The sequence below is a fragment of the Chitinophaga barathri genome, from assembly GCF_003807585.1.
Taxonomy (GTDB): Bacteria; Bacteroidota; Bacteroidia; order Chitinophagales; family Chitinophagaceae; genus Chitinophaga; species Chitinophaga barathri.
The window spans coordinates 114477-229819 of the sequence record NZ_RMBX01000004.1; the positions used below are offsets into that span (position 1 = coordinate 114477).

A 115343-nucleotide genomic window follows, 5' to 3' on the forward strand; every position below is an offset into this window, starting at 1 on the left:
CCGGGAGATAGATTATAACCGCATCAGCGCCATCGTGAAAGACAATTATAATCTCTCCGTATTTGCTACAGCGCTGGACCGTACCGGGATGGACGAAACGCTCCAGGAAGAAGTAGGCCCGTTCACGACGCTGGTGCCTTCGGACGATGCCTTCGCCCGTGCCGGCCTGGCTGACCTAGCGGCGCTAAAGGCCCGTTCCCTTGCCTGGGTGACCAGGATGGTAGATTACCACATTGTACCGGGGAAGTACGAGCTGCACAAATTCCCTTACCTCATTAACCAGGAAGTACGTACCCGGAATGGGGGCAAGCTCTATATAAGCCGCTGGATAAAAGATAACAACACGATACTGACCATTAACGGCGCCCGGGTGATATTGCAGGATATACCCGCTTCCAACGGCCATCTGCAGATCATAGACCGTGTACTGGAACCTTATGCGCACGCTGTATTGGCAGACGCTGTTACGGCGGATACGCTTACCCTGTTTGCCGAGGCGCTGCGCCGCAGCGGCTTAATGGAAACTCTCAGGAAGGAAGGGCCGTATACCGTGTTCGCTCCCACAAATACCGCCATGCAGAAAGCCGGTTATGCAACCATACAGCAGGTGAAAGACACCGATCCCGCGGTTTTGCGCGCGCTCTGCGAATTTCATATCTGCAACGACCTGCGTTTTGTAAACGACTACCTGCTTTCCATAGGGGCAACCAATACCGGCAGCCAGCGAATGATCAATTCGTTCACCGCCACCGTCACCCTGGTACCAAATGCGCAGGCGCCCGGCGAATATAAAGGCATTACGCTGCGCGCGCCCGGAAATACGGCCGATGTATCGGTCATCAGGCAGGATATCCTGGCTGGCAACGGTGTATTGCATATGGTAAATGACGTGCTGCGGCTGACGAGATGAAACCGATGGTAATCCTGTTAAAACAATAAAAATATTCAGATGAATAGTTATAAAGACGGCTCCCGCAGGTTGAACCGGTTATGGCTGGCAGTGCTCCTGCTTGCTTCGTTTGCCTGTAAGAAAAATGAAGACCGGCTTGAAAACGCTGTAGCGTTGACCATAACGGAGTTTTATCCCAACAGCGGAAAAGCGGGCACGCTCCTAACCATTGAGGGAGAAGGCTTTTCAGGCAAGATAGATCAGAACACTGTGCTTTTTGGTTCCGTACCGGGCGAAGTAGTGGCAGTGGATACGGCAGCACTGATCGTACGTGCTCCAAAAGATGGACAAACAGGTATGGTCACTGTCAACAATGGCTCACAGACCCGGGAAGTGGGAACATATACGTATCAAACGCTGAGCATAAGCCGCATCGATCCGGCTAACGGACCACGCGGATCGCATATCCGCATTTACGGAGCGGGGTTTAGCAGCATAACAGAACCGGCAAAGGTGATGATCAATGGCAAAGCGGCAACGATTGCCAACGCCAATGATACGCTGTTGGTGGCGGAAGTGCCTGAGGAAGCCGGTAGCGGCGCGGTAGAAGTGAACGTGGATGGTATGAGCACGAAAGGACAGAATTTTCTTTTCCAGGCCATCCGGCAGATCAAACCATTATCAGGAGGAACGGGCACAAAAGTACGGATAAGAGGAGAGGGTTTTGAATCCGCGGTTTCCGGAAACCTCGTCGATTTTAATGGCAAACGGGCTGTGGTGCTGGAAGCCATGGATACCAGCCTCCTGGTGCAGGCGCCGGAGGGCGTGGAAACCGGCCCGCTGTCGGTTACGATCAACGGCCAGCACATCACCGGGCCGGAATTTGCGATGGTACCATTGCCGCAAATCACCGAAGTAAGCCCGCTGAGCGGACCGGCAGGTGTAGAGATGATCATTAAGGGTCAATATTTCAGTACCGAGCGCGACGAAAATCATGTATTCATCAATAATAAAGAAGTAGCCGTAACCTCCGCATCACGCGAGGAACTGAAGCTCATCCTGCCCGGGGGTACCGGTGACGGAAAAGTAAAAGTAATGGTGAACGACCAGCAGGTGGAGGGCCCGAATTTCAAAGATCAGAACCTCGGTATCATAACCTTCAGCCCGGACAATGGGCAGGATGGCCTGCAGGTAACCATTACAGGCAGCGGATTTAATCTTAGTCCTGCCGCCAACCAGGTCACTTTCAACGGAAGCCAGGCGCAGGTACTGGAAGCTACGGCTACGACATTGAAGGTACTGGCGCCGGCAGGAGTTACAACGGGTGTGGTTCAGGTTACTGTTGCCGGGCAAGTGGCGGTCGCGCCTCGGGAATTCCGGAGAACAGGGATGGAAACTATCGCAAGCGGTATCACAAATGTGCACAGCATGACGGTGGATGCCACGGGTACGATATATGCGATAAGCGGTCACTCGGTTGTGAAAGTCAGCCCGCAGGGAGCGGTAACCGTCATCGCCGGTGATGAAACTCAAAGCGGGCGTGTGGACGGGACCGGGACCGAAGCGCGTTTCAATTTCAGCAATACTTCTTCTATCGTAATGGATAACCAGCACAATCTCTACGTTTCTGAAAGAGCCAACAATGTCATTCGTAAAATATCTCCTTCCGGTACAGTTACCGAATTTGTAGCACTCGCACTGCCCGGGAAAATGGTGATGACCCCCGGTAATGCAATCGTTGCTGAGGCAGGAACTAATGCCAGCCGGATCTCACCACAGGGTGCGGTTACCCGGCTGGTGCCTTCACGTAACGGCTTGCTGAGCGTTTTCTGGGTAACTCACGCTGTTGATGAAAATGGCGGGATCTATTTTTCAGACCAGTATTATCAATACGACAATCAAAACATTGGATATGCAAATCCTGTTTCCGGAGCGGTAACCCTGAACTTCTGGGCTGGTGGCGGCCCTTATGGCTCTGTCGACGGTATTGGAGCGCAGGCTTCTTTCACCAGTATAATTGGCATGGTGGCGGATGGAAACGGGAATCTGCTGGTTGCAGACGCTACTTATAACAATACAAGACTGATCCGCGGTGTCCGCATTGCCGACCGGAAAGTAACCACCTGGTTTAATTTTCCGCGGGGCAGCCAGGACGGTCCTTTGTATGAAGCGAAAGTAGATAACATCAATAGCCTCACCGTGGCGCCTAATGGAGACCTTTATTTCTATGACCAGTTTGGAAGTCCCGCCGGTGCTATCCGAAAGATTTTCCTCAGGTAAGGGCAATGTTTGTAACCTGGAAAAAATGCAAGCGGAATTGTTTTAAACACAATGAAAAGATTTATGAAGATGATATACAGGAAACTGATGCGGCCACTGCCATGCGTCATGTTCATGCTGGCTGCGGTGATCGCGATCACCTGCTTCGGTTCTATACCTGCCCGCGCCATGCAGCAGCAACAGATCACGGGAAAGGTAACCGATACGATCAGCAATCCCTTACCCGGCGCTAATATAACTATTAAGGGAGTTGGTAAAGGCGTAACTACGGATGCGAACGGCGTATTCACTATTGATGTTCCCCAGGGCACTGTGCTCATTGTGAGCATGACCGGTTACATCCCGAAGGAGATTACTGTTAACGGACAAACGAATTTCTCCATTGTCCTCCGGGAACATGTGCGGGTGCTGGAGGATGTGGTGATCACCGGTTATCAGACGCTGCGTAAACGGCAATATACCGGCGCCTCGTCAAAGGTAAAGGCGGCAGATGTGCGGCGCGACGGCATTACGGATGTAAGCCGTATGCTGGAAGGACAGGTAGCCGGCGTATCCGTACAGAACGTTTCGGGTACCTTTGGCGCCGCGCCTAAGATCAGGATCCGTGGCGCATCGTCCATCAATGGAGACAATAAACCATTATGGGTGGTAGACGGCATTATCCTGGAAGATGTGGTCAATGTGTCCAATGAACAACTATCTACCGGCGATCCTTCCACGCTTGTCGGCTCATCTGTAGCAGGCCTGAACCCTGATGATATTGAGAGCTTTGAAGTGCTGAAGGACGCCGCCGCAACTTCCATGTATGGCGCACGGGCCATGAACGGAGTGATTGTTATTACGACCAAAAAAGGGAAAATCGGCGCCCCGGTGATCTCCTATACCGGTAATTTATCCACTTATCTCAAACCCTCCTACGACCAGTTCAACATCATGAACTCTTATGACCAGATGTCGATGTATGGAGAATTGGAGCGCAAAGGCTGGCTTAACTATGGACAAACCGCGCGATCTCCTAATGGTGGCGTGTACACAAAAATGGCCGATCTGATCAACCTCTATGATCAGACCAATGGCGCCTTCGGGCTTCGCAACGATCCGGAAAGCCACCGGGCCTTCCTTGAACGGTATGCCTATGCCAATACTGATTGGTTCGACGTACTCTTCCGCAATTCCCTGATGCAGGAGCATGCCCTCAGCGTTTCCAGCGGCACCGAAAAATCGCAATTCTATATTTCCACCGGCTATTTAAAGGATAATGGATGGACGATCGGGGATGCTGTACAACGATTTACCGGCAACGTGCGGGCGAATTTCACGCCGAGTGAAAAGGTCAGCTTCGGATTAATTACCCAGGGATCTATCCGCGACCAGCGGGTTCCCGGAACATTGGGACGCCTGAATGATGCGGTGACCGGGGCATTGACCCGCAATTTCGACATAAACCCTTTTAACTACGCACTCAACACCAGCAGGTCTCTTACAGCCTATGACGAAAACGGGGACCTTGAATATTTCCGCCGCAATTTCGCTCCTTTTAATATTGTTCATGAGCTGGAGAATAACATCATAGACCTGAGTTTCATGGATTTTAAGCTGCAGGGGGAATTTCAGTACAGAATTACAGACAAGCTGAAGTTCGCTGTTGAAGGAGCTTACCGATATGCCAAAACCAACCAGGAACATAAAGTAACGGAACATTCCAACATGGCCGAAGCTTACCGTGCAGACGGCGATGCCACCATCCGGGCCGCTAATAAATTCCTCTACCGCGACCCCGATAACCCGGAGGCGGAACCGAGGGTGGTGTTGCCTTATGGCGGATTTTACAATACCTATGATATTAACCTGTCCAGCAGTAATCTGCGTAATTCCCTGGAATATAATGACCGCATTGGAGACGCCCATAAAATCCGGGCCTATGGTTTTATGGAGTTGCGTAACGCCAAACGCCAGTTCAAAAGCTTTAACGGATACGGATACCAGTTCGATAAAGGGGGGACGCCTTATGTGGATCCTGATTTCCTGAAAATGGTCATCGAAGCCAACCAGAATTATTACTCCATGGAATATCGTCACGACCGTTTCCTGGCGTATGGGCTCAATGTGGGTTATACTTACAATGATAAGTACAATCTGGGTGGCACTGTGCGCTACGATGGTTCCAACCAAATGGGGAAAAACCGCACCGCAAGATGGCTTCCTACCTGGAACCTGAGCGGTTCATGGAATATAGATGGTGAAGATTTTTTCCGCAGTCAGCAGGTGCTTAGCCGGGCAACCCTTCGCGCCAGCTATGGGCTCACAGCAAGCAGCGGCCCGGCTGCCAATTCCAGCGTAGTCTTCCTCAATCAATCGTCCCGGAGGCCCTACCTCACTGAAGTAGAGTCCACCATTCTTTTGGCCAACCTGGAAAATTCGGAGCTGACCTGGGAAAAAATGTACAAGGCAAATGTGGGCGCCGATCTTGGTTTTCTGAATAACCGTCTTTCATTGACCGTGGATTATTATAACCACCAAAGCTATGATCTGATCGGGCTTGTACGTACAGGCGGGATTGGCGGAGAATCCGTTAAAGTGGCGAATTACGCGAACATGATGTCCCATGGAGTGGACGTTGCCGTTAACGGGAAGATACTTGATCAAAAGGACTTGAAATGGGACGTCATGCTAAATTTCGGGTACAACAAATCCAGGATTACCCGGCTGAAAAACGAGCCCAGTATCTGGTCTCTGATCAATCCTGACGGAGGCGCAAAAGAAGGTTATGCCCAGCGGGGATTGTTTTCCCTGGATTACCAGGGATTGGATCCTGAACTGGGAGTGCCCCGTTTTGTGAATGAAAAAGGAGTGGTTTCAGGTTCCGTGTTTTTCCAGGACCTGAATACCAGCCATCTCGTATACAGCGGTTCCATTGATCCGCTGGTGACAGGCGGTTTTTCCAATGGCATTACCTACCGGGATTTCAGGTTGTCGGCTTTGATAACATTCAGTGCGGGCAATGTGGTACGATTAAAGCCCACATTTAGCAGCAGCTATAGCGAAATGGATGCGCTGCCGGAAGAATTTCTGAACCGATGGTTGTTATACGGAGATAATGCTGCCCCATCCGTTCTGGACGTACGGGAGGAAGCCAACCTGGTAGGCGCTTATCCGTATAATAACTACAATTATAGTACGGAACGGGTGGCCAAAGGCGATTTTATCCGGCTGAAGCAGGCGATGTTTTCTTATAATTTACCCGCAAAGTTTCTCCGGAAAGCAAACATCAAGACGGCATCAGTCAGCCTGGTCGGTAATAACCTGTACCTGATTTACGCAGACAAAGCTTTAAACGGACAGGATCCTGAATTTGTCAGTTCCGGTGGAGTTGCCATGCCCGTTCCGCGCCAGTTTACCTTTTCGTTGAAATTAGGTATGTGATAAAATTGACCATTAACATCAGAAAAAAAGAACATGAAAATAAAATCAGGTAACCGTACGATGGCCTTTGGCGCAATGTTGCTGATGGTGATGAGTAGTTGTGACCGCTATCTTGATGTGAGTCCGGATATGCGCACTGATGTAGATTCGCCTGAAAAGGTAGGCGAATTACTTGCCACCGCCTATCCCCAGGCGAATTACATTCCCTTTACAGAAACATTTTCTGATAATGCCGGGGATAAGGGCTCAGGGCTGGCCCCGCTGACTAACAGCGATCCCTACCATTTCCTGGACATAGGCGACATCTACCAGGATTCCCCCGCTTATTACTGGAATGCATCCTATGCTGCTATAGCGGCTGCCAATCATGCCCTGGAAGCAATTGCAGCCGCCGGGGATAACAAAGCCTATCTTCCTTATAAAGGTGAAGCCATGGTTGCCAGGGCTTATGCACATTTTATGCTGGTGAACCTGTTTGCCCAGCCATACCAGGCTTTTTCGGCAGCTTCTCTTCCCGGAATTCCTTATGTAACCACTGTGGAAAAAGTGGTGATCGGGAAATACGAACGGCATACCGTGGCTTATGTATATGAACAAATTGAAAAAGACCTGTCGGAAGGATTGCCGCTGATTGAGGACAGAATATATACATCACCGAAATATCATTTTACAAAAGCTGCCGCCCATGCTTTTGCCTCCAGGTTCTATCTTTTCAAACGCGAATATGATAAGGCATTGCATCATGCCAATGCGGTATTCGGAAATAAACGTCTTACCGACAGGCTCAGGCAGGTAAACAGCCCCGCATACAGGTCGCAGCAATACAGGGAGCTCGAAGCGCAGTATACCCGTGCTGATAACCCCGCAAATTTGCTCCTGGTGGAAGTACCCACGATATGGGGACGGAATTATGCATCGTATCGTTATGGATTCACAACGGATATACTGAACGAAATGTTTGATAAAACAAATGTAACGGGAGGATACTGGGGGTATAACATCTATGGAAGCGAATTGTACTACAATATTCCAAAATTCAGGGAACACTTCGTAAGGCAGTCGCTGAATGCCGAAACAGGCATCCCATACAACATCATCCCCCTGTTCAGCACGGAGGAAGTGTTGTTCAACAGGGCGGAAGCCAACGCCATGCTGGGTAACTATGAACAGGCTCTGACCGATCTCAATGATTATGCTTCCACAAGGATCATCTATAGCTCCGGAACACCTGTCTATATACCGGAAATCCATGAAATTACCCGCAATAAACTGCTGTCCTTTTATAACACCTACAATGTTCAGCAGGCATTGATCAACTGCATTTTAGACTTCAAACGGGTTAACTTTTTGTTTGAAGGCCAACGTTGGTTTGATATCATCAGGCATAATATCGGTGTGAAACACAAGACCTCCGAAGGCCGCATCCTGGTATTGGGCCCGAATGATCCCATGCGGTTATTCCAGATACCGCAGGAGGCACAGGGCTCCGGAATTGAGTTGAATCCAAGATAACGATACATTGACCGAAACCAAAAAATGCGATCATAACCGGAAATAATATGAAGAAGTTTATAACCTACATAATGGCAATGCTGCTGCTGATGCAGGCTGGCTGCCGGAAGGGGGAATCACTCCCTGACACCCCGATAATAGACCTGGGAGGTGAGACCTGGGTAAATGGCCCTCTCGATGAATGGCTGGAAACAGAATTCCTGGATCCCTTCAACATACAGGTAAAATACAAATGGGATCCGTATGAACTCAATTACATGCGGAACCTGGTTCCCGTAAATGAAGACAAAGTAAAACCGGTGATGGAAGCCGTCAGGCAGATCTGGATAAAGCCTTATGAACGGGTAGCCGGAGACGCATTTATGAAGACGTACGTACCCAAACAATTTGTACTGGCGGGGAGTGCCGAGTACAATACCAACGGGACTATTATTCTCGGACAGGCGGAAGGCGGCAGAAAGATCGTACTCCTCGGGTTAAACCGGTTTGATACGGCCAGCCGGATTGAAGTGCAGCGAATGCTGCACACCATCCACCACGAGTTTGCTCATATTCTGCACCAGACAAAATTATACCCTTTGGAATGGAAGGCGCTAAACCCGGAATGGTATACGGCTACCTGGTATAACAATACCGACGAAGAGGCCTACCGGCAGGGACTTATCTCTGCTTATGCAAAGGCCAGCCCGGATGAGGACTTTGTTGAAACCGTTTCCTTTCTCCTGGTATTCGGGCAGCAATACTACGATTCGGTCATCAATAGAACGGATGTACCGGAAAGGTCAAAACAGATATTGCAGCGCAAAAAAGAGATGGTGGTCGATTATTTCAACAACAATTTCAACATTGATTTCATAAGCCTGCAACAGGAAACCCAGGCGGCCATTACCGATTATCTGCAATAACACACAAAAGCAATCGTATGATTCAAATAAACCGATCTGGAAAGACAGGGCTGCTTATGGTGCTGCCACTGATCCTGTTTTTTTCCTGCAAAAAAGAAGAATTCGAAGGGCAAAGACCCGATGAACGGATAGCTGCTGCCCTGGACGCATATTATGGCACACTGGCTGGATCCGAATATGGGTGGAAAGGAAATCTCTTTCCCGCCGGAGGCAGGGGATTTGGTTTTTTTTTCAGGTTCGACCGTCAAAACCGGGTAAGCATGCTGGCAGATATTTCCGATCAGACACGACGGACAGCTAAGGAAAGTTCTTACCGCATCCGTGCTACACTTACCCCTTCGCTTTATTTTGACACCTATACCTATCTGCACCAGTTAGCGGACCCTGATCCCGCAGTCAATAATGGCACCCCGGGATTCGGATTGTATTCAGATTTTGAATTTTCAATTCAATATGCGTCGAAGGATACCTTGCTGCTAAAGGGTAATTTATTTGGGAGCCGGCTTGAGCTCATAAGAGCAACGCGGGAGGAAGCCGCAGCTTATGAAGCCGGTAACCTGGCCGCCATGAAACGCAGGGTTTCACAGTTCCTGGAAGACAGGAAGTTTACCTACATAGAAGATGCCGCCGGGAATATTTATACAACGGCCATTGATACAGAGGAAAATACTTTGATAGTTAATTATGACAGTGCAGGCACTATTGCCACTCAAAAGTTCGGACTCTCTTTTTTTGGTACAGATCAGCTGATCATGTCAATGCCATTCCGGCATGATAAATTTCAGTTCGACCGGCTGATCATTGATTCCCAAACCGGTGAATTGCAGGCTGCGCAGGGCGGTCAGCATTTTGTCCTGTGGGATACTGAAGTGCCTCCATTCGCTTTTAGTGCGATGTGGGGCGTTGGATACGAGAGCATTGTAGTGCCCATAGAGACGGAAGCGCAGGGGAATGGCGCCGAGTTCAACCTGAGGAGAACAACCTTTCTCCAAAATGCCAGGACGCTGCTCGCAGCGGGGACAACCTTTCCGGAAATGACGGTAACGATTGACCGGAAACAGCAGTTGTTGTTTGTGAATCAGCTTATCCGGCAAGGGGCAAATAATTTTAATGCCAGGTTTGTTTTTTCCTTTATACAGCAGGGAGACGAGTACACTTTTAAATACGAAGGAGCAACTGACGATAATGCCAAATTTTTAGAAAATGCATTTATACCTGTTTTAGAAGGATTTCTTTATGGAAAAATGCAGTTTGACTATGATTTGGAACTAAGTGAACTAAGAGCTTCAGGCCAAAGTGGTGGATTGCCTGGCTTTAAGTTTGTGGGCAGGCTTTAAAGGTTTTTAAAATTAACATCATGAAGATTTTGTCTTTTTATACGTTGCTGGTGGTTGCCGTATTGACTTCCTGTAAAAAGGATGGGTTAGAAAATTACCAGGTAGAAAAAACACACCCCAATGCCGAAGAAATGCTGGCTGAATTTACCCGCACCCTTCATTCCGGTTCCCTGGCCTGGCAGGCGGTATTGAACCCTAAGGCGGGTAAGTCTTATACGATGTTTTTTAAAATGGATAAAGGCGGGAATGTATGGACATTGCTGGATCTTAATCTCACCACTGCCCGCTCGCCAAAGTCCGGTAGCTACCGGCTGAGCAGCGATGCCAGTAATGCTTCCATCCATTTTTCTTCCGGCACTTACCTGGACGATGTAACGCATAAGGACGGATACCGTACGGTAGGTGCCGACACCAGTTATACCTTCAAATATATGCATGGTGACACCGTTATGTTATCCGGTAATCAATATGGTGATGAACTCCGGTTAATCAGTATCACGACAGAGGAAGAATTGCATTTTGAACGGGGGATTTTGGGGAATGCTTTTATCTATTTGTATAATTTTTTTGTACAGAAACCTTATTTTTCTCTTTCCACGCCTGATACAGGACCGGTACAGATTGTAATCGATGTTGACAACCGGGGAATCATCTTCTTCTACGGGAAAGATGGAGAGTTGGTATATGCGTCAACAGATTATTCCTACGGAGTGAATAAGATTTTGTTGAAAACGCCCGTCCGGATCGGTCCCTACGTGTTCTATGAATTGTCTGTTGATACGGTTACCGGAGCTTTTTATCTTGCGGATGGAAACAGGCGTTTTGATCTGAACGGGGCAAATATGCCGGTAATCCCGCTCCATCTCCTGTTGGGGAACGAGTATCCGCCCTATGTCTCTTTGCCTTCTCCTGAGTATGTTGAGCTGTTGCCGGGCTGGTCGGATGCATTTAAAAATACCTGGCAGCAATCCGCTGATGGTTTGCGTAACAGTGAGTTTCAGGCTTCCCTGCTGGTTTTTTCCTTTGGCATGGATATCCAAAGGAAGACCATGGACATAGAGGTGTTTTTTGCAATAGACAATGCCACTTACCGGGCTGTTTTCCCATATAAGTACACCAAGACAAGTAATGGTGTTTTCAAATTTGAAGCATTACCGCTTGATGTACAGAATAATCAGCTTCATCTTAATGCCTCCATTATCCAGCCGCATCTTAAACCATTACTGGACATGGTGCGGGATAATTCTTTCACGATAAACCTGCATGATTACGGAGGCGCCAGTTTTCTTGCGCAGATGACCAGCGTTGAACGCCCGGACATATATTTTACCGGGCACATGGTTCAATATTATATTCCCTGATCTGCAGGGTATCGATAGATCTCCTTTCCGCCAAAAAACTGCCGGCCGCCGATGTGAACGTATTGCGTTCCCCGGTGTGCCGGCATTTTTAATACTGATGAAATGAATGTGAGAGATGATGGAATTGAAAGAATATGGCAATCCTGTTCCTGTCAATTACGCGGAGCAATCGAATCTGGAAGTGGAACATCAGGAGGTAGGAGATGAATGAGCAAAAGCTCATAACAGGCGGGATATCAAAATCAGGATCAGGCCTTCGTTGTAGATGTTTATTCTCTTACGCAGGTAGTCCAGGGAGGAACTCATCTGGTTCCTGACAGTATGGATAGAAATATTTAAACGCTCGGCAATTTCTTCGTACGATAGATCTTCTTCCCGCTTTAACTGGAATATTTTACGACGTTGCTCCGGCATCTCTCTTAACATAGACTGGTAGGCGGTTTCCAGTTCATTGCTGTTAATCAGCATTTCAGGAGTTACATGGGTATGGTGTAACTGTTCTATTGTATTATCTACAGGTTCTGTAACAATATTCGATTTTCTGAGATGATTGAGCACGGCATTTTTGACAGATTGAAAAAGATAAGGCTGTAAATGCTGATCTGCCCGGAGGACAATATCCTGCTTCTTCTGCCAGAGCCTCAACATTACATCCATCGCCAGCTGTGTAGAAACTTCCTGATTTTTAAGTAGTGAATAACTGAACCCGTACAGGCGATTGAAGTAACGATCGAACAGCACGTTGAAATACCGCTCGCCTTCTCTGCAACAACCTTCTAATAGTTCAGAGTCCGTTAATGCAAGGAGCGATTTTTCGCTGGTAGCTATTGAAATTGCGATTTTCATATTCGGTTTCGGGAATGCTGATATGTACAAATTAAATATACGCCATTTCTAATAATAATTTGTAGGACATATGTGCATATTTTGGTTTTTTGTATTACATTATTTATAGTTTGTATATCTGCACTACAACACAATATCATGCACCGGCACCACCGCCGGTGGAAGTTCCGTTTCTCCCAGCATCTCCCTCAGATCAAACTCAATATTCCGGCTCATCTGCGTAATCGGTATATCATTCGGCCCGCCTTCAAAAGGATTCTCCGTGCTCTCGCCCACCTGCTCCAGCGAGGTGAATACCCAGCTCACGATCACGCTGAAGGGAATGCTCAGCCATACGCAATGCGGGCCCAGGTGCGAAAATTCATTCAGCATGCCCAGCGGCAGGATCACTACCAGCAGGCGGATAAAAAACAGGTTGATGCTGGCAAACTGCCGGGGATAAGGATAGTTTTTGATCCGCTCGCTGCGGCCTTGTTCGGTGTACAGGTCTTTCAGCGTGTTTTCCAGTTCTATGTAACAAAGCGTGTCTATATGCCCCTGCTCATGCAGCTCGCGCAGCTGGGCGGATTGCAGGGCAATGATCTGCGCGGCGGGATTTTTAGTTTTGGAAACACGCTCCCATTCTTCAGCGCTGATATACGGCGCGATGTCGTCGGAGAGTTTGTTTTCCCATTCAGGGATCTTGTAGTATTTCCTGTATTCGATATTGTAGGATTTTACTTTTACATTCTCCCAGCGCCGCGTTTCCCGCAGCTGGAAACGTAAGGCCGTGAGCCATGCAATGTGGCGGTAAATGAGCGTGTGATGATATTGAGCCGCTTCTTCACGGTTCGCGGAGCGGATAAAATCTTTGACCATTATGCCCCAGGTGCGGCTGGTGTTCACAATGCCGCCCCAGATGATGCGGGCTTCCCACATTCGGTTGTACGTCTGCGTGTTTTTGAACCCTACGATAAACGCCGCACCCGTGCCTATCAGCGCCACCGGCACCCAAGGTACGCCCAGCCACTTCCAGCCTACAATTTCATACAGTATCACGGGAATGGTGGATATGATCACCAGGTAATAGATATTGGTTCTCGTCCAGAGAACGAACTCTTTAAAGCTGTAATTGCTGCCTGCATTCATGCCAATAATTTAAGAAAATTATTTATCATTCTTCTTTTTCATGAACACGGGCGCGAAGTCGAAGGTGAGCATTCCGCGCAGGTCGCGGTCAGGAAGGCCTTCTACTTTCTGGTCTATTTTGTAGTATTCAAGACCGAATTTTACGATATCAAAAAACGTGAGGCGGGTGAGCACGCCGTACATGTCCGGGGAATTGGCATTGAAAGGGTCCTGTTTGCCGTAATTGAACGTGGCGTCCACACCGGTGCTGAGCGGCAATGGGAAGTCCGGTGCTTTGAAGCGGTGGGCAAGCGTAAGGTTCGCCCTGAAGTCGACCGCACCGGGTTGGTCGCCCGCGGGAAGAAGTCCCCCGGCCCCGGCGCCCAGCTGGAATTTCCAGCTGTCTTTGTCCAGGATATTAAATGCGGCGGCGGCGTTGATGCGGCCGCGGTAAGGCTCTGGTACGTCCGGCCGGTAATCCAGTTCGCCCGTGAGCTGCATAAGGCTGAGCGGGCCGAAGTTTTTCATCATAAAACCTGCCCTGCCATATCCTTCCAGCAGGGACTTGTTATCGTCGAGGCGGGCGCCGCCTTCCAGCAGGCCATAGAGTCCTGCCGCACCGGTGTATACGCCGCCCATGAATTTATGTTTTTCATCCGGGGCGGGTTTGCCTTCCACGGGTTCTTTGTTGGTATAACTGAAATAAGGGAAGAACTCCATGCCCTTGTATCCGGGTTTGTCCTTTTCTTTCTCAGGGTATTTGCCAAGAGCGGATGCGAGGTTAAACCCAAGACCCAGGCTCCACTTCTTTTCTTCGGCTTCTTCGTCTGTGCCCGAATATTTTAGTTCAAACTTCTCCGGCGCATCCAGGAATGGCGATTTCCAGCGTTTGTCCGGGATGTTGTTCAGCATAAAGGGCCGTTTGAACCCGGAAGGCGGTTCGGTGAATTTGCTGGTGGCCGGGCCGATGAGTGAGCTGAAATCAAGCTCGCTGCCCATCAGCGCGTTCAGCCCTACCATACCGCCTTGTAGCAATGCACCGGTGATGAGGAAAGTGGGGAGGTTGTCCTTCGCATAAGCGGGCAGGTCGTCCGACAAATATTTTTTCATGTCCTTGTGCAGCACGAGGGAGGCGAGGCTGATGTAAGTGCCGGATGTGCCGGATAATTGCTCCGCCATTTCCAGGCCTTTGGAAAAATCGATCTTGCTGCCGTATTTAGACATTTCTTTCATCTGCAAAGCATAAAACACATTCCATAATGCCATGATCTCGGAAGAGAGCAGTTCCTGCCCGAATGTCGGGTCAAACACGATGCTGGTGCCGAACTGTTTGGAACGGTAATAGGAATCCTGCCAGCGTTTCGGGAACTTTAAAACAATATCATCGAAGATGCTGTAGAACACATGCGGCTTTTCAGGCGCGGGTTCTTTTTTCGGTTCCTGTTTGGCGGGCTCGGTACCGGGTGTGGGTTTAGCGGGATCGGGCGCGGCGGCTTTTTTGTCTTCATCCTGTTTTTGCACAGTATCAGGCGCTGCTTTGCCTGGCTTGAAAAAAGGATCAGGTATGCTGGTGGGGCCGAAAAATGGCCTTGATTTGGGGGTACTGCCCACCGGGTCAGGTGTATGAACGGGTTTGCCCATGGGGATGGATTGATATTTTCAGGGGTTAATTAACTCCCTGAATTTCCGAAAAAATATGCAAACTGCCCGGAGAATGTCAGATATTGTAAACTGTATTAATATCTGGTTATACCTATGTTTAGCAACAAAGCAGCCTTTATTGTCATGGCAACCGGCATGAGTCTTATCTTTTTGGGACTCTTTGGCTATTTCGGGATGGAAACGTTTGTCCGTTATTTCGGCAGCAAAACAGATGCGCTGGTGACAATGCCAGCCTTTAACTGCGATGACAGCGGCCGTTACGGCGGTCCCAAAATCATCGTGGATGTGAACGGCGAAGCGTATGAATTGTATATTTCTGGCAGTGAATGCAACAGCGGAAAATATGACCGGGGAAAGATCGTGAAGGTGCTGATACACCCCTTGAGAAACGATGTAGTGATGGAAAGCAGCCATCCTGAGATCTATTTCGGCATAATGGTTCTCCTGCTTGGATTCAGCATATATGCCGCTTTCTTGCATAAAGAAAGCCCCAAGGTTACCGCCCCATCCACTCCCGCAACACCTTCTGCAAAACCGGAATGATCAAAAATACCATCATCGGCACCACCATGCCCGTGATCAGCAGCGTGCGCAACGGCAGCGGTTCGATCCGGGCAAAATGTTCACCCAGCAGCGCGAATAACAGCGTAATGGTGGGATAAATGGCGATCCATACCAGGACTGCCATTTTCCACTTTTTAGGAGCTTTCTGCATGATCAGGAATTTAAGGAGGTGAACAGATCATAAGAAGCGGCCACTACCTGCATGGTTTCCACGTGCTGCGGTTTCTCCAGCCCGCTGGCATCACGCTGGCGCTGAAATTCCAGGAAGGCCGGCATTGCCAGGAACTCCCGCTGCGCGGCGGCATTGTCGTATTGGGCAATATGCGTGAAGGTTTTGCCGTCTTCCCCAAGATAGGATACATAACGTATCGCCGGGTTGTTCAGCTGGCGGAGGGCCTGCATAAAGGTGTTTACATTGGCGATGTTCCTTTGCGCGAATTCGGCGCTTACGGTGTAAGTTACTTTTACGGTGATCATTGTGTTTTTTTTGAGTTGTTCCCCAATAAGACACAAAACAATTCCCGCGCGTGACAGCTTTTCAAAAAATTATTGCGCCGCCACAGTGGAAGGCGCCATCCCGAAGGTTTTTTTGAAGGCGTAAGAAAAATGTGAAAGGTCTTTGAACCCCACTTCCAGGTATACATCGGAGCTTTTGCGGCCTTTTTCCTTCAGCAGGTAAAATGCGTCGTTCAAACGTTTTTGCTGTAACCAGCGGTTGGGCGAGGTATGGTAGATCTTTTCGAAATCACGTTTGAAAGTGGCCAGGCTTCTGCCGGTGAGATAGGCGAAACGGGTCATGTCCACATTAAAACGGTAATGTTCATTCATGTACGCCTCCAGGTCAATTTTCCCGGGCTCGCTGAAGTCGAACAGCAGGTTGCGCAGGGAAGGATTGGTTTCCAGCAGTATCATTATTGCTTCCCGTACCTTGAGGTTGGTGAGCGCGGGATTGATATCCTGACCCGCTTCCATGTAAGGTTTCAGGGAGTTGATGTAGTTGCTGAACAGGTTGCTGGGCTGAAGGGTGACGATATTGTCCCCGGTATAAGGCTGGCTGGCATGGATATTCAGTTCGTCGCTGATGCTCTGAAGCGTGTTTTTATCCATCAATACGGATACGGAGCGGTATTCTCCCCCGGCGGGCGGGTGTTTGATGAACCTTGCCAGCTGGTTTTTCCTGAAAAAGCGGTACTGGCCTTCCCCGAAATGATAACTTTTCCCGCCGGTGAACATATCCATGCTGCCGGACAGCGTGTAGCTGAAAATATGCTCCGGTACAAAGTTTTCCCCTTCACGGCTCATGTGGGAGTAACAGGAATACAAAATATGCGACCTCAGTTGATCTTCCATACATGCTCGGTTAAAACATCAAAACAGCATTGTTGTACAAATCTATGCAACAATGCTGTCCTGGTGAAATTGATTAAAGTCCTTTGGCTTTGCTGACTAACTGGCTGGCTGCTGACTCGAAGAAATTCTCGGCGTCATCCGCGTCTGTAGTAACGCTGATGGGTTTCCAGTGTGCCAGTTCCGCGTCGCGGGAAGCGTTGGCCTGTTCCAGGAGGGCTACGGCCTCGCTACCCAGCACCAGGTGTACCGGCGGGTTGGGATGTACGGCCAGGTCCGTGATCACTTTGGCGGCTTTGTCCGGGTCGCCCATGGGTTTGAATTTACCGGACGAGAGAATGTCTTCGATCATGCTGACGTTGTCATACCCTTCCACCTTCGGTGCATAACTCATGGAGTTGCCCGCCCAGTCCGTACGGAAGCCGCCCGGCTCCACGCTGGTAACATGAATGCCAAGGTGTGCGACTTCTTTGGCGAGGGCCTCAGAAAACCCGCCCAGCCCGAATTTCGCGGCCTGGTAGATGCTCAGCCCCGCATTGCCCGTGCGCCCGCCGATGGAACTGATCTGGAGAATGCGGCCTGATCCCTGTTTGCGCAGGTAAGGCAATACAGCGCGGGTCACTTCTATAGGACCGTAAAGGTTCGTTTCCAGCTGGCTGCGCACCTGCTCGTCTGTAAACCCTTCCGTAGCCCCGGTGATGCCGAAGCCGGCGTTATTCACCACTACATCCAGGCGCCCGAAATGTGCCACGGTATCGGCCACGGCCTGGTGTACCTGTTTGTAATCGGTCACGTCCAGCCGGACGGGGAGGAGCTGGCCTGGGTATTGTGCCTCCAGGTTCGCCAGTTGCTGAGGGTTCCGGGCGGTTGCGGCCACGTGGTGACCCGCTTCCAACGCTGCTATGGTAATGCTGCGGCCTAATCCGCGTGAACTGCCTGTGATAAACCAAACTTGTTTCATTGTGTGATTATTTACTGCAAAGTACGGTCGTATTCAGGCAGGTCATTTTGTTAGAAAGCTCAATCTTTTTTGTTGAAAAGCTCAATTTAGGGAGGGGCCATGGTGGCGGATCCATGTTTTACAGGCGAAACAAATCAGCCATCTGCTATGTGATCAGGACGTTTTGAATTATATTCAACCTACGCTACAACTTAAATCTAACAAACACCCTATGTCATTGAATTCATCCCGCTTATGGAGCACGATACCACCCCTGCTCAGGGATACGACGCGCTGGCGGCAGCTCATCATCCAGTCTGAAGGAAATGTGCTGGTAAAACTGATGAACGATTCACTGGAAAATCTTACTTTCAAGGTGGATACTGCTTTGCAAACCACCACGTTGCCCCGCGCGGGAGACACTACACATCGATCCAGATTACAGTATACCGCAGATTCCGCGTACCTGACCCTCACCGTCGTTATGAACAACGATACCGTGCTGTACCGGCTCAGGAAATTTGATCACCGCACATTCGGGCTGGTGAGCCGCGGTTTCAGATGGGTAAGTGAATATCCATATAACAGATAATCCAGAACAAAGGCCAATGTACAAACCACTCACTACAGTGCTGCTGCTGGCAACCGTTTTTTTTTCCTGTGCACCCAAACAGGAAAAAACACATTCCGCCGATCCGAAAATTGATAAACTGAAACTGCCGGATGATTTTACGGCCGAACATCTTTACAGCCCCGGAGACAACGGTCAGGGCTCATGGGTGGCCATGACCTTCGATCCCAAAGGCCGGCTCATCGTGTCAGACCAGTTCGGTTACCTCTACCGCGTGCAGCTGCCTGCTATCGGTGATTCCTCGAAACTCCGCACCGAGCCGCTGTACATCGGCGGGGATACTTCCTCCCGTGTGACCATGGGCTACGCACAGGGCCTCTTATGGGCCTTCAACAGCCTGTATGTAATGGTGAACCACAACAGCGACGAGCACTTTGAAAAAAGCAGCGGCCTGTACCGCCTGCAGGATACGGACGGCGATGACCAGTTTGACAAGGTTACGCTGCTGAAAGAACTGAAAGGAGAGGGGGAACACGGCCCTCACAGCATTGTGCTGTCCCCTGACGGCCATTCGCTGTACGTGATCGCGGGGAACTTCACCCGCATCCCTGAGATGAACCGCTATCGCAGCGCGCCCACGGACAGCATAGACAACCTGCTGCCCATTATCAAAGACCCCGGCGGGCACGACAAGATCGTAAACGCCCACGGCGGCTGGATCGCAAAGGTAGATTCCACCGGCACGGACTGGGAACTGATCAGTTCAGGTTACCGCAACGCTTTCGATATGGCGTTCAACGAAGCGGGCGAACTGTTCACTTACGATTCGGACATGGAATGGGATTTTGGCATGCCCTGGTACCGGCCTACACGCATCTGCCACGTGACCAGCGGCAGCGAGTTCGGCTGGCGGCCCGGCACCGCAAAATGGGACCCCGCTTATCCCGATAACCTTCCCGGTATACTCAACATCGGGCAGGGCTCGCCCACCAATGTAGTGTCCGGCAAAAACGCGCGTTTCCCTGAAAAATACCGTAAAGCCATTTTCGCGTTCGACTGGAGCTTTGGCATCATCTACGCCGTGCACCTAGAGCCGGATGGGGGCACTTACAAAGCAAAGGCGGAAGAATTCCTTTCCGGCTCCGCGCTTCCGCTGACGGACGGCGTGATAGGCCCGGACGGCGCAATGTATTTCCTTACCGGCGGCCGCAGGCTGGAATCAGATCTTTACCGCATTTATTACAAAAACAATACGCCGAACAAAACAGACCTTGACGCGCCCGTGCTCACCGATGCGCAGAAAACAAGAAGAGCGTTGGAAGCTTATCATGGGAAAATAAATACGACCGCGCTGGACGCCGCCTGGCCGCACCTGCGCGGCGAAGACCGGTATGTACGTTTTGCCGCAAGGATCTGCGTGGAAGGCCAGCCTATTGAAACCTGGCAGCAGCGCGCCCTCGCGGAAACCGATCCCGTTACGGTGATCACGCTGGGCATTGCGCTCGCCCGCAAAGGAACCGCCGATGCAAAGGACAGGCTGCTGCACCGCCTCACCGGGCTCAATTTCAGCAAGCTGAACGATGCGCAGCAAATAGATGCATTACGCGCCATAGAGCTGGCCATCACCCGGCTGGGCATGCCGGACAGTGCGCAGAAGGTTATGCTGAACGCCTATCTCAGCCCGCTGTACCCCGCAAAAACCAATGCGCTGAACCGCGAATTGAGCAAACTGCTCGTATACCTTGATGCACCGGAAGCAGTCTCCAAAACCATGACGCTGCTGGCTTCCGCCAAAGACGACCCGGAGGAAAGAAAAACCGCCACCGCTTCGGAAGACCTGATCATGCGCAACCCGCGATACGGGCTTGACATTGCGGCCATGCTCGCTAAAATACCGCCCATGCAGCAAACCTGGTACGCCACCGTGCTCAGTACAGCGGCCAGCGGCTGGACGGAACAAGACCGCGAAAAATATTTCAAATGGTTTTACAACGCTTTCAGTTATAAAGGCGGTCGCAGTTTTGTGGGCTTCATCGACTATGCGCGCAAAAGCGCACTGGCATTGGTGCCGAAGGATGAATTCTCGAAATTCAATAGCCTCTCCGGCGATTCGCTGGTGAGCAAGGGCAGGGTGAACCTCACGCAATACCAGCAGCCGAAAGGCCCCGGACGCAGATGGAAACTGGAAGAAGCGGTGAGGGTGATAGACAGTGGCCTGAGCCATCGCGATTTTGAACGCGGCAAAGCGATATTCAATGTTGTGTTGTGCAGTTCCTGCCACAGCATGGCCGGCGAAGGTGGTACTTCAGGCCCGGACCTCACGCAGCTGGGCACGCGTTTCTCCACCAAAGACATGCTGGAATCCATTATAGACCCGAACAAAACCGTGAGTGATCAATACGGCGCCATGGTGTTCACGTTAAAGGACGGCACTTCCGTACTGGGCCGCCTCGTGAATGAAGACGATGACAATTATTACATCTCACAGAACCCTTTTGCGCCGCAGACCCTGCGTGAACTGGAAAAAGATAAGGTACTCAGCACAAAGGCTTCCAAGGTGTCCGTAATGCTGCCGGGGCTGATCAACAGCCTGAGCCCTGAAGAACTGAAAGACCTGGTAGCGTATTTAAAAGGCGGGGGCAATCCGAAGGATACAATATTTGCCCCAATGCTGGTGTTTTGAGGATATTTACCCTGCTAAATTCAGACACATGGAAAACGAATCAAAAAATCTGCAACCCGTTTTTATGCAAGCTGAACCAGTACTGGCCGTTACCGATGTGACGGCCAGTGTTGCTTACTGGCACGAGGTACTGGGATTTCCCGCGCAATGGAAATGGGGCAACCCGCCGGTGCACGGCGGTGTGTCGTGGCAGGGCGTGGGTGTGCAGTTTGCACTGGAACCTCAGCTGGCGGCGGCTTCCAAAGGGAACTCCGTCTGGATGCGGGTAAAACACCTGGACGTATTATATGCGATGCATCGGAAAAATAAAGCGGAGATCGTGTACCCGATGGAGAACCAGCCCTGGGGCATGGCGCAGTATACGGTGAAGGACATCAACGGGTATTATATTCATTTTGCATCGGCCATCATGGAAAGGGAAAAGAGCGGCGTTACGCTTCCCGCGTCCATGCGCATCGTGGCCAGGAAGCCGGAAATAGCCGAATACAGGAGCCTCCAGCATTCCGTGGGATGGAATTCTTCGCTGGATGATCTTAAAGTGCAGCAGGCGCTGGCTGCCGCTTTGTATGCGGTAGTGGCGGAAGATACGGAAAGCGGCGAGGCCATTGGATGCGCACTGCTGTTAGGCGATGGCCAGACTTTTTATTACGTAAAAGATGTGATAGTGCGCAAAGACTGGCAAAACAAACAGGTAGGCACCGCCATCATGCGGGCGCTGACGGACTGGCTGGATCACAACGCGGCGAAAAATGCCATGGTGGGATTGTACACGGGCGAAGGGCTGGAACGGTTTTATAAACAGTTCGGGTTCGGGCCGGCGTACGGCATGATCCGCCACACACCTTCTCCGGAGCGTGAGTTGTAAGGCAGTGGGTATTACGTAAAAAGCTAATACTGTTATGTATAATTTGCACAAACGATTGCGCATTTTTTGGATTGATTCCTGGCTTATATTTGATTTGTCAACCAGCAATATCCTTGACTAGTACAACTGATTAGCACGACTGAAAGCAGAATATAAACTGTCGAAAAAAACTATTCATCATAAGCGTTATTAACCCGGTGGAGGTCAATACCACTGCGGAACCTGTTATTTGCTACTCTTTAAAATTATAAGCGATTTTGTGATAAGCGTCACTTGCCACAGCCGTTATTTGCTACTCTTTATTTGTTCTTTTTTTAACACAACTACTACTATCCTGGTTCATACACCAGCCAGCTTTATTTATTAATGCTGAACACGAGTTCGGGAAGTATCTCTTCCGTGTAAAAATCGTCTGATTGTTCGTGCATGGCGCGGATAATCAGTTCCATGGCCTTTTCGCCCTGCCTGAACGGGAACTGTTCCAAAGAAGCGGCGGGAGGGAAGGCGATATAACTCGTCACGGGAAGATTTGCGTAACTCGCGAAAATGATATCTTCATTTACTCTCACGCCCTGCTGCAGCGCGTACCGCGCGGCATCCATATGCACATAATCGTTGAAGCTGATAATGGCCGTGGGTGGCTTTTTTAGCCTCAGCAGCCTCGCTACCGCTTCGGTCGTTTGTTCGCTGGAAAGGTCCGTGGTTTCCACCAGCTGCATATCCACCTTGATCTGTTTTTTTGAAAGCGCTTCTATGTACCCGCCCAGTCTTTCTTTGCAGGCAGGCATACTGTCCGGCCCGTTGATAAGCGCTATACGCCTGTGTTTGGTGCTCAGCAGCCAGTTCACCATCTGCACCGTGCCGCGGTGCATGTTACAGAATACTTTATGCGCATCCTTGAACGGCGGCACCCTGTCGAAATACACGACCGGTATGCCATATTTATGCAATGACAATAAATGATCGTAATTGAGGGTGTATTTGCTGAGGGAGATGATAAGCCCGTCCACGCGCTGTTTTTTCATGGCGGCCACGATCTTTTTTTCCTGTTCGGGATCATCCAGGCTCTGCCCGAAAAGAATGGTGTAATCCTGTGCGATGGCGGCCATTTCGATGGCACTGATGGCGGAGGAAAAAAAATCTTCTCTTATAAATGGGAGAATGACGCCGATGATGGAGGTGCGTTTCTGTTTAAATGAAATGGCCTGTGAATTGGGCTCGTAACCCATTTCACGGGCAAGTGCCTGTACCTGCATCCGCATTTTGAGGCCAATGCGGGGATGATTGCCTAATGCACGGGATACGGTAGAGGGCGACACTTTGAGTTTTTCAGCTATATCCTTGATAGTGACAACACTACTTTTCATATCGGACTAAAAGATAATGAAAATACCGCCAACAGCAATATTATTTTGACAGAATACAGCCCTGACGGGCCTTCAGATAGTATAAAAAACTACTATTTCCAGTAGTACCCGGTGATGGAATATCCCTTACATTAGGATAAGGACATTCATCCCCTGCCCATCTTTATGAAAACACTGCTTTACCTCACCAGCGTCCTGCTGCTTGGCGGATGCATCAAAGACCCGCAACCGCCTTTCCCGCCCAAAGAACCGGACTTCCTGATGAAACGGGCCGTCCAGCTGGATATTTTCGACGTGGAAGACGAAGGCCACATCACTACTTATACGAAGTACATCGATGAGTGGGCCTACAACAGCCAGCGCAAACCGGTGAGCCGGAGAAGGTATTCGAACAACTTCACGTCGAACGACACGAACGACATTCAGCTGGACCGGCGGGATACGCTTTATTACGACAACCAGCACCGCGTGACCCGTTCCGAGACCTTCGACGTGCATTACAATAAGATCATCAGCAGGGAAGAGTTCTTTTACCGCGGCAACGAAACGCGCATATACTGGCACAATTCCTATTACACCCCGAATCCTATGCATGTGGATACCTTCCAGCTGACGGAAAACGAATATGTGTACGGCGATACGTTGTGCCTGCGAATTCACAAAGGCTGGTTCACCGGGAAGACGGACACCGTTCATTACGTGTACCGAAACGGGAATGCCGCTTACTGGTTCAGCCCGGGAGAGGTGAACGACCCGGTAGGGTATGCCGTATATGACGACAAGAAAAATATTGAGCTTACCTGGAATCTGCCGCAGGGCCACCTCGTCTTCCTTCTTCCTGTAACAGGAGAGCCTTTTCCGCTGCCGGACCGCAATAACTGGATCTATAAAGGTCAGGACCAGCAATCGGCCGGATACCGCGGTGATATCACCTACGATGAAAACGGGCTGATCATCAAAACGTACACAAAGGACTATACGGAAACCACGATCCGGTTCGAATACATTCCCGCCAGGCCTTAGGCCAGCAGTTCTTTTGCTTTCGCGGAGATCAGATCGGAGATCATACCCTTAAAAAAAGAAAGGGCGAAGGGCAGCTCACCCTGGATATCCACGCTTTCGGGATTTACCTGTATGCCGCCGGATATGTCGAATCCTTTGATATTGAAGCTGAATGTGGCATTATCCCCTTCCCAGTTTTCGTTGATATCGGAAATTTTATCCGCCTGCTGTTCCTTCAGGTTGGTCAGCAGTTTTTTGATCCGCTCCTGTGCTTCTTCTTTAGACAGTTGATGGGGGATATTCATCGTTAGTGTGGACATCTTTGCTTAAAATTTCGCCAAAGGTAAGAAATACGGGCCAGCGTTGCCCGTAAAAGAGGAAACCCACCCGGCGGGCAGGTTTCCTTGTATTTGAAAGTATGGGCGCACTTTTGGACTGAGGAGGGAAGAAATGCATATTATTTTAACCAAAAAGGAAGAGCAACGATCGTCGAACGATAGAGCAAGGATAGAGCAAGGATAGAGCAAGGAGAAGGTTAGTTAAAATACTATCAGAAGGCCGGGGGTAATGATGGATCAGTTGACGCATATGGCGCATTATGCCCCTTTCTTCCATTATTGTGCAATCGGGGCTTTTCATTTGCATCATGACTATTTCATTTACGAAGCCATTTCATTTCACTATATTTCAAATCGTGTTTTAAATAATTATCTTTATTTTAATTTTGTTTAATTTCGTTTTTTCTATACTTTAGCATTGTCCCTTTTTGAGATGGATACCGATGAAGATGAGTTCCACGATATATCCGGCCCAAAACCGGGTGTAATATATTATTAGCCAGGGTTTCAGGGAGTTTTCCGGCAGCGGCGCCGGCAGTTTTTTAGAATTTCACGTATGGTACCCGGCCTCACCGCCGGCCCAAGCCACTTTAATTTCCGTGTCACTATTGGGTTCCTTTTAAAGTAAACAGACCAAAGTCAGTAACGTTATGAATGTAATACGTCGCTTTTCTTTAAGTAAGCCACTGTGGCTTCTTTTGTCTCCATTTCTTCCATTTCCCCGCATCCCTGGGGAGTTAACCGGACTTAATAATCACTTAACATTGACTTTAAAACAGGGCATATACCTTTGCGCCTTATAAAGAGAACTGAAATCTTAAAACGTTTTTTAAAGCTGCATCGTCGTTTCCATCTTTCTATATCTGTTATAACGGGGTTATAATTACTTACAAAATTTTGTTGAATGAAACATTTTTTCCTACTTATCTCCGGCCTGCAATTGTTTGCCAGTAGCATTGCGTTTGGTAAGGCTGACATCAAACATCCTGGCGCTTCTGTTCCGGAAGCCAAAACAACGGAATACGCGACATTTACCGCTTACCAGGCGGATTCCAACATGGTGGTGAGAGGTAAGGTGACAGATGAGAACGGCGAAGCACTGGTGGGTGTGAACATCAAAACCAAAACCGGCACCATGAGAGGCACGGTAACCAGCCCTGATGGTACTTATACCCTTATTATTCCCGGTTCTTCCAACACACTTATATTTTCATTTATCGGGTACCTTCCCCGCGAGCTTGCCATCACCAAAACGGCCCGCCTGGACGTACAGCTGATGCCCGATCCTAAAAGCCTCGACGAGGTGATCGTAACCTCCCTGGGCATCAAACGTGATGAAAAAGCGCTGGGCTACGCAGCCACCGTGGTAAAAAACGAACAGCTTACAGACGCGATCTCCAACAACTGGACGGACGCTCTTTCCGGTAAAGTAGCCGGTCTGAACCTGATCCGCTCCGGTAGCGGCCCCACCGGTTCCAACAGGATCGTACTCCGTGGCGAAAGTGACCTCACCGGCAGTACCGAAGCCCTCATTGTTGTGGATGGTGTGGTGACCAACAACTCCAGCGGACAACGCACCGCGGTAGCCGGCGAATCCGTATACGGCACCGGCAGCGACAACATGCCGGCGGACTACGGCAGCGGCCTGAACGATATCAACCCCGACGACATTGAAAGCATCACCGTGCTGAAAGGCCCCGGTGCGGCCGCATTATACGGCGCACGTGGCGCGGGCGGCGCATTGATCATCACGACTAAATCCGGCAGCACCAAGAAAAAAGGCATCGGCGTAACTGTCAATTCCAACCTCAGCCGCGAATACGTGAACCGCTGGCCGGACCTGCAATTTGAATATGGCCAGGGCCTGGACGGGATGGCTTATTATTCCTATGGTGGCACGGCAGACGGCGCCAGCACCAGCGGCACCAGCTCCGCCTACGGCCCCCGCTTCGAAGGCCAGAACTTTTTCCAGTACGATCCCAAGTTGCAGAACACCGGCAAGGAAAGGACACCCTGGGTGCCTTATAAAAACAAGATCAACGAATACTTCCGCCCCGGCGAAACCTATACCAACTCCATCAGCGTGGACGGCGGCACGGATAAAACTACCGCCCGTTTCTCCCTCACGAATGTGAGCAACAGCTGGATCATGCCGAACACCGGTTATGGCCGCAATACAGTGGCGCTGTCCGTCAACTCCAGGGTGAACGACAAACTGCAGATCAACGCCAAGGTAAATTATACGAACAAGTCCAGCGACAACCTGCCCGGTGCCGGTTATGGTAACCAGTCAGTGATGTACTGGTACATTTTCTGGCAGCCGAGTGCTGACCTGGACTGGCTCCGCGATTACTGGGTAACCGGTGAGGAAGGCAGGAAGATCAAATTCCCTTACAGTTCCTTCCCCGAGAACCCCTATGCCGTGGCCTACGAATTCATCAACGAATCCAACCGTCATAATATGACCGGCAACGTTTCGGCCACTTATAATTTCACGAAAGAGCTGAGCCTGATGGTGAGGACTTCCCTGGATTTCGCTTATGAACAACGTGCACAGAAGCGCCCCTACGATGCGGGCTCCAAACTCGCCAAGGGCAGCTACCGCACGCAGAACATATTCGGTATGGAATCCAGTACAGACTTCCTGCTGCGGTATGCAAAAAAGATCGGCAGCGATTTCGAAATCTCCGGTACAGCAGGCGGCAGCATTCTCAGGAACAATTACAACAGGGATGAGGTGCGCGCGGATTCGCTCACACAGCCCGGCATCTATACATTTGCAAACGCCGCCGGCCCGCTGGCGACGATGCCCTGGAAAAGCAAATACAGCGTGAACAGCTGGTACGGGATGCTGACATTCGGATATAAAGATTATCTGTTTGTAGACTTCACCGGCCGCCAGGATTATACCAGTACGCTGGCCACGCCGCTCCGTTCAGACGCCGCCGGGTTCTTTTACGGCTCCGCCAACGCGAGCCTGGTACTGTCTGAATTAACCAAACTTCCCAAATCCATTGACTATGCAAAGGTGCGGTTCTCCGCGGCCAGCGTGGGCAGCGGCGGTATCACTCCGTACCGCACCGCGTTTAACTTTTCACCGGCAGGCCCCTTTTATAACGGCGGCCTGGAAAACCCAACCCTGCTCGCGAATCCTAACCTGAAACCGCTTAGAACGAATTCCTATGAAGTAGGCGCGACCGCTAAAATGTTCAAGAACCGCTTTGGGTTTGATGTGTCCTTATATGTAGGCAATACAAAGGATCAGCACCTTCTCCGCGAGGTAGACAGGGCTTCCGGTTTCAACCAGATCCTTATCAACGCGGGAGAGGTGAGCAACAGGGGTATTGAAGTGGCGCTGAACGGCACACCGGTTTCTACCCGCAGCGGTTTTAAATGGAACACCACCGTTGTATTCTCTTCCAACAAAAACAGGATCGAATCACTGCGGGACAGCTCCGTGGTATTGAGAAAGGGCCCTGTTGGTGGAGGCCAGATCGTTGCCAGTGTTGGCGGCAGTATGGGCGACCTCTACGGCAGGGGATATTTACGCGCCCCGGACGGCCAGATCGTGTACGATCCTAAAACCGGAGTTGCATTGCTCACCCAGGAAGTAGTCTATCTCGGCAACACCATGCCGAAATGGAAACTGGGTTTCACGAACGAATTCGCATACAAACAATTCCGCCTCGCTGTTCAGTTCGACGCGCAATACGGCGCCGTGGCACACTCCCTGATGCACTACAAAATGGCGGAACAGGGTAAGCTGACTAAAACGCTTCCCGGCCGTTACAACGGCATCATCGGCAATGGCGTGGTAATGGGCTCCGATGGTAAATACAGGCCGAACGACGTGATCGCCACAGACATCGATGAATATTACCGCACGCACTACGGTACGGACAATGCCGAGGGTAGCACGTTCAGGACAGACTTCATCAAATTCAGGGAAGCGCGTCTTGATTACAGCCTCAATTCACGTATGTTGAAAAGGCTCGGCCTGCAGAAAGCAACCGTGGGAATATACGGCCGTAATCTCTTCATCTGGTCCGACTGGCCGATGTTCGATCCCGAATTCGGCACGCTTGCCGGTACGGATATCGTGCAGGGTTTTGAGACAGGCCAGTTCCCGTCTACCCGTACACTTGGCTTTAACTTAGTTGTTGGATTTTAATTCGAATAAACATGAAGCGCATCATATATAAATTATCAATGGTGGCAGTACTGATCAGCTTAATGGCGACCTCCTGCACCAAAGACTTTGAAAAAACAAATACCGACCCGAACGGGAGCCCCACCGCTTTGCCGGAGCAATTGCTGCCTCCCGCGCTGGTAGGTGTGATGGGATACATGCAGATCCGCAACCGCAACTTCAATAATGAACTGATGCAGGTGACCGTATCGCAGACCGATGCCGAGGGGAGTGTATTCCGGTACGATTTCCGTTCCAACTGGGCGGATTATCTCTACAACGGGCTTTACACCGAACTGACCAACTTCAAGGACGTTTACAGATACGCCGGCAATGACAAGGACAGCATGACCTACAAAGGCATCTCCCTCATCTGCCAGTCCTGGATCTATTCCGTGCTGACCGACACTTATGGCGATGTCCCTTATTCCCAATCCAACCTCGCCAAGGAAGAAGGTATTTTTGAACCGGCGTTTGACAGGCAGAAAGATATCTACCTGAGCATCTTCCAAAAACTGGAAGAAGCCAACGCAGCCCTTACCGGAACCGGTGCGGTCAATTTGGTTAAGACCTATGGGGACCCGGTTTATAACGGTTCCGCCCTGCTGTGGCGCAAATTCGGCAACTCCCTTTATCTCCGCCTGCTGCTGAGAGTAGCGCATAAGACGGATGTGGGTGCCCAGGCGCAGGCCAAGATCAAAGAGATACTGGAAACAAAGGTCAGCACCTACCCGCTTATCGCAAGCGTAACTGAATCCGCTGTGCTGAAATGGACCGGCGCGGGCCCATACGTATCCCCGCTGATGACCGTGCGCGCGCAGGACTTCACCGCTCCCGGCGTTGGAAAATTCTTTATCGATCACCTGGTTTCATGGAACGATCCCCGCATCGACATCCCGACCTGGGGTGGCGGTACCGCGAACAGGTTCCGCATCGCTCCTTACCAGGGCGCTTACCTGGGTATTCCCAGCGGCTATGCAGTAGGAGAGAACCCGCCGAAAAGGTCTTACTTCTATGCCACACCTTCGCTTACATTAATGAACGACCCGATGACAGGTCTTATCTTTCCCTATGCGGAGATCAGGTTCATCAAAGCGGAATGTATCGTAAAAGGTTATATCAGCTCCACAACCGGCGCGGAATCTGACTACAATGCCGGCGTGCAGGCAGGTATTCAATACTGGCTTCCCAGCTGGACCACCGTGCCGGTGATCGACTATCTCACAGCGGCGGATATCCAATGGGATGATACCTATACGCTGGACCAGAAAATGGAGATGATCCATCTGCAGAAATATTATGCGCTCTTTTTAGTGGACATGCAACAATGGTTTGAATACCGCCGTACCGGCCACCCGGTATTACCCAAAGGCGGAGGGCTGAGAAATAATGGTGTGATGCCCGCCAGGATGACCTATCCTATATACGTGCAATCCACCAATCCCACCAATTACAAACTGGCGGTAGCAGCCCAGGGGCCTGATGTGATCTCCACACAGGTATGGTGGCAGCAACCATAAACATTGTATCTGACCATCATCAAAGAAAAGTTGTTACGCACTAAAAAAAGTATAATGAAAAATTCTCTCATATATTCTTTTCTCATACTGTCACTGGCCTGCCTGTGGGGCTGCGCGGATGATAATTATCCCGGCGCGCAGATAAGCCCGTATTTTTCCATGTACGACCTCCGGAACCTTTACAAAGGCCAGGATGTGACCCTTACGAAGGAAAAAATGTTCGGCTCGGACAAACTCACCGGTGTAGTGGTATCGGATCATTCCGGCGGCAATATGCCGGCTGGTATGCTTTGCATCCAGGACTTCCGCCGCATCGGCCTCCGTGGTATTTCTATCGCTATCGGCAACGCAGCTGCGAATTATGTGCCCGGTGATTCGGTGATCGTGAAAGTGGAAGGCGCCGTGCTGAAAAAAGAGAATGGTATTTTACAGGTAACCGGCGTTTCCGCCGATAATATCGTGAAAGTAGCATCCAACGTGCCCATCGGTGTAAACCGTGTGCCGGTGAACAAACTGATGCAAAATCCCGATAACTATGAAAGCACCCTGGTAGCGATCGTAAAAGGCGGCTTCGACCCTTTGCCCCAGGCCGGCGATAAACTGGGTGGGGATAAAACGCTCAATGACGGGTTTGGTAATATCAACCTGCATACGGAAACCACCAGCCCGGTGGCGGACGTTGATGCGCCCGTACTGGCCAATTACTATGGTATTCCTTTTAACAAACAGGTAAGGGAAGATTCAGTAGCACCGCAATTCCACCTCCGCACAGCGGCGGATGTAGTGGTGCTCAGCTCCGAACTTACCGTTGCCCCGGTGATCATCACCGGTATGGTAACGGACGTAAAAGGCGGCGACGGCAACTATGAGTATTTCCAGTTCATGGCCACGCGCGATATCGACTTCTCCGTGACGCCGTTTGCCGTGGTAGCGACCAACAACGCAAACGCTTCCACTCCCACAGGTCCCCCGATCGCAGGATGGGCTACCGGTAGCATGCGTACCTTCAAATTTAACCTGACCACCGGCAGGGCCGCCAAAGGCACCTACTTTTATGTAGGTGGCGCGGGCAGGTGCATCAACGGTTCCGGTTCAACGAACATTTCCTCTTCCAACTGGATCAGGTATTTTAACTACGTGAACCAGGACGGGGATGGCTTTGGCAACAAAACCACCGGCCTGATGGCGAACAGCGGCAACGCTTCCGGCGTGGCGATCTTTGAAGGCACAAACATCACCGTGGATTCCCGCCCGGTGGATGTAATGTTCGTGCACAACGGCGGCAGCCTTTGGGGAGAAGGCCCGCCCCAGAGAGGTTACAAGATCACCAACACCGATTATTACGATATTATCAATCCCCTCACCCTCCAGAGCCAGCCGTACTTCGTTACGGGTTCCAATACCCTCTGCCTCGCATATGCCACGGCGGATGTAGGTTACTGGTACATGCTCGGGGGTGAATACAACGTAACGCTGGGCAGGTGGATGAAAGCAAGGCAGCAGAACCTTTTCCAGATGACGAAACAAACCACTATCGAGGAGCTGGAAGGCGAGGCCGCTACCAAATTGTTAGAATAATTTTTGCCGGCTAATAGAGCAAGGGTTACTCCGTCACTGGAGTAACCCTTTTTATTTAAGGATGCATTATTACGTTTTCGTTGTATATTGTTTTGTTAAATATCGAAAACGAAATACTTATGCGTTTACATACTTTAGCCATGCTGTTGGCTTTACTTTGCACGGGCCTGCTGGCCGGGGCTTTTTTATTATGGTGCGTTGAATATGGTACCTGCTTTTTATGACGTGCCGCCCGCGGTGCACCTGGTTTACCGGGTGCAGCTGATGAAATACAATTCCGCTTCCATGCAGGCCATTATGGTACTGGGTTTTGTAACGCCTTGCTGGTTTGCCTGGCTGGCCCGCCGGCAGCATAATGCGCGGAACCTGGCGCTCGCGGCCGGATTGCTGGCGGTAACGGCGCTGCTGGTCACCAGGTTTGGCAATGTGCCCGTGAATGTGCTGATACGCTCATGGAATCCCGCGGCGCCGCCGGCGGACTGGCTGGAGCTGCTGCACCGATGGAATGTGTTCAATGTGATCCGTACGCTGGCAGGGGCGGCGAGTTTTGTGACGATGATCGTTTGTGTGCTGAAATACAGGGGCATAACAGCCGTGAAGCCACTGGTGTAAAATAATTACCGCTGGAATTTTATTTTTTATACTTTGGAAACCTCATTTTAAAATTCCTCTTAATGAACAACGAGTACTCAAGAAGGTCGTTCCTTAAACATGCCATGCTGGCGTCCGCCGCGGCCGCCACCCCCGGTATCCTGATGGCCGGTCAGCGCGGGCCGCGCAGGATCGGGCCAAACGATAAAGTAAATCTTGCCTGCATCGGCATTGGCAACCGTGGCGGAGAAATCACCGAGGCTTTCGCCAAAACAGGCCTCGCCAACTTTGTAGCGTTTTGCGACGTGGACATGGGCGCTCCCCACACACAAGCTATCCTCAAACAATTTCCCGATGTGCCCCGTTTCCAGGACTTCAGGCAGATGTTCGACAAAATGGGCAGCCAGATCGACGCGGTAACCGTTGGTGTGCCGGACTTCTCGCATTTCCCCATCACCATGATGGCTATGGGCCTCGGTAAACACGTGTATTGCGAAAAACCGATGGCGCGTACTTTCAACGAAGTGGAACTAATGATGAAAGCCGCTAAGAAGTACCCGAAAGTAGTGACCCAGATGGGCAACCAGGGCCACTCGGAAGCCAATTATTTCCAGTTTAAAACATGGGTGGACAAAGGGATCATCAAAGATGTGACCCGCATAGACGCTCATATGAACTCCCCGCGCCGCTGGCACGGATGGGATCCGAATATCAAATCTTTCCCCGTTACTGAGCAGGCGCCTTCCACACTGGACTGGAACGTTTGGCAGATGGCTACACAGGGGCATACATACAACAAAGATTTTGTGAACGGCCAATGGCGCTGCTGGTTCGACTTCGGTATGGGCGCTCTCGGCGACTGGGGCGCGCACATCCTCGATACCGCCCACCAGTTCCTGGACCTCGGCCTGCCTTACGAAGTAGACCCGATCAAGCTGGAAGGGCACAACAATTTCTTCTACCCGATGAGCACCACGCTCAGCTTCAAATTCCCCGAGCGTAAGAACATGCCCGCGGTAGAAGTGAAATGGTACGACGGCCTGGACAACCTGCCGCCGATCCCGGCAGGCTACGGTGTTTCCGGCCTCGATCCGAACATTCCACCCCCGAGCACCGGCGCCATCAAACCCGCCAAGCTCAACCCCGGCAAGATCATCTACAGCAAAGAGCTGACCTTCAAAGGCGGTTCTCATGCCAGCACGCTCAGCATCATCCCGGAAGAAAAAGCGAAAGAGATGGCATCCAAACTGCCCGAGGTGCCCAAGAGCCCTTCCAATCACTTTGCCAACTTCCTGAAAGCATGTAAAGGCGAAGAACAGACCCGCTCTCCGTTCTCCATCGCAGGCCCGCTCAGCCAGGTATTCTGCCTCGGCGTACTGGCGCAATGGACCGGCGAAAAGATCGTTTTCGACCGCAACAAAAAAGTGATCACCAGCAGCAAACATGCAAACGAACTGCTGATAGGGCCGCCCCCGCGCAAAGGCTGGGAGCAGTACTACAAAGTGTAGTTTGTTACAAACAGATAAGAAAAGAGACGGCCGCATGGCTGTCTCTTTTTTATTGGCACCATCTAAGTTCCGCTGAATGGCTGACGGGATCAGTGAACAAATTTTTAGTTTGGGTGTAATATGATCATGAATATTCAAACCGTACTGGAAAACGACATGGTGAAACTCGTTCCGCTGGAAGAGAGCCATTTTGAAGGGCTGTATGCCGTTGCCTCGGACCCACTGGTGTGGGAGCAGCATCCAAACAAGGACCGTTACAAACGGGATGTGTTTAAAGTGTTTTTTGAAGGCGCGATGGCATCGGGCGGCGCATACCTGATCACCGACAAAAAAACGGGAGAGATCGCGGGCAGTTCTCGGTATTACAATCTTGATGCAACCAATAAGAGCATCGAGATCGGCTATACGTTCCTGGGCCGCAAGTTCTGGGGCGGTGGTCTCAATCACGCTGTGAAAGATCTGATGCTCGCGCATGCATTTGAAGAAATGGACACGGTGATATTCCACATCGGTGCGGACAACATCCGTTCACAGAAAGCGATTGAAAAGCTGGGCGCGGTAAAGACCGGTGAAGTGGAAGAAGCCTATTACGGGGAGCCTGCCTGCCTGAACTTTGTGTACCAGATCAGGAAAGCAGACTGGCCTGCTCACTGATCATCCGCACCATCGTGCGTACACCCTGCGCCAGTAGTTTTTCATTAAAAGCGGTATAACCCAGTATCAATGCCGGCGGCTGTTTGTATTTCAGCGTATAGCGGGAGAGGGGAGCTACATACACACCGCCCAACCTCAGCATATCTGTTACTTCCTGGTCGTTCATTCCCTTCGGAAGCCAGGCCAGCACATGCATGCCGCCCGATTGTTTGTCCGCCTGCAGCAATTCCTCGCCTAAACGCTGTATCAGCTCCAGCAATATTTCCTGTCTCTTTTTATACAACTGCCGCATCCTGCGGATATGAATGGTGAGATGATCGCCGTGGATGAACTCGTGCAGGATCAGTTGATCCGTAATCCCATTCTGCCGGTCCGCAAAAGCCTTCGCATACCCGAAAGCATCCGCCATTTCTTTGTCAGGCAAAATGATATACCCGATACGCAACCCGGGGAACAGCACTTTGCTGAAGGTGCCCATATAGATCACTCTTTTGTGAGGATCGAGCCCCTGCAGCGCGGGTACAGGGTTTGAGCCATACTGGAACTCACTGTCGTAGTCGTCTTCGATGATCCACATCTTTTTCTTCGCTGCCCATTCCAGCAGCTTCAGCCGTTTGGTGATGCTCAGCGTGCCGCCCGCGGGAAACTGGTGTGAAGGTGTGATGTAACAAAGCGTGGCATTGGGATGTTTCTGCATGGCATGGTCCACATCCATCCCGTCCGCATGGACAGGGATGGGGCACGTTTTACCGCCCGCATGTTCAAACACGGCGCGTGCGTTGATGTATCCCGGATCTTCGATCCAGAAACGATCATTGTTTTTCAACAGCATGGCGGCGGCGAGGTTGAGCGCCTGTTGTGTGCCGGTGGTGATCACGATCTGCTCCGGCCCGCAACGGATGGCGCGGTTCACACGCAGATAATCGGCTATGACGGTCCGCAGCGGGAGGTACCCTTTGGCGTCGTGATAGTTCAGCGATTCAAATTCCAGGTTCCTGAATATACGATATGCGCATTTGGCCCAGGTGCGGTAGGGGAAATGATCCATCGCGGGCTCGGGGTTCTGGAAGGGTTTGATGGTGGCGGCTTCGCTTTCCCTTTGCATGAGGCTGTCGCTGACAGGATATTGAAAAGTAACGTTGCTGGCTATATTTTTTTCCTCAGGGCTTACAGTGTCTTTGGGAAGTTTGGGTTTGGTGTCCGGGAGGGTGCCTGATACAAAACTGCCGTTGCCCGTGGCGCCGGCGATAAAACCTTCCAGTGAAAGCTGTTCGTATGCCAGCAGGATAATATTGCGGCTCACGCCCATGCTTTCCGCCAGCAGCCTGCTGGAAGGAAGCCGTTGCCCGGGCTGTAGCCTGTGGTCCAGGATAGCGGTACGCAGCAGGCCGTATACCTGTTTATAGGCGGGTATTTTGCTGGCCCTGTTTAGTTCAAGACCGGGTATGCTGATCTGGTGGGAGACTTTTGGCATAAAGCGGAATAGATTAAGTACCGGGCCTCCGGGCCTGGCAAACGCGGATGAAGACCACTGGTGGCGGGCCAGCGTCTTCAGCCGTTTGAAATAGTCAGGTTAAATGTATTCAAAGATAATGGCATAATGGATGGTGCAATAATCCAAATAATGTAAAAATGGTAGGGCCATTATAATAACCTCCCAGTCATGTTTGTGATTTGTCACATTAACAATTGATTAGCATTAAATCCGACCGCGAATTCTAAAATTTACCGATTGACCAATAACCCTGGCCTTAGAAAGCCTTTTCTCTCATTCAATTTCGCTTATGAAGTATTGTTATCTGCCCCTGCTCAGCTTCTTCCTCCTGCTGGCAGCCTGTAAAAAAGAAACCGCTGAAGGGCCGCCGCATACCGGTGCAAAAGAAGCCCTGGCGGAGGAGCCCGTAACACCCATCGACAAACCTATTTTGCTGCCGCCCGGCGGTAAAGGCATGAACGCCCGCGCCACAAACATCCCCGTGATCATGGTGCACGGCTTCGGCGGTATCAGTCCCGGCGATATGCTGGACCAGTACCGTTACTGGGGCGGCTTCGACAACATCCCGAAGTTTCTGACAGAAAGCGGCTACCCCGCGTTTGCCGCCAAGGTAGGGCCGCTCAGCAGCAACTGGGATCGGGCGGTGGAGCTGTATTATTACATCAAAGGCGGGTATGTGGACTACGGAAAAGCGCACAGCGGGAAGTTTGGTCACAACCGGGAAAAGGGCCGTTATTATCCCGGCATTTATCCTGAGTGGGATGCGGAACATCCTGTGCATTTGCTGGGCCACAGCATGGGTGGCCTCACAGTACGCAAGCTGGTGACGCTGCTGGAAAACGGGGATGCCGCCGAGCGCGGGGAGCCGGGCCACTCCGGCCTTTTTAACGGGGATAAGACCGGCTGGGTAAAGTCCGTGACCACCATCAGCACACCGCATAATGGCGCTACGCTTTCTTATATCCTCGATGGGGATTACACGCCTTTTGTGCGCCGGCTGATCACATCGGTGGCAGCACTGGCGGGCCTTCTACCGGGTGTGGACAAGATCTATGATTTTAGTCTTGAACAATGGGGACTGGAGCAGGAGCCCGGTGAAAACTGGCTGTCATACGCCAAAAGAGTGGAACAAAGCGCCATCTGGCGGACGGAAGATTATTCCGGTCATGACGTAACTCCGGAAGCCGCGCTGGAACGCAGGACGGCTGAGCCTGATTCGCGGCATGTCTATTATTTTTCCATTTCGACAAAAGCTTCGCTGCGAGGGCTGCTCACAGGATGGGAATATCCCCGCCCGGACGTGTTCCCCGCACTGATGCCCGTGTCTTTCCCGATACCCCTGCTGATGGGTATCGGCAATTACACCCGCAATTCAGGCAAAGTAGTGATAGATGCCAAATGGTGGCCGAACGACGGCGCGGCGAACGTGTATGGCATGAGCGGCCCGGAAGGCTCCGTGCTCAGGGAATACAATCCCCTGATGCCTTTGGAAAAAGGCGTATGGAACCATATTGGTCTGTATAACGGGTATGATCATTTTGATGTGATCGGTATCGGTTACTGGCAGAGCCTGCGGCCGTTTTATACGAACATTGCGAAATTGCTTTCGCAGGTGGAATGATCTTTTGCACTCGTCGGTATAAAAAAAGGACAGCCAAACCGGCTGTCCTTTTGTATGTGCTGAGGGTAAAAAGCGTTTACCGGAAGAAGTTCTTGATGTCTGTAGAATAACCCACCAGGAACATAAAATGCCCGTCCGAATAATGAACGGATTTGTACCAGCTGAGTTTAAAATAAAGCCCGCCCTTGTCTGTATTGGATCTTGGCTGCAACGGGTTAAAATAGAAGTTCAGCTCGCCGAGAATAAAATCATCCTTATTTGTTTTCAGCATATTCGCCCTGCCCAGTTCACTGATGGAGTGCTCCCCGGTAGTAGATTTCATATCTGTGCTGAAAGGGCGCAATCCGAAATTATAGATCACATGAAGGTCGAGGCCGTAACGCGGGCGGGGCGCAAGCCTGATACGTGATTCCAGCAGCCAGCTGTAGGAGTAGACCGGTTTGGAGTATATGGAGTCCTCTCCCTTGGCGGGGTCTGTAAGCTGTGCATTACTGCCCATCAGCAGGAAGCCGCCGTTTATTTCCAGCATCAGGCGTGTTTTTTTATGGTCCAGCGCCAGGAGGTTCAGCATCGGTCTCACCTGCATAAAGGAGTACTTCAGCAGGTCCAGATTTTTGAAATAATATTGATAGGCGATGGTATCGGACCTGGGGACATTGGGATCGGTGCGCATGGTATCCACCACCGGGTTGCGGAACGTGGGCATGCCTTCTCCCTGTTTGAAAAGATTAAAGCCCAGCGTGAGCGGCAGGTATGCGTTCTTTAAAATGCCGAATCCGCGGTAGATATTGTAAGGGTTGATGTGATAGTTGAAATAGAGTTCTGTCGCGATGTTTTTATTGGGATTGTCCGCATTAAAGGCCTGCAGGTCCAGGAAAGCGGAGGCTGAAACGTAATCCAGCAGCCTTCTTTGTTCCACGAGGACGCTCGTGTCTTTCTTCAATCCAGGCCTGAATGTATAGTCCAGGTCCCGAAGTTCTTTGGAGATACCTGCGGAGCCGGGATACATTAAAAAGATGTCCTGGTAGCCGATCTCATAACATGCATCTTTATACCTGAATATCAGTTTCTGCCTGCCTCTTTTTTCCCTGATCGCTTCCAGGCTTAATCCATAATTATCATTGTAAAGTGTCTGAACCCTTTCTCCGTCGATAGTACCTGAAATGTCTACCTCGTAAATACAATTGTACTGTACGATGAGGCGGACAGAATCTACCACCAGGGTTTTTTCGGTAAGGGATTCAGTGTTCTGTTTGGAGCCGCCACACCTGGTTGAAGGGTGCACCGGGATGGAACTTCTGGCTACTAACCTCACCGCATATCCCTTTTCAGCACCAAGATTTTCTATCGTGCTTTCAAGTGCTTTGCTGTGTTCTTCCAGTTCTTTGTTCTTTTTGGCCAGCTCTTCTTTTTCTTTTTCAGTCTCCGCTTTTCTGGCTATTTCTTTTTTTACATCCTTCAAAAACTTCGCAATATCTTTTTTCACCTCTGCGTTTGTGCAACCCGGCGCGTAGTTTTTCTCCACATCGGAAATGAAGGCCGCTTCCATCACCTGGAGGGAATACACTTTTTCTTTTGATTCTTTCATTTTGGTGAACGCCTTCAGCTTAAAGGAATCCGCCGCTGCTTTGGGATAGGTGAAGGCTTGCAGGGTAAAACTGCTGTCCGGTTTGCAACTGATGCTGTCTTCCGCGAGCAGCGATTCTTTTGCCGCGGGTTTGGTGGCGGCTGGTTTTTCTTCCGCCGGTTTCTCCGCTTCGGGTTTGGCCTCTTCCGTTGTTCCGCCTGTTTTGATAAGGAACATCACGGGTTGGTTGGAGCCGGCCAGCGCCGCCGCATCCGCTTTACCGCCTTTGATCTTTTTGATATAATTAGAATCCGCGGCGGCATAGGTGATGCTGGTGGAATCTTCTCTCACCGGGTTCCGGATATAAAGTTTATTATTTTGCAGCAGGTATATCTTCGGGGTTTTCAGTGCCTCCGTATGTTTATTGAGCAGCTCCGTTATTTTGTCCAGGATCAGCTTTTCCCGGTTCATACCGGGGATGTCGAAGGTGTACTCGCCGTTCTCTTTTTTCAGGAGGTCGCTGGTATTGCCATTCAGCGGGTTCACCAGGGATAAATAATAGCTCCCTCTCGCGGAGTACAGCCGCAATTCTTTGTTGTCGGCCAGCTTCAGCGCATCCACTTTTGTGATGCCGTTGTTCAGGAAATAATTAGCCGCTTCGCGCGCCAGCACTTCGGCTTTTACATCATATTCGCCGGGGGCTATGGCCGGGCAGTTTTTCAGCAGCAGCAGCCTGATCTTTTCCAGCAGGAACTTTTCAGCGTCTTCTTTTTTGCTGAACGTGCCGTTGGCGGTATCCGCCGCTACTTTCAGCGACAGTTTACCGGTCTCTTTCACGAAACCGATCTTAACAGGAATGCCTGCCGCTACACCGGGACATGTAAAAACCTGGTCAGGGTAACTCAGGGGTTGTTGTGCTCTCAAATTTGTGCCCATACAGATCATGAGCAAAAAAATAGGTAATAGGTAGAAATGTTTCATGGGTGGGGGGTATTACTGGTAGCAATAATACGACACCCCTGTCTTTAAAAAAAGGGGAGAAACACGGTATTTTTCTCAGATGAGTTTGTGTCAGTAAGTGGATACTTGCGCTTTTGGAGATCCCGATCGGCAAAAAAATGCGATATTCAGTTACAATACTTTAAACGATGAAATTAAGCACAGATGTCATCATTATTGGCGGAGGGCTGTCCGGCCTCGTTGCTGCCAAAGAACTGGCTGAAAATGGCGTTAAAGTGATATTGCTGGAGCAGGAGGGAGAGCAAAGTCTTGGCGGGCAGGCTTTCTGGTCGCTGGGCGGTTTGTTCCTCGTGGATTCGCCTTTGCAGAGACGTATGGGCATCAAAGACAGCCTGGAGCTGGCCTTGCAGGACTGGATGGGCACTGCCGCCTTTGACAGGGAAGAGGATTACTGGCCCCGCCGCTGGGCGGAAGCATATGTACATTTTGCGGCGGCTGAAAAATACAGCTGGCTGAAACAGCATGGGCTTAAATTTTTTCCCGTAGTGGGCTGGGCGGAGCGTGGCGGATATGGTGCGGTGGGGCATGGAAATTCCGTGCCGAGGTTTCACGTCACCTGGGGTACCGGCCCGGGCGTGATGGAGCCGTTTGCGGAACGGGTGAAAGATGCCGCGAAAAATGGAACGGTACAGCTGAAGTTCAGGCACCGGGTAACGGAACTGATCGTAGAGAACGGGGCGGTGAAAGGTGTGCGAGGCGTGATACTGGAGCCTACCGCCGTGGGCAGGGGAGAGCGTAGTTCGGATACAATAACCGGCGATTTTTATATCGGCTCGGAGACGGTGGTGATCACGTCCGGCGGCATCGGCGCAAATCACGACCTGGTGCGGAAGAACTGGCCGGAGCGACTGGGCCCGCCACCCGCGCATATGCTCAGCGGCGTACCCCACTACGTGGATGGGCGTATGTTATCCATCGCGGAGGGATCGGGCGCGCGCATCATCAACCCGGACAGGATGTGGCATTATACCGAAGGTATCAGGAACTGGGCGCCCATCTGGGGAAATCATGGCATCAGGATATTGCCGGGCCCTTCCTCCCTCTGGCTGGACGCGCGGGGCAAACGCTTCCCCGTACCGCTTTTCCCCGGATTCGATACGCTGGGCACCCTTCAGCACATCGGGCATACGGGATACGATTATTCATGGTTCATCCTCACCCAGAAGATCATCAAAAAAGAATTTGCCTTATCCGGTTCCGAACAAAACCCCGACCTGACGAATAAGGAATGGAAACAGGTGATAAAACGAGCGTTCGGCCCAAAGGCCACCGCACCTGTAGAGGCTTTTAAAGAAAAAGGGGAAGACTTTGTAGTGGCGGACGATCTGCAAACGCTCGTGGCGGGCATGAACAAACTCACGCCGGAGCCGCTCCTTCAATATGAAGACATCCTGCAGCAGGTAAAAGCCCGTGACAACGAACTGGATAATAAATTCTGCAAAGACCTCCAGATAGCCGCCATCCGCAACGCCCGTAATTACCTCGGCGACAAACTCATCAGGACCGCCCCGCTGCACAAACTGTTGGACCCTGCCGCCGGTCCGCTGATCGCTGTAAAACTGCACATCATCACCCGCAAAACCCTGGGCGGACTGGAAACTAACCTGCACGGGCAGGTGCTGGGCGCATCCGGGAAACCAATAGAAGGATTGTACGCCGCGGGCGAAGCCGCCGGTTTTGGCGGCGGCGGCATGCATGGCTACCGCGCGCTGGAAGGCACCTTCCTGGGCGGTTGTATCTTTTCAGGGAGAACGGCGGCGAGGGGGATCATGGGCATTCAATAACAGGCATCACTGTTCATATAACCCCCTCGCGTCTTCCAGGCGTTTCCTGATCCGGCCTTTCAGATGCCTGGGGCCTACCACTTTCATAAATTCCCCAAATCCGAGGATCTCTCTTTCCAGTTCAAAATTCAACACCACATGGATGCTGATGAGGATACCGCTCTCATCTTCCTTCAGCAGCTTCTGCGTGGCGTGCAGCGGTTTGGTGAGCACATAAGGAGCGTTCTGTTTGTTCACCCAAAGGGTCACCTGCTGCGGCCGGTCCTTTTCGGAGCGCGTCACGCCAAGGATCTCCCCGTAGTACTTTTCGAAATCCGTTCCTTCGTATTCCTCATAGTCTTTCGCGGACATTTCGTGGAACTCCTGTATCCTGTCCAGGGCCAGCGTGATAAGCAGTGGTTGTTTTTTAGGCCGTGCGATCAGGAACCAGCGGTTGCGGTACTCCTTCAGCAGGTAAGGGAAATAAATTGCCTGCCTGCTTTCAGACGCTTTGAAGGAGCGGTAGGTGATCAGCAAAGGTATTTTGCGGGTGATGGCCTGGTATAGCGGCCCGATGAAGTTGATCCCTTTTAACTGGTGATTCGCTTCAAACTGGATGCAGTTCCTCCCTTCGGGGGCGGATTTGAGCAGGGTGTTTTCCAGCCGGGCCACCATGTCGCTCATTTCCTCGAAGTAACCGAAGCCGCTCAGCTGCTTCAGTACGCCCACGATCTCTTTCATCTTTTCCATGTCCGATGCGTTGATCGGGGAATTGGAAATGCTGTAGTCCGGGTCGTCGTAGGTATAGTATTTACGGTCTGTTATAATAATAGGGGCGTTGTAACCCAGCTTGTCGCTGCGCATGAGCGCAATATCCCCCTGGATGCTGCGGCGGCTGATGCCGTTGGTAATGCCTTCATATTCATATAAGGCGTCACTCACTTTCTCGATCAGGTCTTCCAGTGTCCATTTGCGTTTGCGGTTGCGCAGGCAGCTGTCTATCGTTTTAATACGGAGTAAGGCCAGTTTATTCGTTGCCATAGGTACCGGTTTTGGCGGTTTGGAATACAAAACTATCATTTTCCCGGAAATACTGCGCAATACATTTGCGCACTTTACATCCTTTTAAAACTATTTTCCTTTTATTATTCAATACAGGTAAACGTTACAGGTATTTTTTTCGTGTATCCGATGAAGTGCGCAAATGGCCTGCGCATATGTGCTGCTATATTTGTGCTGTCAGAAAGAAAGTGATGACAAAAAGCAAAGCAGTAGCTCAGTTGGTAGAGCAAGACAGTCCGGCCATTACCCGCAAGGGCCAAGCCGCACTTACTTCAGCATTCATAACGCCTGGGTCGCGGGTTCGAGTCCCGCCTGCTTTGCAAATTTTGAGGACATGCCGGACTTACTTCCAAACCGCAGCGGGTGAAATTCCCGCTCCAAACCAAACAGTCCGGCGATTATCTTAAAACGGGGAGGTCCGGTGCGCCTTACTTCAAAAAACACTGTGAATGTTAGCAGGCGCGCAATTACCTCTTTTTTAAAACACAATGACATGAAAACAAATTTACTCTCCGCCGCCATCCGCTACAATGCGGTATATATGGATGCCGCATTCGTGCAGCCGCAGAAGGAGATCACGCACGTTGCGGGAACTTTTATTTCCAACCTCACCAGGCTGGGGTACACTGTGGACGAGCCGCTGCTGCATGCCCTGAACGGGCTGAACCCTACCCGACTGATGGCCATCTACGATGAATTCTGCCGTGTGCTGCAACTGAAGCACAACTGGGCGCCCCTGGTGAAAGGCTGGAATATCCCTACCTATGAATCCAGGCAGGATCACTGGTACACTTTTTTTGCGAACCTCTACGGCAAAGACCAAAAGAACGCGCTGGCCTGCGGCCACGTGATCCCTGCAGGTACTTTCCCGCTGGACCGCTACAATGGCTGCCCCTTTTGCGGTACACCGTTCGAAAAAGCATCAGTGGAGCACTTTGGCCAGGGCAGCAAGCTGAAAGTGCTCACCTTATGGACACTTGAAGAAATGAATGGTCTGTTGCGAGACCTGTTAACCTCCAAAACCGCTCTGGACGCCACCCAGGCAGATACCCTGCGGGTGCTGTTGAAAGAGCTGGATCTGCCGCAGGCGGAGATCAGCATGAAAGAAACGCTCATGCTGGTGATCAGCGGACTGGCGGACGCCGGAAAAGCCGGTGAAGCCGGTAAGCTGATGACTTCGCCCGCGGATATCCTCCGGTACCTGTGGTTCAGGAAAACAGGTTTCCTGCAACTGATAGAGCCGCGTACGATCGTGGCCAGAACTTCGCGGAACAACCGCCACCTGCTCGCGGGAGCCGGTAAATCCAGGCAGGCGGCCGTGGAATCGAAAACAAAGCTGCGGCTGAAATACAGCCGCGCGGAAGGAAAGATGGTGGCAAAATGGCTGAGTGAACTTCCCCTGCCGGTGAACATGGTCTGTGAGATCATGCACCCCAGGCGTAACATGTGGGTACGTTTCATCAGGGCTTTGCGGCTTGCAGAATACAGCAGGGTGAAAGGTTTTGAGAAACTGCGCGAAATCATGGATGTGTTTTATAACCAGACATACGAAGTATGGAGCGGAAGGGTGAATGAATACCGCCTGAAGACGGACGCAGCCAGTACGTTTTACCTGCTGAAGCAGCGCCCCGGCCTGTTTGCAAGGTCTTTGTTCTCAAACATGCTGTGGTTCGGCCCCGAAGCGACCATGAAGGAATTCCGTGAAGTGGCGGGAAAACTGCCTGCACGTTTGCTGCTGACATTACAATCCTACGCGGCCAACTATTTTGACCCCGCGCAATACAGAACGGTAAAACCGCTGGGTGGCGTGAGCAAAACAGTGAAACCGCACCCGCTGCTGAGTATCTATACAAAGGACGAACTGCGAGAAGCCGCGGTGATGACGGGAAAAGTATGCCTTGAAGTAATGGAAGCCCGCTTCCGTGAACAGGAGAATACCAACAAAACGATCTTCATCGATGAAGGTTTGTATAACATCCCGCTGTCCATCGGCGACCGTTCCGATCATGTACAGGACCTTGGCGCGGCTTTGATGGGAACGCGTTTCCCGGTGGAAGGGAACAGCGTGCGGCTGTTCATGCAATGGGGTAAAGACCTCCCCGCGCAGCACCTGGATATGGACCTTAGCTGCCGCGTGATCGGCAACGACTGGACGGATATCTGCGCGTTCAACCGGCTGGTGGCCACCGGTACAAAACATAGCGGGGACATCCGGAGCATACCGCATAAGACTGGTACGGCTGAATACATTGATATCGACCTGGATGAACTGGATAACGCGGATGCACGATATGTGGTATTCACCTGCAACGCGTACAGCAACGGTAGCATCACGCCGAACCTTGTGCTCGGATGGATGAATAGTGCTTACCCTATGAAGATATCCGAAAAAACAGGTGTCGCTTATGATCCTTCCTGCGTACAGCACCAGGTGCGTATTACGCAGCCTCTGGCGAAAGGCCTTGCGTTTGGTGTGCTGGATGTGAGGAACAGGTATATCGTCTGGCTGGAAATGCCGTTCGACGGTCAGCTGGTGGGTGATATGAACTATACATCCGTAGGGAACCTGCTGGTGAAGCTGAATGCGAAGATAAGTATCGGTCAGCTGCTGCGGATCAAAGCAATGGCACAGCAACTGGAAGCTGTAAAAACAGCAGAGGAAGCCGATGAAATATATACCCTTCAATGGGCGATGAACACAGCAACGGTGACGAAATTGCTGTTAGATTAACACTGGGTTAATAAGTAAGGGCTGCCTGTTTGGGCGGCCCTTTTTTATTGTTGTTAAAAGAAATATCACCTGCAAAAATCCATTTCACGCTGTATTACGTATCTGCTTGGCCGTTTTCAGCAAATACACTGCTGTTAAAAATATTCTCCTGGATAAAAATCTGTAACTCATCACACAACGTATCTACACAAGAGGGTCACCCAGAAAAGAGTTGAAAACCGATTCATGTAAACTGATCTAACTAAAGCCATTAATTTATGGAAAAAGAAATTGTAACCCGGCAGGCCGAAGGCCAGCAAGGGAATGGTATGCCCCGCAGGAAATTTCTCGCTGCACTGGGTCTGTCCGTATCAGCCGCCGCTGCCATCACCGCCTGTTCTAAAGATGACAATCCCGGTGGCGGCCCGCCACCCGGCAGTATCGATCTTGGTAGAGACGATACCGGCATCCTGAATTATGCCTACGCCCTGGAACAACTGGAAGCAGCCTTCTATGGCCAGGTGGCGCTAACGCCCTATACCGGCATCACAGCGGCGGAATCACAACTGCTGGCCGATATCAGGGATCACGAAGTGTCTCACCGCGAGTTCTTCAAAAAGGCACTGGGCAACAAAGCGATCCCCGGGCTGGAAGTAAACTTCACCACGATCGACTTCACCAACAGGGCCAGCGTACTGGGCGTTGCCAAAGCCTTTGAAGACCTTGGCGTGAGCGCATACAACGGTGCGGGCAAACTGATCACCAATGTGGACTATCTCTTACTCGCCGGCAAGATCGTATCCGTAGAAGCAAGGCATGCCGCGCTCATCCGCGATCTCATCAGCAACGGCTCTTTTGCGGACAACACCGTGATCAATGCAAACGGTCTTGACGTAGCCAGCAGCCCCGCGGATGTGCTCACCGCTGCTAAACCCTTCCTCAAATCCGTACTCTGGGGCGGTAACCTCCCCACTTCCTGATCCATTTTTTCATCTCTCAACATTTCTTTATGAACATACAGAATATCCTCACAGAAATTGAAAAGACCGATCCCGAAGTGTACGAACGCATGGACAGCCGCAGAGGCGCGATGCAGAGTTTTCTCCGGATCGGCGGCAAACTGGCGCTGGCAGCCATTCCTATTGCGCTTGGCGGGATGTTTAAAAAAGCCTACGGCCAGTCCGCGCCGAACATCGTGGCAGTGCTGAACTATGCACTCACATTGGAATACCTGGAAGCGGAATTCTATACCATGGGCGCCGCATCAGGCGTAGTGCCAGCAGGCACGCCCGGGGTAGGGGCCATCAATACCATCAGGGACCATGAAAACGCGCATGTGTCTTTCCTGAAAACGGCCATCGCTTCACTGGGAGGCCAGGCAGTGGCAAAACCGACTTTTGATTTCACGGCGGGCGGCGCATTCGGCAACGTGTTCACCAATTACGATACATTCCTGGCAGTGGCGCAGACCTTTGAAGATACCGGAGTAAGAGCTTACAAAGGCAGGGCGGGCGAGCTGATGGGCAACAACGATGTGCTCACCGCCGCTTTGCAGATCCATTCCGTGGAAGCACGCCATGCTTCCCACATCCGGCAGATGCGCAAAGCGCGCGGCGCCAATGTGAAACCCTGGATCACGGGCAAAGACACAGGCGGCATCGGTGCGGCCGTGCAGGCCAGTTATAACGGTGAGGAACTTACCACGCAGGCAGGTATTGACATTGCCGCTATCGTAAACGCGAACGCCGCCAGCGAAAGTTTCGACGAGCCGCTGACCGCCGCGCAGGTACTCGCGATTGTAGACCCCTTCATCGTTTAAATCGTTTCATACATTTCTAAATTCACGAACAATGCAAAGTAAAATCGCAACATTCTGCGCAATGTTATTCATCAGCACGTCCTCATTTGCCGCCGGCGCCTATGAACAGCCCGCATCCGCCACTGTCACCTCATCCTACGATTGGATGAAATCGCCCTCCGGCACCTGGGAAGGTAAAGTGGACGGCAAGGCGCACTGGTACAAACTGGACAAAAAAGGCGGCCTTTGGCAAAGCACCGACGGTAAAAAATGGACAGCTTCCAAAGAGGGCCTCTGGTCCGATAAGAGCGGCCGATGGCTCAAGATCCATGACAAAAAGCTCGTGTGGAGCACAGACGGGAAAGAATGGGCCGAAGTACCCGAGTGGAAGTGGGAAGGAAGTGATGGCAAATGGTACAAGTTCGATACTGACTGGACACTTTGGGTTAATTGATGATATAACCGCCCCCGCAGGTTTGGTCGTTGGGGGCGGTTTTTTATTACACTCACAGACAGGCATATGTTTATAGTAGTCATTTTATCAATCGAAAAACCGAAGTCTTACTTCGGTTTTTTTGTTTTTACATAGCTGCCGGCCCGTAACCGATAAATAATAAATCCTTAATACATGAAAACATGCACTTCCGGGGTAACATGAGCATCTTTACTGCTTCAATCGTTATCTCTGATGAAAAGAAGACAATTTCTACAACAATCTTCCCTGGCGGCTATCGCCTCTTCCATACTTGCCCCCGTTGACCTGCTGGCCTCCGGCAAAGAAGGCGGCGATGTAAAATGGGATGGTACTACCGCCCGCAATATTATTTTCCTCGTAAGCGACGGCATGAGCATCGGCACGCTGACTATGGCCAACATGCTCCTGCAACGCAAAGAAGGCCGCAGCAGCAGCTGGATGAAGCTGTACGAACAAGGCAAAGCAAAAAGAGGTTTGATGGATACCGCCTCCGCGGACAACCTGGTGACCGATTCAGCCGCGGGCAGCTCAGCCTGGGGCGGCGGCGTACGTGTGCCGAACGGTATGCTGAACGTCAATAAGGACGGTTCTTTTAACGTTCCCATCCTGCACAAGTTCAAAGCCGCGGGCAAAGCCACGGGCTGCGTTACCAGCGTGCCCATCACCCATGCCACACCGGCGGGGTTTTGTGTGAATAACGCCAGCAGGAACTCCCAGCCGGAGATCGCCGAACAATACCTCCAGCTCCGTTTTGATGTGATGATGGGTGGCGGTACGGAGTTTTTCAGCGCCGATACCCGTAAAGACAAACAGGATCTTTTCGCCAAATACGCACAGGCCGGCTTTGCCGTGGCCCGCACCAAACAGGAAATGCTGAACGCCGCCGCCAGCCAGCCGCTGATGGCTGTATTCCACGGAGATGCGATCCCTTACGCCCTGGATCATGCGCAGGATACACAATTGCAGGCTACTATCCCCACGCTGGCGGAAATGACCAAAACGGCCATCGAGCGGCTGAGCAGGAACAAAAAAGGGTTCGTGTTGCAGGTAGAAGGAGGAAAGGTGGACTGGGGCGCACACTCAAACGATCTCGGCGGCCTCATCTACGACCAGGTTGCTTTTGATGAAGCGATCCAGGTAGCGGTGGACTTTGCGGAGAAAGACAAAAACACGCTCATCATCATCACTACCGACCATGGAAATGCCAACCCCGGCATCTTTGGCGGCAGTAAAGAAAATAAGAAATTCGACAGCATCTTCCAGTTCAAACAAACCAATGACTGGATACTGAAAGGCATCACTAAAGACTCTTCCGTAAACCAGGTGAGGGAAAGAGTGGAAGCCGCGCTGGGCTTCGGCATCAGGCCGGAAGAAGCGCACGGACTGCTGGGCCACTACATCAGGCCTGACGGCGAAGGGCTTTACAACAAGGCAAAGCTGCCGTTCAGGGAACTGGGCGAACTGCTGGGCAGTTATACCACCGTACACTGGGCTTCCATGGACCATTCCTCGGATCATGTGGAGCTGACCATGATGGGCCCGGGCAGCCAGCTGATGAAAGCCTTTATGAAAAATTCGGATCTGCACAACCTGATGCTGGACGCCACCGGTGTCAAAAAAGGATAGTACACGGCGGATTCATCCATTGTTTAACAACTTTTCAGGGCTGGCCATTTGGCCCGCCCTTTTTTTTGAAGCGGAAATCATTTCTGGGCCACCAGGGCATACCCGGCATTACGGAAATAATCCTGCCGAAATGGAAACTTTTGACCATGCCGGGCGTCTTTACCCAGGAAGAACATATTGCCGCAAACAATCCAACAGGCAGATAAAGAAACTCTCAGCCGATGTGTACATCGAACAGGCCGTTCCGGCCCGCTGGGTTTGACTATGTAATATAAAAGAACCGACCTGCGTCTGCGGGCCGGTGTAACGCCATATCCCCCGGAACAGCTAATGATGGACGGGATATTGTAAAAGAGAAATGCGCCGTAGTACAAATACTACATCCGGCCCGTACTTTAACTACAGGCCAGCCTTCAACCTGTCGTTACCTTACACCGGAAAACCTGGCCCTATATTCAGAACAAAACCGGGGACCGGACAAGCCATATTTCTGTAACCATCAACGCCTATGAAGAATTTTTCCCTTCCCGCACGGGCATGCGCCAATGCTTATACCAGGAATGTTTTAGTGTTGATTTGTTTGTTGATATCGCATTTGCGGATGCGGCTACATTTCTCATTCATCAAAAATGGAATTTCCCCTATGACTATAACGAGAGCACGCTGTACCACGCTGTTATGCGATAGATAGCCCCGCAGTAAAGACATTACGCCTGTATTACTACCATACGGGCGAACCAGATCCTGTACCCCCCTGTAAGAACAGCATTTCCTGCAGGAAGGGCAGAACGGGAGGTCAGCATACTAAATATGGCTTCGAATAATGGTTATCATAGGAAAAGGGGCTGTCTCTTAAGGCGGCCCTCTTTTTTTATCTTTGCGGTATGAAGATCCACCAGGCATTTATACGGCTCATGGAAAGGAAACGCGGTTTCCACCTCATTACAGCTGAAGTATTGCAGGCCCTGCCGCAGCTCAGGGAGCTGAAAACGGGCATGTGCCAGGTATTTATCCGGCACACTTCCGCTTCACTGACCATCAACGAAAATGCGGACCCGACGGTACGAAAGGATTTCGAAATGTACTTCAGCAAAGCAGTGCCCGAAAACGATCCGCAATATCTCCACGACGACGAAGGCCCGGATGATATGCCCGCCCACCTCAAAGCCGCACTGCTGGGAAGCTCTGTAATGATACCCGTGCGCAACGGCAAGCTGGCCTTTGGCACCTGGCAGGGCATTTACCTCTGCGAGCACCGCAACCATGGCGGGCAGCGGGAGCTGGTCATCACCGCCTGGGGCGAGACGGAGACGCCTTAAAGTATTTGTCCAGGAAGGCGAAGACCGTGTCAAACCGCGTCAATGGCGCGGCGTGACCGCCCTGCACGGCTATGTGTTCCGTACGGTACGGGAACTGGTGTTGCCTGAAACGGTCTTCCATTTTTTCGCACATTAGTGTAGAAGGGCATATCTCATCCTCCGTGGCGGACAACAGCAGTACGGGGCCTTTTATTCTCTCCACGGGTATCATGGCAAGCTGTTCCGCCGCTGAATCTTTCAGCATCGCTTCAAAAGCGCCTCTCAGGTCCCTTTTCATCAAAGCGGGCACCGCTGCTTCATTCACCGGTACATAGGGCAGTTCTTTCCCGTTGTACGTCCACGCGGCGGTGGAAAAGTGACCGGTATGCCCCGGGAAGGTCACATGGCTGGGCACGATGGCCACCACGCAGGTAATATCGCTGAAATAACTGCCCAGCAGCAAAGCAAGGTCGCCGCCCCGGGAGCCGCCGATGATGGCGATTTTCTTTTTATTGATCTTCTGGTTGCCGGCTGCTTTCAGGATAGCGTCGTGTATGGCGTTGAGGGAGATCCTGTTGAGCGTGTCCGGTGTGCCGGGTGCGCCGAAATAACCGATGGCCAGGAAAGCATAACCGCTTTCCAGGAAACGGTCGCGGGTGGTTTTCCAATGATCGCTGGCCCATGCGTTCCTTCCTTCGGAGCCGCCCAGGCCTACTATAAGAGGTTGATCATCGCCGGGGCCGGTGTAGAGAATGCTGTTTGCCTGCGGGGTTTCCAGCACGGTCTGCGCCCGGAGGGAGAAATGGAAGGAATAGAGGAATAAGGAGAGCAATAAAAATTTCATAGCTGTTTGGTTTGTTGCACAAAACTCAGCCATTTGTTTCCTTTTTCTTTTGACCTATATCAAAAACTACTTTTCAGCCCTTACACGGCTCAGCGTTTCCTGCGTAATGCCCAGGTAGGAAGCGACCATGCCCAGCGGGATGCGGTGATAGATATCGTGGTAAACGGCCCGGAAATGGTCATATTTTTCCTTTGCGGAGGTAAACCGCATGGAAGTGATGCGTTCCATCAGGTGCCCGAATACCGTGCCCATAGACAGCCGGGCATATCTTTCCATTTCGGGGAAATGGTCGAAGAGGTAACCGAGATCGCTGATCTCCAGGCGCCAGGTGTCTGTATCTTCCAGCGTATCGATGGAGTAGATGTCTTTTTGCCGTTGAATAAAACTTTTGGGGGAGTTCACCCATTCGCCTTCGCTGCTGAAGTATTCGCTGATCTCTCTGCCGTCTTTGAGAAAGAAGACCCGTACCAACCCTTTCCGGATAAAATAACTCCTGGTGCAAACCTTATCCGCATCGTGCAGCAGTTCGCCTTTTTTGAAGGACTGAACGGTGACGCGGTTCTCCAGTTCCTCCCTGAGTGCGGGGGAGAGGCGGATGTATTGTTCAAAATGCTGGTACAGCGGCGTGTGCATGCAGTTTTATTTGAATGGTAATTTAAGGAAATAACGCTTGTTTATTAATTTAGCAGCGTAGTCCCGGGCATCCGGGGTGATTTTTCACAAACAAGCAGGCAAAACAATGAGTAACACCATACAAAGCGGGATCTACCAGGACGGGGCTTCCATTCCCTGGGAAGACGCCGCGCCGGGCATACAGCGCCAGCTGTTCGGGTACGACGAAAAGATGATGCTGGTAAAAGTAAAATTTGAACAGGGCGCCGTGGGCACTATGCACCAGCATCCGCACATCCAGGTGAGTTATGTGGAAAGCGGCTCTTTTGAGCTCACCATTGGTGGGGAAAAGAAAGTGCTGCAAACGGGGGATGGCTATTTTGTGCCTTCCAATGTGCTCCATGGCTGCGTCTGCCTGGAGGCCGGCGTATTGATAGACGTTTTCACCCCGCTCCGCGAAGATTTTTTAACAGGAAAATAGATTGACATGCAATACCCGGAAATGGCCGCTTTCATCAACACATTGATCGATAAAGTGGAAGAACTGATACCCGAATACATGGCGAAAAAAGAAGACAGGGAAAAAGAAAGAGGTGGCACGGCCATTTGCATACTGGACCCCGAAGGCCGCGTATACGGTAAGATGTTCGGTACAGACACCATCATGGCCCGCGAACGTTACCGCGTGGCCTGGATAAAAGCCAGCCAGGCATGGATCACCGGCCTGCCTACCGGCGAATATGAAAGGCAGGTGTTCAACAAAGAGATCGATGAAGGCAAATACGGCATCCGCCGCCCGGACCTGATAGGCTGGGAGGGTGGCCAGCCCCTTTACCTGAAAGACGGCACCATGATCGCAGCAGGCTTTGGCGGCTTCACCAGCGCCAGCGACCTGGAGATCGTGAAACGCGCGCTGGAGATGATCCAGTAACCGGTGCATGGAGATGAACGGGCGGGCATATTCCATCAACGCCCTAATCCTTAACTTTAATAAAAAAAGATATGGCAAGAGCATTTTTAGGTATGGGCCTGCTGGGGGCGAACTTTGTAAAGGCAATGCTGGATAAAGGGGAAAAAGTGCAGATATGGAACCGTAGCCCGGAAAGGGCGCAGGCGCTGGCGTCTTTTGGCGCCACTGTGTTTACCAGCGCCGCCGATGCCGTGAAAGGCGCGGAATATATCCATCTGACCGTAAAAGACGATGCCGCTGTGAACGAGGTACTGGCTGCCGCGGCGCCCGGCCTCCAGCCCGGCGCGGTGATCATTGATCATACCACCACCACTGCTGATGGCGCGAGACAACGCACAAAGGAATGGAAAGATAATGGCTTTACCTACCTGCACGCCCCCGTATTCATGGGCCCGGCCAATGCCCGTGAAGGCAGCGGGTACATGCTCGTGTCCGGCGACCAGGCGGTGGTCGAAAAAGTAAAACCCCTGCTGGATAAAATGACCGGCAAGGTGATCAACTTAGGGCCTGAAGAAGGAAAAGCGGCAGGCATGAAACTGATCGGCAACAGCTTCCTGGTGGCATTTGTGGCCGGTTTGTCGGACACATTGTCCCTTGGCAAAGCCCTGGACATCTCCGCGCAGGACATCGGCTCCCTGTTCGATATCTGGAATCCGGCGCAGATGCTGGCCACCCGCTTGCAGCGCATGAGCAGCGGCGATTACAGCAAAGCGTCCTGGGAGTTGAATATGGCGAGGAAAGACACGCAGATATTCATTGATACCGTAAAAGGGAAAAATGGTACGCTGACCGTATTGCCCGCCATTGCCGCGCAGATGGACAAGATGATCGGGGAAGGCTTCGGCGCCAGCGACTGGACAGTGATCTCGAAGGATGCGGTGTCTTAAGGGCAAAACAAACAATATTTGGTTTTTATAAACGGCGAATAGGTCAGGGAACCGGAGGGGGATATGAACCAAAATTCAAAGAAGCCGCGGATAAGCTTTAACAAGAATGTTCCTGGTATAAGAAAGGCCCGCTGTCACCGGCGGGCCCTTTTGTTTAGTTGCCTTTCAGCAACGCGTTGATCTGCTCATACAACGCTTCTTTTTCACTCGGGCGCTTGGCCTTGCTCACCACCAGCTTCCCGGTTTTGTCAAAAAGAAAATATTGGGGATAATACTCCGCTTTGTCAGGATGATCGGCCAGCAGCTCTTTCCAGAAAGGCGCAATGGTCTGCCTGGTTTTACGGAGATGGACGCCTTCCATGTTGTTCACTTTGATGTAATCTTTCCAGAGGGCATCGCGGTCATCGTCGTCCATGGCCAGGTAGATGTATGCCACGTCTTTGTCGGCGAATGCTGCTTTCAGCCCCGGCAGCTGTTTGATCTCTTCTTTGCAGGGGCCGCACCAGGTGCCCCAGATGTCCAGGTATACCACTTTGCCTTTCAGCGTTTTCACCACCTCGTAAATGGACTGCACCTTGTCGTAATCTTTGACCACTACAATGTTCCGGTTGTGCTGGTTGGCGGCGAGTTTTTCGCCAAGCTCGTTCATCATCCGGCTGATGTCTTTGTTGTAAGGGCTTTGGGGGAACTGTTTTTTAAACGCTTCGGCAAGGCCTTTCACCTGTGCCAGGTCGCGTGCGTAATATTGGTCCTGCACCTGCTGGAAGTTGTACTTTTCGGCTACATCCGGCGGGAAATTGTTCAGGCTGCCTACAAAACGCCAGTAAGGTTTGCCGTACTTTTTTACGAGGACGTTCGCACTGTCGAGGCTGATGCCGTAATAAGGAATGGGTTTGTCCGGCGTGATGTTTTCTTTTTTGATCTTTACGAATGCTTTTGTTTCGAGATAGCGGAGGTAATTGTCTGCGAAGGCGTAATACTGTGGCCCGGCGGGGACAAACTCCGGGTCTATTACACAGGGGTCGAATATGGCGAAAACAAAATTATTCAGAATATCCCGGTCATCTATACGGGTTCTGCCGAAATCGCTGAGGTAATTATACCCGAGGTATTTCACTTCGGATGCGATCAGTTTTTTATCCCGTTCTGAAATATCAGCCGCGCTGATGGTTTTGAAGTGTTCGTTCTGTATGCTGAAGAAAGGATCAATCAATTTTTTTTGCAGTTCTTCCAGTGAAAGCCTGTCAAACGTACCATTCTCCCAAAAAAAAGGCGGGCTGTCCATGTCTATCTGCTGCAACAGGAGGTTTTCCTGCAAGGCATCGCCGGATAGCAGCCGGAGTGTTTTATTTTTCTCATCCAGTGCAATGACCAGTTCCTTCCCCGCGGTGAGCAGCAGGGTATAGAACTTCCGTTGATAGATCAGCGAGACAAATTGCTGGCCCGTTACGGGGAGAATGATATTGAATTGCCCCGATGCATTCACCGGGATGTCCACCGTATTTTCTTGGTGGAAGCCATACACCACCGGTGTATTGACGGACACGGGTGTTTTGCCGCTGTACCCGCGGATGGCGCCGCTGAGCGTGAACTGGGCGGGTAGTTGTATGGATAGCAGCAGGAGGAGTAATAAACAAAGGTTCTTTTTCATGGAATCAAAAATAGCGTACCGGCGGAAGCGATGTTTCCGGAAGTGACGGAACCGGGGATAAATGGGATAAACATAGCGGTTTATGCTATAGAAAAAGTGGTATAACGAAAGAGAGGGCCGCCCCAGATGGGGCAGCCCTTCTCTTTTATGTCAAAACAAGCCGGATGTATTACACCAGGATCTCCAGCAAAGCCGTATTCCCGGGAAGGTCCGTAGCCATCGCCCTGATCACCGAACCGGCGGGAGAGGCGTTCGCCACTGTGGCGGTGTACGTCCACAGGAGCCGGTTGATGGGGTTGAGGATGGCGTTGCCTTCTTCCAGAAGGGTGCCGTCGGCGGTGTAAATGCCCACTTTCACTTCCGCCACCCTGAAGTCGTCCTTCGCGTGAATGCTGATCTTTGAGCCGGGAGTACCGTTGTACTCCGAGGTGTTGATCTTTTTCACGACGGGTGGTTTCATGAAATCGCGCATAGCCATGTTAAAAGCCGACTTTCCCGGGGGAGCTTTCCGCTGATATTCTTTTTTCAGATCAGCGGAGCTGATGGCTCCCTGTGCGTATGCGTTGGCTGCTGAAAACAGCTCACGCGCTTCCGCCTGTTCTTCCGAAGGTGCCGCATCGGGATTGACCGTAGGCATGCTGCCGATGATCGTATTGTTCCCGTGACGGCGGTAAACAAACTGTTTACCCACATTTCCCCTTGCTCCTTTTACGAGCAGGTTCTTATTGATATTAGCCATTGTAATAGTTTTAAAAATTAAAAAATAATGTACCGATCTGTTCATCGCGCAGCAGGAGGAAGTTACCGGAGCCGCTACTCCCCGTTGGCTTAAGCGGTGCTCCTTTTGCGGCGATCAACAATACAAATGTAAGTGCAAAAACACACGTGATTTTGGACTTTGGGACGGTCCTTTATCGAAGTTGGGACGGAGTAGCCTGGCAGTTGGGACGAATGGAAACGGGCCCTGGAAAAAACGGTGCTTTTTGCCTTTAATCTTCAGAGAACCTTCGGTGATCGTTCGGTGATCCTTCGGTCATCCTTCGGTTAAACACCCTCAAACCCGGACTACGACCGAACACCACCGAAGGATCACCGAAGGATGGCAGGAGGATGTCAGTAGCCTTAAAGGGGCTTTTTATCATTTAGGGGAAACCGTTATATTTGATTTTGAACCGCTTAAGCATTGTTTTAACACCCAAACCATTTTATCGCAATGGAACAACCAATTTTTATCAGGACAGATGGAGTATTGAGGAAAATAAACTTCGAAGAGATCGCTATCCTGGAAGCGGCGCGTAACTACACGAAATTTCTGGCAAAAGGATATTCTCTCATTGCCCGTGCGTCGCTGGATGCAACGCTTAAACAGATGCCTGAGGGGCGGTTTTTAAGGATCAGCCGGATGCACGCAGTGTCTTTAAGCCATGTAGACGTTATCGGGAGGGAGGAAGTGATCATAGCGGGAGAGTCCATCCCTGTGTCCCGTAAGTATTACCCGGAAATGCTGAAACAGCTTAGGGTTATAGAAGCGATGACTGGCAGCGACAAAAAAGATAAGGAAGAGATGCCGGAGGAGGAGTAGTATTTTAAACGGCAAAGGCTTCCCCGGGGAAGCCTTTGCGAATATGAACAGGGGATTGCTTACACAAAAAATTCCGGCAGCAACTCTTTACACACTTTTTTCGCCGCGTCTACTTCGTTTTCGGGTATCCATTTGTAAGGCCAGCGCAGGCGTGTGCCTACATCCGCCCAGCCGCCGATAGCCGCGAGGAACTTATCCACCGCCTGGTTGGAATACCCCTGCTGCGTGATATAGGGCACGATCTGTTCGTTCATAAACCGCTGGATGCGCGATTCCAGTTCCAGTGCGGCTTCCATGTCCGTCTGCATACTGTCGTACCAGCGTTGCGCCACCAGCGGGCTCAGGCAGGCTACGTTGGAATAGGCGCCGTGTGCGCCCGCGCGTACGCCCGTGGCAAGGTGGTGGCCGGGTATGAATACAGAAAGTTCAGGATTGAGGCCCAGCATTTCTTTGTACCATGCTGCGTCTCCGCCCGGCAGTTTGCAGCCCGCCAGCTCAATACCGGCCTCCCGGATGGTTTTAAAATCGGCGGGGCTCAGCTTTACTTTAGAATGGGGGGGATTGTAGAGGATAAGCCGGATGTCTCCGGCGGTATCCTGCATTTTGCGCAGGAACGCGATGATCTCTTCCATTTTCGGTGGAAACCAGTCTGGCAGGATCACCTGTATGGCGGAGGGTTTGAGGGCTATCGTCCGTTTGAGCCGCTCCAGTGATATGAGCGGGCTCATGTGGCTGCAGCCAACCTGGAAGGGCATGCCGGCCCTGTTGCATTTTTCGGCGAGCAGGCCGTTTACTTCGTCGAATTCATGTTCGGTCTGGTTATAGAACTCACCGGCGGTGCCGTTGGAATAAATGCCGTCCACTTTCATGCCGATCAGCTGATCTATTTCAGTGGCGAGGCGGCCGTAACCGATGCTGTCATCTGTGTTGATAGGGAGCAGTAATGTTGCCCAGTTGCCACGGATCTCGTGGCTTTGTAAAGGAACCATGGTATTTGTTTACGGGATTTGCGTTTTGAGAAAGATCTTACCTGGATAATAAGACCGGTATCAAAGAAAAGAAAGTTTCTTGTAAAAAGGAAAATGATTGAAAGATTCTCGGTGGATGATTTGATGAATTTGGAAATATCGCTGTAAATTTATTGTATGCGAGGAATTAAATTAAAAACAATGAAACGGAAGACTACGATATCGCGTACCCGCGTCCGGAAAATACTCAGAGAGGTCTTTGCTATGAAATTGACCGAAGAAGAAAAAGAAGCTAACAGGGCATTGATGGGAGTTTTTCCTAAGAAAAAAGAATAGCCCAAAAATAGTTTCTTTTTATGTTAACCCGATTTGCCAAAACATCAATACATTAAAACCATGCGTAGTATTACATTAAAAACAGGAAAACGCAAAACCACCTGGCCCGATTCCTACGTCCAGGAAGTAATAAGGGAAGTTTTTGCAATGAAAATACCAAAAAAGGAAGCCGAAGCCGCTCTGGCATGGATGAGAGTTCTTCCGAAGAAGAAAAAATCGGCCAAAAGATAGATTTGATTTTATGTTAACCCCGGATTATAACGAAAAGGTGTTCATTAATTGCCCTTTTGATGACGGATATCGTCCCATATTGCATGCCATGGTGTATGCGGTTTATCGTTGTGGATTTTATCCGGTGACAGCTTTGGCGGAAGATGACGGAACTGATAGCCGTCTTAATAAAATCCTGCGATGTATCAGGGATTGCCGGTATGGTATTCATGATATTTCCTGTATTGAGGTAAATATGAATAACCTGCCCAGGTTTAATATGCCTTTTGAAACCGGTTTATTTTTTGCAGCTAAACATTTTGGCGGAGGATTGCAGAAAACGAAGTCGGGCCTTGTATTTGAGCGGACAAAATATTTATACCAGCAATACATCTCTGACTTAAATGGCATAGATACCAAGGCTCATGGGAATGATCCGATACAAGTGCTTGAAAAAATACGTGACTGGTTAAGGACATCCTCGAATAAGACTACAATTCCGGGAGGGGCTACTTTAAGGAGAGATTATAGGGACTTTGTTACCCGTCTTCCTTCTGTTGTGGATAAGTTGGGTTTTGATCAGGATAATATTCTTTTCAGTGACTTTTGTCAGATAGTGGAACGCGCAATGCATGAAAAATTGGAAATATCCTTACTTACGAGTGCTTGTGAGTAAGGAACTCAGCGAATCTCCGTCTTCAACCGCCGTATTTTCTCCTGTTTTCCTTCGATAGCAATTGCCGGCAACAGGTGATGCCATAACGAAACTCTTAGGGAGAAACCTGCATTAATCTAAAAACAAGATTCAGAACAGGCTATATTTGAAATATGGATAAACTCCTGAACCGCTCGCTGAAGAAACTGATGATATATGCCGGTATCGTGCTGGTATGCAGTATCCCGGTGTATTATGTGATGATCAGCCTGCTGCTGGAATATGAGTTTGATGAACATAACATCATCCTAACGCCTGAAGCGGGCCGGGAAGACCGCTTCCTGATCATCGGCGCTGTAACGCTGCTCACCGTCCTGTTTTTCGTACTGATGCTGGTCGGCTTTATCCTGCTGAACCGCCGGATATCTAACCGTTTGTGGCAGCCCTTTTACCACAGCCTGGGAAAGATCAAAAAGTTCGACCTGAACCGGCAGGAAAAAGTGGATTTCGAAGAAACCGGTATTGAAGAGTTTGCGGAGCTGAACCAGAGCCTGCACAAACTGATAGCCGGGAATATTGCGGCTTATGCGCAGCAGAAAGAGTTTGCGGACAATGCCTCCCACGAGTTGCAGACGCCCCTGGCCATTATACAGTCGAAACTGGACCTGCTGCTGCAAAGCAAATCGCTGACAGACGAACAATACAATATCATCGAAGACGCGAATAAGGCACTGGCAAGAGTGACCCGCATCAACAAAAATCTATTGCTGCTCACGAAGATCGAAAACAGCCAGTTCATGGAAAAAGAAAGGCTCAGCCTTTCCGGGCTGATAACAAAAAATATTTCCCTCTTTACCAGTTTTGCCGAAGGCGTGGAGCTGGAGCTGAATGCTGAAATACAGGAGAATGTGGAGGTGGAAGGCAATAAGGTACTGATCGAAATATTGCTGAACAACCTCGTGACCAATGCGATCAGGTATACCTCCCCCGGCGGCACGATCCATATCCGGCTTTCCGGGAGCCGGCTGGTAGTGGAAAACCCGGGCGAAGTGGCGCTGAAAGAAGAGCAGCTGTTCAAACGGTTCAGTACAGCATCTTCACAATCCCCGGGCACAGGCCTCGGGCTGGCGCTGGTGAAGCAGATATGCAACCGGTATGACTGGAAGATCACATATGCCTATGAAGACGGGCAGCATGTATTTTCAGTAAAGTTTTAGCTTCAAAATAGATCCCTGTTACCATATCATCCCGCCGGACTGCCCGCGCGATAAGAAATTTACGTCAAAATACTAAAATATTTAGTATTATTGCTAAATAATTGAGTAGCGTACTTATAACCATTAGCAGGCATGATGAGGGGTAAAGCAGATATCATTGCTGCCCTGCAGAAAGAGATACTTTCCCTGCAGGGATACAGGGCGGAAGGCGACAGTACTGCCGTAAATGTAGGACTGGAAGCCATCACCCGCTCTTTCCCCAATGCCATATTCCCCACCGGGGCCATTCATGAATTCCTTACGGAAGCGCCCGAGCACACTGCCGCAACGGGCGGATTTATGGCCGGGCTGCTGGCTTCGCTGATGCAGCGGGGCGGCGCCTGTATCTGGGTCAGTACTTCGCGCAGGCTTTTCCCTCCCTCTTTAAAAACATTCGGTGTAGAGCCGGATAGGTTCATTTTTGTAGACCTGCAACGGGAAAAGGATGTGCTCTGGGCCATGGAAGAAAGCCTGAAATGCGGAGGGCTGGCGGCTGTGATCGCGGACCTTGGCGAAATCACCTTTACCCAGTCCCGCAGGGTGCAGCTGGCGGTGGAGCACAGCGGGGTTACCTGTTTTCTCCTCCGTACCAATCCCCGCAAGCTGAACACTATTGCAAGCATTGCCCGCTGGAAGATCACGCCGCTGCCCAGCCAGCTGGAGGAAGGTATGCCAGGCGTGGGTTTTCCACGCTGGCAGGTGGAGCTGCTGAAAGTACGCAACGGCTATCCGGGAATGTGGAAAGTGGAATGGTCGGCGGGTGGTTTTGTGATGTTGCCGGAACGTGCTGTAGCAGCCACCGCGGCCGGGCAAAAAAGAAAAGCGGGGTAAGATGGCGAAGCGGTATGTGACGATATGGTTCCGTTACCTGGTAACGGACTGGATGATCCGCCACCGGCCAGGGCTGCGAAAAGAATCTTTTGTATTTGCGGCGCCTGTGCATGGGCGTATGATGATCGCCGCCGCCTGTAAAAACGCGGAAGCCAACGGCATCACCGCCGGTATACCTGTTGCCGATGCAAAAGCGATCGATCCTTCGTTGCATGTGCTGGACAATCGCCACGGGCTGGAAGAAAAACTGCTCAGGACGCTGGCGGAATGGAGCATCCGGTATACGCCCACCGCTGCGGTGGACCTGCCGGACGGCCTCACGCTGGACGCAAGCGGCTGCGCGCATCTCTGGGGAGGAGAAGAGGCTTATGTGAAAGAGATCGTCAGCAAGCTGGGCGCTGCCGGCTTTGATGTGCGCGCCGCCATGGCTGATACCATTGGTACAGCATGGGCGGTGGCAAGGTACGGGGAAGGCGCCATTTCCATTGTCCAAAGCGGGGATCAGGCCACCGCATTACTTCCTTTACATCCCGCCGCGCTGCGCCCCGATCCGGCTGTGCTGGTCCGGTTGCAGAAACTGGGCTTCCGCCGCATCGCCGCATTTGCGAATATGCCCCGTGCCGCACTGCGCAGGCGTTTCGGGGAAGACCTGCTTACCAGGCTGAGCCAGGCACTGGGGCAGGCGGAAGAATTTATACAACCCATTTTTATCAATCCGCCTTACCAGGAACGGCTGAACTGCCTGGAGCCGATCCGCACGGCCGCCGGTATAGAGATCGCAATCAGGCGCTTGCTGGACACACTTTGCAAACGCCTGGAATCGGAAGGGAAGGGGCTGCGGTCCGCAGTGCTGAAATGTTTCAGAGTAGATGGCAAAACGGTGGAAGCGGCCATCGGCACCAATCGCGCATCGCACAACGCGGCACACCTTTACAAATTATTCGAGCTTAAAATACCCACTATCGAGCCCGCACTGGGCATCGAGCTGTTTGTGCTGGAAGCGCCGAAGGTAGAAGAAACAGAACAGCAGCAGGAAAAACTCTGGGCCACAGGCCCGGGCCTGGAGGATGCGGCCGTAGCCGAGCTGCTGGACAGGCTGGCGGGTAAGGCCGGCGTCGGCGCCATCCGCCGTTTTCTGCCGGATGAACATTACTGGCCCGAAAGATCGGTTACACCCGCAGCATCCCTGAAAGACAAGCCGGCGGATGGCTGGCGGCTGGACAGGCCCAGGCCGGTATTACTGCTGCCGCACCCTGAAGCCATCGAAGTATCCGCGCCCATACCCGATTATCCGCCTATGCTGTTCCGCTACAGGGGCAGGCTGCATGAGATCAGGAAGGCGGATGGACCTGAGCGCATAGAGCGGGAATGGTGGCTGGACGGTGGCGAGCACCGGGATTATTATACGGTGGAAGATGAGCAGGGGCAGCGTTACTGGCTGTTCCGCTCCGGTCACTATAACGAAGATCAGCGCCACCAATGGTTTATACATGGATTTTTTGCGTAGGGGATATAGCCGGGTAAGATCCGTACTGCATCATGCAGGCAATAATTACACGGTTGGAAGTACGAGCGGAAAAAGATCACGGTTGCATGATACAGGCAATCACGGCTGTGTGATGCAAAGAGCATAACACCGTTTTTACATAAAGAAAAAGCCGGGCATGAGTTACACAGAATTACAGGTCACCAGCAATTTCAGTTTCCTGCGGGGCGCTTCCCACCCGGAAGAGCTCGTGCAGCAAGCCGCGGAATTTGGTTATGAAGCCATTGCCATCACGGACCGGAATAGTTTTGCCGGTATCGTGCGCGGGCATGCAGCCGCCAAAGAACACGGCATCCGCATCATACCCGCCTGCCGCCTGGACCTGCTGGACGGTCCCGGCCTGCTGGCGTATCCTACAAACAGGGAGGCTTACGGCCGGCTGTCCGCATTGCTCACCACCGGCAACCTGCGCGCCGAAAAAGGCCAGTGCCACCTGTACCGGCAGGATGTATATGCCCATTGCCAGGGTATGAAATTTATTGCCGTACCCCCCGCCACCCTCAATGCGCAGTTTGATTTTGAAGAGGAGTATAAACGCGCAATACAAGAATACCGCGAGGTATTCGGCAAAGACCTGTACCTCGGCGCCAGCCGCTCTTACGATGGCGATGATCAGAAAAAACTCTACCGGCTTTCACAACTTGCTGAAAAGCTGGGCATACACCTGGCCGCCGTCAACGATGTGCATTATCATATCCCGCAGCGCCGCGAACTGCAGGACGTGCTCACCTGCGTTCGTGAAAAATGCACGATCCACAACGCCGGATACCTCCTGCACAGCAATGCGGAGCGTTACCTGAAACCCGTCGATGAAATGCGCCGCCTGTTCCTGAAATACCCGGACGCCATCCGCCGGAGCCGCGAGATCGGGGAGGCATGTCATTTTTCGCTGGACAGCCTGGAATATATTTACCCCGAAGAGATCACCTCCGAAGGCCGCACGCCGCAGCAGGAACTTACACACCTGGCCTGGGAAGGCGCAAAAGAATATTTCGGGGACGATATCCCTGAAAAAATATCATCCGCGATCCGTTACGAACTGGCCTTTATGGAGGAAATGAACTACGCGTCTTATTTCCTGACGGTATACGACATCGTACGGTTTGCACGGAGCCAGGGGATACTTTGCCAGGGCCGCGGCTCAGCGGCCAACTCCACGGTGTGTTATTGCCTGGGCATCACCGCGGTGAACCCCGCCAAGTTCGACACCCTGTTCGAACGTTTTATCTCCTCCGCCAGGAACGAGCCGCCGGACATTGATGTGGACTTCGAACATGAACGCCGCGAAGAAGTGATCCAGTACATCTACGAAAAGTATGGCCGCGACCGTGCCGCCATCGTAGCCACCGTTACCCAGCTGCGCCAGAAAGGCTCCGTACGGGACGTAGGCAAGGCCATGGGGCTTTCCGTGGATATGATCGACCGGCTGAGCGGCTCCCTGTCTTATTTTGATGACGGGGTGGATGAAGCGCGCATCAGGGAAGAAGGCCTTGATCCATCGGATCCGCACCTGCGCAAGGTGCTGGAATTGACGGAACAGATGATGGGGTTTCCCCGGCAGCTGGGGCAGCATACGGGCGGCTTTGTGATCACACGCGGCAAACTGTCCGATCTCTGCCCCGTGATGAATGCACGGATGGAAAACAGGACCAGTATTGAATGGAACAAAGACGATATCGATACGCTCGGTTTCCTGAAAATAGACGTGCTGGCATTGGGCATGCTCACCTGTCTGCGTAAGGCGTTTGACCTGGCGAAAGAACATTACGGGCTGCACCTCACCCTGGCCAATATCCCGCAGGATATTCCGGCAGTATATGAAATGATCAGCCACGCGGATACGATCGGGGTGTTCCAGATCGAAAGCAGGGCGCAGATGTCCATGCTGCCGAGGCTGAGGCCCCGGTGTTTTTATGACCTGGTGATAGAAGTGGCCATCGTGCGGCCGGGGCCTATTCAGGGCGACATGGTGCATCCTTACCTGCGGCGGCGTAATGGGGAAGAAGCTGTTGAATATCCGTCGGAGGAACTAAAAGAAATTCTCGGGCGTACTATGGGGGTGCCGTTATTCCAGGAGCAGGCCATGAAGATCGCGATCGTAGCTGCGGGGTTTACGCCCGCGGAAGCGGATGAACTGCGGCGGAGCATGGCTACTTTTAAATCGCACGGAAAAGTGAGCCGTTTTGAAAAGAAACTGGTGGATGGAATGATGGCAAAAGGTTACCAGGAAGAGTTTGCCCGCCGTGTATTCCGCCAGCTGGAAGGGTTTGGCAGTTACGGTTTTCCGGAAAGTCATGCCGCTAGTTTTGCCCTGCTGGTATATATCAGCTCCTGGCTTAAATGTTTTTACCCGGATGTATTTGCCACCGCCTTGCTGAACAGTATGCCAATGGGTTTTTACCAGCCCGCGCAGATCGTGATAGATGCGCGGAAACACGGCGTGGAAGTGCGGCCCGTAGATGTGAACAGCTCCCGGTGGGACAATACGCTGGAAGACGGCGCCGTAAAATACCGCGCGATGCGCCTGGGATTCCGGCAGGTGAACGGGCTTAAAGAAGAAGAGGCACAAATCCTGGTATCCGCCCGGGGCACAGGATTCAAGAGCATCACGGCAATGCGGGAAGCCGGCGTATCCCAGTCCGCGCTGGAAAAACTCGCGGATGCGGATGCTTTCCGTTCGCTCGGGCTGGACCGCAGGCAGGCATTGTGGGAAGTAGCCGCCCTGCACGACCGGCCCGTGGCAATGTTCGCAGGGCAGCCGTCGGAAAGCGCGCATGAAACGCAGGTATCGTTGCCTTTTATGACAGAGGCGGAACATGTGATAGAAGATTACGCGGCTACTACTTTGTCATTAAAAGCACACCCGGTGAGTTTTGTAAGGGAAAAACTCAAACTCCTGCATGTGCTTACCACGAAGGAGATCAGCGAAGCCAAAGACGGCTCGCTGGTAAAGGTAGCGGGGCTGGTACTGGTGCGGCAAAGGCCCGGCACGGCCAGTGGGGTGTGTTTTATTACGATAGAAGATGAAACAAGTTTTTCCAACCTCGTGGTGTTCGAAAGCCTGTTTGACAAATACCGTAAAGAGATCGTACAATCCCGGCTGCTGATGGTGGAAGGAAAGTTGCAGCGCGAAGGGGAAGTGGTACATGTGATCGTACAGAAATGTTTTAACCTCAACAAACTGCTGCGCGGAATGACGATACCGGACAACGACAGCGAGCCGGTGATAACCATGCCAGGGGCGGATAAACCAACTACGCCCCAGCCTGTGGACAAGGAGACGGAGGCGAAAGATGTGTTTTATAAGGGGAGGAATTTTAAGTGATGAAGTTCCGTTACCTTCACCGTTATACCGTTAAACCTGTCATTATGTATTTTTCCAGGGAAGGGGCGGCCAGGGCATTTGTGCCTGCCATGCTCGTCTTGCTGTTTATCCTCAGCCTGCTGCCGCTGATGCATGTTGGAAATACCCTTGCCTGGGACACAGATCTGTTGCGGTATATTCACCTCAGCCGGAACGTCTCACAGGATGGCTTTTTCAGGATATTGACAGACAGCGCCGCGCTCGTGACCATCGGTATCCCGCTTGTATTTTTGCTGGCCGGCCTGCTGCTTAAAAAGAAAAGTATATGGCAGCAGGGCCTTGGTTTCGCGGCGATCTTCCTGACGGCCATGAGCCTGAGCACGGCCTTCAAATATCTTCTGAATAAACCACGTCCTTTTGTTACGTATGATTTCATTGAAAAAGCCACTTCCGGCAACATGCCTTCTTTCCCTTCAGGGCATACGACCGATGTATTTGTGACGGCGCTGGCCCTTAGCCTCGTATACCGGAAGTGGTACGTGATATTGCCCGCCTTTACCTGGGCATTGCTGGTAGCCTATTCAAGGTTAAGCCTTGGGGTGCATTACCCCAGCGATGTACTGGCGGGTATTGCACTGGGTTCTTTTACTGCTGTGATAGGCTGCAGGGTATGGGCGGCGGCGGTGAAATGATGCATCTATTGTTTACTCAACTCCACTGCCTTCGCCAGCACTTCATCTTCATTATTGCGGATACCGTTAATTGTCTTCAGCACCGTCACATCCGGCAGCACGCCTTTCATAAAATGCTGTGAGCCGTCGTGGTTCGTTACTTTCAGGCCGGTGAAGGTGAATACATACCCGCCGGGAAGCGTCACACGGTTGATGTCGCCGTTCGCGCCCGCGGTAGGCTCCCCAATGATAGTAGCCATCTTAAAATCTTTGATATAACCCATCACGGATTCCGCATAACTGATGGCGCTGCCGTTGATCAGGAAAAACACTTTCCCGCCGATATGCGGCGTTTCGGGCCTGAGGCCCCAGCCAATGTCCATCCAGCCGGTCTTCTCATGATCCGGGAGGGACATTTGCTGCATATGCATCCATTTGTCATTTTCGGGTTTCTTTAAAAGGTGCCGGATGATCATGCTGCCGTTCATGTCTTTGGGATAACCGCGCAGGTCAAAAATGACTGTTTTGGCGGCGGCCAGTTCTGCGAGTTTCGGTTTTATGCTATCCCAGGGCATCTGCGTAAGGTTCAGGTAAATGGTATGGTTGTCTATCTGCCGATAAGCGGGCTTTTCATCGGAAGGTTTGTAATATTCCGCCGCGCCCATTTTATAGCTCACATTCACCTGTCGTATGCCTTTGTCCGCAGATGCTACGGTAAGCTGCAATACACTGTCCTTCGGTCCGCTGATCATATTGCTGAGGGAGGCGCGCATCAGGGCGTTCGCAGAGCCCGCGGAGGTGAGCAGAACGGCTTTGTCCACGTATTCTTTTGCGGGTGTGCCGTTGATGGCCGTGATCACATCGCCGGGCTGCAAAGTTATGTCGGGTGAAAGTACACGGGTGATCACCAGTTTGTTTTTGACCCATTCCCATTTCAGCGGCAGCATGGAACGGTTGCGCATGCCGTAGGGGCTTACTACAAAAACGTGCCCGTCATGCAATTTGGCGGTGAGTGTTCTGAGGGTATTGTCAAAGCCGGCGGCCGTGGTTTGCCGGTAACAGTCCTGCAGGGCCAGGCGGAGGTCTTTGTCCCAGTCCGTCACCCATTCCTGGTAATAAGGATGGAAATGCCGGATCACATTCCAGGTGATAACGACGCCGGCCAGTCTTACGTACAGGTCATCGCCGGTAAAAGGAATGGTGAGCTGCCGCTCCATCATTTTGTTCTGCGCAATGGCAGCTGCGGTGTCGCTGAAAGGATATACCTGTTTGCCATCGCTCCAGAGGGCTACAGGCATGGTGACGGACAAGCCGTTGCCGATATTTTTGGTGACCGTTGTGCCGGCGGGGATATCATTGGTGAACAGGGCGGGGGCTTTCCGCATATTACCTTCCTGCATTGTCCTTTCCAGTATCAGCGCCTGTTTGCCGGTGAATGCCTTATTGCCGGTTTTGACGGTGAACAGCGGGTCGCCGCTGTTGAACTGCCAGTAGCCAGGCTTTGCGCCCAGTGAATCATTTTCAAAATCACCATTGAGCCCGGGGATTGTTTTCCAGCCTTCAGGCGTTTCGATTTCCAGCTTCATATCGTCCAGCAGCAGGCTGCCTTTGTTCACGACAAAACAGCCGAATACCACCGCTTTGGCGTCTTCATTTATTTTGCCAATGATGGTATCACGCCGCCAGTCTTTATTGACACCCGTAATGGCACGGTCGTCCATGTTGTCAAAAAAACCGGGCTTGCCGCTTTCACGGTCCACGCGCAGCCATAGCTGGCCGGTGCCTCCGCCCAGCGATTCCGCTTTGGCGGCGGCGGTATAGCGGATGGTGCGCCCCCGGTACGGCGTTGCATCTATGCTGCCGGAGATCGTGCTGAAATGCGCGCTCTGCTCCTGCGAGGGAGGCACTTTGGAATAACTGTTGGTACGGATGGATTTGTAAGTCTGGCTATTGCTGCCCGCGCCGTAGCCATTGTGCTGCCATACCACTGCTTTCATGTTGTCGGCGCCGGCTGGTTTTACTACAGGCGGCGCGGTACTGTCCGAGGGATGGATCTGCAGGCCAGGTGCAACAGTGTTGAACAACCCGGCGAGGGTTTGCCGCAGCTCCTGCGGGTTGCGTGCTTTCTCCGCTTCCCTGGCGCCGTAGACGGCAAAGGTTTCCCAGTCGGTGACCACGTTCGCATCGCTGGGGTGGAAATAACGTACATAACCATAGAGGCGGGTAAATGTGTAGAGGTTTTCTGCTTGCTGCGTGGTTTGCGCCATAGCCGGAGCCAAGGCTCCCAGGGCAAATGCGGTCAGGAATAGTTTGCGCTTCATATAAAGGGATCTTGTTTTGGGTCAGCGTGAATGGCTGTGCATTAAAGATATTATTTCAGATTAGAACAAAGTGTTAAAAAAGGATGGCTGGCGGGCAGTTTGACACGGGTATACGTATCGGTGATACCCCATGCCGGGGCTGGGAAAGATCCGGGGAAACCGGTGGCTAAAAAAGGCTGCTCTGCACGGGCGGCATTTTGTTTTTCAGGCGGGCAAAAAAAATAAACCAAACGGGTGCTTTCATTGTTTTACAATTGTACAGCCCGACCCGCCAGACGCGCCGGGTCTGAATATATTGCTGTTTCCTGTAACCAGGAATGGTTTTGACCACCTATAAAGAACAGCATACCAACCCCTCCGGAGCAAACAACACTTTTAGCCCTCACACTGACTGTGCCGTAAAAGCGGCCACACAATTGACTTATTCCGGGATTAATCATCAATTTATGGAACATAACCATTATCCAGTGCGGATACTGCTGCTGTGGTGTCTGTGTTTGTTCACCACGGCGGGCAGCGCCCAGGTAACCGCGCAATCGCTGCTCAGCGAAAGCCCTGGCCGGGAGGAAGGTTTGTACCCTCCGCTATCCAAAGACAAAAAACCGAAACCGACACCGCCCTGGTATGTGGACCGCTTCCGCGTCTCGGCCGGCGTTTTTTTTCCTATCAACAATACGGATGTTTCCGTAGGCACACAGGACGGCACGATAGGCACCAATATCGATTTCGAGAACGATCTTGGGTTCAATAAAAACACCTTCACCTTCATGGGGGATTTCCAGTGGAGGATTTCCCGCCGCTCCCGTTTGAACTTCAATTATTTCCGTGTGGCGAGGACCTCCGAGTACACCCTGCAAAGGGATATTACTTTCGGCGAACATACCTATCCTGTAGATGGCGGTATCAGGGCCATTTTTAACACGGATATCTTTCGTTTGTCCTATGGGTATGCCTTTTTCACCAACCCGAAATTTGAAGCCGGCCTGCTGGTAGGCGCGCACGTGGTAGGGCTTGACGCGGGCATTGCCCTGTACGGGAATACGGCGAGTATTGAATTTAGGGATGATTTTGGGATCACCGCGCCGTTGCCGGACGTGGGCATATGGGGCGGTTATGCATTCAGCAGCCGCTGGTATGTCAATGCCGAGTTCGATTACCTTGCGCTTACCGTAGGGGATTACAAAGGCCGCATCCTCGGGTACAATTTGAATGTGCATTACCGTATCATAGACCGCCTGGACGCAGCGATAGGGTATACCGGTCTGAATGCGAGGGTGGATGCGGATAAGGAACGGCTGGTGGGGTATTTTAAATGGGGGTACAACGGCCCGTCGCTGACGGTGTCTTATTCCTTCGGGAAAAAACCATGGTGACGTCCGCATCACAATAATTTATTATCGATCAAATAGAATTCTCTCTACATTTACGGCTACCATCCGTAAAAAATGCAACACGCAGGCGCAGAGTCATTATTGTTCAATGCTATCAGGCAGGGCGATGAAAAAGCCCTGGAGATAGTATTTCTGCGATATTACAGGCTGCTGTGCCGTTATGCGGCGGGTATCCTCAAAAATGAAGCGGAAGGGCAGGAAGCCGCCGCCGATGTATTCCTTGCGCTCTGGGAAAAAAGAGAAACGATCGATATCAAAGTAAACCTGCGGCAATACCTAATGGCGATGACGCGGCACCGCTCCCTGCGCAGGCTGCAAAATGCCGCCCGGCAGCCCGTGGCGGTAGCCCTTACGGACGACGCGCTGCTGGAATACGAACAAAGCGTGTATCGTCCCGCGCCGGAAGAGACCGTCTCTGAAACCTCCGCCTATCTCGCCACCTGCATCAGCAAACTGCCCCCGCAACGAAGGGAGGTGTTCCTGCTCAATAAAATAGAAGGGCTGTCCTATGCGGAAGTAGCCCTGCGCCTGGGCCTCTCCGAAAAAACAGTCAAAAACCAGGTATACCGCGCTATGCTCCAGCTCAAGGAACTCTCCCTCGTGCTGTTCCTGATCTACTACCGCTCATAGTTTTTTTCACACAGGCTTAATATTTAGTTAACACAGCCGGGTGGGCCGCAAGCCCCCTTCCAGGTATCTATGTATACAAGGGGCCGCAAATCCCGGCAGATACCTATGTCAGAAAAACAATCCCTTGAATGGGACCTGGTACACAAAATAATGGCAGGCTCCGCCACCGCGGAAGAATTGCAGCAATGGGAAATGCTGACGGCCCGGCAGGCGGAATATGCGGACCTGTTGCATTTGCTTAAAAATGTAGAGGCTAAACAGCGGGATATCACATCGCCGTTTTACGCCACAGATGCATGGGAGCAGTTCAGGACGCGCCTTCCACGGACGGCCACTGTAGCGGAGCTGCCGCGGCACCGCAAAATATTCCCGCTCCGGAAAATAGCCGCTGTTGCGGCCGCAATAGCCATTCTCGCCGGGGCGGCCCTCTTCCTGCTCAGGCGGGAACAAATCCCCGAACATCACAATGCTGCCCGGTTTGTCACTTATACCGTACCCGGTGGGGAACAAAAGCTCGTCACCCTCCCGGATGGCTCACGCATCTGGATCAATGCGGGTTCCGTGCTGAAGATCCCCGCGCAATGGAACGATGACGCTCCCCGCGAAATATGGCTGGAAGGAGAAAGTTTTTTTGACGTGCAACCCGATGCCGCCCGCCCTTTCACCGTACACACCAACCAAACCACCATCGAGGTGCTGGGCACTTCCTTCAACGTGGACGCTTATGACCAGGCGCCTGTTGCGGTCACCGTGGCGACGGGTAAAGTGCGGTTTTCCGCTGCTAATGGCCGCTCGGTAACCCTCGTGCAAAACCAGCTCGCGGAAATGACCCGCAGCGGCGAACTCCGCAGCGGCCCGGCGGATGCATCCGTATACAGCATATGGCGGGAGGGCGTGCTCCGGTTTCACGACGAGCCGCTGCCTGAAGTGTTCCGTACGCTCGAACGCCGGTTTAATGTAAAAGTGAAAACAAAAGGAAATGCAGGCACGGGCCTGTATTGTACGGCCACATTCGCCAGGGGGGAGTCGCTTGAAAATATCCTGGAGAGCTTCCGGCATATCTACGGCCTGAAGATTACCCGCAATTCGGAGGAGATTATCATTCAATCAAAATAAAACACCCGGTACGCATCGCCAAATGACTATACCGGGCATTATTCATTCTTAAAAGTTCAAATCAAAAGTATGCAAAAAATGATCTCCTGTGCCTGTTGCCGGAAAAAAGCGCCCGGGCTCCGGCTGTTTTACCGGCTGTTAAGCGTTATTTTATTTTTCTGCCTGCAGGCGCCGGCGCAGGACGCAGGCCAGCCGAAGGTGGACCTCGATGCCGACAACCAGCCGCTTGAAAATATTTTCCGCCTGCTGGAAAAACAAACCGGCCTCTCTTTCGCGTACAACAACCGGGAGATAAAAAACAGGCTGGAAGAAAAATTCAGTTTCAAAGAAACAGCCACACCGCTATCCGTGATCCTTCAGCAGATATCCAAACGTACCGGCCTTCAATTCAAACAGGCGGGCAGGATCATTTCCGTTCAGCCTTTACCCGCTTCCCCGCCCGGGAAGGCGGCAGGTAAAGTTGCCGGCACGATCATCGATCAGCAGACGGGCGAGCCCATACCGGGCGCTACCGTGCGTATTGCGGACAAAGGCACGGTGACCGGCGCCGATGGCCGTTTCAGTATCGGTCTGCCCGATGGGAAATATTCCGCCATCGTATCCTATATCGGTTACGGCAACAAAGAAATAACCGGCATCGACATAAAAGGAGGGGAAACCTTTACCGCAAACATCACCCTGAAAAAAGCCAAAGGCACTCTTGCGGGCATTACCGTAAGAGCCACCGTGCGGCAGGAAGGCGCAACGGCCCTGTATGCCCGGCAGCGCAACAGCCAGTCGTTTACAGACGGTATCAGCGCGGACCTCGTGCAGCAGACGCCGGACAACAACGTGGCGCAGGTGCTGAAACGCATCGCGGGCGTCACCGTGCAGGACAATAAATTCGTGGTGATCCGCGGCATGGGCGAACGGTATAACAATATCCAGCTGAACGGCTCGTCGTTACCCAGCACGGAGCCCAACCGGCGGAACTTCAACTTCGATATCATTCCCAGCAACCTGGTGGACAACATCGTGGTATCCAAAACTTTTACACCCGATATGCAGGGAGAATTTGCAGGCGGCACCGTACAGGTAAGCACCCTGTCCATTCCCGCCGAGAGGATGCTGAACATCGGCATCGGTTCGGGCTTTAACACACAAAGCACCGGCAAGGACCTTTACAGCAACAGCCGCTACTCCGGCGATTATTTTTTCGGTACGGACGCCAGGAACTTCCTCACCAACGGCTGGACGGAAAAGTTTGCCGGCGCCTACGGCAATCTCGAAGAAAGAAACAGGATGGCGGCACAGCTGCCCAATCACTGGGGCCTGAAACGGTATACCGGTCAGCCTGTGCAGAACTATTCCCTCAGTACCGGGCTGCCGGTGAAACTGAAAGGCGATAATACTTTCGGCGTAGTGGCGGCCGCCACTTACCGCCACGAAGAAACCCGCGAAGACTATTACTGGAAAGCCCCTAACTCCACCGCCACCGCCAGTGACGGTATCAGGAGCACTTTTGTGACGTCCGTTGCAGGCATCGTGAACGCAGGCTGGAAAAACAAACATCACCGCATCAGCTGGAACAATCTTTACAACTACCGCTTTACGCATGAGAACGGTTACCAGACGGACGAAGACCCGGCGGATACTCCGCCGGTGATCTTAAAGACCCTCAGCAGCGTGCGCCAGAATACCTTATGGCAAACACGCCTGAGCGGCGAACACACGCTGTTTGCCGGCAAACTGAAAGCGGACTGGTTCGGGGATTTCAATAAACTGGAAAGGAACCAGCCGGATGACCGCTACAACCGCGGCACCATAAAAGGAGAAACCGTACACGGCGAGCGCGCCATCGAATGGTGGGCCGCTTACCCGAACCAGTCCGTGCCCTTCGATGCGGGCGGTATATTCGCGAGCCTGCTGACGGAGAAAAAATGGAACGCGGGCGCGAATTTCCTGTTGCCGTTTGTAGTGGCGGGCAACAAACAAAGCTTTAAAACAGGCTACTGGGGCACCTTCCGCACGGCGGATTACAAACAGTCCAGCTTTAATATTTTCGAGCCCGTACCAGGCGATAAATCGATGCGGCCCATCGCGGAAGTGTTTGCTCCTGAGAACTTTGCCAGCGGCAAATACATATTACAGGCTTTCACACACGGCCCTTCCGGGGGAGACCTGGTGAATGGGGATAGTTATGGCGGCACGCAGGATATTCATGCGGGCTATATCATGGGTGACTTTTCTTTCTTTAAAAAACTACACATCATTGGCGGTGTGCGTTTTGAAAGCGAAAAGGTGAGCGTCAATACCATCGCCCGCCCCGTAGACACCAAATGGATCGATACGGTGATGGAATACAAAACGGATGCTTTCCTGCCTTCCGTTACGGCCGCCTACGACATTCTGCCCATGCTGAAAGCACGCGCCGCATACAGCCGTACGCTGGCCCGGCCGGACTTCCGCGAGCGCACGCTGTCCGTATATTACGATCTCTGGGAAAGGGCTACCGTGATCGGGAGCGATCACCTCAGAACTTCTTTTTCCGATAACTACGACCTGCGGCTGGAATGGTACCCCGGGGCTGGAGAGATCATCTCTTTCTCCGCTTTCAAAAAAGACCTGAAAGACCCGATCGAAATGCTGGCGCACCCTACCAATTCCGGTGACCGCATTACGTATGTAAGGCTGCTGGAAGCACACGCAAAAGGGCTGGAGCTGAACCTGCGGAAGTCATTCGGATTTGCCGCTGAAAAACTCAGCAATCTTTTCCTTACCGCGAACGTTACGCATATGACCGGCGCTACCCAGCTGGAATCGATCAAGGAAGGGAATGAATTCATCAGCATCTCCGATAAACGCAAACGTCTTCCCATCGGTTTGTCGCCATGGGCCTACAATGCAGGCCTGGCGTACAACGCCGGCATCATCGGCGCTTCCGTGAATTACAACTACACCGGCTACCGCATCCGGTACGCTGGCTCCACCGAATACAACGACCAGTTTGAAGCCGCGCGCGGCACGCTGGACGTGCAGCTGAGCTGCCGTTTCCTGAAGAACAGGATGGAATTGCGTGTGAATGCATCAGATCTGCTGGCAGCGCCTTTTATTTTTTACCAGAATGATTATACCGTCGTGGAAGACGCCGCCGGAAATAAGACCTATACCTACAAAGACGGTGGCGACAACAGTTACAATATTGAACACGACGCGGTGCTGAGGAAAGGCCGCAAAGGAAGTTCCTTTTCCTTTACCCTGAATTATTCCTTTTAATCAGTCAACATGTTAAAAGCTCTACAAATGAAAACCAGCAAAATAAAAACGATCCTGCCTGTTGTAATCCTGCTTATGGCCCTGGCTGCCTGTAAAAAAGATGGGGAATACCTGAACGGCGGCACCATTACCAGCCTGCAGGTATACATCCGGCATATGCACGACACCGGCAATGTATACCGCATTCAATATGGCGAGACCATCCTGGCCGATTCCATTACCAAAAAGGTAAGGGACGGGATGGGAGCAGTTACTTTTATCAATGAGACGGGGCTGAAAGACCGTTTAAAAATATGGCGGCTGGAAAACGGCAAAACAATCCCGGAAATGGATACGCTGATGGACCTGAAGCCGGGGCAGCTGCTTAACTTCCTGCAACCCGGACCGGGAGCGCAATTGCAGCTGACGGACAATTATACAACGATCAAAACCAACCTCTGGCTGGCGCCCAACCCGGATTATAAGTACCTCGTGAAATTCGGCAATGCGGTAATTGGTTCCGCGCTGACCACCTCCGACCGTGATGCAAGGATCGATTCCGGATGGGTGGCGCTGAGCGGTCTCAAGGACTACGTGCGCGTATGGAAACTGGAAGACGGCGTGCCCGCCACATTGCTGCTCGAAAAAGAAATGACGCTGGAGCCCGGGCAGACCATCAGCATGGCACAGCCTACGGATGCCAGCCCTGTCGGTATTTTCGGGAATGTAGAAGCGCCGGACGCGCGGTCCAAAACAAACTTCATCTGCACCTACGAAGGCCTGCTGCGCGAAACACCCCATGGCGACGTGCCCGGTTATCCCTTGCTGAAAGTATACATCGCCGGCGCGGACTTCGACGATATCGCCACCAATTACAGCGGGAAGTTCGAAGACCTGGACCTGGACACGGTAGCGGCCTTCACTATACGGCCGAACGAACTGAGCGAGGTGATTACGCTGGATGTGGATCTGTTTAAAAACCCGAAGAAAATGCCCTGCACTTTTTATTACTCCATCCGCGATGCGGAAACCAATGAAATGCTGGTGCGGTATGACAAAAACGCCTACATTTCAGGCCTGTCCGAACGCGGAAGCATACAGGCGTTCGACCAGCTGGTGATCACCCAGCTGATGAGTTACGGCTGGGACTGGCCCGGCCCGCCCGTTATGTATTTTGAAACGATCGGGAGCACACCCTGGTAAATAGTATACAGACTTTAACGGACAGCCGCTGATCTTTCAGCGGCTCTCTGGTTTTTGGGCTGATCAACGGGAGCAGATACTTATTTTGAAACTGAAAACAACGGCATGATATCCTCCTGCGGGTATGTGGAGAACAATTGCGCGGATGATTGTTTCAGGGGGATCACGATAATGAGCATAGAGAAGGTGTAATAAGGCCACAATTTTATCCGCCTCATTTTATCTTCAGTCCCGGTATCAGCGGGTCGGCGTCAATCAGCTCCAATGCTTTTACCATGGCGGCCGTACCATTTTTATATTTCAGGAAATGCGGCGTTTTGATATGCGATTGATAAGCCTCTTCGCTGGCATATATTTCAAGGATCGTGAGGTGCGACGGTCTTTCTTTTTCAAAGACGGCGTACAAGGTAAGCACGCCCGGTTCCTTCTGTACGGAGGCTTCTATTTCTTCCTTTAAAATTTTTTTATAGCTTTCCAGCTGCGTGGAGTCTATGACAACTTTCGCCAGGCGGACCTTCTGCGGCGTCTGCGTTCCTGGGTTTGTATGGCAGGCGATCAACGCCAGTGCGGCGCCAAAAAAGAGCGTGGGCCTTACAAGGGCTTTAGGTATATTCATTTTATAACACGTTATTGTTCGTTCATGAGCACTGTAAAGAGCGTTATCTTTTCGCCCCGGCCCTTCAGCCCGGTTTCACCCAGTGATCTGATGTGGAACCCGTTGCCGGTTTCAAGTTTTGCTACCAGGGCACCCGAAACAAGCAGATCAACATTATGTGTATTGCAAAGCCCCTGGATCCGGGAAGCTGTATTGAGCACATCGCCCGTAAAGATGATTTCTTTTTTTACAATACCTATTTCCCCGGTAGTCACTTTCCCCTGGTGAAACCCCGCTTTGAATTCCGGCAGCATACCGAATCGCCCGCGGTATTTTTCAGCCTGCTTGCCGATTGCGGCTTTTATGGCAAAAAAACACCGGATACAATTATTATTTTTCAGCCCGTTTCCGGGTGTCCACGACACTACAATCTCGTCACCTACGTACTGGTATATTTCCCCGGAATGTTCAATAATAGCATCAGACAGGTCGGCGTAAAACTCCTTCAGCATTTCAAAATACCGGATATGGCCCAGGCGCTCTGCTATGCTGGTGGACGACCTGATGTCCAGGAACATGTAAATCCGCTCTTCTTCTTTCGGCGTGTGATACTTCCCTTTGAGCAGGTTGATCAGTACCACCTGCCCGATGTTTTCGCTGACTTCAGCATAAAATTGTGAAACAAGAATTACCGAAGCCATATACAGGCTCACACTCAAAAATGCATAATCGAAAAAAAATGCCCGGGTATTATTCCAAACGTCCTTCCCGAAAATTCCGGCCCGCGATTCGAATGAATTGGCATTGACGGTCAGTATAATAAGAAACAGGACGATGGCTGCCAGGTAAATGACGGATTTGTAAACGATCTTTTCGCTGAAGCTCCTTTGTATAAAAAACTTTTTCAGGTACAGGATTTCAATTGCCCCGACCAGTAATCCTGTAAAAAGAGCAAAAACGGGCGTAACAAGGAGGTTCCTGGTAAAATTGTATGGATTGCCGGTTGACGGATAATATAGCTGCGGGCCCAGCAGGCCGCGTTCGAGCAGGGAATAGACGATGCTGAATAACAGCCAGATAATGCCAAAAGGGATGATCCCGGATATATTTCTTTTAGTTTTCGGAGATAACATAGCGGTCCCGTTAGTTATGATTGATCAATAGACGGATCGCAAAGCCTTCGCCCGGTTCCGTTCTCCGGTGTCTGAAAATAAGACAAATTCCGGGTATATCAGCGGCCGGGGCCGCAAGTCTTCCAAACCTCACTAAATACCGTGTGAAATATCGTTTTCTAACGGTATATCGGGAAACCGTAACGCGAAATTTACACTTAAATGGTTGATAACTAATCTGATAATCCTGTGGCACAAGGGTTGCAAACGCTACTGCGCAATAATATCGTTGCTTTCACCGCAAAACCCAAAGACATGATCAGACTATCCCGGATACTGAACAACCTGTTTACCGACGGAGTGTTCATACAGCCCGTCACCACCGTGGAAACCGCCCTGCACCCCGTGCCCGAAAAAGACGTTACCGAAGGATCTGAATTCCTGGATGATTTCAGCAGGCTGGACGAGCCGAAGGACAATGAAACAGATCAGCAAGGGCCTCAATGAATCCGGTAACATATGCATATAGGCAAATCATATAAACTTTCCGATTTTATCTTCTGGACAAGGAGGAAATTATACAAGCTCATTATCCTGGGCACGGTGCCCGTCATACTGTATCACCTTTTGGGGATAAAGTGGCTGGCAGTCCCCTGGACGGTGGTGTCGCTCCTGGGCACGGCCACCGCCTTTATTGTCGGGTTTAAAAACACGCAGACCTACCGCCGGACCTCGGACGCGCACACCGTATGGGGCAATATCAGCACTAGCAGCAAGGCCTGGGGGATCATGTGCCGCGATTATTTCCACGACGAGGCGCTGATCAAAACATTGTTTTACCGGCACTTTGCCTGGCTGACGCTGCTGCGGTACCAGTTGCGGGAAGACCGGGTATGGGAAGTGGCGAACGACCGGCAGAACGCGGAATACCAGCGGTATTACCGCATCCCCGAACGGGAGACGGCACTCGAGGACGAACTGGTGAAATATTTGTCAAAAGAAGAGCTGGCCGCCATCGCCGGTACCCGGAGCAGAACCACGCAGCTGCTGGCCCTGCAAAGCCGGACCCTGAAAACGGCCTGTGAAACCCAGGAGATCGGGCTTGCCCAGTTCATCGAAATGCAAAGGACGATCAACAATCTTTTCAGCCAGCAGGGGCAGTGCGAATCGCTCAAGGATACACCTTACCCGCGACAGTATACCGTGATCGACACTATTTTTGTCCGCATATTCTGCCTGCTGCTGCCCTTTGGCATGCTGCAGCAGTTCGACAAGCTGAATGCCCTGGCGGCCGGCTTCATGAAAGGGCATATGATCTGGCTGGTGGTCCCGTTCAGCGTGATCATCTCCTGGATGTACACCTGCCTGGAGCAGGTAGGGGAAAGTACGGAGAACCCTTTTGAAGGAAGCGCCAATGATGTGCCTATTTCACAGATATGCCGCGGCATCGAGATAGATCTCCGGGAAATGCTGGGCGAAACAGAGCTGCCGCCGCCGCTGAAACCGCAGTATGATATTGTTGTTTAAAAAAAGGCAAAAAAAAATCAGGTAATTTGTCCAATCCGCGAAACTCAGTTGTTATAACTATACAAAAACAAAAAAAATGGAACAAAGAATTAACTTTCAGGAGAAAGGAGCGGGTGCCATGAAAACGCTCTTCAGCATTGGTGCGTATCTTAAAAAGTCACCGCTGGACCAGAAATTACAGGTGCTGGTGGAATATCGCGTATCCCAGATCAACGGCTGCGCGTATTGCCTGGACATGCACTCAAAAGATGCCATGGAGCATGGCGAAGACGCGAAGCGTTTATTCTGCGTGGCCGCCTGGCGCGAGACGCCTTTTTTCACCGACAGGGAAAGGGCTGCGCTGGCATGGGCCGAAGCGGTGACCGCCTGCCAGGTGCCGGATGCCATCTATACGCGGGTAAAAGAGCACTTCACTGAAGAAGAGCTGGTGGACCTTACGCTGGTGGTTTCATCCATCAATACCTGGAACCGCTTTAACATTGCTTTCTCAAATCCCGCGGCTGTGGGCACCTACAGGGCAGGGCAATTTGGCTGAGCCGCATAACATATGCTTAAAAAACCATGATATATGAATGAATTCTTATTAGTATTCAGAAGAGATTACAAGACGAAGGAGATTCAACCGTCACCGGAACAACTGCAGGCGCATTTGAACCGGTGGCGGGAATGGTTTGCTGAGCTTAAAAAGGAAGACCGGCTGGCAAGGCCGCCGCAGCCCTGGGAATCCAAAGGGAAGGTGCTTGGCCACGACAAAAGCGTAACGGACGGCCCCTACGCGGAGATCAAGGAGTCCATCGGAGGGGTAACCGTGATCAGGGCGGAGAGCTACGAAGAGGCGGTGAAGATCGCGGAGACCTGCCCGATATTTGAGCTGGGCGGCACGGTGGAGATACGGATGGCCGCGATGTAATCCGGCGGCGGATAAGAAGCGTTTCTTATTTTTGCGGCAGGCATTTACAGGTATCATGGAGGGAAATAAATTATTACCGCATTTGTTCAGAACGGAGTACCGGAAAATTGTTTCAGTGCTCAGTTACCGGTTCGGCATCGAACATATTGAGCTGGCGGAAGACATCGTGAGCGATACATTCCTGGCGGCTACGGAATCCTGGAGCACCAAAGGCGTACCGGACAACCCCACCGCCTGGCTCTACACCGTTGCAAAAAATAAAACAAAGAACTGGCTGAAAAGGGACAACTTCTTCCAACAGAAACTGCTTACCGACCTCCGGCACAGCATACCCGAAGGAGAAGAAATAGAGATAGACCTTTCTGCCCGCAATATTACAGACAGCCAGCTGGCTATGATCTTTACCGTCTGCCATCCGTCCATCCAGGCGGAAGCGCAGGTGGGCCTGGCTCTGAACCTGCTCTGCGGTTTTGGTATACAGGAGATCGCCGATGCGTACCTGACCACCAAAACGGTCATTTATAAACGGCTGAGCCGGGCAAAAGAAAAACTGAAGGAAGCGGAAATAAAGATCCAGCAGCCCACCGTGACGGAGATCAACGAACGGCTGGAAGTGGTGTTGAAAACGGTTTATCTCCTTTTTTCCGAAGGGTATTACTCCACCTCCCATAATACCGTGCTCCGGAAAGAGCTGTGCGTGGAAGCCATGCGGCTTTGTTACCTGCTGATAGAACAGGAGCTGACAAACACGCCGGCAGTGAACGCGCTGATGGCGCTGATGTGTTTTCATGCATCGCGTTTTGATGCCAGGATGGACAACACCGGGGACCTGGTGCTGTACCAGGAGCAGGATGAATCGCTCTGGAACAGGGAACTGATAGAACGCGGCGAATATTACCTGCACCAGGCCGGGGCCAGCCCTGTATTGACCAGGTATCACCTGGAGGCTGCCATTGCGTACTGGCATACGCATAAGGAAGACTCCGCCGAGAAATGGGAAAATATCCTGGACCTCTACAATCAGCTGCTCATACTGGAATATTCACCGGTGGCCGCCTTGAATCGCACCTTTGCGCTGGCCAAAGCCCGCGGCAAAAAAGAAGCGATCAAAGAAGCGGAGAAGCTGGGACTGACGGAAAACCATTTTTATTATTCATTGTTGGGCAACCTCTATACGGATATCGACAACGGGAAGGCGATACAACATTATGAAACGGCCTGGAAGAGGGCAAATACCCCGGCGGACAAAGCCTTGATGGAAAAAAACATTGAGCAGATCAAAGAAAGGCTGAACAGCTGACATTTCACCTCTTATTCATATCGCCACTCAGCTGGTTGTTTATACATGTCTTTCCCCTGGTGAACTACAACAAAAAAATCAAAACACTTTATAACCGGGCCGTTGCCTATACGACCAAAGACCAGGTACTGAGGAGGATCTTCCGGGTCCGGCAACCGTGAAAACCGGCGCCGGGAGATCTGGAGCGGCACACAAAATTATTATCATGCTAAGTTTTAAACAATTCTTCCGTTCATCGCTGGGCAGAAAACTGATCATGTCCATGACCGGGCTGTTCCTCTGCCTTTTCCTGGTCGTGCATCTCGGCGGCAACCTTACTTTATTCGCGGGCGACGAAGGTTATACTTTTAATATCTATGCGCATTTTATGACGCACTTTCCGCCGGTGACAGCTATCGCCTACCTGCTTTATTTCTCCATCCTGGTGCATGCTTTTTACGCGCTCGCGCTCACGGTGAGGAACCGGCGGGCCCGCCCGGTGAAATACGCAGTGGCGTCCAAAGCGAACGCCCGCTGGGCATCCCTGAATATGGGATTTCTCGGCAGCATCATTTTCCTGTTCCTGGTGATCCATATGAGCAACTTTTGGGGCAGGTATATGTTTACCGAAGGCACCTACCGCGAATACCGCAAAGACCTGCTGACAGGGAAAATAACCAATACTGTGTATGTGCCGGAGTTCCCGGACTTTGAATACGCGGTGACGATGGAGGGGAACACGGAGGTGGTGCGGGCAAAAGACCTGTATGGGATCGTCACGGAGAGCTTCAGCATGCTTTGGTATGTGCTGCTGTACCTGGTAGCGATGGTGGCGGTGTCCTATCACATGTACCACGGTTTTCAAAGCGCTTTCCAGACGGCGGGGCTGGCCAGCAGAAAGTATACACCGGTTATACAATTCACCGGCATATGGATTTTTGCCATCATTATTCCCCTCGCGTTCGCATCCATGCCCATTGTGTTTTACATTAAAAGCCTGATGTAGCTGTGATGAGGAAATGATAAAGGATCTTTTTGTAGTTGTGGTGAAAAGACAAAAGCCTTTGCAATATCGCAAAGGCTTTGTCATTTCTGTTCAATATCGCGCTCATGCCACCGGTACGGCCATGCGTACTTCCACGATGGCGCCGTACTGGATGATCGGGCAGCCTTTGGCTATCTCCACCGCGTCATCATAATCCTTTGCGCGGATGAGGAACAGCCCGCCGATGGATTCTTTATCTTCCGCATAGGGGCCATTATGCACCTGTTCTTTCTTTTTTTCGGATTTAATCACCCTGCCGTCCACGTCCCAACGTTTGGGAGGCGCTACCAGCCTGTCCTGCGCGGCAATGCCGGCTACCCATTCCTGGTAGGGTTTGAGGGCTTCTTTCATCTGTTCGGGTGAGGGGGTTGGGTTGGCGCTGGTCAGATCCCTGTGGATCACTAAAAGGAACTCTTGCATTTTTTCTGTTTTTAATATGAATACTGGATTGAAGTGAATGTCTGATAGTAGCAGACGTACTTCCAGGTATGCCAGGCGCCGGTGTGTCGCTGCGTTGTTGACCGGATGTCGCGGGGGAGGCCGCGCCGGCGTAAGGTGGGGACCATGCGCGAACGGGTGGAAAGCGCATACCTGTTACAACAGCCGCAGCGGGCTGGCAACCCGTCATCTTCGTTACAAACGACACCGGGCATACCCTGAAAGCCTCATAAGCAGGTGCCGTGTCAGGCCTTAACGGGCTGGCTGGCGAACCATGTCTGGAAATCTGTTTTACCGATACGCGGGTTGGGGCCGGGCACCAGGGAATGTTCGTTGAGCGTGGCGCCGAAATATTTGGCGGTTGCATCGGATATCACCGTGCGGGGATCGTTCATTTCACCCAGGTAACGAGATACAAGAGAAGAGAGGCCGACCTGTTCCGGGCCAGCGATCTCAATGGTGCTGTTCAAAGGGTTGCCAAGCGCAACGTCCGCCACGGCGGTGGCTACATCGTCCGATGCAATGGGCTGTACGGGCGCCGGTGAGAGGCGGATAGACTCATCTTTTGCCGCATTCGCCGCAATGCCGCCCAGGAACTCGAAAAACTGCGTGGAGTGAACGATGGAATAAGGAATGCCGGACTGTTTGATCAGGTCTTCCTGCACCGCCTTTGCGCGGAAATAACCGCTTTCCTGCAGGCGCTCTGTGCCCACCACCGAGAGTGCGATGTGATGTTTAACACCCGCGTTTTTTTCCGCTGCCAGCAGGTTGTTGCCGGAGGTCCGGAAAAATTCGATCACGGCCTTGTCTTCAAAAGAAGGAGAATTAGCCACGTCTATTACCACATCGGTGGCCGTCAGCACATCGGCCAGGCCTTCGCCGGTGATCGTGTTCACGCCGGACGCGGGGGAAGCGGCTATTACCTCATGCCCCTGTTCGCGGAGCTTATTCACCGTTTTGGAGCCTATCAGCCCGGTGCCGCCAATTACTACGATTTTCATGTTTTGAATTTTTAAGTGTAAAAATCTTGATCAGTTTTCCCGGTAGTTCTTTGCGGCCTTTGCCAGGCCTTGTATGATACCGGTCTTTGTTCCGTTATAATTTGCAAGAGCGGTGCCAGCGGGTAAGTGTTTGCAGGTCAGCTTTTTAGGTAAAAGACCGGTATTTTTCTTCACGGTATAAAGAGAACCGGCCGGGGTTTTCACGAAATACAGTCAGGCGGGATGCCCTTTATAAAAAAGCCGGAACGATGGACGTTCCGGCTTTTCCTGCGTGTCGTCCAATCATCTTACGGTGTAGTCTGTTTTGGAGATGCCCAGCTTTTTCATTTTGGAATGCAGCGTGGTGCCGGGCAGTTCCAGTATCTCCGCGGCCCCGCCGGCGCCGGATACTTTTCCGCCGCAGCGTTTCAGCACTTCGATGATATAGGCCCGCTCGATATGTTCCAGCGTTTTCGGGGAAGATACCGGTGCGTTCCCGCTTTCTTCCTGGTGATGCCGGGGCAGCTGTATTTCTTTGAGGATATCGCCGTCGCTGAGCAGGATGCCTCTTTCTATCTGGTGCTCCAGCTCCCGCACGTTGCCGGGCCACTCGTAGCTCTTTAATTGTTTTAAGACTTTAGTTGAAATGCCGCTCACTTTTTTGCCGATGTTTTTACTGAATTTAGAAATAAAAGAATTGGCCAGCGGCTCGATATCTTCCAGGCGTTCTCTCAGGGGCGGCAGGTGAATGGGGAATACGTTCAGCCGGTAGTAGAGGTCGGACCGGAAGCGGCCTGCCTGCACTTCCGCTTCCAGGTTGCGGTTTGTAGCCGCAATGATCCGCACGTCCACCTTAATGGTGCTTCTGCCCCCGATCCTTTCAAATTCCCTTTCCTGCAACACGCGCAGCAGCTTCACCTGCAGCTCCGGCGGCATCTCGCCGATCTCATCGAGGAAAAGCGTGCTCTGGTGCGCCAGTTCAAACTTCCCGATACGCCTGTCTATAGCCCCGGTAAATGCGCCTTTTTCGTGCCCGAACAGTTCGCTTTCGATCAGGTGGGTAGGCAATGCGGCGCAGTTTACCTTTACCATCAGTTTATTTTTGCGGGGAGAAGCATTGTGAATAGCGCGCGCGATCAGTTCCTTGCCGGTGCCCGTTTCGCCGGTGAGCAGCACGGTAGAGGCCGTTTCGGCCACCTGCGTGATGAGGTGGTATACCTTCTGCATTTGCGCGCCGCTGCCCACGATCTCGGAAAAGTTGTAGATCGTTTTGATCTGTTCTTTCAGGTAATCGTTTTCTATTTCCAGGTTCTGTTTGTAAGCCAGCACCTTTTCATTCGCCAGGATATTGGCGATGGCGATGGAGATCTGGGCGCAGATGCCTTTGAGGATGGTCAGGTTAAAATCATCCATCAACAGCCAGAGCACGCCGAGGTTAGTGTTTCCGGCACGCAGCGGCGCCCCGAATGCATGTTTCAGCCCTGTGCTTTTCCAGAACTGCACCACCGGCCTGTCGGTACCTTTTTCTGCTTCCGCCGCCACGTTAAAAATGATCGGCCCTTCGCTGTTAAGCACCCCGGCATTTAACGGATCATGTATGTCAAGGACCCTGGCGACCAGCGACTTGAACGTGCTTTCCGGATCCTGTAACATGTTTTCATCCACCAGGTAAGGACTGAGGGTAACGCCGTCATCTTCTATGATGCGGATGATGGCCATTTTGATATTCAGTACTTTTTGCAATACGTTCGAGATGGCCACATGCAGCTCCTCTTTTGTGCGTATGGCGGCAATGTCGTTGCTGAATTCGAGGAGGAAGGACTGTTCTTTTTCGCGGCGCAGTATTTCCTCGTTCGCCATGATGTTGTACATCGCGATGGAGATCTGGGCGCAGATGCCCCGGAGCAACGGCATGTTTATTTCTTCAAGCCCCAGCCAGAGGATGCCGAGGTTTTGCTCCCCGGTACGCAGCCGGTAGCCCACCACGGTTTTGAACCCTATCTTTTTCCAAAGGTGCAGGTAACGCGCGGTGTTGCCCCGGGCGATCTCCGCGTTCACGCTGAAAAGCAGGGGTATCTCGCTGTTCAGCACCCTGTTCTGCAACCCATCTTCAACAGGCAGTTTTGCGGTGAGCATTTCCCGCACCATTTCGTCTTCATCGTTTGCAATGCTGGTATCATAGAGGTAGGTGGTAGAGGTCACCTGGTCGTCGTTCAGTTTGCGGATCACGTAACCATCCAGGGTGCTTAGTTTTTTCAGGCTTTTGCGTACTGCTTCCGCAAGATCCGCCTTGCTTCTTACCGCCGCGATATCGTTGCTGAATTCCAGCAGGAAAGATTTTTCATTTTCCCGCAACAGTATTTCTTCGTTCGCGGAAATATTGCTGACGATGGACAGCAGCTGGCTGGAAATACGATTCACGATATTGACCGCCTCCGTACCGAAAGTGCCCGCCTGGCAGGCGAAGAGCATCAGGCTGTATTGGGCGCTGCCGTTTGTGCCGAGTATTTTTATGATCATTTCCCGGGCACCCGCTTCGTAATGCAGCTTAAACCAGAGCGGGGCGGCTTCCAGGTCGAAAGACCGCATGTCGAACACCAGCGGTTTGTAATATAAGGACGCGATGTCATAAATGCCGTCCTCCGCCGGGCTGGACATCCGGAGCACATCCCCGGAGTCCGTCAGCTCTTTTTGCCTCGCTTCCGAATCGATCAGGTAGGCTTTATAATATTCTTCTTTTTCATGCATCACGGTGATCATGCTGCGGGAGAAGGGCACGATCTCTTTGAGGCCGGAACTGATCACCTTCATAAGGTCCTGCCGGTCCCTGACCTTTACCATATCGTTACTGAGGGAGAGCAGCACTTCGTTGATGCTTTCCGTATGGGCGATCGCTTCATTTTTTTTGATATTGGCCACTGCGCTGGATATCTGCGGGGCGATGGCGGCGATGATGTTTTTAAATTCTTCCGTAAAACCGGCGGCATCAAGGGCATAGGTATGCAGGAACCCGATCACCTGGTCTTTGTCTTTCAGCGGCGTCATCATCAGTGCCCTCACGCCTCCTTCGTAGTTCACTTTCAGGAAGGGTGGGTTTTCCGGGTGGTGCATGATCTCTTCCAGTATAAAAACGGTGGGGCGGCCGTTTTCCAGTATCCGCTCAATAAACGGTCCTTTCAGCGGGAAGCGGGATGCCACCAGTGTGGGGTACAACGCATGGTGCTGAATAGGGGAGGAATCGGGGTCCAGGAGGAAGGGGGTGTAGGTTTGCCCGTCGTCGTTGATGAGCGTGACGATGGCATGCGAAAAAGGGAACAGTTCCCTGATCTTCGAAGAAAAAACAGAGATCAGGTCGGTTTTTTCACGCGCCTTGGTGATCTCGTTGCCAAGCTCCAGGAGGATGCGGCGTTCTGTCTCCAACAAAATGATACGGTCTTCCGGCCCGCCGGGGGCATCGGCGGAGATGTGGGCCATACGCGGGGGCCGGGCGGCAGTTGTGCTTTTCATTGTACTCATGATTAAAAAAGACAGATAATGAATGTTTGATTGCGTTGCTTAAATAGATAACAATCGAAATGCGGGGATTGGACAAAAAAAGTCCTGTTTATTTGTCATGTTTTATCATAACGGGATTTTTAATAATAGAGCGACATACAGTATACATAACGACAAAACATTCATTCCGATCTGGTAAAACACCGGGCCGGCTGGCCCGGTGTTTTGGGTTTTCATGCTGTTGATTCATTGATTCAGCGGACGTTCAGCTTTACCTTCCTGATGATTTCCGTTTCACTGATCAATCTGTTTGTTACCTGTTCCATCTGACGGTCTACAATTCAGCGGCAGCTTCAAGGATGATTTTCGACACTGTACCCGGCTGTGACACCATAGGCACATGGCTGGATTTGAGTTCGGTTGTTTTTGCCTTGATCATTTTTGCTTCCGCCCTGGCCAGTGCGGGGGGCACCATATGGTCTTCCGTACCGATGATGAACCAGGAGGGTTTGTTTTTCCAGGCGGCCGTTGAGATCTTCGTTACTGTGGCTTTTGCCGCCCAGGGAGTCTGCGTGGCTACCAGTATGCCTCTTTCTTCGGCAGACAGGTCCTGCGCAAAATGTTCATTGATCCCTTTGGGAGACAGGCTCAGAAAACCTTCCGCATCCTGCCTGAACTCCGCGCTGCCGGGGCCCGGAGGAAAAGCGGAGGTTACGTCCTGTACGGTCTGCCCATCGTTCGGTACCAGGGCGCATACATACACCAGGCCCGCCACTTTGGGATCATTGCCCGCTTCGGTGATCACCATTCCGCCATAGGAGTGCCCTACGAGCAATACGGGGCCATCCATCAATGCAATGGCCCTTTTGGTGGCCGCTACGTCCTCTTCCAGGGAAATAAGCGGGTTCTGTACCGCGATCACGTTCAGCCCTTTGGCCTGCAGCGCGGGAATGATCCTGTTCCAGCTGGAACCGTCCGCAAATGCGCCGTGAACCAATACGATGTTTTTCACTCCTTTGGGAATGGATTGTGATTGCGCGTCTGCGGGGTTGGATGCGGCAGCTGCGGTAATTACTGTTGCAGCAACGATGTTTTTGATGGTAGACATATTGTGTTTGATTTTAAAAATGTAGAAATGAGGATGAAAGGCCGGGTTGACGGTGGTTAATCATTCAATGATTTTTTGATGACGGCCGCAGCCTGCAGCAGTGCCGTTTTCACGGCGGGCACTCCGGCCAGCGCGTTTAATAAACCGTAGTCATGGATGAGGCCGGGATAGCGGGTGAGGGTGACGGGCACGCCCGCTTCATCCAGCCTCCGTGCATACGCTTCGCCTTCGTCCCTGAGCACATCATTTTCCGCTGTCTGGATCAGGGCCGGGGGCAGGCCTTTCAGCTGGCTGAGGGAGGCTTTTAAAGGAGAGGCATAAATTTCCCCGCGTCGTTTTTTGTCGGGCAGGTAATTGTCCCAGAACCACACCATCATTTTTTTGGTCAGGAATCTGCCTTTGCCCATTTCTTCGTAGGAACCGGTCTTAAAATCAGCATCGGTAACGGGCCAGAGCATCACCTGGAGTTTGATGGCGGGGCCGCCTTTATCTTTTGCCATGAGGGCCACGGCGGCGGTCATATTGCCGCCTACGCTGTTGCCTACCACTGCCAGGTTCCTGCCGTTCACGCCAATGTCGCTGCCGTACTGCGACACCCACCTGGTGACCGCATATATCTGGTGGATCGCGGTCGGGTATTGCGCTTCGGGAGAGGGTGTATAATCCGGGAATACCGCCACGGCACCGCTTTCCACCACCAGGTCCCTTACCAGCCTTCTATGTGTGGGATAATCGCCCAGCACCCAGCCTCCACCGTGGATAAACACGAATACCGGTGCGCCGTTCCGGGCGTTCAGGGGTTTTACGATGTGTATCTTCACGGTTTCGCCATCCTGGTTGATCGTGCGCTCGGATTCTTCGATGCCGCTGTAATCCACCGTTACGGCGTTCTGGGCACCGGTGAGTACGTTCCGCGCATCCGCCGGGCTCAGCTGTTCGATAGGTTTGCCGCTACCCGCATTCAATTGTTTTAAAAAATCCCGGACCTGCACAAAAATGTGTTTATCGTCTTCCGCTTTTGCCGGTTTTTTCGATTGTGCCATTGTGACTGTGTTTGAATAAGTGAATAGGATTGTTAAGCACATCAAGCGCATAAAATTGCTTCTCATGTAATTTTTTTTATTAGGGTTTATACTGTTTGCTCCCGCGTTTGCTCACAGATTAATCTCCTGTCTGATGTTTTTTTCGGCCTGCCCATACTCCGGAATATGACCAGGTTCTGCCAGTCTATGCAAGTGCTTTGCCAAGGATTTAAGAGATTAAGAATCAACGGTATGATTTAAAAGCGCGCGGATTTTCTAACGGTATTTCGTGAATTCGTGCTTTTATGTCTTTATATCGGGGGAACGGGGGCGGTTAGGTAAAAAAAGGCCGCTGATCGCCATTGACAGGATGTTTTCGGGGCTATAAATATTCATCGCCTGACACATCCGAACTAAACCGGCGGCAGCTGGGCGGGATTGCCTACATTCGTGTTTTCCCCGGGGGCATCTCCGGTAGTTCTTTTCACAGCCGGCATAAAATCAATTAATGGATCATACAGCGGAAATCATTACCCGTACAAGGAATTGGATCAAAGTGACCGTGATAGGGTGTAATTTCTGCCCGTTTGCCGCCAGGGAGGTCAGGCAGGACAGTGTGCATTACGAGGTGGCGTATGCGGGCAGCGCGATGACTGCCAGGCAGGCTTTTCTCAACGAGTGTATCAGGCTGGACAAAGATAGCAGCATCGGCACCACCCTGCTCATTTTCCCGGATGCCTTTCCTTTGTTTGCCGATTACCTGGACCTCGTAAAAATGGCGGAGGAAGTGATCCGCCGGAAGAAATATACGGGCATTTACCAGGTGGCCGGTTTTCATCCGCTGTACCAGTTTGCCGATACCACGCCAGACGATGCGGCCAATTACACCAACCGGTCCATCTACCCCATGCTGCATTTGCTGCGGGAAGACGCGGTTCATAAAGCGATAAAAGATTTTCCAAACCCCGAAGGCATCCCGGCCCGCAATATTGATTTTGCCAGGCGGAAAGGAGAGGCCTATATGAAGCTGCTGAGGGATAGTTGCTGGTGATCTTCCCGCCACTAAGCCATTGCCATCTTTTTTTTATTCCCCGCCGCTTTTATTTTATTCACCACTGCAAAAGCTATCAGCACTAAAAATGCCGCAGCCATTAAAATGGCCCCCACCAGGAAAATAGCCCTGATCGTCAATAGCTGGCTTTGTAAAGCTGAAGATTTGGTGATCAGCATATTTGAAATACCCGTGGCTTCACCCGGGGTATATCCCCTGGATACAAACAATCCTTTGTATAATTCAAGCCTTTGGAGGAAGATATCGTTCTCCGGGATAAGCTTGCCCTGTAAATTGTCTTTGAACTGCCGGTTGTAACTTAACTGCATCGTATAAAAACCGGCAATGGAGTTGAGCACTGCTATAAACCGGGCGTAAGCGCAGATGACGATCGCGGTCATGCCCGTGCTTTGGGGAACGGATACCACGCAAAAAACGGTGATGGGGACAAATAACAACCCGCTGCCAAAACCCTGTAGGAATATGGGGATTCGGAGCTCAGCGAGTGACAGGCTGGGCGTAAGATGGGCATACACCCATACATGATAATAGAAAAGGACGGCAAATCCGGCCAGCAACAGCAGCGGCAGGTTTTGTTTTTTTGCGAGGATAACTTTTGCAGCGATAAAAGTGCCGATGAACGCTCCCGCAATATTGTACAGCCCTGAATTTACCACGTCCGACGCACTCCAGCCAAGCGCCAGTACGGAATAACCATACACCAGGTTGATACTGTCCTTCATTCCAAAGAACAGCACCATGAGCAGCAATGCAAAAATAAATTTGCCGGACCTGAAAACCCTCAGATCGATCAGCGGTCTTTTAAGCGTGGCCTGCCTGAAAAGGAAAAGCGCAAAAAGGGCCGCGGCAAAAACTGCTGTATACCTGATCAGCGAATCGGCGAACCAGTATTGCCTGGGCCCGTATATCATCACAAATGCCGTGGCCACCGCCGCGAACATAAATAAGAACGAACCGTACCAGTCCGTCTGGTATAAGGGATAAGGTTTGAATGCCGGCTTCGGCTTAAAGATCAGCAGGCAGAGCAGGATCGCCATTACCTGCAGGGCTATTAGCCCGTAATACACTTCTGTCCAGTCCATTCTCATGACCACCCAGGCCGTCCCCAGGCCTACTATAAGCCCGCTGGTAAGTATCAGCGAAAAGAATAGTGAAATGCCGACCAGCATTCTTTTCGGCTCGGGAATCGTAGTGAAAATAACGATCAGCATACAACCGGCTATTATACAGGTTACCACGCCGGTAAAAAAACGGAGCACCGAAAACAAGACAATATCGTGTACGGAAAACAATCCTATATTCAGCAGGATGCCTGCAAGAAAAGCAGTCAAAAGATAACTGCGGGTATTGAAATACCTGACCATCCTGAACTGTAGCGGCAGGGTGGCGATAATGCCCGCATAGCTGATCTGCAGGGCGAAGGAAATGTCTTCCGGCTGGGCGCCGTAGAAAGATATCACATGCGCCTGGATAACGGCAAACGAAGCGAACTGCGCGATCCCGGCAAATAAGATCAGTATCAGGAAACCCCTGGCCAGACCCGGGTGCCGGCTTATCCAGGCATTAAAATAGATCGATTGCGCCATGTTAATTAGTTTGCCGCATTTTTACGGTGATCTTTACGTTCATTCCCGCTTTGAGATCTTCCACATCGCGGTCGTCAAAGATGATTTTAACAGGCACGCGCTGGATGATCTTTACAAAATTCCCGGTCGAATTATCGGCAGGCAGCAGGGAGAATTTGGAGCCGGTGGAGGCGGATATAGCTACGATTTTACCATGGTACGTTTTGCCGGGTATCGCATCCGCCCTGATCTCAACGGGCTGCCCTACATACATGCCATGCACCTGGGTTTCTTTAAAATTTGCGATCACCCATTTATCCGCTGTATTCACAACGGATACCAATGGCTGCCCAGCCTGCACCTGCTGGCCTTCGAGAATGTTTTTCCTGCCGGTATACCCGCTGTAGGGGGAAGTGATGACCGTATAGCTCAGGTTCAGCTGTGCCAGGCCAAGCAGGGCTTCCGCGCGTTTGCGGGCCGCAAAAAGCGAGTTGTACCGTGCCTGCAATTCACGTATCCTGCTGTCGCTGGTCTTTAAACTGTTGATGGCGGCGCTGTAATCGCTTTGGGATACATCGTACCTCGTCTGCACCTGCTCAAAATCTGATACCGTCACGGCTTCCTCGCTTAATAGGTTCCTGAACCTTTTTACATCCTGTTCCTGTTGCCAGAGCTTTGCCTTTGCTGAATTGATCTGGTCCCTGTTCACCAGCGTGGAGGTCTGCGCAGACCTGATGCCGGCGTCCAGTATTTCCAGTTGCGCTTTGGTGTCCTCCAGCATGGATTCCGCTTCTTTTACTTTCTGCACGTACTCCCGGTCGTCCAGGATCACCAGGGTATCTCCCTGTTTTACCCGCTGATGCTCCTCAAACAGCACATCCCTGATAAATCCGCCTGCCCGCGCGGAAACGGGGTTGATAAAGGACTCCACCTGCGCATCGTTTGTATCCTCATAATTGCGGACGTATATAAGATACCGGATAAAATAAACAAGCGCGATCACCACGGCCAGTATTGCGGTCCCTTTGATCACCCCGTTTATAAAGCCTTGTTTTTTATTTTGTGTAGTTTTCATGATGTCTGGCGTTAAAGTTTTCCGGTAATAAAAAGTAAACGGTAATAAATTGATAAGGCGGCGATATTGGCCTGTACATAGTTCAGCCTGGTTTCCTGGTAAAGATTATCGGCTTCCAGCAGGTCGGTAAGCAGGCTGAGCTGGTTGAAATATTTGGTGTTCTGGATGTTGTAATTGACTTCGGCCTGCTCGATGGATTTTTTGACAACCAGCAGCCGGTGCACAGCCTCATTGTATTTGGTGGCCAAAGCCTGCGCTTCCTGCCGCACGTTGTCCTCTATCCATGCTTTCTGCTCCTGGAGCGCGGTTTCGCGCAGGCGGGAGGATTTTACTTTGTTTTTATTCTGGTACAGCGATGAAATATCATACGTAAGCCTCACGCCCACCTGGCCTACCGCAAAAGTTTGCGCCACAGGCGGGAAAATGAGTGTGTTCGGATAATTAAAACCATAACCGCCAAATAAAGCGGCGGACGGACGGTCGAAGGACCGGGCCAGCTTTGTCCGGTTTTCCTGGAGCTGGATGCTTTTCCGTGCTTTTAATAAGGCATAGGTTCCGGAATAATCACCCAGCAAACTTTCCAGCTCCCGGCTTTCCGGCAGCCCCAGCGATGCGGTATCCACGGGGATGATGGTGGTAACGGCATCCAGGTTCAGGAGCGTATTTAATTTTTGATTGCTGATGAGATAATCGTTTTTGTTGGTGGTTTCGTTCAGCAAAACATTCGACAGCAGCACATCGGCTCTCAGTACATCGCTTTTGGTCACTTTGCCGTTCGCATACAGTGCATCGATGTTTTTGGAACGGGTGCGCGCCCTTTCCACCTGGTCCCGGATAAGACGGCCCTGGAAGTAAAGCCTGACCATATCCAGGTAATGAAGGGCGGCCTGCAACCCGATATTCGCCTCCTGCTCTTTTGTATTGATCGAAGCCAGTTCGTTTTTGTGCCGGAAATCCGTGATCACTGCCTTTTGCCTGCCGCCCGAATATAGATTGAAGGAGGCTTCCAGGCCCAGCGATCCGGCATTTGCGTCCGGCGGTTTGGGGATCTGGTGCGAGCCGCCCAATACATCATCAAATAAAGTGACCTTGCTGTACCGTTGATAGGAAGCATTGCCGAGAATACGGGGCAAAACGCCCATCCGGGCATCCTCCAGGTCCAGCCGGGCAGCGCCTTCTTCCGTTTTGAAAACGCCTACCGATTTATTGGAGGTTTTTGCGTGCCGGATTGTTTCCTGTAAACTCAGCGCAGCGGTTCTGTTATCCGCGGTTTGCGCTTTCAGGCCCAATGCCGGTGCCCCGAACAGCAGGGCACATATGCCGTGCCTTGCGATATTTTTAATACTGAATGATTTCATTTTCCTGTTCTCTTTTATCTTTTTTACCCAATAGCCCCGGCTATCCCGGCCTTATGAGGCCCGGTCAGTTATAATAACCTTTCTGTTGTGTGGTGATCTTTCAAGCCGGCATGTGGTTTCAGTACGCCCGGCGAATACCCGTTTTAGGATTACTTTTTCCTATGCCGTTTGGTGTGCAGCTTTTTCACGGTAGTTTTTTTTGAGTCTTAAAATTATTCCTGAACCGGCCGGGGGAGATGGCAGCCAGTTTGGTGAACATCCTGTTGAAATATTTGGGGTCTTCGTATCCCAGGTAGGTGGCGATCTCCTTTATGCTGAGGTCCGTATAACAGAGCAGCCTTTGACCTTCCCGGAGCATTTCCTGCTGGATAAAATAAGAGGTGGTAAAACCCGTCACCGATTTTATCGTATCGTTCAGATAACTTAAGGAAAAACTCATCAAACCTGCATAGTCACCCGGCTTTTTCAGGTCCCGGTAATGTTTCCTGACCAGTCTTTTGAATTTTTTCGTAAGCTCGATACTTCTTTGAGAATGGTGCCCAGATCCGGCATCCGTATTTGCCTGGAATGCCGAGGCTATTTTATAGACACCGGGTGCAACGAATGCGTTCACCGCCGGCTTATGCAGGCTTCCCAGCGTATGGTCGTTATAGGTTTGAAACAGCAGTTCAAAATACCGGTTGAACCACAGGAAATCAGGTGCCGATAACGATAGGAGCGGGCCTTTGACCAGCGAATCCTCGATCATCATCCGGGCATGTTCATCCACCAGTTTATTGTCCAGGAACAATATCCAGCCATCGGCGTTGTCGAACTTCACGGCCTGCTGGATCTGCCCGGGGAAAAGGAACGCAAGTTTTTCGGGGGCAATGCGCGCGTTCTTAAAGTCCACCTGTAGCTCCGCGTTGCCGGAGATCAGCATTACGCATATAAAGTGATCGTTCCGGTGCAGCTTACTGATGTCGTCAAACAGCGAAGAAATAAAGGCATGGTTGATCCTGTCGATATGCACGCCCGATATATTTTCTTTTAACTGCCAGACTGGTATTTTGACTTTCATCCGGTTCTTTTTAATCTACGGTACAAAATTACGCCACCGGGACATGTGAATGTCCCACATATCGCACCTTTTGGTGTACAAATCACATGTTAGGGCGGTGTTTTTGCTACCACGGGTAAAGCACCCGTCATCGGCAAATGACGTCATATATCCGCGCCGGAGCCGCTCGCAGGGCGTTGGTGAGCTTTTGTGCCGGCTGATTTACGGCTGTTGTAACAGGGGCATGTGCATGGCCCCGGTCGTAATTCACCCGGGAATTGTCGTATGCGGCCCCTACCGGAATCAGATAATCTTGCCACATTTGTAATGTAAAACAATCATCACAAGTGGAGCAGCAACCACTGCAAAAAACGGGCGGGACCGAAAAGCCAGAAGAGTAGGAAAACAAAAAATAATTTTATGTCAGGTAATAATGTTTCATTACACAGGATCTTAAAAGCGTCTCCCGAAAAAGTATACCGCGCATTTACCGAAGCGCCGGCGATGGCTGCATGGCTTCCCCCTTACGGCTTTGTTTGCACCGTCCAGGAAATGAATGTAAAGCAGGGCGGTACCTTCAAAATGACGTTCCTGAATTTCTCCACCGGCAACGGTCATTCGTTTGGCGGGAAATACGTAGAGCTCAAACCGAATGAATTTCTGAAGTACACGGATCAGTTCGACGATCCTAATTTGCCGGGTGAAATCACCACTTCTGTCTGGCTCCGGAAAACTATCGCAGGTACAGAGATTAAGATCACGCAGGAAAACATACCCGAGGCTATACCCGCTGAGTTTTGTTATTTAGGCTGGCAGGAATCGCTGGAAAAACTGGCGAAACTGGTAGAGCCTGAAATACCGGATGCATGATTAATGTTAATAAGCCTTGGGAACAAGGTTAATAAATGGGATACCAATAAAAAAGCCGTTCTTATACGGCTTTTTTATTGGTAAGATCCCTGTTTTGAAGCCTGGATGTGAACGGCGGCATGATACCCCTGTGTTTTCAAACTGAGTTGCAAAGGCACAGCGAGAAGGTCAAGTTCCCTTTGAATATCCTTTCAAAGGCAGGCCGCTTTGCAGCCATCTTGCCTTAAATTCTACTGCCGTATGAACCAAATGCGGATTCTGTTGTTTATTATTTTAAGCTAAGCAAATCCCTGCCCTTCCCTGGAAGGGCGTCTCCTTACGCATACAAATTCCCTCTCATCAAATGTGTTGTTATAAGTAAGCTGTATTTCCCATGGAAATATAAGGGGCTTTTTTTGCCTGCCAGGCTCAAAAAATTTAACAGCGGTATGATGTTCAGCAAAGTAAAAGGTACGCCTGTCAAGGGAATTGGGCCATTCTCAGGCTTCTGCGCACCGGGAAGCTCTTTCGGCTGTATGCTGATGATTTTTATCCTGCTTGCGGGCGCATGTCTGGCGCAGGAAACAGGCAGATTTCACCCTGAACACAATGTGGGCATCAATATCGGACACGAACATTCTTTTCACGGCATCGACGAGGATGGGGACAGTAAAACGTCTATACTGCCCTATTGGGGGATCGACTACAATTTCCGGTTCGCCCGTAAATTTTCTTTCGGCTTACATATAGACCTGGTGCTGGAAACATTTGAGGTGGAAAAGAATCTCGAAAAGGCTGAAACAGTAGTGACGCGCACCCGGCCGGTGGCGCCCGCGCTCATGGGTTTTTACAAACCAACGGAACACTGGAGCTTCGGACTGGGCATGGGAGCGGAGCTGGCGAAGGAAGAAAGTTTTGTCCTGAACCGGGCCGCGGTGGAATATGGGGTGGAGATCCGCAAAGGATGGGAAGTATACGGCGTGTTTCAGTATGATATCCGCTGGAAGGCATACGACACCTGGACGATCGGCCTCGGGATCGGGAAGACATTCGGGAAAAACAAGCGTAATAGTGATGAGTAAGGATCTTAAAATGGCTGCTTTGTATGGCGGCTTACTGCTGATGCTGACCATATCACTCCGGTCTTATTCGCAAACGCCGGAAGAAGATTCGGCGCGCAAACCCCTTGTCACGCATGGCGAAAAAGGCTTTGAATTTGCGCCACGCGGCGAAAAATTCCTGTTGCAGGTCCAGGGCAGGCTGCAATTCCGGTTTGCCACGCCCGAAGACCAGGACCCGGTGACCTTCGATGACTTCAGCGGGGAAAAAGAGGCAGTCTTTAAGATCAACAGGGCCCGCTTAAAAGTAGGCGGTTACGCTTTCCAGCCCTGGATAAAATATTACTGGGAATATGAACTGGGGCAATCCAACCTGCTGAACTATACGATCAATATTCAAAAGTGGGACTGGCTGAGCTTCCAGGTAGGACAGTGGAAGGTGGAATATACCCGGGAGCGGAGGATCAGCAGCGGAGAGCAGCAAATGATGGACCGATCCGTCATCAACCGGGAGTTTACCGTGGACCGGCAACAGGGCGTGGAAGTATATGGGAGGCTGAAAGGCAGAGGGCTGGCCGATTTCAGTTACTGGGCGGCGGCGCTTACCGGTACAGGCCGCGGCAGCACGCAGAATGACGATAACAGGCTGATGTACTTCGGGCGCCTGCAGTGGAATTTTACAGGCATATACCTGGATTTTGAAGGCAGCGATCTTGAAATCCATGAGAAACCCGCCGGGGTACTGGCGCTTTCGGTGGTGACGAACAGAAGCCCATATACAAGGTTCTCCCAGGCCGGGGGCGGTTCTCTTGAAGGATATGAAGACGGGCAGCCGGGGCAGTACCGCGTCACCCAGGCGAACCTGGAAACCGCTTTCCAATACAAAGGCTTCAGTTTTCAGTCGGAATTTCACTGGAAGGAGATCGTCGACAAGCTGGACAATGACCGCACGGATGTATTACATGGCTATTACGTGCAGGCGGGATACTTTTTCCACCAGGCCATCTCCTGGTGGCCGGCGCCGTTGGAGATCGCCGTCCGCAATGCCGGTTACCGCCCGGACCCGGCGGCAGATGATACAAAAAAGAGGGAATTGTCGGGCGCGGCGAACTGGTTCTTTAAAGGGCACAAAAACAAACTGACTTTCGAATGCAGCCATTTTAATTACGACAAAACCGGGGGGATTCCCGCGGACCAGTTGCGGTTCAGGCTGCAATGGGATATTTCGATGTGAGTATAATAAATCCCCGATGTTTTATAAATCATAAACCTGTAACATCATGAAAAAATTCATCCGTAGTTACTACCTGATTTTAGGCCTGGTGATATCCTGCCTGTCCCAAAGCTGCACCATGCAGTCCGGGAAAAAGGGTGGATCGGAAGATTCCACGGAATTTAAAGGCGTGATAAAACTGGACGTGCGGGACTCAAAAGCGGACTGGGGGCCTTACACGCCCAAAGCCGCCCCGAAAGGCGCTCCCAACGTCCTGTTTATATTATATGACGATACCGGGCTGGCCGCATGGTCCCCCTATGGTGGGCGGATCAATATGCCCACTATGCAAAGGCTGGCCGCAAACGGGCTCACCTATACGCAATGGCATACCACCGCTTTGTGTTCCCCTACACGGTCCTGCCTGCTCACGGGAAGAAATCACCATTTGAACGGAATGGCCTCTATCACGGAAACCGCGAATGGTTTTCCCGGGACGAGCGCCGTGATCCCGAAAGCCTGCGCTACCATGGCCCAGGTACTCCAGGATAACGGGTACAGTACTTTCTGGGTCGGAAAGGACCACAACGTTCCCGAGCAGGATGTGTCACCCGGCGGAAGCCGCGCCCAATGGCCTGTACAGATGGGTTTCGACCGGTATTACGGTTTTCTTGGAGGAGAAACGAACCAGTGGTACCCGGACCTGGTGGAAGACAACCGTTTTGTAGAACAGCCATATAGCCCGGAAGAAGGGTATCATCTCTCGAAAGACCTTGCGGACAGAGCGATTGAAATGTTGCGCAACAAAAATTCCACCAATCCTTCCAAACCCTGGTACATGTGGTGGTGCCCCGGCGCCAATCATGCTCCGCATCACTCGCCTAAAGAGTACATCGATAAATATAAAGGGAAATTTGATGACGGATACGATGCCTACAGGGTCTGGGTAGTGGATCAGATGATCAAAAAGGGTATTCTCCCCAAAAACACCGCACTGACCGAGATCAATTTTTTACCCAAAGATGTGGCAAACCCTGCGGACTACGTGCGCCCCTGGAGCGAGCTGTCTGACGATGAAAAGAAATTGTTTTCAAGAATGGCTGAAGTATACGCCGGTTTTTCAGAATATACCGACGCACAGGTAGGCCGGATCGTGGATTACCTGGAGGAGACCGGTCAGCTGGAGAATACGATCATTATTTACGCGGCGGATAATGGCGCGTCCGGGGAAGGCAGCCCCAACGGGTCTGTTAATGAGAATAAATTCTTTAATGGTTACCCGGACGAACTAAAGGAAAACCTGAAATATATGTCCGTACTGGGAGGCCCGGATACTTATAATCACTATCCCACCGGCTGGGCCGCGGCATTTTCCGCGCCGTTCAAGATGTTCAAAAGATATGCTGAATATGCGGGAGGCACCAATGACCCGCTGGTGATCTCATGGCCGAAAGGCATTAAGGCCAAAGGCCAGATCCGCCATCAGTATCACCACGCCGTTGATATTGTACCCACCATCCTGGATGCTTGCGGCATACAGATGCCGGAAGTATACAGGGGCGTAAAACAATACCCGCTTTCCGGGGTATCCATGAAATATTCCTTTGATGCCGCTCCTGACGCCCCCACGCAAAAACATGTGCAGTATTATGCCATGCTGGGCACAAGAGGCATCTGGAAAGACGGCTGGAAAGCCGCCGCCGTTCATGCCCCGCTCACCAACAAAGGGCATTTCGATAAGGATGAATGGGAACTTTATAATGTGGCTGAAGACAGGTCCGAGTCAAAAAACCTGGCAAAAGAAAATCCCGGGAAATTGAAGGAACTGATCGACGCATGGTTCGAAGAAGCTGAGAAGAACAAAGTGCTGCCGCTGGATGACCGCGCCGCAGCCCAGTTGCTGACCATCGAACGGCCCGCGGCGGAGCCGGCCCGCGACAGGTACCTGTATTATCCCAATACTTCCCCGGTTCCGGAAGGTGTGGCCGTGAATGTAAGAGGGCGCAATTATAAGATCCTGGCAAACGTAGACATTACCAGCCCGGATGCTTCCGGCGTTATTTTCGCGCATGGGTCCAGGTTTGGCGGGCATGCGTTGTTCATCAAAGACAGGAAGCTCTATTACGTGTATAATTTCCTGGGGATAGAGGAACAGACGCTTGTTTCAAATACAACATTAAAACCCGGAAAATATACCCTCGGTATGGAATTCACGCGTGAAGGAGCCGGCCAGTACGGAGAATCGAATGGTAAAGCAAAACTTTATATCGATGACAAGATGGTGGCCGAAGGCCCCATGAAAACGCAGCCCGCGAAGTTTACCTTATCGGGTGACGGGTTATGTGTCGGATTCGATAGCGGTGATGCGGTGAGCAGGAACTACAAAACTCCCGGCACATTCAAAGGAGGGACCATCCAGCTGGTAGGCGTGACGGTGGAAGGGAAACCTTATGAGAACCTGGAAGCTGAGGCCAGGAGGGCATTAATGGGACAATAAACATCAGTTTTGATCCCGGCCTCAGGCCGGGATCATCTTTTTTGCATGAAATAATACACATTGTAATATCAGTTCCGCGCAGTGGAACGGCCTTTGATCAATCTTGATTTCAATACCACATTTCTTTCTACAGCCACGGATTTATCTTTCCTGTTAATAAGTTGAAACAGCTCGTTAGCGGCCGTTTCGCCGATATCAAAGGCAGGTTGTGTGATGGTGGTAAGAGAAGGGTTCAGCAGGGAAGCAGTCTGGAGGTTGGAGAAACTGATCACTTTGATGTCTTCGGGGATCTTTAACCGGATCTTTTCACATACCCGGTAACAGATCACCGCCAGTTTTTCTATAGACGCAAAGATCCCGTCCGGTTTTTCTTTGATGAGCATTTGCTGGAGAAACTGAAAAGTCTCCTCGTTATCGTTGGCGGATTCCAATACCAGGGGACTGGCCTGGGAAGAATGTTGCTGAAGCGCATCCAGGTAACCTTTCATCCGGATCTTCCCGACGGATATATTTTTGTGCACCTGCAGGTAGGCTATTTTTTTACATCCCGCATCGATCAGGTGCCGGGTGGCGATCACTGCGCTTTCATAATTATCGGTAGTGACCTTCACTACATGTTGCAGCGTATCGCATACCCTGTCAAACATCACAAGGGGAATGCCTTTTTTTTCCAGTTCGCCCAAATGATGGCGGTTGTTGTTTTCGCTGGACATGGAGAGTAATACCCCGTCCACTCTGCCGTTCGCCAATGTTTTGATAAAGGAAACTTCCAGCTCGTGATCGCCATGCGTGAAGTAAAGCAGGATATGATAACCCTTGCTTTGTGTGATTTTTTCAATACCGCTGATGACAAGGGAAAAAAAATCATTCACCATGTCGGGTATCACGACGGCGATCATCTTGGTTTTTTGTCCGCGAAGACCACTGGCATTGGGGTTAGGTTCATAATTTAACTCTTTCGCCAGGGCGAATACTTTGGCTTTGGTTGCAGCACTTATTTCATGACTATCCCTTAATGCGCGTGATACTGTAGAAATGGCAAGATTCAGCTCTTTAGCCAGGTATTTGATGTTTATCTTGTTCATGTAAACTCTCCCGCTCACCTTCTAATAATAGGATTATTACTTCGTATAAACAACTATTGACGCCCGAATTCACGGAAACGTTTCCGTAAATATTAGCGCTTTTATGCAGAAACCCGCATTCTTTTTTATAAGTTAACGGTCCACAGTTTCCACGCACAGTCTCAACCCAGGTCTAAAAACAAACCAAACATGAAACCTATAGTACAGCCAGTCTCATAACCGCTATGCTGAGTTAAACACCGACAGGGTCAGGAACCGCCTGTAAATCCTTTGCTGTAAAAGGAAAGGCATTGTTATGCCTGTTCAGTTCCACCAAAACTTTGTGCATCCCGCACAGAGCAGGTGCGTTTATGCCTGACCGATCCGTTACTACTTTTTACAGAAATCTACGCTATGAAACAAACACGAACAAATTCCGCGTGCCATTCCGCGCGGCTCCGCAGGTACCACCTGGCCCTGAAGAGCACCGCCGGAATGTTCTGCTGCCTGTGCCTTTCCCTGTCCGGCACAAGCGCCTCCGCAGCCCCGCCGCCTTACCAGGCGCAGCGGGCAGACAGTGTCCCTGAAGCCAGAAAGGATTATATCCAGGTCTTCAACAACCGGCAGCCACGGCACGATGCCAGCGGCGCATTCTCCAACATGTATGGAGCCTCCGTGGAAAACAACCCGGTGATCAACAACACGAACAAAATGCAGGGCCTGCTGCCGGGCGTCTTTATCATGCAGAACAACGGCGAGCCCGGAGATGAATCCGCCGGTGCGCTGATGCGCGGCAAAAGGACCTTCCGCAGCAATGCCCCTGTGATCCTGGTGGACGGTTATGAAAGAAGCATGGACTTCCTGGACCCCAACGAGATTGAATCCATCACCGTTTTGAAAGATGCGGCGGCTACGGCGCAGTATGGCCTCCGTGGCGGAAACGGCATTATTCTCGTCACTACCAAAAGAGGGGAGGAAGGCCGCATCCGCATCACCTTCAACGCCCGCACCGGCATGAGGTCTCCCACCACCACGCCAAAGCTCCTCAACTCCTACCAGTACGCCACGCTGTATAACGAAGCGCTGACCAACGACGGCGCCGCACCGAAATACAGCGATACGGACCTGGACAAATACGAAAAAGCGTCCCGGGGCATATATGAAAATGACCTGGACCGTTACCTCTACCCGGACATCAACTGGTATGACCAGTATGTCAACGAATCCACCTGGCAGCAGCGTTACAGCGTGAATATAGACGGGGGCAACAAAGTGGCGAGATACTTTGTGTCCGCCGGTTACACCCGCAACAGCGGCCTGTATAAAACGGATGAAAACGCGAACACTTATAACACGAATGCGGACTTCAACATGATCACCCTGCGTTCCAATGTGGATATCCAGGTGAACAAGCGTTTTTCCATGACGCTGGACATTGCCGGCCGGCAGGAACAGCGCACCACTCCCGGCGCCCGGGCGGACGCATCGCTGCGCGTGTTCCGTTCCCTGTATAAAACGCCGCCGAATGCCTTCCCCGTATTTACACCGGACGGTACACTGGGCGGCACCAAGGACTTTACGGGCAATCCCTACGGCCTGCTGAACAACCAGGGGTATTCCCTGTATTACGTCCGCAGCATGTTCGCCACTTTCCGCGCGAAACACGACCTTGATTTTATTACCAAAGGCCTCGCCATCAAAGCCAATGTGGCTTTCGACAGCTGGTACGATATGGTCACCAACCGCAGCAAAAGTTTTAAGGTATTCGATCTGCGGCAGGCGAACGGGAACGTGGAGTATAAGCCGGACGGCAGCATCAGGTACGTGGAGACGGGCTCGAACACACAAATGTCCTCCGGCGTGGAATACCCGACCACACAGCGGATCTTTAACGTGGACGCATCCCTGAACTATGACCGTGAATTCGGGCGCCACGCGGTATCGGCCTATGTTGCCATGGCGCAGCGGATTATTTCCAACGAAAACAATGGCAATATTCCCCGCGCGTACCTGGGCTCAAACGGCAAAGCTACCTACGTGTACAATAAGCGGTATATCGCGGAATTTAACTTCGGCTACCAGGGCTCCGAACAGTTCCTCCCCGGGAATAAGTTCGGGTTTTTCCCCGCAGCATCGGTGGCATGGGTGGCTTCCGAAGAAAACTTCCTGAAGAACAACAAATGGGTGAACTTCCTCAAGATCCGTGCATCCCATGGCCTGACCGGCAATGATGACATCGGCGGGTATTTTGTCTGGTACCAGAAATACGCCACCGCCGGTGGTGTAAACTTTGGATATACCTCCCTAGGCTACACCGGCTGGAATGAATCTGCATTCGCACTCAATAATGTAACCTGGGAAAAAGTAAAAAAGACCAATGTGGGCATAGACGCAACGGTGCTGAACAATAAACTGCGCATCAGTTTTGACTGGTTCTACGAAAAGAATACAGACATCATGATACAGCCCGCGCTGCCCAATATAATGGGCATCCGCTTCCCGGATTTTCCCATTGGCGTGATAGAGAACAAAGGTTTTGATGCGGCCGTCGCTTACACCCAGAAGATCGGGAAAGTGGAGCTGACGCTGAACGGCACGATCACCAAAGCGGAGAATAAAGTGCTGGACAGGGGAGAGGAAAAACAACGTTTCGAATACCAGGCCCGTACCGGCAGACCGCTGGATGCCATCTTTGGCCTGGAAGCGCTGGGCCTTTTCCAGGATCAGGCGGAAATAGACGCAAACCCGAGGCAAACCTTCGGCGTGGTGAAACCCGGCGATATCAGGTACAAAGATCAGAACGGGGACGATGTGATAGATGCCTATGATGAAGTATACCTCGGCCAGGGCAACTTCCCTTCTCTCCAGTACGGCGCCGGGCTGGGCCTGCGTTATGGCGGGTTTGACCTGAATGTATTGTTCACCGGCTGGTCCGGCACCAAACAGAACATGAACGGCGAAGCGATGTATGAGTTCCACGACAACGGCACCGTGCGCGAACATCACCTGGGCCGCTTCAATCCAAACGACGAAAGCAGCTGGGCCAATGCTTCCTACCCCCGTTTATCGCTCTCCAACAAGGCTAACAATCAGCGCACCTCTACCTACTGGCTTACAGATGCTGCGATGATAAGGCTCAAAACCATGGAACTGGGATATACACTGCCCGAAAATATCAGTAAAAAGATCAGGATGGAAAAAGTAAGGGTGTATGTGAACGGCTATAACCTGTTCACCTGGTCAGATACAGACCTGATGGACCTGGAAGCGAGATCTACGCATTATGTGTTGTATCCCATCCAGCGTATTCTCAACGCCGGCCTTAGTGTTACTTTTTAATCCTGTCAAATGAAACCTGGAATCATGAAAAGATCTACTTTAATCTATATCGCGGCAGCCTTTGCGGCAGGCGCCGCAGCCGGTTGTATGAAACCGCTGAGGGTGGTGCCGGTCGAATTCAAGTCCGCGGACGATGTGTTCACAGACTCCGCGCGCGCGGAACTGTTCATCAACAATGCGTATACAGACCTGCCCGCGGACGTTGCCAACAGCTACAACTGGCTGGACGGGAATGCGATGCTCGCCTCCGCCACCGACGAAGCCATTCACGTATCCACCAATAAAACTTCCCCTTCCGCGGCCCAGCGTATGAGCGCTGGCAACTGGAACCCCTCGAACATGCGTTACTGGCGCGCCAGCGACGGAGCGGGTGAAATAGGCTCCTGGTTGAAATTCGGGGGATATCACGGAAACAGGAAAGCCAATACCGCGCTTACCCACCTCCATAAATTGCCCACCACCAGCAGCGAAAGGTTCAGGAACAGGATGCGCGGGGAAGCTCTTTTTATCCGTGCCCTTCACCACTGGTTCCTTTTCCAGAGATGGGGCGGCATCCCGATCGTGGACAGGTCCTTCGAAGCCAGCGACGATGTGCTGCTGCCCCGGAATTCCGTGCAGTCGGTCGTGAACTTCATCGTGCAGCAATGTGACGAAGCCATTCCATTATTACCCTCAGAGCCTTATACAGAACCTACAGAGGTGGGCCGCGCGGACCGCGGCAGTTGTATGGCGCTGAAAGCCAAAGTATTGTTATATGCTGCCAGCCCGCTGTTCAACAGGGCAGGCACGGATTCGCTCACCTCGATGATGAACGCGGACCCGAACCGCTGGGCGCTGGCAGCCAAAGCTGCGCAGGATGTAGTGGACCTCAACTGGTACACGCTGTATAAACCCACAGCCAACGGCCAGCGCAACTACCAGGAATTTTTCACCGCCTGGGGTGCGGGAACCACCAACCGCGAGTTTATCTTCGGCCGTTTAAGAGGCCCCAACCGCGATACGGAGAATGACAACTTCCCCGCCGGGTTCACAAACGCCAAAGGCGGCACCTGCCCTTCCCAGGACATGGTAGACGCCTATGAAATGGAAGACGGTACGGTTTTCAGCTGGACAAATCCGACGCAGGCAAAAGATCCTTACCTGAAAAGAGATCCGCGCTTTTATGCCAGCATCATCTACAACGGCGCGAAGTATGCGAAGTTCGCCAACAAGACTAACTATACCTTCCAGACGTTCACAGGCGGGGAGAATGCCACCGGCAACGCGAAAACCGAAACTTCCTATTACCTGAACAAGTTCATGGATTATACCAACGCAAATCCCGCACAGGGTACCGGCAGCGCTTACCACAACTGGCATTATTTCCGTTATGCGGAAGTATTGCTCAACCTGGCGGAAGCAGCCAATGAAGCCGGTGGCCCGGCCTATACCACCCCAGGAGCAAACAGTCCCCTTACCGCGGTAGCCGCCCTGGACCTGGTACGGGCACGGGTAGGTATGCCGGATGTAGCCACATCCTTTGCGAGGAGAGGCCTTGTTTTGAACCAGGAAAACCTCCGGGAATTTATCCGGAACGAACGCCGCGTGGAACTGGCCTTTGAAGACCAGCGCTACTTCGACGTACGCCGCTGGATGATCATAGAACAACTGCCGAAGTTTATCCGCGGCTGTGTGATCACCAAACAGGCGGACGGCAGCTTCACTTACAACCCGGATGTGCAGGTGGAAACGAAAGTGTTTGAGACCAAACACTACTTCTTCCCCATCCCGCAGACGGAAGTGAACCGGAACCCCAACATGAAACAGAACCCGCAATGGTAAACTGTTCAATGCTCACTATCTAAATCCAACAGGATGAAAAAAATATTATCAGTTCTTATCACACTCCTCCTATCCCTGCCGCAGTTGTATGCGCAGGTCAGGGCTATCACCGGTAAGGTGACGGATAGTGCGGGAGAAGTGCTTATCGGCGCCACGCTTATCGAAAAAGGCGGCACCAACCGTGCTATCACGGACCCCAAGGGGGAATTTAAAATGAATGTATCCGGTCCCAATGCCGTGCTCCTGGTATCTTTTATCGGGTACAACGCGCAGGAAGTAGCGGTGAAAACCCAGTCCATCCTGCGGATCACGCTCACGTCCGACGCTACCAGGCTCGGTGAAACCGTGATCGTCGGTTATGGTACCCAAAAGAAAGCCAGCGTGGTGGGTGCTATCTCGCAGGTAAAGGCGGAGGAGCTGCAACAGTCTTCGACTCCCAACCTCACCAATGCTATCGCCGGCCGCGTGTCCGGTGTAGTGACCATCATGGGCGCGGGCAAACCCGGCTCGGACAATGCCGAGATATACGTACGCGGTATGGCCACGACAAACTCCACCGCCCCGCTGGTGCTGGTAGATGGCATTGAAAGGGAATGGCGGCAGATAGACCCGGTGGATATTGAAACCTTCTCCGTGTTAAAAGATGCCTCCGCTACCGCGGCTTATGGCGTACGCGGCGCAAACGGGGTGATCCTCATCACCACCAAACGCGGTGTAAAAGGACGGCCGGTGTTAAATATTTCCACACAGGGCGCCGTGCAGCAGTCTATCCGTAAGCCTCAATACCTCGGTTCATATGACTTTGCCGTACTTACGAACGAGGCGCTGAAAAACGAAGGGAAACCGGCGGAATATTCCGCCAGCGACCTGGAGCACTACCGACTGAAAAACTCCCCGTACACCCACCCGGACAATGACTATTACAGCGACTTTGTACGCGACGCATCCTGGCAGCAGATGAGCAATATAAATGTACGGGGCGGCAACGATGTGCTGGGTTATTTTATCTCCGCCAATCATCTTCACCAGGAAGGATTGTACAGGGAATTTCCGAATGCGGAATACGAAACCAACTCCAACTTTGAACGTTACAGTTTCCGCTCGAACCTGGACTTCACGGTGAATCCCTCGCTGAAAGTAGGAGTGGACCTTACAGGAAGATTTGAAGTAAGGAAACAGCCGAACTTCGGGGACGACCTGTACGACAAGCTGAGAAGGCTTCCCCCCAACTGGCAGTCTTATATCAACCCGGACGGGACGATCGGTGGCCGCTCCGATGAATCCAGGCTTTCTCCTTATGCTTTGTTATCCCAGTTCGGCAACAGGGAGCGCAATACCAATGTACTGGAAGGCGCCTTCAAGCTCAACCAGGACCTTGGCAAGATACTGCCGGGCCTGTCTTTCAGGACCCTGGTCGGTTTTAACAGCAACTACGAATCCCGGCGCGATATCGTGGAGAAACCTGAATTATATGAATACAACCGTTTTGGCAATTACAGCCTGAATAAATCCCCCACTGAAATATCCATCTCCACCGGCAAAGGCCCCGGCAGGCGCAGGCAGTCTTTCGAAGCCGCGCTGAATTACAACCGCTCCTTTGGTGATGGCGATCATGTTGTAACCGGCATGGTACTCTACCAGCAAAGCCAGTATTTTGACGAAGCAAAGATCCCGACCGGTTACCTGGGCTGGGTAGGCCGCGCCACCTATGCCTACAGGAACAAATACCTGTTTGAAGTGAACGCCGGTTACAACGGTTCCAAACAATTTGAAGCCAGCAGGCGATACGGATTTTTCCCGGCCATGTCCGCGGGATGGGTACCCTCCGAAGAACGTTTCTGGAAAGACCACATCGGGTTTGTGAATTACCTGAAGATAAGAGGCTCCTACGGCGAGATCGGCAACGACCAGATCGGCGACTTTCAATACCTCTACGAGCAGCGTTACCTGTACGTGAGAGATGAAGACGGCTGGCGGTACGTGTGGGGCGAAAATCCCTCCGGCGAGCGGGGCATCGTTGAGGGCCAGCCGGGCAACCTGATGGTGACCTGGGAAAGGGCGCAGAAATCCAATGTCGGGTTTGATGCGAGGATGTGGAATAACAAGATCAGCGCCACCGTGGACGTGTTCCATGAAAAACGGCGTGACATTCTGGCCATACCTTATTCGGTGCCGCTGCTTTTTGGGATGAATAACCCGCAGGGCACGGCAAGGGCGGACGGTCAGGGCCTGCCGCCCGAAAACATCGGGCAGGTGATCAATAAAGGGATCGATTTTGAGCTGGGGTATAATGATAAGATCGGCGATGTGCGGTATTTTATCAAAGGCAATTTCACCTTTTCCCGCAACGTGATCAAAAAGATAGATGAAGAAGGGAAACGGTATGACTGGCAGAAAATAGAAGGGAAACGCATCGGGCAGCATTTTGGCCTTACCGCCGAAGGCCTTTATTCCAATAACGATTTTGAGAAAGACGCCAGCGGCGGTTTACTGCTGGAAGGCGGTTTCCCTGTCCTCCGCAAAGAAGTGGCCATCCCATCCTTTGGCGTGGTGTACCCGGGAGATATCCGGTATAAAGACCTCAACGGCGACGGGATCATTGACAGCTACGACGTGGGCGCTATCGGCAAAGGCCGCGTGCCCGAATACATTTATGGTATCACGGTGGGCGCCAGCTACCGGAGTTTCGATATCAACATATTGTTCCAGGGTGCCGGCGGCGCGGACATGTATTTTCAGCAGGATGCCGTTTGGGAATTTAACCAGCTGGGCAAAGTGATGCAGCACCACCTCGGCCGGTATAACCCGGACGATCCTTCTTCCTGGGAAAATGCGACCTACCCGAGGCTGCACCCCGCGGAGAATACGAACAACCACCGCAAATCCACCTACTGGCTGTACTCCCGCAATTACATCCGCCTGAAGAACATGGAAGTAGGCTACAACATGTCCAGGGAATTATTGTCCAGGGTAAAGATCGAGAGCGCCAGGATATTCATCAACGGCACGAACCTGGTCACCTGGGACAAAATGCTGAACTGGGACCCGGAATCGGCCAGCGAGACCGGCAATTCTTATCCGCAGTTAAGAACCTGGAATTTTGGTATCAGAGTAACCCTCTAAGTTTAAAAGACCACAACATGAAACAACTTAAATACATACTGTTCATACTCGCCATCTCCACATCACTTGTGTCCTGCGTGAAAGACGGGGCCGGTTTGCTGGATAAGGCGGAATCAGGTGAACTGAATGAGGAAAGGGTATTTACCAGCGCTAAATACACCAAAGAATTCCTCACGGACATTTACCGCCGGATCCCTTACGGCTGGGACGACAACGTATATCTCGACGCCGCCACGGACGACGGCGAAGCCCGTCCCTGGTGGGGCTGGGTAAATACCGTTCACGTAGGCGCCTACAATCCCACCAGCCTGCCCGATAAGTTCAAACGCTGGGCGAACTATTACGCGGCGATCCGCGCCTGTAATCTTTTCCTGAGCAAGATCGACAATGTGCCGGTAGACCCGGAGCAATATATGTCCACCGAAGAGATCAGGGACCGCCTGAAATACGAAGCTTTCTGCCTGAGAGCATTGTATTATACGGAACTGGTCCGCTGGTATGGCGGCGTGCCCATCATCACCAAAGTGCCGGAACGTGGCGACCCTGAACTGCTGGCTGCCCGCGCCAGCCTGGAAGAGATGAGAACGTTTATCCTGGCGGATTGCGATACCGCCGCGGCGCATCTCCCCGCCCGGCAGACCGGGGTGGATTATATGCGTGTGACCAGTGGTGTGGCCAAATCCATCAAAGCCCGCCTGCTGCTGCACCTGGCAAGCCCTTTATTAAATGGTACCACCTCCGGCCCGGCCAGCCCATGGTCATGGGGCGGTTACGACGCGAACCGCTGGAAAGATGCGGCCGATGCGACTAAAGCAGTCATCGACCACCAGGACGAGAATGGCGCCCCGGTATATAAACTGGTGGTAAAAACAGGCGCGGCCAACTTCTTTGGTAATAAAAATACCTATCCCGGTTCCCTGAATGCGATCGGCTGGTACGATGTGTTCATCACCCGTGTGAACACAGAAATGATCCTGGGCTACGGGAAAAAAGGCCTGACCAATGAACTGGATAAATGGCAGCTCCCGGGCGCGATGCAGAAAGCGGGAGATGCTTCTTTTACTTTGCCCACTTATAACTACGCCGCCTGTTTCGAAACGAAAGACGGTTATCCCGTCTACCAGACAGATGAATACGGCGTGCCGCTGATGAACAACGGCGAGTTCATCGTAAACCCCGCTTCGGGCTTTGATCCGCAGAAGCCTTACATCAACCGTGATTCCCGTTTTTATCATTCCCTTTGGTACAACGGCTCGATGTTCGGCGGCACCACCTTTAATACGTGGAGGGCTGAAGATGGCTCCACGGGGCAGGAATTCCTGAACGGCTACGGTCATACCGGCCTTTTCCTCCGTAAGTTCATGGACCCGAAAAACGTTTCGCTGAACAATGGCGTAACGGGGCAGACCAATCACAACTTCCCGCTTTACCGCTACGTGGAATTCCTGCTGGGGTATGCCGAAGCGATGAACGAATTCCTGCCGGACGGGGCGGCCCGCACGGAAGCGATACAGGCGCTGGACCTCATCAGGGCGCGTGCGGACATGCCGGATGTAGCCACCACTTTCACCAGGAACGGCTGGAATATTTCGGATCAGAAACAGCTGCGCAAATTTATACACAACGAACGCAGGATTGAACTGGCATTCGAGGAGCACCGCTTCTTCGATATCCGCCGCTGGCTGATAGGAGAACAAACGCAGAAAGTGGTATACGAACATGATGTACTGAAAAAAACGGACGGTTCATTTGTGTATTCCATCAAAGTGTGGGAGAGAAGGGTATTTCAGGCAAAACACAACCTGCTGCCGCTCCCGCAGTCCGAAGTGAACAATAACCCTAACATGCGGCAGAATCCGGGCTGGTAACATTAAAAAAGAACTGAGATGAAAAAAATACTGGTTTTACTGATCATAACGCTGGCTGCATTCGCCAGCTGCAAAAAGGACGACTTCATGGACAGGTTTGTGCCTGAAGTGTTGTACTATGAAAAAGACAAGGTGGAAAATGCTGATTTTACCACCACCACGCTGGCCGCGGGGATCACCGAATGGAACGTGAAATGCAGGGTAAGCGCCCCGTCGAAGCTGAAGGAGATCAGGCTGTATAAAACAGAAAAAGGCAAAAGTGAAGAGCTCCTGGAAACGTATACGGACTTCCAGCTGACGCCCAACGTGTTTAATGTGAAATACCTGCTGGAAAACATTGCCGCCGAAACCGTGATCAGGATCGATGCGGCGGACCTGAAAGACCATCACACGGTTCGCAGCTTCACCATTAAAGTGACGCCGTAGGCCATCCGGATAACAACAAAAAGGGCTGTCTTCACTGGTAAGGAGACAGCCCTTTTTTATAACCTTAACTGCCTGGCGGTGCCAGTTTCGGCAGTGAGCCCCACCATTGTAATAATTGATCTTTCAGGTTCCTGGCAATAGCGGGTTCCCTGTCTTTAATGTCGTTTGTTTCGGATGGATCCTTTTTGATGTTATATAGCTGGATGTCTGTACTGTCACTATTCATGAGCAGTTTCCAGTCACCGGAACGCACGGCAAGATTGGGGCTTTTATTGTTGCCCTTTGGGTAAGCGAAGGCAATATTATTACGCCCATATTCCCAGTATATTACTTTGTTTCTTTTAGCAGGTTTTCCCAATAATACTTTACTTCTGTCAATGCCATCGCCAGGGTAATCTTTGGGAAGGGAGATGCTGCCCAGCCTGGCCAGGGAGGGGATCATATCCAGCGCGCTGACGGCGGAGGAGCTGTCGATGCTTCCTGCCGGGATATGCCCCGGCCAGGATATAATAAAAGGCATGCATACACCTCCTTCATATAAGGACAGCTTTGATCCTCTCAACCCGGTGGCCCTGCTGCCGTTGAAGGTGGGCAGTGGCCCGTTGTCGCTGGTGAAAATAATAATAGTATTTTCTTCGATGCCTAATTTTTTTAGTCCATCCAGCAGCCTGCCGATCTGGGCATCATATTCTTTCAGGACCAGTGTAAAGGCGGCCTGGCCATCCCTGTTCGCCGGGTATGTACCGGTGTTTTCCGGGTCTTTCCGGGGTACC

Annotated in this window: 89 protein-coding genes and 1 tRNA gene (2 of these 90 cut by a window edge); 59 read left to right on the forward strand and 31 right to left on the reverse strand. The window is 51.6% G+C overall.

Annotation, left to right across the window (positions count from 1 at the left end):
* The 7 genes from EG028_RS08785 to EG028_RS08815 all read left to right on the forward strand — a co-directional run.
* A protein-coding gene (locus EG028_RS08785) for a fasciclin domain-containing protein (protein ID WP_120516272.1) crosses the window boundary here: on the forward strand, nucleotides 1-910 show its 3' portion. The gene continues 83 nt to the left of window position 1, outside the view; the window shows 910 of its 993 coding nt (coding positions 84-993); its start codon lies off the left edge, out of view; its stop codon occupies nucleotides 908-910.
* A gap of 39 nt (nucleotides 911-949) precedes the next feature.
* Nucleotides 950-3169, forward strand: a complete 2220-nt coding sequence (locus EG028_RS08790) for an IPT/TIG domain-containing protein (RefSeq protein ID WP_120516271.1) — start codon at nucleotides 950-952, stop codon at nucleotides 3167-3169.
* Nucleotides 3170-3232: 63 nt separating this feature from the next.
* The gene (locus EG028_RS08795) at nucleotides 3233-6592 is read left to right on the forward strand and encodes a SusC/RagA family TonB-linked outer membrane protein (protein ID WP_241559097.1); all 3360 of its coding nucleotides are present in this window, start codon (nucleotides 3233-3235) and stop codon (nucleotides 6590-6592) included.
* A 33-nt stretch (nucleotides 6593-6625) separates the two neighbouring features.
* A complete protein-coding gene (locus EG028_RS08800) occupies nucleotides 6626-8104 on the forward strand; it encodes a RagB/SusD family nutrient uptake outer membrane protein (protein WP_241559096.1) in 1479 nt (492 codons plus the stop codon).
* Between the two features lie 47 nt (nucleotides 8105-8151).
* Nucleotides 8152-9009: a zinc-binding metallopeptidase gene (locus EG028_RS08805; protein WP_120516269.1), complete on the forward strand. Its 858-nt coding sequence runs from the start codon at nucleotides 8152-8154 to the stop codon at nucleotides 9007-9009.
* A 17-nt stretch (nucleotides 9010-9026) separates the two neighbouring features.
* Nucleotides 9027-10346, forward strand: a complete 1320-nt coding sequence (locus tag EG028_RS08810) for a DUF4302 domain-containing protein (RefSeq protein WP_120516268.1) — start codon at nucleotides 9027-9029, stop codon at nucleotides 10344-10346.
* 20 nt (nucleotides 10347-10366) lie between these two features.
* Complete coding sequence (locus tag EG028_RS08815; RefSeq protein ID WP_120516267.1) at nucleotides 10367-11707, forward strand: DUF4302 domain-containing protein; 1341 nt, start codon at nucleotides 10367-10369, stop codon at nucleotides 11705-11707.
* Between the two features lie 219 nt (nucleotides 11708-11926).
* Here the strand turns inward: EG028_RS08815 and EG028_RS08820 are convergent, their stop codons facing one another.
* The 3 genes from EG028_RS08820 to EG028_RS08830 form a co-directional block, all read right to left on the reverse strand.
* Nucleotides 11927-12553 carry an RNA polymerase sigma factor gene (locus EG028_RS08820; protein WP_120516266.1) on the reverse strand — a complete coding sequence of 209 codons (627 nt, stop codon included), beginning with the start codon at nucleotides 12551-12553 and terminating at the stop codon, nucleotides 11927-11929.
* A gap of 123 nt (nucleotides 12554-12676) precedes the next feature.
* Nucleotides 12677-13681 carry a bestrophin family protein gene (locus EG028_RS08825; RefSeq protein WP_120516265.1) on the reverse strand — a complete coding sequence of 335 codons (1005 nt, stop codon included), beginning with the start codon at nucleotides 13679-13681 and terminating at the stop codon, nucleotides 12677-12679.
* Nucleotides 13682-13699: 18 nt separating this feature from the next.
* Complete coding sequence (locus EG028_RS08830) at nucleotides 13700-15301, reverse strand: hypothetical protein (protein WP_120516264.1); 1602 nt, start codon at nucleotides 15299-15301, stop codon at nucleotides 13700-13702.
* 114 nt (nucleotides 15302-15415) lie between these two features.
* On the opposite strand from EG028_RS08830, the gene EG028_RS08835 reads away from it, so the two are divergent.
* Nucleotides 15416-15865: a hypothetical protein gene (locus tag EG028_RS08835; protein WP_120516263.1), complete on the forward strand. Its 450-nt coding sequence runs from the start codon at nucleotides 15416-15418 to the stop codon at nucleotides 15863-15865.
* On the opposite strand, the gene EG028_RS08840 is transcribed toward EG028_RS08835, so the two are convergent.
* The 4 genes from EG028_RS08840 to EG028_RS08855 form a co-directional block, all read right to left on the reverse strand.
* A complete protein-coding gene (locus EG028_RS08840; RefSeq protein ID WP_123864606.1) occupies nucleotides 15819-16037 on the reverse strand; it encodes a hypothetical protein in 219 nt (72 codons plus the stop codon). The genes EG028_RS08835 and EG028_RS08840 overlap by 47 nt on opposite strands.
* A 2-nt stretch (nucleotides 16038-16039) precedes the next feature.
* Nucleotides 16040-16363: an antibiotic biosynthesis monooxygenase gene (locus tag EG028_RS08845; RefSeq protein ID WP_120516262.1), complete on the reverse strand. Its 324-nt coding sequence runs from the start codon at nucleotides 16361-16363 to the stop codon at nucleotides 16040-16042.
* A 69-nt stretch (nucleotides 16364-16432) separates the two neighbouring features.
* Nucleotides 16433-17236, reverse strand: a complete 804-nt coding sequence (locus EG028_RS08850; RefSeq protein WP_120516261.1) for a helix-turn-helix domain-containing protein — start codon at nucleotides 17234-17236, stop codon at nucleotides 16433-16435.
* Nucleotides 17237-17309: 73 nt separating this feature from the next.
* Entirely contained in the window at nucleotides 17310-18194 is an 885-nt protein-coding gene (locus EG028_RS08855) for an oxidoreductase (protein ID WP_120516260.1), read from the reverse strand.
* A 211-nt stretch (nucleotides 18195-18405) separates the two neighbouring features.
* On the opposite strand from EG028_RS08855, the gene EG028_RS08860 reads away from it, so the two are divergent.
* The 3 genes from EG028_RS08860 to EG028_RS08870 all read left to right on the forward strand — a co-directional run bounded on the left by EG028_RS08860 (nucleotide 18406) and on the right by EG028_RS08870 (nucleotide 22292).
* Complete coding sequence (locus tag EG028_RS08860) at nucleotides 18406-18765, forward strand: hypothetical protein (protein ID WP_123864607.1); 360 nt, start codon at nucleotides 18406-18408, stop codon at nucleotides 18763-18765.
* 16 nt (nucleotides 18766-18781) lie between these two features.
* A complete protein-coding gene (locus EG028_RS08865) occupies nucleotides 18782-21427 on the forward strand; it encodes a c-type cytochrome (RefSeq protein WP_120516258.1) in 2646 nt (881 codons plus the stop codon).
* Nucleotides 21428-21491: 64 nt separating this feature from the next.
* Nucleotides 21492-22292 (forward strand): GNAT family N-acetyltransferase, encoded by an 801-nt coding sequence (locus tag EG028_RS08870; RefSeq protein ID WP_206614422.1) that lies wholly within the window; start codon nucleotides 21492-21494, stop codon nucleotides 22290-22292.
* 356 nt (nucleotides 22293-22648) lie between these two features.
* Here the strand turns inward: EG028_RS08870 and EG028_RS08875 are convergent, their stop codons facing one another.
* Nucleotides 22649-23659: a LacI family DNA-binding transcriptional regulator gene (locus EG028_RS08875; protein WP_120516256.1), complete on the reverse strand. Its 1011-nt coding sequence runs from the start codon at nucleotides 23657-23659 to the stop codon at nucleotides 22649-22651.
* 165 nt (nucleotides 23660-23824) lie between these two features.
* Between EG028_RS08875 and EG028_RS08880 the strand changes: the two genes are divergently transcribed.
* Entirely contained in the window at nucleotides 23825-24682 is an 858-nt protein-coding gene (locus EG028_RS08880) for a hypothetical protein (RefSeq protein ID WP_120516255.1), read from the forward strand.
* On the opposite strand, the gene EG028_RS08885 is transcribed toward EG028_RS08880, so the two are convergent.
* Nucleotides 24679-24981 (reverse strand): polyhydroxyalkanoic acid system family protein, encoded by a 303-nt coding sequence (locus EG028_RS08885; RefSeq protein ID WP_120516254.1) that lies wholly within the window; start codon nucleotides 24979-24981, stop codon nucleotides 24679-24681. The genes EG028_RS08880 and EG028_RS08885 overlap by 4 nt on opposite strands.
* A 922-nt stretch (nucleotides 24982-25903) precedes the next feature.
* On the opposite strand from EG028_RS08885, the gene EG028_RS08890 reads away from it, so the two are divergent.
* From EG028_RS08890 to EG028_RS08915, 6 genes are all read left to right on the forward strand, one after another.
* Nucleotides 25904-29170, forward strand: a complete 3267-nt coding sequence (locus EG028_RS08890) for a SusC/RagA family TonB-linked outer membrane protein (protein WP_174235423.1) — start codon at nucleotides 25904-25906, stop codon at nucleotides 29168-29170.
* Between the two features lie 11 nt (nucleotides 29171-29181).
* Entirely contained in the window at nucleotides 29182-30708 is a 1527-nt protein-coding gene (locus tag EG028_RS08895) for a SusD/RagB family nutrient-binding outer membrane lipoprotein (protein WP_120516253.1), read from the forward strand.
* A 54-nt stretch (nucleotides 30709-30762) separates the two neighbouring features.
* On the forward strand, nucleotides 30763-32286 hold the full coding sequence (locus EG028_RS08900) for a DUF5689 domain-containing protein (RefSeq protein WP_120516252.1): 1524 nt from the start codon (nucleotides 30763-30765) through the stop codon (nucleotides 32284-32286).
* 204 nt (nucleotides 32287-32490) lie between these two features.
* The gene (locus EG028_RS08905) at nucleotides 32491-32898 is read left to right on the forward strand and encodes a DUF1772 domain-containing protein (protein WP_120516251.1); all 408 of its coding nucleotides are present in this window, start codon (nucleotides 32491-32493) and stop codon (nucleotides 32896-32898) included.
* A 62-nt stretch (nucleotides 32899-32960) separates the two neighbouring features.
* Complete coding sequence (locus EG028_RS08910) at nucleotides 32961-34385, forward strand: Gfo/Idh/MocA family protein (protein WP_120516250.1); 1425 nt, start codon at nucleotides 32961-32963, stop codon at nucleotides 34383-34385.
* 126 nt (nucleotides 34386-34511) lie between these two features.
* Nucleotides 34512-35039, forward strand: a complete 528-nt coding sequence (locus EG028_RS08915; RefSeq protein WP_241559095.1) for a GNAT family N-acetyltransferase — start codon at nucleotides 34512-34514, stop codon at nucleotides 35037-35039.
* Here the strand turns inward: EG028_RS08915 and pdxR are convergent.
* Nucleotides 35011-36513: a MocR-like pyridoxine biosynthesis transcription factor PdxR gene (gene pdxR / locus EG028_RS08920; protein WP_120516248.1), complete on the reverse strand. Its 1503-nt coding sequence runs from the start codon at nucleotides 36511-36513 to the stop codon at nucleotides 35011-35013. The genes EG028_RS08915 and pdxR overlap by 29 nt on opposite strands.
* Before the next feature lie 310 nt (nucleotides 36514-36823).
* Between pdxR and EG028_RS08925 the strand changes: the two genes are divergently transcribed.
* A complete protein-coding gene (locus EG028_RS08925; protein ID WP_120516247.1) occupies nucleotides 36824-38155 on the forward strand; it encodes an esterase/lipase family protein in 1332 nt (443 codons plus the stop codon).
* A 76-nt stretch (nucleotides 38156-38231) separates the two neighbouring features.
* Here EG028_RS08925 and EG028_RS08930 read toward each other — a convergent pair whose 3' ends face one another.
* On the reverse strand, nucleotides 38232-40646 hold the full coding sequence (locus EG028_RS08930) for a hypothetical protein (protein WP_123864608.1): 2415 nt from the start codon (nucleotides 40644-40646) through the stop codon (nucleotides 38232-38234).
* A gap of 224 nt (nucleotides 40647-40870) precedes the next feature.
* Between EG028_RS08930 and EG028_RS08935 the strand changes: the two genes are divergently transcribed.
* Nucleotides 40871-42526, forward strand: a complete 1656-nt coding sequence (locus EG028_RS08935) for an FAD-binding dehydrogenase (RefSeq protein WP_120516245.1) — start codon at nucleotides 40871-40873, stop codon at nucleotides 42524-42526.
* Between the two features lie 6 nt (nucleotides 42527-42532).
* Here the strand turns inward: EG028_RS08935 and EG028_RS08940 are convergent, their stop codons facing one another.
* The gene (locus EG028_RS08940; protein WP_120516244.1) at nucleotides 42533-43546 is read right to left on the reverse strand and encodes a helix-turn-helix transcriptional regulator; all 1014 of its coding nucleotides are present in this window, start codon (nucleotides 43544-43546) and stop codon (nucleotides 42533-42535) included.
* Nucleotides 43547-43770: 224 nt separating this feature from the next.
* On the opposite strand from EG028_RS08940, the gene EG028_RS27665 reads away from it, so the two are divergent.
* The 7 genes from EG028_RS27665 to EG028_RS08970 all read left to right on the forward strand — a co-directional run bounded on the left by EG028_RS27665 (nucleotide 43771) and on the right by EG028_RS08970 (nucleotide 51495).
* Nucleotides 43771-43887 (forward strand) — tRNA-OTHER (locus tag EG028_RS27665).
* Between the two features lie 173 nt (nucleotides 43888-44060).
* Nucleotides 44061-46298 carry a TerD family protein gene (locus EG028_RS08945; protein WP_120516242.1) on the forward strand — a complete coding sequence of 746 codons (2238 nt, stop codon included), beginning with the start codon at nucleotides 44061-44063 and terminating at the stop codon, nucleotides 46296-46298.
* Between the two features lie 257 nt (nucleotides 46299-46555).
* Complete coding sequence (locus EG028_RS08950; protein WP_120516241.1) at nucleotides 46556-47257, forward strand: ferritin-like domain-containing protein; 702 nt, start codon at nucleotides 46556-46558, stop codon at nucleotides 47255-47257.
* 29 nt (nucleotides 47258-47286) lie between these two features.
* The gene (locus EG028_RS08955; RefSeq protein WP_120516240.1) at nucleotides 47287-48096 is read left to right on the forward strand and encodes a ferritin-like domain-containing protein; all 810 of its coding nucleotides are present in this window, start codon (nucleotides 47287-47289) and stop codon (nucleotides 48094-48096) included.
* Between the two features lie 31 nt (nucleotides 48097-48127).
* Nucleotides 48128-48529: a hypothetical protein gene (locus EG028_RS08960; RefSeq protein ID WP_120516239.1), complete on the forward strand. Its 402-nt coding sequence runs from the start codon at nucleotides 48128-48130 to the stop codon at nucleotides 48527-48529.
* 234 nt (nucleotides 48530-48763) lie between these two features.
* Nucleotides 48764-50176: an alkaline phosphatase gene (locus EG028_RS08965; RefSeq protein ID WP_120516238.1), complete on the forward strand. Its 1413-nt coding sequence runs from the start codon at nucleotides 48764-48766 to the stop codon at nucleotides 50174-50176.
* A gap of 884 nt (nucleotides 50177-51060) precedes the next feature.
* Nucleotides 51061-51495 (forward strand): secondary thiamine-phosphate synthase enzyme YjbQ, encoded by a 435-nt coding sequence (locus EG028_RS08970; protein WP_120516237.1) that lies wholly within the window; start codon nucleotides 51061-51063, stop codon nucleotides 51493-51495.
* Here the strand turns inward: EG028_RS08970 and EG028_RS08975 are convergent.
* On the reverse strand, nucleotides 51464-52318 hold the full coding sequence (locus tag EG028_RS08975) for an acyl-CoA thioester hydrolase/BAAT C-terminal domain-containing protein (RefSeq protein ID WP_162946417.1): 855 nt from the start codon (nucleotides 52316-52318) through the stop codon (nucleotides 51464-51466). The two genes, EG028_RS08970 and EG028_RS08975, sit on opposite strands and share 32 nt — an antisense overlap.
* Nucleotides 52319-52384: 66 nt before the next feature.
* The gene (locus tag EG028_RS08980) at nucleotides 52385-52951 is read right to left on the reverse strand and encodes a Crp/Fnr family transcriptional regulator (RefSeq protein WP_120516235.1); all 567 of its coding nucleotides are present in this window, start codon (nucleotides 52949-52951) and stop codon (nucleotides 52385-52387) included.
* Nucleotides 52952-53057: 106 nt separating this feature from the next.
* Here EG028_RS08980 and EG028_RS08985 point away from each other — a divergent pair, with 106 nt between their 5' ends.
* The 3 genes from EG028_RS08985 to EG028_RS08995 all read left to right on the forward strand — a co-directional run bounded on the left by EG028_RS08985 (nucleotide 53058) and on the right by EG028_RS08995 (nucleotide 54787).
* Nucleotides 53058-53411 carry a cupin domain-containing protein gene (locus EG028_RS08985; RefSeq protein ID WP_120516234.1) on the forward strand — a complete coding sequence of 118 codons (354 nt, stop codon included), beginning with the start codon at nucleotides 53058-53060 and terminating at the stop codon, nucleotides 53409-53411.
* Between the two features lie 6 nt (nucleotides 53412-53417).
* Nucleotides 53418-53861 carry a GlcG/HbpS family heme-binding protein gene (locus tag EG028_RS08990; protein ID WP_120516233.1) on the forward strand — a complete coding sequence of 148 codons (444 nt, stop codon included), beginning with the start codon at nucleotides 53418-53420 and terminating at the stop codon, nucleotides 53859-53861.
* A 71-nt stretch (nucleotides 53862-53932) separates the two neighbouring features.
* Nucleotides 53933-54787, forward strand: coding sequence for an NAD(P)-dependent oxidoreductase (locus tag EG028_RS08995; RefSeq protein ID WP_120516232.1), 855 nt, complete (start codon nucleotides 53933-53935; stop codon nucleotides 54785-54787).
* 154 nt (nucleotides 54788-54941) lie between these two features.
* Here the strand turns inward: EG028_RS08995 and EG028_RS09000 are convergent, their stop codons facing one another.
* Together EG028_RS09000 and EG028_RS09005 are read right to left on the reverse strand one after the other, a co-directional pair.
* Entirely contained in the window at nucleotides 54942-56438 is a 1497-nt protein-coding gene (locus EG028_RS09000) for a TlpA family protein disulfide reductase (protein WP_120516231.1), read from the reverse strand.
* A 169-nt stretch (nucleotides 56439-56607) separates the two neighbouring features.
* The gene (locus EG028_RS09005) at nucleotides 56608-57177 is read right to left on the reverse strand and encodes a hypothetical protein (RefSeq protein WP_120516230.1); all 570 of its coding nucleotides are present in this window, start codon (nucleotides 57175-57177) and stop codon (nucleotides 56608-56610) included.
* 474 nt (nucleotides 57178-57651) lie between these two features.
* On the opposite strand from EG028_RS09005, the gene EG028_RS09010 reads away from it, so the two are divergent.
* Complete coding sequence (locus EG028_RS09010) at nucleotides 57652-58020, forward strand: LytR/AlgR family response regulator transcription factor (protein ID WP_120516229.1); 369 nt, start codon at nucleotides 57652-57654, stop codon at nucleotides 58018-58020.
* A 59-nt stretch (nucleotides 58021-58079) separates the two neighbouring features.
* Here the strand turns inward: EG028_RS09010 and EG028_RS09015 are convergent, their stop codons facing one another.
* On the reverse strand, nucleotides 58080-59009 hold the full coding sequence (locus tag EG028_RS09015) for a dihydrodipicolinate synthase family protein (RefSeq protein WP_120516228.1): 930 nt from the start codon (nucleotides 59007-59009) through the stop codon (nucleotides 58080-58082).
* 375 nt (nucleotides 59010-59384) lie between these two features.
* On the opposite strand from EG028_RS09015, the gene EG028_RS27820 reads away from it, so the two are divergent.
* The 7 genes from EG028_RS27820 (at nucleotide 59385) to EG028_RS09045 (ending at nucleotide 67818) form a co-directional block, all read left to right on the forward strand.
* Nucleotides 59385-59555 carry a hypothetical protein gene (locus EG028_RS27820; protein WP_221198099.1) on the forward strand — a complete coding sequence of 57 codons (171 nt, stop codon included), beginning with the start codon at nucleotides 59385-59387 and terminating at the stop codon, nucleotides 59553-59555.
* A 10-nt stretch (nucleotides 59556-59565) separates the two neighbouring features.
* Nucleotides 59566-60210 carry a hypothetical protein gene (locus EG028_RS09020; RefSeq protein ID WP_120516227.1) on the forward strand — a complete coding sequence of 215 codons (645 nt, stop codon included), beginning with the start codon at nucleotides 59566-59568 and terminating at the stop codon, nucleotides 60208-60210.
* A gap of 152 nt (nucleotides 60211-60362) precedes the next feature.
* On the forward strand, nucleotides 60363-61406 hold the full coding sequence (locus EG028_RS09025) for a sensor histidine kinase (RefSeq protein ID WP_120516226.1): 1044 nt from the start codon (nucleotides 60363-60365) through the stop codon (nucleotides 61404-61406).
* A 132-nt stretch (nucleotides 61407-61538) separates the two neighbouring features.
* A complete protein-coding gene (locus EG028_RS09030) occupies nucleotides 61539-62276 on the forward strand; it encodes an ImuA family protein (RefSeq protein WP_241559094.1) in 738 nt (245 codons plus the stop codon).
* Nucleotide 62277: 1 nt separating this feature from the next.
* On the forward strand, nucleotides 62278-63783 hold the full coding sequence (locus tag EG028_RS09035; RefSeq protein ID WP_120516224.1) for a Y-family DNA polymerase: 1506 nt from the start codon (nucleotides 62278-62280) through the stop codon (nucleotides 63781-63783).
* Between the two features lie 157 nt (nucleotides 63784-63940).
* Complete coding sequence (locus tag EG028_RS09040) at nucleotides 63941-67147, forward strand: error-prone DNA polymerase (protein ID WP_120516223.1); 3207 nt, start codon at nucleotides 63941-63943, stop codon at nucleotides 67145-67147.
* 44 nt (nucleotides 67148-67191) lie between these two features.
* On the forward strand, nucleotides 67192-67818 hold the full coding sequence (locus EG028_RS09045) for a phosphatase PAP2 family protein (protein WP_241559093.1): 627 nt from the start codon (nucleotides 67192-67194) through the stop codon (nucleotides 67816-67818).
* Between the two features lie 5 nt (nucleotides 67819-67823).
* Here the strand turns inward: EG028_RS09045 and EG028_RS09050 are convergent, their stop codons facing one another.
* Nucleotides 67824-70118 carry a S41 family peptidase gene (locus EG028_RS09050; RefSeq protein WP_120516222.1) on the reverse strand — a complete coding sequence of 765 codons (2295 nt, stop codon included), beginning with the start codon at nucleotides 70116-70118 and terminating at the stop codon, nucleotides 67824-67826.
* 446 nt (nucleotides 70119-70564) lie between these two features.
* Between EG028_RS09050 and EG028_RS09055 the strand changes: the two genes are divergently transcribed.
* From EG028_RS09055 to EG028_RS09075, 5 genes are all read left to right on the forward strand, one after another.
* Complete coding sequence (locus EG028_RS09055) at nucleotides 70565-71491, forward strand: hypothetical protein (RefSeq protein ID WP_123864609.1); 927 nt, start codon at nucleotides 70565-70567, stop codon at nucleotides 71489-71491.
* Between the two features lie 72 nt (nucleotides 71492-71563).
* Nucleotides 71564-72139 (forward strand): RNA polymerase sigma factor, encoded by a 576-nt coding sequence (locus tag EG028_RS09060; protein ID WP_120516219.1) that lies wholly within the window; start codon nucleotides 71564-71566, stop codon nucleotides 72137-72139.
* 105 nt (nucleotides 72140-72244) lie between these two features.
* On the forward strand, nucleotides 72245-73255 hold the full coding sequence (locus EG028_RS09065; RefSeq protein WP_162946416.1) for a FecR family protein: 1011 nt from the start codon (nucleotides 72245-72247) through the stop codon (nucleotides 73253-73255).
* 69 nt (nucleotides 73256-73324) lie between these two features.
* On the forward strand, nucleotides 73325-76510 hold the full coding sequence (locus EG028_RS09070; protein ID WP_120516217.1) for a TonB-dependent receptor domain-containing protein: 3186 nt from the start codon (nucleotides 73325-73327) through the stop codon (nucleotides 76508-76510).
* Between the two features lie 27 nt (nucleotides 76511-76537).
* The gene (locus EG028_RS09075) at nucleotides 76538-77692 is read left to right on the forward strand and encodes a hypothetical protein (protein ID WP_120516216.1); all 1155 of its coding nucleotides are present in this window, start codon (nucleotides 76538-76540) and stop codon (nucleotides 77690-77692) included.
* Nucleotides 77693-77906: 214 nt separating this feature from the next.
* Here the strand turns inward: EG028_RS09075 and EG028_RS09080 are convergent, their stop codons facing one another.
* Nucleotides 77907-78308, reverse strand: coding sequence for a putative quinol monooxygenase (locus EG028_RS09080; RefSeq protein ID WP_120516215.1), 402 nt, complete (start codon nucleotides 78306-78308; stop codon nucleotides 77907-77909).
* A gap of 11 nt (nucleotides 78309-78319) precedes the next feature.
* On the reverse strand, nucleotides 78320-79420 hold the full coding sequence (locus EG028_RS09085) for an adenylate/guanylate cyclase domain-containing protein (protein WP_120516214.1): 1101 nt from the start codon (nucleotides 79418-79420) through the stop codon (nucleotides 78320-78322).
* A gap of 294 nt (nucleotides 79421-79714) precedes the next feature.
* On the opposite strand from EG028_RS09085, the gene EG028_RS09090 reads away from it, so the two are divergent.
* The 6 genes from EG028_RS09090 to EG028_RS09115 all read left to right on the forward strand — a co-directional run bounded on the left by EG028_RS09090 (nucleotide 79715) and on the right by EG028_RS09115 (nucleotide 84121).
* Nucleotides 79715-79906, forward strand: a complete 192-nt coding sequence (locus tag EG028_RS09090; RefSeq protein WP_123864610.1) for a hypothetical protein — start codon at nucleotides 79715-79717, stop codon at nucleotides 79904-79906.
* A 12-nt stretch (nucleotides 79907-79918) separates the two neighbouring features.
* Nucleotides 79919-80926 (forward strand): bestrophin family protein, encoded by a 1008-nt coding sequence (locus EG028_RS09095; protein WP_120516212.1) that lies wholly within the window; start codon nucleotides 79919-79921, stop codon nucleotides 80924-80926.
* A 76-nt stretch (nucleotides 80927-81002) separates the two neighbouring features.
* Nucleotides 81003-81461: a carboxymuconolactone decarboxylase family protein gene (locus EG028_RS09100; protein ID WP_120516211.1), complete on the forward strand. Its 459-nt coding sequence runs from the start codon at nucleotides 81003-81005 to the stop codon at nucleotides 81459-81461.
* 33 nt (nucleotides 81462-81494) lie between these two features.
* Nucleotides 81495-81836, forward strand: coding sequence for a YciI family protein (locus EG028_RS09105; RefSeq protein WP_120516210.1), 342 nt, complete (start codon nucleotides 81495-81497; stop codon nucleotides 81834-81836).
* A gap of 82 nt (nucleotides 81837-81918) precedes the next feature.
* A complete protein-coding gene (locus tag EG028_RS09110) occupies nucleotides 81919-83136 on the forward strand; it encodes an RNA polymerase sigma factor (protein WP_241559092.1) in 1218 nt (405 codons plus the stop codon).
* A 205-nt stretch (nucleotides 83137-83341) separates the two neighbouring features.
* Nucleotides 83342-84121: a succinate dehydrogenase cytochrome b subunit gene (locus EG028_RS09115; RefSeq protein WP_120516208.1), complete on the forward strand. Its 780-nt coding sequence runs from the start codon at nucleotides 83342-83344 to the stop codon at nucleotides 84119-84121.
* 102 nt (nucleotides 84122-84223) lie between these two features.
* Here EG028_RS09115 and EG028_RS09120 read toward each other — a convergent pair whose 3' ends face one another.
* The 5 genes from EG028_RS09120 to EG028_RS09140 form a co-directional block, all read right to left on the reverse strand.
* The gene (locus EG028_RS09120) at nucleotides 84224-84580 is read right to left on the reverse strand and encodes a YciI family protein (protein WP_120516207.1); all 357 of its coding nucleotides are present in this window, start codon (nucleotides 84578-84580) and stop codon (nucleotides 84224-84226) included.
* 263 nt (nucleotides 84581-84843) lie between these two features.
* Nucleotides 84844-85599 (reverse strand): SDR family oxidoreductase, encoded by a 756-nt coding sequence (locus EG028_RS09125; RefSeq protein WP_120516206.1) that lies wholly within the window; start codon nucleotides 85597-85599, stop codon nucleotides 84844-84846.
* Nucleotides 85600-85881: 282 nt separating this feature from the next.
* Nucleotides 85882-89085, reverse strand: a complete 3204-nt coding sequence (locus tag EG028_RS09130) for a sigma-54-dependent Fis family transcriptional regulator (RefSeq protein WP_162946414.1) — start codon at nucleotides 89083-89085, stop codon at nucleotides 85882-85884.
* Between the two features lie 322 nt (nucleotides 89086-89407).
* Nucleotides 89408-90181 (reverse strand): alpha/beta fold hydrolase, encoded by a 774-nt coding sequence (locus EG028_RS09135; RefSeq protein WP_120516204.1) that lies wholly within the window; start codon nucleotides 90179-90181, stop codon nucleotides 89408-89410.
* Nucleotides 90182-90237: 56 nt separating this feature from the next.
* Entirely contained in the window at nucleotides 90238-91224 is a 987-nt protein-coding gene (locus EG028_RS09140) for an alpha/beta hydrolase (RefSeq protein ID WP_206614421.1), read from the reverse strand.
* Between the two features lie 487 nt (nucleotides 91225-91711).
* Here EG028_RS09140 and EG028_RS09145 point away from each other — a divergent pair, with 487 nt between their 5' ends.
* Nucleotides 91712-92254: a DUF1415 domain-containing protein gene (locus EG028_RS09145; protein ID WP_120516202.1), complete on the forward strand. Its 543-nt coding sequence runs from the start codon at nucleotides 91712-91714 to the stop codon at nucleotides 92252-92254.
* 11 nt (nucleotides 92255-92265) lie between these two features.
* Here the strand turns inward: EG028_RS09145 and EG028_RS09150 are convergent, their stop codons facing one another.
* The 4 genes from EG028_RS09150 to EG028_RS09165 all read right to left on the reverse strand — a co-directional run bounded on the left by EG028_RS09150 (nucleotide 92266) and on the right by EG028_RS09165 (nucleotide 97333).
* On the reverse strand, nucleotides 92266-93861 hold the full coding sequence (locus EG028_RS09150; protein ID WP_120516201.1) for an MFS transporter: 1596 nt from the start codon (nucleotides 93859-93861) through the stop codon (nucleotides 92266-92268).
* A 1-nt stretch (nucleotide 93862) separates the two neighbouring features.
* Complete coding sequence (locus EG028_RS09155) at nucleotides 93863-94915, reverse strand: HlyD family secretion protein (RefSeq protein ID WP_120516200.1); 1053 nt, start codon at nucleotides 94913-94915, stop codon at nucleotides 93863-93865.
* 11 nt (nucleotides 94916-94926) lie between these two features.
* A complete protein-coding gene (locus EG028_RS09160) occupies nucleotides 94927-96273 on the reverse strand; it encodes a TolC family protein (RefSeq protein ID WP_120516199.1) in 1347 nt (448 codons plus the stop codon).
* A 184-nt stretch (nucleotides 96274-96457) separates the two neighbouring features.
* A complete protein-coding gene (locus tag EG028_RS09165) occupies nucleotides 96458-97333 on the reverse strand; it encodes a helix-turn-helix domain-containing protein (RefSeq protein WP_120516198.1) in 876 nt (291 codons plus the stop codon).
* 399 nt (nucleotides 97334-97732) lie between these two features.
* Between EG028_RS09165 and EG028_RS09170 the strand changes: the two genes are divergently transcribed.
* The 4 genes from EG028_RS09170 to EG028_RS09185 all read left to right on the forward strand — a co-directional run bounded on the left by EG028_RS09170 (nucleotide 97733) and on the right by EG028_RS09185 (nucleotide 102929).
* Nucleotides 97733-98182 (forward strand): SRPBCC family protein, encoded by a 450-nt coding sequence (locus EG028_RS09170; RefSeq protein ID WP_120516197.1) that lies wholly within the window; start codon nucleotides 97733-97735, stop codon nucleotides 98180-98182.
* A 428-nt stretch (nucleotides 98183-98610) separates the two neighbouring features.
* Nucleotides 98611-99243 (forward strand): hypothetical protein, encoded by a 633-nt coding sequence (locus EG028_RS09175; RefSeq protein WP_123864611.1) that lies wholly within the window; start codon nucleotides 98611-98613, stop codon nucleotides 99241-99243.
* A complete protein-coding gene (locus EG028_RS09180) occupies nucleotides 99236-100453 on the forward strand; it encodes a porin (protein ID WP_120516195.1) in 1218 nt (405 codons plus the stop codon). Before EG028_RS09175 ends, EG028_RS09180 begins: the two co-directional genes overlap by 8 nt.
* 46 nt (nucleotides 100454-100499) lie before the next feature.
* Nucleotides 100500-102929 carry an arylsulfatase gene (locus tag EG028_RS09185; protein ID WP_162946412.1) on the forward strand — a complete coding sequence of 810 codons (2430 nt, stop codon included), beginning with the start codon at nucleotides 100500-100502 and terminating at the stop codon, nucleotides 102927-102929.
* Nucleotides 102930-102997: 68 nt separating this feature from the next.
* On the opposite strand, the gene EG028_RS09190 is transcribed toward EG028_RS09185, so the two are convergent.
* Entirely contained in the window at nucleotides 102998-104014 is a 1017-nt protein-coding gene (locus EG028_RS09190; protein ID WP_120516194.1) for a LacI family DNA-binding transcriptional regulator, read from the reverse strand.
* Between the two features lie 393 nt (nucleotides 104015-104407).
* On the opposite strand from EG028_RS09190, the gene EG028_RS09195 reads away from it, so the two are divergent.
* Genes EG028_RS09195 through EG028_RS09215 form a run of 5 tightly spaced genes read left to right on the forward strand, consistent with a single transcriptional unit; the run spans nucleotide 104408 to nucleotide 114570 of the window.
* The gene (locus tag EG028_RS09195; protein ID WP_120516193.1) at nucleotides 104408-107332 is read left to right on the forward strand and encodes a SusC/RagA family TonB-linked outer membrane protein; all 2925 of its coding nucleotides are present in this window, start codon (nucleotides 104408-104410) and stop codon (nucleotides 107330-107332) included.
* Nucleotides 107333-107356: 24 nt separating this feature from the next.
* A complete protein-coding gene (locus tag EG028_RS09200) occupies nucleotides 107357-109153 on the forward strand; it encodes a RagB/SusD family nutrient uptake outer membrane protein (RefSeq protein WP_162946410.1) in 1797 nt (598 codons plus the stop codon).
* A gap of 33 nt (nucleotides 109154-109186) precedes the next feature.
* The gene (locus tag EG028_RS09205; protein ID WP_120516191.1) at nucleotides 109187-112276 is read left to right on the forward strand and encodes a SusC/RagA family TonB-linked outer membrane protein; all 3090 of its coding nucleotides are present in this window, start codon (nucleotides 109187-109189) and stop codon (nucleotides 112274-112276) included.
* Nucleotides 112277-112293: 17 nt separating this feature from the next.
* The gene (locus EG028_RS09210; protein WP_120516190.1) at nucleotides 112294-114144 is read left to right on the forward strand and encodes a RagB/SusD family nutrient uptake outer membrane protein; all 1851 of its coding nucleotides are present in this window, start codon (nucleotides 112294-112296) and stop codon (nucleotides 114142-114144) included.
* Nucleotides 114145-114162: 18 nt separating this feature from the next.
* Nucleotides 114163-114570, forward strand: a complete 408-nt coding sequence (locus EG028_RS09215; RefSeq protein ID WP_120516189.1) for a hypothetical protein — start codon at nucleotides 114163-114165, stop codon at nucleotides 114568-114570.
* Nucleotides 114571-114634: 64 nt separating this feature from the next.
* Here EG028_RS09215 and EG028_RS09220 read toward each other — a convergent pair whose 3' ends face one another.
* Nucleotides 114635-115343 carry the 3' portion of a sulfatase-like hydrolase/transferase gene (locus tag EG028_RS09220; RefSeq protein WP_241559091.1) on the reverse strand. Its footprint extends 704 nt past the window's final position, so only the last 709 of its 1413 coding nucleotides appear in the window; the start codon falls outside the window, past its right edge; the stop codon is at nucleotides 114635-114637.

What these genes read in the sequence shown, in the direction of transcription:
- EG028_RS08790 (WP_120516271.1), top strand. Translation starts at nt 950, where the DNA reads ATGAATAGTTATAAAGACGGCTCCCGCAGGTTGAACCGGTTATGGCTG.
- EG028_RS08795 (WP_241559097.1), top strand. Translation starts at nt 3,233, where the DNA reads ATGAAGATGATATACAGGAAACTGATGCGGCCACTGCCATGCGTCATG.
- EG028_RS08800 (WP_241559096.1), top strand. Translation starts at nt 6,626, where the DNA reads ATGAAAATAAAATCAGGTAACCGTACGATGGCCTTTGGCGCAATGTTG.
- EG028_RS08805 (WP_120516269.1), top strand. Translation starts at nt 8,152, where the DNA reads ATGAAGAAGTTTATAACCTACATAATGGCAATGCTGCTGCTGATGCAG.
- EG028_RS08810 (WP_120516268.1), top strand. Translation starts at nt 9,027, where the DNA reads ATGATTCAAATAAACCGATCTGGAAAGACAGGGCTGCTTATGGTGCTG.
- EG028_RS08815 (WP_120516267.1), top strand. Translation starts at nt 10,367, where the DNA reads ATGAAGATTTTGTCTTTTTATACGTTGCTGGTGGTTGCCGTATTGACT.
- EG028_RS08820 (WP_120516266.1), bottom strand. Translation starts at nt 12,553, where the DNA reads ATGAAAATCGCAATTTCAATAGCTACCAGCGAAAAATCGCTCCTTGCA.
- EG028_RS08825 (WP_120516265.1), bottom strand. Translation starts at nt 13,681, where the DNA reads ATGAATGCAGGCAGCAATTACAGCTTTAAAGAGTTCGTTCTCTGGACG.
- EG028_RS08830 (WP_120516264.1), bottom strand. Translation starts at nt 15,301, where the DNA reads ATGGGCAAACCCGTTCATACACCTGACCCGGTGGGCAGTACCCCCAAA.
- EG028_RS08835 (WP_120516263.1), top strand. Translation starts at nt 15,416, where the DNA reads ATGTTTAGCAACAAAGCAGCCTTTATTGTCATGGCAACCGGCATGAGT.
- EG028_RS08840 (WP_123864606.1), bottom strand. Translation starts at nt 16,037, where the DNA reads ATGCAGAAAGCTCCTAAAAAGTGGAAAATGGCAGTCCTGGTATGGATC.
- EG028_RS08845 (WP_120516262.1), bottom strand. Translation starts at nt 16,363, where the DNA reads ATGATCACCGTAAAAGTAACTTACACCGTAAGCGCCGAATTCGCGCAA.
- EG028_RS08850 (WP_120516261.1), bottom strand. Translation starts at nt 17,236, where the DNA reads ATGGAAGATCAACTGAGGTCGCATATTTTGTATTCCTGTTACTCCCAC.
- EG028_RS08855 (WP_120516260.1), bottom strand. Translation starts at nt 18,194, where the DNA reads ATGAAACAAGTTTGGTTTATCACAGGCAGTTCACGCGGATTAGGCCGC.
- EG028_RS08860 (WP_123864607.1), top strand. Translation starts at nt 18,406, where the DNA reads ATGTCATTGAATTCATCCCGCTTATGGAGCACGATACCACCCCTGCTC.
- EG028_RS08865 (WP_120516258.1), top strand. Translation starts at nt 18,782, where the DNA reads ATGTACAAACCACTCACTACAGTGCTGCTGCTGGCAACCGTTTTTTTT.
- EG028_RS08870 (WP_206614422.1), top strand. Translation starts at nt 21,492, where the DNA reads ATGCAAGCTGAACCAGTACTGGCCGTTACCGATGTGACGGCCAGTGTT.
- EG028_RS08875 (WP_120516256.1), bottom strand. Translation starts at nt 23,659, where the DNA reads ATGAAAAGTAGTGTTGTCACTATCAAGGATATAGCTGAAAAACTCAAA.
- EG028_RS08880 (WP_120516255.1), top strand. Translation starts at nt 23,825, where the DNA reads ATGAAAACACTGCTTTACCTCACCAGCGTCCTGCTGCTTGGCGGATGC.
- EG028_RS08885 (WP_120516254.1), bottom strand. Translation starts at nt 24,981, where the DNA reads ATGTCCACACTAACGATGAATATCCCCCATCAACTGTCTAAAGAAGAA.
- EG028_RS08890 (WP_174235423.1), top strand. Translation starts at nt 25,904, where the DNA reads ATGAAACATTTTTTCCTACTTATCTCCGGCCTGCAATTGTTTGCCAGT.
- EG028_RS08895 (WP_120516253.1), top strand. Translation starts at nt 29,182, where the DNA reads ATGAAGCGCATCATATATAAATTATCAATGGTGGCAGTACTGATCAGC.
- EG028_RS08900 (WP_120516252.1), top strand. Translation starts at nt 30,763, where the DNA reads ATGAAAAATTCTCTCATATATTCTTTTCTCATACTGTCACTGGCCTGC.
- EG028_RS08905 (WP_120516251.1), top strand. Translation starts at nt 32,491, where the DNA reads ATGGTACCTGCTTTTTATGACGTGCCGCCCGCGGTGCACCTGGTTTAC.
- EG028_RS08910 (WP_120516250.1), top strand. Translation starts at nt 32,961, where the DNA reads ATGAACAACGAGTACTCAAGAAGGTCGTTCCTTAAACATGCCATGCTG.
- EG028_RS08915 (WP_241559095.1), top strand. Translation starts at nt 34,512, where the DNA reads ATGAATATTCAAACCGTACTGGAAAACGACATGGTGAAACTCGTTCCG.
- pdxR (WP_120516248.1), bottom strand. Translation starts at nt 36,513, where the DNA reads ATGCCAAAAGTCTCCCACCAGATCAGCATACCCGGTCTTGAACTAAAC.
- EG028_RS08925 (WP_120516247.1), top strand. Translation starts at nt 36,824, where the DNA reads ATGAAGTATTGTTATCTGCCCCTGCTCAGCTTCTTCCTCCTGCTGGCA.
- EG028_RS08935 (WP_120516245.1), top strand. Translation starts at nt 40,871, where the DNA reads ATGAAATTAAGCACAGATGTCATCATTATTGGCGGAGGGCTGTCCGGC.
- EG028_RS08940 (WP_120516244.1), bottom strand. Translation starts at nt 43,546, where the DNA reads ATGGCAACGAATAAACTGGCCTTACTCCGTATTAAAACGATAGACAGC.
- EG028_RS08945 (WP_120516242.1), top strand. Translation starts at nt 44,061, where the DNA reads ATGAAAACAAATTTACTCTCCGCCGCCATCCGCTACAATGCGGTATAT.
- EG028_RS08950 (WP_120516241.1), top strand. Translation starts at nt 46,556, where the DNA reads ATGGAAAAAGAAATTGTAACCCGGCAGGCCGAAGGCCAGCAAGGGAAT.
- EG028_RS08955 (WP_120516240.1), top strand. Translation starts at nt 47,287, where the DNA reads ATGAACATACAGAATATCCTCACAGAAATTGAAAAGACCGATCCCGAA.
- EG028_RS08960 (WP_120516239.1), top strand. Translation starts at nt 48,128, where the DNA reads ATGCAAAGTAAAATCGCAACATTCTGCGCAATGTTATTCATCAGCACG.
- EG028_RS08965 (WP_120516238.1), top strand. Translation starts at nt 48,764, where the DNA reads ATGAAAAGAAGACAATTTCTACAACAATCTTCCCTGGCGGCTATCGCC.
- EG028_RS08970 (WP_120516237.1), top strand. Translation starts at nt 51,061, where the DNA reads ATGAAGATCCACCAGGCATTTATACGGCTCATGGAAAGGAAACGCGGT.
- EG028_RS08975 (WP_162946417.1), bottom strand. Translation starts at nt 52,318, where the DNA reads ATGAAATTTTTATTGCTCTCCTTATTCCTCTATTCCTTCCATTTCTCC.
- EG028_RS08980 (WP_120516235.1), bottom strand. Translation starts at nt 52,951, where the DNA reads ATGCACACGCCGCTGTACCAGCATTTTGAACAATACATCCGCCTCTCC.
- EG028_RS08985 (WP_120516234.1), top strand. Translation starts at nt 53,058, where the DNA reads ATGAGTAACACCATACAAAGCGGGATCTACCAGGACGGGGCTTCCATT.
- EG028_RS08990 (WP_120516233.1), top strand. Translation starts at nt 53,418, where the DNA reads ATGCAATACCCGGAAATGGCCGCTTTCATCAACACATTGATCGATAAA.
- EG028_RS08995 (WP_120516232.1), top strand. Translation starts at nt 53,933, where the DNA reads ATGGCAAGAGCATTTTTAGGTATGGGCCTGCTGGGGGCGAACTTTGTA.
- EG028_RS09000 (WP_120516231.1), bottom strand. Translation starts at nt 56,438, where the DNA reads ATGAAAAAGAACCTTTGTTTATTACTCCTCCTGCTGCTATCCATACAA.
- EG028_RS09005 (WP_120516230.1), bottom strand. Translation starts at nt 57,177, where the DNA reads ATGGCTAATATCAATAAGAACCTGCTCGTAAAAGGAGCAAGGGGAAAT.
- EG028_RS09010 (WP_120516229.1), top strand. Translation starts at nt 57,652, where the DNA reads ATGGAACAACCAATTTTTATCAGGACAGATGGAGTATTGAGGAAAATA.
- EG028_RS09015 (WP_120516228.1), bottom strand. Translation starts at nt 59,009, where the DNA reads ATGGTTCCTTTACAAAGCCACGAGATCCGTGGCAACTGGGCAACATTA.
- EG028_RS27820 (WP_221198099.1), top strand. Translation starts at nt 59,385, where the DNA reads ATGCGTAGTATTACATTAAAAACAGGAAAACGCAAAACCACCTGGCCC.
- EG028_RS09020 (WP_120516227.1), top strand. Translation starts at nt 59,566, where the DNA reads ATGTTAACCCCGGATTATAACGAAAAGGTGTTCATTAATTGCCCTTTT.
- EG028_RS09025 (WP_120516226.1), top strand. Translation starts at nt 60,363, where the DNA reads ATGGATAAACTCCTGAACCGCTCGCTGAAGAAACTGATGATATATGCC.
- EG028_RS09030 (WP_241559094.1), top strand. Translation starts at nt 61,539, where the DNA reads ATGATGAGGGGTAAAGCAGATATCATTGCTGCCCTGCAGAAAGAGATA.
- EG028_RS09035 (WP_120516224.1), top strand. Translation starts at nt 62,278, where the DNA reads ATGGCGAAGCGGTATGTGACGATATGGTTCCGTTACCTGGTAACGGAC.
- EG028_RS09040 (WP_120516223.1), top strand. Translation starts at nt 63,941, where the DNA reads ATGAGTTACACAGAATTACAGGTCACCAGCAATTTCAGTTTCCTGCGG.
- EG028_RS09045 (WP_241559093.1), top strand. Translation starts at nt 67,192, where the DNA reads ATGTATTTTTCCAGGGAAGGGGCGGCCAGGGCATTTGTGCCTGCCATG.
- EG028_RS09050 (WP_120516222.1), bottom strand. Translation starts at nt 70,118, where the DNA reads ATGAAGCGCAAACTATTCCTGACCGCATTTGCCCTGGGAGCCTTGGCT.
- EG028_RS09055 (WP_123864609.1), top strand. Translation starts at nt 70,565, where the DNA reads ATGGAACATAACCATTATCCAGTGCGGATACTGCTGCTGTGGTGTCTG.
- EG028_RS09060 (WP_120516219.1), top strand. Translation starts at nt 71,564, where the DNA reads ATGCAACACGCAGGCGCAGAGTCATTATTGTTCAATGCTATCAGGCAG.
- EG028_RS09065 (WP_162946416.1), top strand. Translation starts at nt 72,245, where the DNA reads ATGTCAGAAAAACAATCCCTTGAATGGGACCTGGTACACAAAATAATG.
- EG028_RS09070 (WP_120516217.1), top strand. Translation starts at nt 73,325, where the DNA reads ATGCAAAAAATGATCTCCTGTGCCTGTTGCCGGAAAAAAGCGCCCGGG.
- EG028_RS09075 (WP_120516216.1), top strand. Translation starts at nt 76,538, where the DNA reads ATGAAAACCAGCAAAATAAAAACGATCCTGCCTGTTGTAATCCTGCTT.
- EG028_RS09080 (WP_120516215.1), bottom strand. Translation starts at nt 78,308, where the DNA reads ATGAATATACCTAAAGCCCTTGTAAGGCCCACGCTCTTTTTTGGCGCC.
- EG028_RS09085 (WP_120516214.1), bottom strand. Translation starts at nt 79,420, where the DNA reads ATGTTATCTCCGAAAACTAAAAGAAATATATCCGGGATCATCCCTTTT.
- EG028_RS09090 (WP_123864610.1), top strand. Translation starts at nt 79,715, where the DNA reads ATGATCAGACTATCCCGGATACTGAACAACCTGTTTACCGACGGAGTG.
- EG028_RS09095 (WP_120516212.1), top strand. Translation starts at nt 79,919, where the DNA reads ATGCATATAGGCAAATCATATAAACTTTCCGATTTTATCTTCTGGACA.
- EG028_RS09100 (WP_120516211.1), top strand. Translation starts at nt 81,003, where the DNA reads ATGGAACAAAGAATTAACTTTCAGGAGAAAGGAGCGGGTGCCATGAAA.
- EG028_RS09105 (WP_120516210.1), top strand. Translation starts at nt 81,495, where the DNA reads ATGAATGAATTCTTATTAGTATTCAGAAGAGATTACAAGACGAAGGAG.
- EG028_RS09115 (WP_120516208.1), top strand. Translation starts at nt 83,342, where the DNA reads ATGCTAAGTTTTAAACAATTCTTCCGTTCATCGCTGGGCAGAAAACTG.
- EG028_RS09120 (WP_120516207.1), bottom strand. Translation starts at nt 84,580, where the DNA reads ATGCAAGAGTTCCTTTTAGTGATCCACAGGGATCTGACCAGCGCCAAC.
- EG028_RS09125 (WP_120516206.1), bottom strand. Translation starts at nt 85,599, where the DNA reads ATGAAAATCGTAGTAATTGGCGGCACCGGGCTGATAGGCTCCAAAACG.
- EG028_RS09130 (WP_162946414.1), bottom strand. Translation starts at nt 89,085, where the DNA reads ATGAAAAGCACAACTGCCGCCCGGCCCCCGCGTATGGCCCACATCTCC.
- EG028_RS09135 (WP_120516204.1), bottom strand. Translation starts at nt 90,181, where the DNA reads ATGTCTACCATCAAAAACATCGTTGCTGCAACAGTAATTACCGCAGCT.
- EG028_RS09140 (WP_206614421.1), bottom strand. Translation starts at nt 91,224, where the DNA reads ATGGCACAATCGAAAAAACCGGCAAAAGCGGAAGACGATAAACACATT.
- EG028_RS09145 (WP_120516202.1), top strand. Translation starts at nt 91,712, where the DNA reads ATGGATCATACAGCGGAAATCATTACCCGTACAAGGAATTGGATCAAA.
- EG028_RS09150 (WP_120516201.1), bottom strand. Translation starts at nt 93,861, where the DNA reads ATGGCGCAATCGATCTATTTTAATGCCTGGATAAGCCGGCACCCGGGT.
- EG028_RS09155 (WP_120516200.1), bottom strand. Translation starts at nt 94,915, where the DNA reads ATGAAAACTACACAAAATAAAAAACAAGGCTTTATAAACGGGGTGATC.
- EG028_RS09160 (WP_120516199.1), bottom strand. Translation starts at nt 96,273, where the DNA reads ATGAAATCATTCAGTATTAAAAATATCGCAAGGCACGGCATATGTGCC.
- EG028_RS09165 (WP_120516198.1), bottom strand. Translation starts at nt 97,333, where the DNA reads ATGAAAGTCAAAATACCAGTCTGGCAGTTAAAAGAAAATATATCGGGC.
- EG028_RS09170 (WP_120516197.1), top strand. Translation starts at nt 97,733, where the DNA reads ATGTCAGGTAATAATGTTTCATTACACAGGATCTTAAAAGCGTCTCCC.
- EG028_RS09175 (WP_123864611.1), top strand. Translation starts at nt 98,611, where the DNA reads ATGATGTTCAGCAAAGTAAAAGGTACGCCTGTCAAGGGAATTGGGCCA.
- EG028_RS09180 (WP_120516195.1), top strand. Translation starts at nt 99,236, where the DNA reads ATGAGTAAGGATCTTAAAATGGCTGCTTTGTATGGCGGCTTACTGCTG.
- EG028_RS09185 (WP_162946412.1), top strand. Translation starts at nt 100,500, where the DNA reads ATGAAAAAATTCATCCGTAGTTACTACCTGATTTTAGGCCTGGTGATA.
- EG028_RS09190 (WP_120516194.1), bottom strand. Translation starts at nt 104,014, where the DNA reads ATGAACAAGATAAACATCAAATACCTGGCTAAAGAGCTGAATCTTGCC.
- EG028_RS09195 (WP_120516193.1), top strand. Translation starts at nt 104,408, where the DNA reads ATGAAACAAACACGAACAAATTCCGCGTGCCATTCCGCGCGGCTCCGC.
- EG028_RS09200 (WP_162946410.1), top strand. Translation starts at nt 107,357, where the DNA reads ATGAAAAGATCTACTTTAATCTATATCGCGGCAGCCTTTGCGGCAGGC.
- EG028_RS09205 (WP_120516191.1), top strand. Translation starts at nt 109,187, where the DNA reads ATGAAAAAAATATTATCAGTTCTTATCACACTCCTCCTATCCCTGCCG.
- EG028_RS09210 (WP_120516190.1), top strand. Translation starts at nt 112,294, where the DNA reads ATGAAACAACTTAAATACATACTGTTCATACTCGCCATCTCCACATCA.
- EG028_RS09215 (WP_120516189.1), top strand. Translation starts at nt 114,163, where the DNA reads ATGAAAAAAATACTGGTTTTACTGATCATAACGCTGGCTGCATTCGCC.